At 60.5% G+C, this 96,936-nt stretch carries 81 protein-coding genes and 6 pseudogenes (1 of these 87 running past the window's edge); 42 read left to right on the top strand and 45 right to left on the bottom strand.

The features are described 5' to 3' along the window. Positions 1-242 (top strand): annotated as a pseudogene (locus PQR53_RS28155) (IS5/IS1182 family transposase); the annotation flags it as partial. A 65-nt stretch (positions 243-307) separates the two neighbouring features. Here PQR53_RS28155 and PQR53_RS28150 read toward each other — a convergent pair. Continuing rightward, positions 308-907, bottom strand: a pseudogene (locus PQR53_RS28150) (alpha/beta fold hydrolase); the annotation flags it as partial. A gap of 381 nt (positions 908-1,288) precedes the next feature. On the opposite strand from PQR53_RS28150, the gene PQR53_RS28145 reads away from it, so the two are divergent. Further along, positions 1,289-2,635, top strand: a complete 1,347-nt coding sequence (locus PQR53_RS28145; RefSeq protein ID WP_408461369.1) for a PQQ-dependent sugar dehydrogenase — start codon at positions 1,289-1,291, stop codon at positions 2,633-2,635. 389 nt (positions 2,636-3,024) lie between these two features. On the opposite strand, the gene PQR53_RS28140 is transcribed toward PQR53_RS28145, so the two are convergent. Then, positions 3,025-3,777 carry a hypothetical protein gene (locus tag PQR53_RS28140; protein WP_408461366.1) on the bottom strand — a complete coding sequence of 251 codons (753 nt, stop codon included), beginning with the start codon at positions 3,775-3,777 and terminating at the stop codon, positions 3,025-3,027. 424 nt (positions 3,778-4,201) lie between these two features. On the opposite strand from PQR53_RS28140, the pseudogene PQR53_RS28135 reads away from it, so the two are divergent. Both PQR53_RS28135 and PQR53_RS28130 read left to right on the top strand, forming a co-directional pair. After that, a pseudogene (locus PQR53_RS28135) lies at positions 4,202-4,409 on the top strand (TIGR00366 family protein); the annotation flags it as partial. Positions 4,410-4,437: 28 nt separating this feature from the next. After that, a complete protein-coding gene (locus tag PQR53_RS28130; RefSeq protein WP_408461363.1) occupies positions 4,438-5,130 on the top strand; it encodes a cytochrome b/b6 domain-containing protein in 693 nt (230 codons plus the stop codon). 46 nt (positions 5,131-5,176) lie between these two features. Here PQR53_RS28130 and PQR53_RS28125 read toward each other — a convergent pair whose 3' ends face one another. The 6 genes and pseudogenes from PQR53_RS28125 to PQR53_RS28100 form a co-directional block, all read right to left on the bottom strand. Continuing rightward, complete coding sequence (locus PQR53_RS28125) at positions 5,177-5,638, bottom strand: CHRD domain-containing protein (protein ID WP_408461360.1); 462 nt, start codon at positions 5,636-5,638, stop codon at positions 5,177-5,179. Positions 5,639-5,759: 121 nt separating this feature from the next. Next, complete coding sequence (locus PQR53_RS28120) at positions 5,760-6,374, bottom strand: hypothetical protein (RefSeq protein WP_408461357.1); 615 nt, start codon at positions 6,372-6,374, stop codon at positions 5,760-5,762. A 48-nt stretch (positions 6,375-6,422) separates the two neighbouring features. Next, positions 6,423-7,214, bottom strand: coding sequence for a molybdopterin-dependent oxidoreductase (locus PQR53_RS28115; RefSeq protein WP_408461354.1), 792 nt, complete (start codon positions 7,212-7,214; stop codon positions 6,423-6,425). 2 nt (positions 7,215-7,216) lie between these two features. Continuing rightward, the gene (locus tag PQR53_RS28110) at positions 7,217-7,840 is read right to left on the bottom strand and encodes a cytochrome b/b6 domain-containing protein (RefSeq protein ID WP_408461351.1); all 624 of its coding nucleotides are present in this window, start codon (positions 7,838-7,840) and stop codon (positions 7,217-7,219) included. A gap of 329 nt (positions 7,841-8,169) precedes the next feature. Next, a pseudogene (locus PQR53_RS28105) lies at positions 8,170-8,343 on the bottom strand (integrase); the annotation flags it as partial. Between the two features lie 498 nt (positions 8,344-8,841). Beyond that, positions 8,842-9,027: a hypothetical protein gene (locus PQR53_RS28100; RefSeq protein ID WP_408461349.1), complete on the bottom strand. Its 186-nt coding sequence runs from the start codon at positions 9,025-9,027 to the stop codon at positions 8,842-8,844. A 283-nt stretch (positions 9,028-9,310) separates the two neighbouring features. Here PQR53_RS28100 and PQR53_RS28095 point away from each other — a divergent pair, with 283 nt between their 5' ends. Continuing rightward, positions 9,311-9,706, top strand: coding sequence for a response regulator (locus tag PQR53_RS28095; RefSeq protein WP_408461346.1), 396 nt, complete (start codon positions 9,311-9,313; stop codon positions 9,704-9,706). Positions 9,707-10,347: 641 nt separating this feature from the next. Here the strand turns inward: PQR53_RS28095 and PQR53_RS28090 are convergent. Next, positions 10,348-10,638 (bottom strand): 2OG-Fe(II) oxygenase family protein, encoded by a 291-nt coding sequence (locus PQR53_RS28090; RefSeq protein ID WP_408461343.1) that lies wholly within the window; start codon positions 10,636-10,638, stop codon positions 10,348-10,350. A 644-nt stretch (positions 10,639-11,282) separates the two neighbouring features. Between PQR53_RS28090 and PQR53_RS28085 the strand changes: the two genes are divergently transcribed. Further along, positions 11,283-11,732, top strand: coding sequence for an ester cyclase (locus PQR53_RS28085; protein WP_408461340.1), 450 nt, complete (start codon positions 11,283-11,285; stop codon positions 11,730-11,732). Between the two features lie 396 nt (positions 11,733-12,128). After that, a complete protein-coding gene (locus PQR53_RS28080; protein WP_408461337.1) occupies positions 12,129-12,566 on the top strand; it encodes a DUF1214 domain-containing protein in 438 nt (145 codons plus the stop codon). 391 nt (positions 12,567-12,957) lie between these two features. Here the strand turns inward: PQR53_RS28080 and PQR53_RS28075 are convergent, their stop codons facing one another. The 13 genes from PQR53_RS28075 to PQR53_RS28015 all read right to left on the bottom strand — a co-directional run bounded on the left by PQR53_RS28075 (position 12,958) and on the right by PQR53_RS28015 (position 29,251). Next, positions 12,958-13,581, bottom strand: coding sequence for an MlaC/ttg2D family ABC transporter substrate-binding protein (locus PQR53_RS28075; protein ID WP_408461334.1), 624 nt, complete (start codon positions 13,579-13,581; stop codon positions 12,958-12,960). Positions 13,582-13,950: 369 nt separating this feature from the next. Continuing rightward, positions 13,951-15,927 carry an acetate--CoA ligase gene (gene acs / locus PQR53_RS28070; RefSeq protein WP_408461331.1) on the bottom strand — a complete coding sequence of 659 codons (1,977 nt, stop codon included), beginning with the start codon at positions 15,925-15,927 and terminating at the stop codon, positions 13,951-13,953. Between the two features lie 96 nt (positions 15,928-16,023). Further along, positions 16,024-16,224, bottom strand: coding sequence for a hypothetical protein (locus PQR53_RS28065; protein ID WP_408461328.1), 201 nt, complete (start codon positions 16,222-16,224; stop codon positions 16,024-16,026). 63 nt (positions 16,225-16,287) lie between these two features. Further along, positions 16,288-17,682, bottom strand: a complete 1,395-nt coding sequence (locus PQR53_RS28060; RefSeq protein WP_408461325.1) for an aldehyde dehydrogenase family protein — start codon at positions 17,680-17,682, stop codon at positions 16,288-16,290. 60 nt (positions 17,683-17,742) lie between these two features. Next, a complete protein-coding gene (locus PQR53_RS28055) occupies positions 17,743-19,674 on the bottom strand; it encodes an acyl CoA:acetate/3-ketoacid CoA transferase (RefSeq protein WP_408461323.1) in 1,932 nt (643 codons plus the stop codon). A 68-nt stretch (positions 19,675-19,742) separates the two neighbouring features. After that, entirely contained in the window at positions 19,743-20,612 is an 870-nt protein-coding gene (locus PQR53_RS28050; protein ID WP_408461320.1) for an alpha/beta fold hydrolase, read from the bottom strand. Positions 20,613-20,627: 15 nt separating this feature from the next. Further along, complete coding sequence (gene phaC, locus PQR53_RS28045) at positions 20,628-21,743, bottom strand: class III poly(R)-hydroxyalkanoic acid synthase subunit PhaC (RefSeq protein WP_408461318.1); 1,116 nt, start codon at positions 21,741-21,743, stop codon at positions 20,628-20,630. Between the two features lie 9 nt (positions 21,744-21,752). Beyond that, a complete protein-coding gene (locus PQR53_RS28040; protein WP_408461315.1) occupies positions 21,753-22,592 on the bottom strand; it encodes a poly(R)-hydroxyalkanoic acid synthase subunit PhaE in 840 nt (279 codons plus the stop codon). Next, entirely contained in the window at positions 22,589-23,716 is a 1,128-nt protein-coding gene (locus PQR53_RS28035) for a zinc-dependent alcohol dehydrogenase family protein (protein ID WP_408461312.1), read from the bottom strand. Before PQR53_RS28035 ends, PQR53_RS28040 begins: the two co-directional genes overlap by 4 nt. Then, positions 23,713-25,377, bottom strand: coding sequence for an acetolactate synthase large subunit (locus PQR53_RS28030; RefSeq protein WP_408461310.1), 1,665 nt, complete (start codon positions 25,375-25,377; stop codon positions 23,713-23,715). The genes PQR53_RS28035 and PQR53_RS28030 overlap by 4 nt, the downstream gene beginning before the upstream one ends. A 96-nt stretch (positions 25,378-25,473) precedes the next feature. Further along, positions 25,474-26,703 (bottom strand): porin, encoded by a 1,230-nt coding sequence (locus PQR53_RS28025; RefSeq protein ID WP_408461307.1) that lies wholly within the window; start codon positions 26,701-26,703, stop codon positions 25,474-25,476. A gap of 104 nt (positions 26,704-26,807) precedes the next feature. Next, on the bottom strand, positions 26,808-28,133 hold the full coding sequence (locus tag PQR53_RS28020; protein WP_408461304.1) for an MFS transporter: 1,326 nt from the start codon (positions 28,131-28,133) through the stop codon (positions 26,808-26,810). Between the two features lie 56 nt (positions 28,134-28,189). Beyond that, positions 28,190-29,251: a lactonase family protein gene (locus PQR53_RS28015; protein WP_408461387.1), complete on the bottom strand. Its 1,062-nt coding sequence runs from the start codon at positions 29,249-29,251 to the stop codon at positions 28,190-28,192. Positions 29,252-29,662: 411 nt separating this feature from the next. Here PQR53_RS28015 and acnA (PQR53_RS28010) point away from each other — a divergent pair, with 411 nt between their 5' ends. From acnA (PQR53_RS28010) to PQR53_RS28000, 3 genes are read left to right on the top strand one after another with little or no spacing between them, the layout of a single operon-like run. Further along, on the top strand, positions 29,663-32,287 hold the full coding sequence (acnA, locus tag PQR53_RS28010; RefSeq protein WP_408461301.1) for an aconitate hydratase AcnA: 2,625 nt from the start codon (positions 29,663-29,665) through the stop codon (positions 32,285-32,287). A 47-nt stretch (positions 32,288-32,334) separates the two neighbouring features. Continuing rightward, positions 32,335-33,231 (top strand): GntR family transcriptional regulator, encoded by an 897-nt coding sequence (locus PQR53_RS28005; RefSeq protein ID WP_408461298.1) that lies wholly within the window; start codon positions 32,335-32,337, stop codon positions 33,229-33,231. A gap of 35 nt (positions 33,232-33,266) precedes the next feature. Beyond that, the gene (locus tag PQR53_RS28000) at positions 33,267-34,001 is read left to right on the top strand and encodes an ABC transporter substrate-binding protein (protein ID WP_408461295.1); all 735 of its coding nucleotides are present in this window, start codon (positions 33,267-33,269) and stop codon (positions 33,999-34,001) included. A 434-nt stretch (positions 34,002-34,435) separates the two neighbouring features. Here the strand turns inward: PQR53_RS28000 and PQR53_RS27995 are convergent, their stop codons facing one another. Beyond that, on the bottom strand, positions 34,436-35,002 hold the full coding sequence (locus tag PQR53_RS27995; RefSeq protein WP_408461292.1) for a TetR/AcrR family transcriptional regulator: 567 nt from the start codon (positions 35,000-35,002) through the stop codon (positions 34,436-34,438). Between the two features lie 78 nt (positions 35,003-35,080). On the opposite strand from PQR53_RS27995, the gene PQR53_RS27990 reads away from it, so the two are divergent. From PQR53_RS27990 to PQR53_RS27960, 7 genes and pseudogenes are all read left to right on the top strand, one after another. Next, positions 35,081-35,974 (top strand): SDR family oxidoreductase, encoded by an 894-nt coding sequence (locus PQR53_RS27990; RefSeq protein WP_408461289.1) that lies wholly within the window; start codon positions 35,081-35,083, stop codon positions 35,972-35,974. A gap of 525 nt (positions 35,975-36,499) precedes the next feature. Further along, positions 36,500-36,727, top strand: a pseudogene (locus PQR53_RS27985) (DDE-type integrase/transposase/recombinase); the annotation flags it as partial. A 418-nt stretch (positions 36,728-37,145) separates the two neighbouring features. Continuing rightward, complete coding sequence (locus PQR53_RS27980) at positions 37,146-38,642, top strand: efflux transporter outer membrane subunit (protein WP_408461286.1); 1,497 nt, start codon at positions 37,146-37,148, stop codon at positions 38,640-38,642. 75 nt (positions 38,643-38,717) lie between these two features. Next, a complete protein-coding gene (locus PQR53_RS27975; RefSeq protein ID WP_408461284.1) occupies positions 38,718-39,998 on the top strand; it encodes an efflux RND transporter periplasmic adaptor subunit in 1,281 nt (426 codons plus the stop codon). 10 nt (positions 39,999-40,008) lie between these two features. Further along, positions 40,009-43,371, top strand: coding sequence for an efflux RND transporter permease subunit (locus PQR53_RS27970; RefSeq protein ID WP_408461280.1), 3,363 nt, complete (start codon positions 40,009-40,011; stop codon positions 43,369-43,371). A gap of 60 nt (positions 43,372-43,431) precedes the next feature. Continuing rightward, positions 43,432-43,734: a TetR family transcriptional regulator gene (locus PQR53_RS27965; protein WP_408461384.1), complete on the top strand. Its 303-nt coding sequence runs from the start codon at positions 43,432-43,434 to the stop codon at positions 43,732-43,734. Next, positions 43,626-44,087 carry a TetR family transcriptional regulator C-terminal domain-containing protein gene (locus PQR53_RS27960; protein WP_408461277.1) on the top strand — a complete coding sequence of 154 codons (462 nt, stop codon included), beginning with the start codon at positions 43,626-43,628 and terminating at the stop codon, positions 44,085-44,087. Before PQR53_RS27965 ends, PQR53_RS27960 begins: the two co-directional genes overlap by 109 nt. A 239-nt stretch (positions 44,088-44,326) precedes the next feature. Here PQR53_RS27960 and PQR53_RS27955 read toward each other — a convergent pair whose 3' ends face one another. Further along, entirely contained in the window at positions 44,327-45,277 is a 951-nt protein-coding gene (locus PQR53_RS27955) for an AraC family transcriptional regulator (RefSeq protein WP_408461275.1), read from the bottom strand. 214 nt (positions 45,278-45,491) lie between these two features. Between PQR53_RS27955 and PQR53_RS27950 the strand changes: the two genes are divergently transcribed. Next, positions 45,492-46,868 (top strand): NAD-dependent succinate-semialdehyde dehydrogenase, encoded by a 1,377-nt coding sequence (locus tag PQR53_RS27950; RefSeq protein WP_408461272.1) that lies wholly within the window; start codon positions 45,492-45,494, stop codon positions 46,866-46,868. Between the two features lie 524 nt (positions 46,869-47,392). On the opposite strand, the gene PQR53_RS27945 is transcribed toward PQR53_RS27950, so the two are convergent. From PQR53_RS27945 to PQR53_RS27935, 3 genes are read right to left on the bottom strand one after another with little or no spacing between them, the layout of a single operon-like run. Further along, on the bottom strand, positions 47,393-48,460 hold the full coding sequence (locus PQR53_RS27945; RefSeq protein WP_408461269.1) for a maleylacetate reductase: 1,068 nt from the start codon (positions 48,458-48,460) through the stop codon (positions 47,393-47,395). Continuing rightward, positions 48,447-48,791 carry a Dabb family protein gene (locus PQR53_RS27940; RefSeq protein ID WP_408461267.1) on the bottom strand — a complete coding sequence of 115 codons (345 nt, stop codon included), beginning with the start codon at positions 48,789-48,791 and terminating at the stop codon, positions 48,447-48,449. The genes PQR53_RS27945 and PQR53_RS27940 overlap by 14 nt, the downstream gene beginning before the upstream one ends. Then, the gene (locus PQR53_RS27935; RefSeq protein WP_408461265.1) at positions 48,788-49,672 is read right to left on the bottom strand and encodes an intradiol ring-cleavage dioxygenase; all 885 of its coding nucleotides are present in this window, start codon (positions 49,670-49,672) and stop codon (positions 48,788-48,790) included. The genes PQR53_RS27940 and PQR53_RS27935 overlap by 4 nt, the downstream gene beginning before the upstream one ends. Before the next feature lie 122 nt (positions 49,673-49,794). Here PQR53_RS27935 and PQR53_RS27930 point away from each other — a divergent pair, with 122 nt between their 5' ends. Continuing rightward, positions 49,795-50,718, top strand: a complete 924-nt coding sequence (locus tag PQR53_RS27930) for a LysR family transcriptional regulator (RefSeq protein WP_408461263.1) — start codon at positions 49,795-49,797, stop codon at positions 50,716-50,718. A gap of 179 nt (positions 50,719-50,897) precedes the next feature. Here PQR53_RS27930 and PQR53_RS27925 read toward each other — a convergent pair whose 3' ends face one another. Beyond that, on the bottom strand, positions 50,898-52,628 hold the full coding sequence (locus PQR53_RS27925) for a sigma 54-interacting transcriptional regulator (RefSeq protein ID WP_408461260.1): 1,731 nt from the start codon (positions 52,626-52,628) through the stop codon (positions 50,898-50,900). 231 nt (positions 52,629-52,859) lie between these two features. Here PQR53_RS27925 and PQR53_RS27920 point away from each other — a divergent pair, with 231 nt between their 5' ends. From PQR53_RS27920 to PQR53_RS27905, 4 genes are all read left to right on the top strand, one after another. Continuing rightward, entirely contained in the window at positions 52,860-54,107 is a 1,248-nt protein-coding gene (locus PQR53_RS27920) for an acyl-CoA dehydrogenase family protein (RefSeq protein ID WP_408461258.1), read from the top strand. Between the two features lie 62 nt (positions 54,108-54,169). Continuing rightward, positions 54,170-54,496, top strand: coding sequence for an EthD family reductase (locus tag PQR53_RS27915; RefSeq protein WP_408461256.1), 327 nt, complete (start codon positions 54,170-54,172; stop codon positions 54,494-54,496). Position 54,497: 1 nt separating this feature from the next. After that, on the top strand, positions 54,498-54,998 hold the full coding sequence (locus PQR53_RS27910) for a flavin reductase family protein (RefSeq protein ID WP_408461253.1): 501 nt from the start codon (positions 54,498-54,500) through the stop codon (positions 54,996-54,998). A 318-nt stretch (positions 54,999-55,316) separates the two neighbouring features. Next, positions 55,317-56,522: an NAD(P)/FAD-dependent oxidoreductase gene (locus PQR53_RS27905; protein ID WP_408461251.1), complete on the top strand. Its 1,206-nt coding sequence runs from the start codon at positions 55,317-55,319 to the stop codon at positions 56,520-56,522. 68 nt (positions 56,523-56,590) lie between these two features. Here the strand turns inward: PQR53_RS27905 and PQR53_RS27900 are convergent, their stop codons facing one another. Together PQR53_RS27900 and PQR53_RS27895 are read right to left on the bottom strand one after the other, a co-directional pair. Continuing rightward, complete coding sequence (locus PQR53_RS27900) at positions 56,591-57,142, bottom strand: RrF2 family transcriptional regulator (protein ID WP_408461381.1); 552 nt, start codon at positions 57,140-57,142, stop codon at positions 56,591-56,593. A 508-nt stretch (positions 57,143-57,650) separates the two neighbouring features. Next, positions 57,651-59,330 carry an ABC-F family ATP-binding cassette domain-containing protein gene (locus tag PQR53_RS27895; RefSeq protein WP_408461249.1) on the bottom strand — a complete coding sequence of 560 codons (1,680 nt, stop codon included), beginning with the start codon at positions 59,328-59,330 and terminating at the stop codon, positions 57,651-57,653. 177 nt (positions 59,331-59,507) lie between these two features. Between PQR53_RS27895 and PQR53_RS27890 the strand changes: the two are divergent. After that, positions 59,508-59,825 (top strand): annotated as a pseudogene (locus PQR53_RS27890) (transposase); the annotation flags it as partial. 246 nt (positions 59,826-60,071) lie between these two features. Here the strand turns inward: PQR53_RS27890 and PQR53_RS27885 are convergent. The 5 genes from PQR53_RS27885 to PQR53_RS27865 form a co-directional block, all read right to left on the bottom strand. Further along, positions 60,072-60,485, bottom strand: coding sequence for a GFA family protein (locus PQR53_RS27885; protein ID WP_459251635.1), 414 nt, complete (start codon positions 60,483-60,485; stop codon positions 60,072-60,074). A 207-nt stretch (positions 60,486-60,692) separates the two neighbouring features. Continuing rightward, positions 60,693-61,139, bottom strand: coding sequence for a hypothetical protein (locus PQR53_RS27880; RefSeq protein ID WP_408461247.1), 447 nt, complete (start codon positions 61,137-61,139; stop codon positions 60,693-60,695). Between the two features lie 29 nt (positions 61,140-61,168). After that, positions 61,169-62,515: an oxalate/formate MFS antiporter gene (oxlT, locus tag PQR53_RS27875; RefSeq protein WP_408461245.1), complete on the bottom strand. Its 1,347-nt coding sequence runs from the start codon at positions 62,513-62,515 to the stop codon at positions 61,169-61,171. Positions 62,516-62,614: 99 nt separating this feature from the next. After that, positions 62,615-63,760, bottom strand: a complete 1,146-nt coding sequence (locus tag PQR53_RS27870; protein WP_408461242.1) for a CaiB/BaiF CoA transferase family protein — start codon at positions 63,758-63,760, stop codon at positions 62,615-62,617. Positions 63,761-63,823: 63 nt separating this feature from the next. Further along, a complete protein-coding gene (locus tag PQR53_RS27865; RefSeq protein WP_408461240.1) occupies positions 63,824-64,516 on the bottom strand; it encodes a GntR family transcriptional regulator in 693 nt (230 codons plus the stop codon). Between PQR53_RS27865 and PQR53_RS27860 the strand changes: the two genes are divergently transcribed. From PQR53_RS27860 to lhgD, 3 genes are read left to right on the top strand one after another with little or no spacing between them, the layout of a single operon-like run. Then, on the top strand, positions 64,516-65,373 hold the full coding sequence (locus tag PQR53_RS27860) for an enoyl-CoA hydratase/isomerase family protein (protein WP_408461238.1): 858 nt from the start codon (positions 64,516-64,518) through the stop codon (positions 65,371-65,373). The genes PQR53_RS27865 and PQR53_RS27860 overlap by 1 nt on opposite strands. A gap of 25 nt (positions 65,374-65,398) precedes the next feature. Next, on the top strand, positions 65,399-66,295 hold the full coding sequence (locus PQR53_RS27855; RefSeq protein WP_408461235.1) for an SMP-30/gluconolactonase/LRE family protein: 897 nt from the start codon (positions 65,399-65,401) through the stop codon (positions 66,293-66,295). A gap of 12 nt (positions 66,296-66,307) precedes the next feature. Next, the gene (gene lhgD, locus PQR53_RS27850) at positions 66,308-67,498 is read left to right on the top strand and encodes an L-2-hydroxyglutarate dehydrogenase (protein ID WP_408461233.1); all 1,191 of its coding nucleotides are present in this window, start codon (positions 66,308-66,310) and stop codon (positions 67,496-67,498) included. Positions 67,499-67,607: 109 nt separating this feature from the next. On the opposite strand, the gene PQR53_RS27845 is transcribed toward lhgD, so the two are convergent. Continuing rightward, positions 67,608-68,801, bottom strand: coding sequence for an SGNH/GDSL hydrolase family protein (locus PQR53_RS27845; protein WP_408461231.1), 1,194 nt, complete (start codon positions 68,799-68,801; stop codon positions 67,608-67,610). Positions 68,802-69,229: 428 nt separating this feature from the next. On the opposite strand from PQR53_RS27845, the gene PQR53_RS27840 reads away from it, so the two are divergent. The 8 genes from PQR53_RS27840 (at position 69,230) to PQR53_RS27805 (ending at position 78,968) form a co-directional block, all read left to right on the top strand. Beyond that, positions 69,230-70,822 carry an ABC transporter substrate-binding protein gene (locus PQR53_RS27840; RefSeq protein WP_408461228.1) on the top strand — a complete coding sequence of 531 codons (1,593 nt, stop codon included), beginning with the start codon at positions 69,230-69,232 and terminating at the stop codon, positions 70,820-70,822. 9 nt (positions 70,823-70,831) lie between these two features. Next, complete coding sequence (locus PQR53_RS27835) at positions 70,832-71,773, top strand: ABC transporter permease (protein WP_408461226.1); 942 nt, start codon at positions 70,832-70,834, stop codon at positions 71,771-71,773. Positions 71,774-71,778: 5 nt separating this feature from the next. Continuing rightward, entirely contained in the window at positions 71,779-72,612 is an 834-nt protein-coding gene (locus PQR53_RS27830) for an ABC transporter permease (RefSeq protein ID WP_408461223.1), read from the top strand. After that, complete coding sequence (locus tag PQR53_RS27825; RefSeq protein ID WP_408461220.1) at positions 72,612-74,435, top strand: dipeptide ABC transporter ATP-binding protein; 1,824 nt, start codon at positions 72,612-72,614, stop codon at positions 74,433-74,435. Before PQR53_RS27830 ends, PQR53_RS27825 begins: the two co-directional genes overlap by 1 nt. Before the next feature lie 167 nt (positions 74,436-74,602). Beyond that, positions 74,603-75,721: a succinylglutamate desuccinylase/aspartoacylase family protein gene (locus tag PQR53_RS27820; RefSeq protein ID WP_408461218.1), complete on the top strand. Its 1,119-nt coding sequence runs from the start codon at positions 74,603-74,605 to the stop codon at positions 75,719-75,721. Between the two features lie 59 nt (positions 75,722-75,780). Next, the gene (locus tag PQR53_RS27815; protein WP_408461216.1) at positions 75,781-76,731 is read left to right on the top strand and encodes a LysR family transcriptional regulator; all 951 of its coding nucleotides are present in this window, start codon (positions 75,781-75,783) and stop codon (positions 76,729-76,731) included. A gap of 32 nt (positions 76,732-76,763) precedes the next feature. Then, positions 76,764-77,876: an ornithine cyclodeaminase gene (ocd, locus tag PQR53_RS27810; protein WP_408461213.1), complete on the top strand. Its 1,113-nt coding sequence runs from the start codon at positions 76,764-76,766 to the stop codon at positions 77,874-77,876. Between the two features lie 129 nt (positions 77,877-78,005). Then, a complete protein-coding gene (locus tag PQR53_RS27805) occupies positions 78,006-78,968 on the top strand; it encodes a LysR substrate-binding domain-containing protein (RefSeq protein ID WP_408461211.1) in 963 nt (320 codons plus the stop codon). 63 nt (positions 78,969-79,031) lie between these two features. Here PQR53_RS27805 and PQR53_RS27800 read toward each other — a convergent pair whose 3' ends face one another. The 4 genes from PQR53_RS27800 to PQR53_RS27785 form a co-directional block, all read right to left on the bottom strand. After that, positions 79,032-80,591: a serine hydrolase domain-containing protein gene (locus tag PQR53_RS27800; protein ID WP_408461209.1), complete on the bottom strand. Its 1,560-nt coding sequence runs from the start codon at positions 80,589-80,591 to the stop codon at positions 79,032-79,034. A 110-nt stretch (positions 80,592-80,701) separates the two neighbouring features. After that, the gene (locus tag PQR53_RS27795; protein ID WP_408461207.1) at positions 80,702-81,802 is read right to left on the bottom strand and encodes an isocitrate/isopropylmalate dehydrogenase family protein; all 1,101 of its coding nucleotides are present in this window, start codon (positions 81,800-81,802) and stop codon (positions 80,702-80,704) included. Between the two features lie 15 nt (positions 81,803-81,817). Further along, the gene (locus tag PQR53_RS27790; RefSeq protein ID WP_408461205.1) at positions 81,818-82,243 is read right to left on the bottom strand and encodes a cupin domain-containing protein; all 426 of its coding nucleotides are present in this window, start codon (positions 82,241-82,243) and stop codon (positions 81,818-81,820) included. 41 nt (positions 82,244-82,284) lie between these two features. After that, on the bottom strand, positions 82,285-83,655 hold the full coding sequence (locus tag PQR53_RS27785) for an NAD-dependent succinate-semialdehyde dehydrogenase (RefSeq protein WP_408461203.1): 1,371 nt from the start codon (positions 83,653-83,655) through the stop codon (positions 82,285-82,287). Positions 83,656-84,035: 380 nt separating this feature from the next. On the opposite strand from PQR53_RS27785, the gene PQR53_RS27780 reads away from it, so the two are divergent. From PQR53_RS27780 to PQR53_RS27755, 6 genes are all read left to right on the top strand, one after another. Next, the gene (locus tag PQR53_RS27780; protein ID WP_408461201.1) at positions 84,036-84,914 is read left to right on the top strand and encodes a GntR family transcriptional regulator; all 879 of its coding nucleotides are present in this window, start codon (positions 84,036-84,038) and stop codon (positions 84,912-84,914) included. A gap of 176 nt (positions 84,915-85,090) precedes the next feature. After that, positions 85,091-87,715: an aconitate hydratase AcnA gene (gene acnA / locus PQR53_RS27775; protein WP_408461199.1), complete on the top strand. Its 2,625-nt coding sequence runs from the start codon at positions 85,091-85,093 to the stop codon at positions 87,713-87,715. 40 nt (positions 87,716-87,755) lie between these two features. After that, positions 87,756-88,649, top strand: a complete 894-nt coding sequence (locus tag PQR53_RS27770; RefSeq protein ID WP_408461197.1) for a GntR family transcriptional regulator — start codon at positions 87,756-87,758, stop codon at positions 88,647-88,649. A 41-nt stretch (positions 88,650-88,690) separates the two neighbouring features. Next, positions 88,691-89,425 carry an ABC transporter substrate-binding protein gene (locus PQR53_RS27765; protein WP_408461194.1) on the top strand — a complete coding sequence of 245 codons (735 nt, stop codon included), beginning with the start codon at positions 88,691-88,693 and terminating at the stop codon, positions 89,423-89,425. A gap of 296 nt (positions 89,426-89,721) precedes the next feature. Then, entirely contained in the window at positions 89,722-90,294 is a 573-nt protein-coding gene (locus PQR53_RS27760; RefSeq protein WP_408461375.1) for a cytochrome b, read from the top strand. Positions 90,295-90,657: 363 nt separating this feature from the next. Beyond that, positions 90,658-92,790 (top strand): TonB-dependent siderophore receptor, encoded by a 2,133-nt coding sequence (locus tag PQR53_RS27755; protein ID WP_408461192.1) that lies wholly within the window; start codon positions 90,658-90,660, stop codon positions 92,788-92,790. 85 nt (positions 92,791-92,875) lie between these two features. On the opposite strand, the gene cynS is transcribed toward PQR53_RS27755, so the two are convergent. Further along, positions 92,876-93,346, bottom strand: coding sequence for a cyanase (cynS, locus tag PQR53_RS27750; protein WP_408461189.1), 471 nt, complete (start codon positions 93,344-93,346; stop codon positions 92,876-92,878). A gap of 42 nt (positions 93,347-93,388) precedes the next feature. Beyond that, positions 93,389-94,048 carry a carbonic anhydrase gene (locus PQR53_RS27745; RefSeq protein WP_408461186.1) on the bottom strand — a complete coding sequence of 220 codons (660 nt, stop codon included), beginning with the start codon at positions 94,046-94,048 and terminating at the stop codon, positions 93,389-93,391. A gap of 121 nt (positions 94,049-94,169) precedes the next feature. Between PQR53_RS27745 and cynR the strand changes: the two genes are divergently transcribed. After that, positions 94,170-95,069, top strand: coding sequence for a transcriptional regulator CynR (cynR, locus tag PQR53_RS27740; RefSeq protein WP_408461184.1), 900 nt, complete (start codon positions 94,170-94,172; stop codon positions 95,067-95,069). A gap of 116 nt (positions 95,070-95,185) precedes the next feature. Here cynR and PQR53_RS27735 read toward each other — a convergent pair whose 3' ends face one another. The 3 genes from PQR53_RS27735 to pdxR all read right to left on the bottom strand — a co-directional run. After that, positions 95,186-95,647: a carboxymuconolactone decarboxylase family protein gene (locus PQR53_RS27735; protein ID WP_408461181.1), complete on the bottom strand. Its 462-nt coding sequence runs from the start codon at positions 95,645-95,647 to the stop codon at positions 95,186-95,188. 9 nt (positions 95,648-95,656) lie between these two features. Next, entirely contained in the window at positions 95,657-96,076 is a 420-nt protein-coding gene (locus PQR53_RS27730) for a cupin domain-containing protein (protein ID WP_408461178.1), read from the bottom strand. A gap of 135 nt (positions 96,077-96,211) precedes the next feature. Next, on the bottom strand, positions 96,212-96,936 hold the 3' portion of the coding sequence (gene pdxR / locus PQR53_RS27725; RefSeq protein ID WP_408461175.1) for a MocR-like pyridoxine biosynthesis transcription factor PdxR. The gene runs 679 nt beyond the window's last position; the window shows 725 of its 1,404 coding nt (coding positions 680-1,404); the start codon falls outside the window, past its right edge; it ends in the stop codon at positions 96,212-96,214.

Below are 96,936 nucleotides of genomic sequence, written 5' to 3'. Positions count from 1 at the left end.
ACAGAATGGCAGTCTCTGCGAAGGAAGCAATGGGCAGATCGAAGCTGAAGGTTGTTGCGGATCGGGGTTACTTCAGCGGCCCGGAGATACGGGTATGCGATCTGAACGACATCAGTGCGTACGTTCCCACGCCACTCACCTCCGCCTCGCGGAAGAAAGGTCTCTTCACCAAGGCCGACTTTGTCTACGAATCAAAAAACGATGTGTATCGATGCCCCCCTGGCGAGCGAGCTAACCGTCGGCCGCAGCGCGCGATGAGTTGCACTTTTGGACGTCCGTCGTCGAGGTTTGAAGCGCTCAGCGCCGCTCAGGCGCCCATGACTTCCGGGGGATGTTTTTTCACATAACGCCCAGGCGCAGGCTCGATCGGCTGGTACTTCGCGTTGCCCGGCTTCTTCGGCGCTGCGACCTGCTTGCCCGCATGCGCCTGCAGCCAGTTGTTCCAGTGCGTCCACCAGCTCCCGGGCTGCGATTTCGCCGACGCCAGCCACGCCTGCGGATCGTCGCCGAGCGTGCCATCGCTCCAGTAGCTGCGCCTGTTCTTCGACGCCGGATTGATCACGCCCGCGATGTGCCCGCTCGCGCCGAGCACGAACTGCGTGTCACCTCCAACGAGTTGCGTCGAACGGTACGCGCCCTTCCACGGCACGATGTGATCTTCTTGCGTGCCGAAGATATAGCTCGGCATGTCGATGCTGCCGAGCTCCACCTGCGTGCCGCACATCGAGAGGCGGCCCGGCTTGCACAGATTGTTTTCCAGATACATGTTGCGCAGGTACCAGGCGTACATCGGGCCGGGCAGATGGGTGCCGTCGGCGTTCCACTAGAGCAGGTCGAACGCCTGCGGCGCGCCGCCCCTAAGGTAGTTGTTCACGACATACGGCCAGATCAGGTCGTTCGCGCGCAGTGGCGTCATATGCCGGTCGCGGACTTACGTTGACTTTGACCACGTCCGATCCCCCGTTTATCTAGTCTATCGCTGTATTCGATCATGCGAGCGACCCGTGACAGCTAGATAAACTGCCGGCATATGATCGGTGTGAATCTTAAAGAATGCTAACAACCGCACCTTAAGGAAAACTGATGCTCCGCACCGAATGCTCCTACTTAGAGGTTCGCCGTCAAACAGGGCTGTGGCCATGAAGACATGATCGGCCGCATGCAGCCATAGGCACGAAACACCGTGCGAACTCTTCAGATAGTCGGCTGAAAGGCATGCCGTTTCACAGGCAGGCTTCTTGCTGATCAATCAGATATGCATTACTCACGTTCAGTGACGGGAAGGAATATGCGCCGCTTCAAACATCTGGTTGTGGTATCGGTTTTGTCGTTAGCAGCATGCGCACTGGGGCCGTCCGGTCCAGCCGATACTGCGTTCGGTGCGTCGCCGGCCCTCCCGGCGCACGAATCGGCCTTGATCCCAATGGTCAACATCGCGCCCGTTCAGGGGCGCCCCGACGGCTTTATGCCAAACGCTCCTGCCGGTTTCGCGGTTACCGAATTCGCCAGCGGTCTGGCGCATCCGCGCTGGCTTTACACACTACCCAACGGTGACGTGCTGGTGGCGGAAAGCGATGCGCCTCGTGAACACGACTCAGGAAGTGGCCTATCCGGCTGGATCCGACGACAGGTCATGAAGCGCGCGGGCGCGGGTGTGCCGAGCCCCGATCGCATCGTGCTCCTACGCGATGCGAATGGCAGTGGCATCGCACAGATGTGTACAGTGTTTTTGCGTGGTCTGCATTCGCCGTTCGGCATGGCTCTCATTGGCAATGAACTCTACGTGGCCGACACTGATGCGTTGCTGCGTTTCGACTATGTGCCGGGCGCCACGTCGATCGAAAGCCCCGGAGTCAAGGTCGCCGGGTTGCCGGCCGGTCCGATCAACCATCACTGGACCAAAAACATTCTGGCGGACCGTTCGGGCAAGCATCTATACATCTCGGTGGGTTCGAACAGCAACGCGGGTGAAAATGGCATAGCAGCGGAAGAAGGCCGGGCAAGGATCCTTGAGTTCGACGTGCAAAGCGGTAAATTGCGCCCCTATGCGACAGGACTACGCAATCCGAACGGACTTTCCTGGCAACCGCAAAGCGGTGCGTTATGGACGACGGTCAATGAGCGGGACGACCTCGGTAACAACCTCGTTCCGGATTACATGACAGCGGTAAGAGACGGCGCCTTCTATGGTTTCCCCTACAGCTATTACGGCCAGCACGTTGACACGCGAGTCAAGCCACAACGTCCAGCGCTCGTCGCGACAGCCATCCCGCCGGACTATGCTCTGGGCAACCACACGGCGTCGCTGGGGCTGGTCTTTTACGACCGGACTGTCTTCCCACCACATTACCGCAATGGGGCTTTCATCGGACAGCACGGCTCATGGAACCGCAAACCACGCACGGGATACAAGGTGGTATTCGTGCCGTTTGTCGATGGGAAACCGACTGGAGTCCCCGAAGATTTTCTGACCGGGTTTCTGACGCCGGACGGCCACGCGGTGGGGCGGCCCGTTGGCGTTGCGCTGGATGCGCGCGGCGCGTTGCTGGTAGCGGACGACGTGGGCAATGCTATCTGGCGAGTGGCGGCCACCAGCAATAATACTTCGGCGCATCCTATAACTTCCGGCGAATGACCTGATCCTGTCTTCAGTCGCATACGCGCGCTCCGTGAGCCCTAGCTGCTGAAGATCCAGTTCATTTACAAACACATCGACGGCCCGCAAGGGGGTTGGTGTCCGTTACGTAGTCGTCGAGTGCCTCAGGAAGAAGAAAACTTTGCGTACGGCCACCGCCGATCAACAGCCAGTCTCGCGCATGGGAACCCTGGAATCGGGGAAACCTCATCGGGCTCCCATACGCGAAGCCGGCGCGTCATCCACATCGCTCGCGAATAGCGGCGTACGCGCAGACCGTATGAACCGGTCGTTTCGAATCCGTCAGGTTCAATGGTGCCTTCGGCAGGCTTCGGCCCGGACTGGCCCAGCAGCCAAAGGTCTGTCGTTGTGCAGCGGGCGCCCGTGGATTATCGGCTCAGGGCGGCCTGGGCCCGTTGCAGCCACTCGCTGTTATGTTCGCGGGCGTGGCGTGGCCAATGCCTGCCATCCTGCACAATCTCAGCGTAAAGTTCGCGCGCACGCTGGCGGTCGGTCTCGTCGGGCTGCATCGCTAGCCAATCGGCGTACAGGCAACGCGGTGCGGCGTCGCTTGCGCTCGCGAGCGCAATCTCGAACGCGGCGCGTGTGCCTGGCGCGCCAATCGCTTCCAAGGCCCGTGCATAGAGCAACGCGGGCTCCGGCTGCCGGCGGGTGAGAGGATGGGCGGCGAACAGTCTTTCCAGCGCGTCCTGCGTGGCCGAAGCATTGCCGTTGGCAAACTGCGCACGCGCCAGCCCTTGGAGTAAAGCCGGATCGGATGAGAACGGCCCGCTGGCCGCCGCCTGGTAATGCTCCAGTGCCTCGGCGGCATTTCCTGCATCGAGCAGCGCTGCAGCCAACCGCATGCGATGCGCGACGGTCGGCGCGCGATCGAAATCCGTGCGCGCCTCGCGCACCGCTCGGTTGGGATCGACAAGCTGCGAGATGGCCCTCGTTGCCGCCCTCGCCCCGCGCGACTGGCGCAGGGAGGGCAAGTAAATGACAAAGAAGTAGACCGCACTGCCAAGGCCAGGAAAAAGAAACAGGATCAGCAGCCAGTACATGTTCTGCTGGGAGCGCACGGCATGCACCGCAAAGAACAGGGCGATGATGACGTAAAGGCTGATTCCGAAGATGCGCATTTACGAGAAGGTCAGTTGTGGGACGTTGCCGACGGTACAGCAGCGAAACGGCAGAGCGCTATTGTGACAGAATCGCGCTCCCATGCGTGGTAGCTCAACGGGACCCGCTCCGCCACCTGGCAGTTAGTCCGGGCCGCCAGACAGCGCATACCCATCATCCGGCCGACACTACCAAACCGGGCATCGGCCTTTGCGGACCTCCCGGTGCCGCTCCTGATGAGTCAACTACAGAAGGTTGCTTTCCTACCAATCGGACCCTTGCGGTCGCGAATGACTGGTCTCATCGCCAGTGAATGCGTACTCTCGACCCAATTGGGCCCTTCGACCGGGCGGCAATTCAACGGCCTCTGAAGTAAAGTAAATCGGTCGTTTCGCCACCCACGACGGGCGCGCGGTTGGACGAGCTGGTAGATTCCTGATCGCGATGCCATCCGCGCATGCGCTACATGCGGACCTGGGCAAGGCGGCGATGGCGATCGCTTTCGGGCGAGGCTTGGACCATTATGATGCAACCGCTCTGGGCGCTGGCGGCGCTCGCGATTGAGAAGCTTGGCGTACGGGACATCATCGGCTATTGCTTCACCGCGTTGCTATTCTCCGGAGTGGTGTTCACCCCGGGCCTTTATATCTTCCAGCCGCTTGCGGACGGAGACGCGACACATGGATGCTCACGAACTTGTCACGCGGCCGACACAGCCTGTCCGCCGCCCAGTGCTGGTCTGGGACGCGCCGGTGCGACTGTTTCACTGGTTGGTGGTCGTGCTGGTCACGGCGGCGTATGTCACCTTGAAACTAAACTGGATCGACTGGCACGTCCGGGTCGGCGAGACGCTGCTCGCGCTGGTTATTTTCAGGCTACTGTGGGGCTGCTTTGGCAGTGAGACCGCGCGCTTTCGCGGTTTCGTGGCGTCGCCCGCGGCTGCACTTCGACATTTGCACCACCTGTTTCGCCGCGAGCCGGATGTGCAGGTGGGCCACAATGCGGCCGGCGGCTGGATGGTCCTGCTGCTGCTCGCGTTGCTGCTGGTCGAGACGCTGAGCGGGCTCTACGTCAACAACGACATTGCCGACGAAGGGCCGTTGAGCGAAGTCGTGCCCGCGTGGCTCGCCAACGCGATCTCGACCCTGCACGGGCTTGTTTGGGACGTGCTGCTCGCCGCAGTGGCGCTGCACGTGCTCGTGATCGCCATCTACGCGGTAGCGAAGGGGCACAACCTGCTGCGTCCGATGCTAACGGGCTACAAGCTGTTGCCCTCCTCCATCGACGCGCCGCGGCAGACGCCAGCGCTGCTGGCGCTGCTGCCGCTCGGCGTCGGCGCCGCCGTGGTGATGCTGCTCGCGGCTTATCTCTGAGCTCGCCGGGAACCTGATCTCAGGATGCCGCTTCAGTGGGGTCGCGTCAGTTGCTCTTCGGGGGCACCACCTGGCCGCGGATCTCGCCGTTCGGATTGCTTTTGGTGTGAACGTTGATGTACATGTCACCGGCTTCGAACATCTTGGCATCGTCCGGGGATAACGTGGCCTGACCGCTGATCGGGCTCGTCACCTCCATGTTGCCTTTCTGAGAGAGCCAGACCTTCACGCCGGCGTTTTTGCCGGCTGGGGCGGGCCCGTGGAAATGTGCCATCGTGGCCTGACTCGACAATCCGCCGAAGCTGATGTTCCAGGTTACGACCCGCGTGCCTGAGTCATACGTGAGGTCGGCGCTGCCGCTGCCTGGAGTCTGCACCGGCGGAACCTGTTGAGCGCCCGTCAACGGCACTTCAAATGAGACCGGTGCCGCTTGCACTACGGTCAGCGTACCTGCTAAGGCCAGGCCACCGAACACCATGAAAGCGCACTGCGAGATGGATCGTGACATTTAGTTTTCTCCTTTAGGGAACAACGAACGCGCGATGATGCGGATGCATAAATCGACCCGCTGCGGAGGTTGAACCACGTGCTACCGCAGCGGACAGGTCATCCATCCGATCGCCAGTCGACTACATCGGCGGAGCGACTCCATCCTTTTCGACCACCACGCGCTGCGCGACAAATGCACCCTGCGACGCGGCCGTCGCGACCACAAACACTTTCTTGCCCGCGATCAGGTCGGTGCGTGCGGCCGGCGTGAAAGTGACGATGGGTACGTTGGGCGGAACGGTCACTTCATTGTTGCCGCCTTTGTACGACAGCTTCAGATTCCGGCCACTAGTACCCTGAACGACCGTGTCGACATTCGCATTCGTCATCGTGCTGTTCGGACCGAGGTCCCATGCGTAGTGACCTTCACCCGAGCCGCGCGCGGATTCGGGGAAGACGACCACTTCGGTGGCCGTCAACTTTCCGTCAGTGCCCGTCGTTGCGGCGGTGCCGACGAAGGAGCCCGGCTTGATGTCCGAAAGCTGCATGGCCTTGACCGCAGACACGGCAACGGTCGATTTGAGCTCGATTGACACAGTGTCGCCGCTACGACGATGCACCTTCAGGACGTCGCCGTCGAGCGAGACAATTTCGCCGCGGATGCGCGACGGTTTGGCGGCGGGCGTCTGAGCGAGCACGACACTGGCAAAAGTCAGCGTGGCGAGGGTGACGCCAAGTTTCAAGCGGATAGACATGGATGCTCCGTAAAGGACTGTTGAGTTTCGAGAGTGGACTAGTGCACATCAGGAACCGCCGAACCAGTTATAGCCCTGGTTCTCCCAGTAACCACCGGGATATTCGTTCGTCACACTGATTGCGACGATATGCTTCGGATTCTTGTATCCGAGCTTGGTCGGCATACGCAGCTTCATTGGGAAACCGTATTTCGGCGGCAGCACTTCGCCGTCGTACGTAAGTGTGAGCAGCGTCTGAACATGCAACGCAGTTGGCATGTCGATACTGGTCCAGTAGTTGTCCGCACAGTGCAGTGACACGTACTTCGCCGTGATGTCCGCGCCCGAATGCTTCAGGAAACTGGAGAAACGCACGCCGCCCCATCGGCCGATCGCACTCCATCCTTCGATGCAGATATGGCGCGTGATCTGGCTTTCCTGCGGCAACGCGCGCAGCTCGTCGAGCGTCCAGACGCGTTTGCCAGTCGCGAGGCCTCCCACCTGTAGCCGGTAAGTAGCGGCGTCGACTTCGGGCACATCGTCGATATCGTAGAACGCGTTGAACGGAAACGGCCGTGTGATCATCGACTCCGGATAGGTCGGGGCCATCTCGTTCGGGTTGAACAGCAGGGCCTGCACCTCGTCGTTGAAGAACGACATTCTGCGCAGCATGGTGTTCACGGACTTGTCATTGGACAAATCGCAGCCGGACAGCATCGCTATGCCGCCGAGCGTGAGAACCCGCTTTCCGAGCAGGCGGCGTGCCGGATTTTTCAGTTCGTTGCGCGCATCCTTGATGATGGATTCGGCGTGAGACGAGAGAAACGTATCGGGTTTCTGTGCCCTGTTTCGAAAAGTCATGGTTACCGTCCACGAAGCATCAAAAGCAGCGAGCGCGGCACCAGTGCGACCATGACGACATGCACGACGAAGAACGCAACCAGCACGCTCATTGCAACGAAATGCACGACACGCGCATTGTCGTACCCGCCCATTAGCGTGCGCAGCAGTGGGAACTGCACCGACTTCCATATCGCCAGTCCCGACAGAATGACGAGCGCAATATCGACGATGACGACCAGATAGGCGAATTTCTGTACCGCGTTGTAGCGTGTGAGGTCCTCGTGCCCGAGCTTGCCACGCAGCGCGGCGACGAGATCGGTTGCAAGCGACTTGAAGCTGATCGGCATCAGTTTCTGGCGCAGACGTCCGGACGCCAGATTCAGCCCGACGTAGATGAGGAAATTCGCGACCAGCAGCCACATGATCGCGAAATGCCATTGCAAGGCCCCGCCGAGCCAGCCGCCCAATGTGATGGCGGAAGGAAACTGTAAAGCTGGAAAGATCGGCGAGGCGTCATAGACCTGCCAGCCGCTCATGACCATCAGTACGACGGCGAGCGCATTAATCCAGTGTGTGATGCGGACCCAGGCGGGTTGAATCGTTGTGTGAATCAAAGCGATCTCGTGATTGATGAGGTAGCACATGCTCGGACTGCTGGCCGGCTGCGACCAGGCTGGGCTCCCATAGGTAAACATAACCCGCGCGCAACTATTCCATTGCGCGACAAATAATTTTTCTTACAAGCGACGCATGCGCAGCATTGCGGCCGAGAGCGCCAATTGGTCCAGATTTCGAAGGCAAGTGATTCGAACCAGGCACGAACCAGATCACAGCCAGCTGGAGCGGCCCAGGACGCGACGAGTGCGATCGTCCGGGAAGGTCCGTACGTGGGCGGACCCGACGTTCAAATGTCCGCCTGAGAGCGCGGTCGAACGTCTGTAGATGGCCGGACAGCGCCCGGTTACTGTCCGGCCAACTTGCTGTCGATGGCCAGCTTGAACATCGCAAGATCGCGCGTTCTTGCTGCCAGTTGCAGACGAATCCGGATCGCCCAGATCTCTTTCAGTTTGAGCGGCGGCTTCTGCCCGGTCAACTTGCTTTTATTCAGGGGCACACGTGCCCTGCTGACAACGGCAGTCGCTTCCATGACGATTTCCTTTCAAGTGAAGGGAGTCCCAGTCTGCGCCGACCACCCGGGGACGATAACCGACCCTCAACGGCCAGTCACGCTGCGCGCTCTCACTGGCAGAAAACCGACCGGTCCGTACGTTCAAGTGGCATTTTCGGGAACAACTATTCGACTTAGCCGCCGCTGGCCGGTCGCCACACCGACGGCGGCTTAAGCCAACAAGGTGCTGGCACCTCCGTCGTCATGGTGTTTCGCGTCCGCGGTCCACGTGGGAGTCCGTTGTTTTGCGAGGAGAAGAGTTGAGCACGCTTGGTGACGAACTGGAAGCCTAGTCCTCATCGATCGTGAACAAGAAAACGGTCGTAATGCCCTCAGAAAGAATGCCCACGCTCACAACAACCCGTCGCGTTGAGGCGGAACGGTCGGTATCGGGGCAGCGCAGATAAAGTCATCGGAAGCGAATTCAAAGAGGCCCCTGTTGGCGGGGCCTTGACCTACGAAATCACCGGGTTTCTGTTAGTACTTCGTAGAAACCCCACTGCCAGTGAAACTGTGCTGGACAGGAGCGTCATTTGCATAGTCGGAAACGGCCTGGATGATGTTCACGATCTGTTGCGGCAACCTGCCGCCGCTGACAGCGGTCATTGCAGTACGATCCATCTCGACGGCTACGGGGAGGTCTTTGATTACCAGGGCGTTCATTTCGATTCTCCAAGGGTAAACTAGTCAGTGAGGAGTGTCAGAGCTTGTTTTGAGGGTGTCGCCACTCCTCGATAAGGATCAACGCAAAGTGCGTGCCAAAACGCTGGCGCCACGGTAAGCGATCACACAACTAGTTGAAAATATTGGATTTTTAATGGCGACCAGCGCGAATTGGTAGACAGACGTGCGCGCTGCGGCCGTTGGCTCGGATCCAACTCTCCGTCTGGCGCTGTGGGTTAGATCGCGACACATGCAGTCCGCCTACGTATCCCGTGTTTGTACGATGTCCTCGAGGCTTGGAATCCGATCGAAGCCTGATGACAATGAGTCTGTCGCGGACAGTCTCGCTTTCCTGCTGGACTGCTATCGCCACCATGCTGCTGTGGCCTACGATGGCGAAACCGCGCTCAGGCTCCTTCGTACCGGCGCTTTTGAAATCACTTTCCTTGACGAGAACCTGCCCGACATAAAGGGCAGTCCTGTCGCACGGTCGCTGAGGGAAACGCCGATTCGCTCCGCGGTTTTCCTCGTCTCAATGACGGGAGACGCTGTCAGTCAGGGAGACATTGCCCGGCTCTTCGATGTCTATTTGCAGAAGCCGTTCTCCTGCGAGGCACTCATGCAGGTCATCGAAGACGCTCGCTGCAGCAGCGATGCGAATACTCGCCCAGCCGCCTAGACCAACTGTTGTCGACGGAAGCGCACACAACCCATAGTCGGAGGTTCAACGGCACGCCTCTTCCGGGTCACGGAGCGAAGCGACTGGCAGCTTTGCAGCATGAAAGCGATTTTTGAATGTCTGGCCGAGTGAGCGGGCGATCGGCTGAACACGGCCGAACTCTGCCCGATGCCGACGCGCACCTGAACTCTCAAACCGCACGTCGCGCCGAGGACCGTAGCCGGACCCACAACGGACGACCGTCCTACGTGGCTCGGGTGGTCGGTTCCAGGTTACAAGCGGTCATTCACAACCGCACTTGCGATATCATCGCAGCCCCCGTTTGCGCGCGTCCGCGCCGCTACCAAACGCGGTCGGAGGCTGACGTCGAAAGTGCAAATGACTCAAGCGGTGCCCGCCGGTCTCCACATGATGACATCGCCATGCCAAAGATTGATCCTGCGAGCATCCACCGAAGCCTCGTGCTCCTTGAAGAGAAATGCGCTAGCCATTCCCAATACAAATCCAACGTTAGGCGCGCCACCTTCTGACCAGCTCATCTCCTGATGCAAAGAGACGCGCGCACCTGGCGAAGAGTGATCGTCCAGACTGACGTCCGGGGAGAAGTTATTGAAACCCACGGCAGCGGCGGCGTCCCGCCCTTAACTCCTCAATACTTCTGGCAATGCCGCACGCGGCACGTCGGTCAGAGAATGATCTTTACTTCGCTCGATTGTCGTGCAGCCCAGATGAAAGCATGTTGTGGAATCGCCGGACATGCTCAGTCCGCTCGGCGTCACAGAGGGCCGATTAAGTGGCGATTTTCGTAGCTCGGCTAGGCTGCGCTGCAGTTCTTCCCCGTAGCGCAGCGCAAACTCACGCAATATAAAAGCGCCATGCTCGAGAGCGAGATAGTCGGGGTGGTCGATCATCAAGTGAGCCTTGTCAGTCATAGGAATTTACATCGTCAGAAAAGCAAAGGGCTCCTGGAAACCTTTCGGGTAGTTGGCGGCAGCCCCGCACTACTTCACTGGCTCTTTGGACACGACGTCCACCACCTGGTTAAGGGGCTCTGTTTCGTCTGGTTCGATGGTGGCAGCGAGACCGGTCTCTGATCCGGCATGGCGTTCAAATAGAGCTAGAAGTTCAGGGCGCAGTCCGTCACCGCGTTGGGCAGCGAGAGCGTGAAGCGAAAGAAATGGCAGCATGGTTAAACTCCAATCAATGAAAGATTGGCGAACGCGATGCAGATGAGACGATTGACGTGCTGGGCGCGTGCGCGATAGGCGAGGTTCAATCGCGCCCTGCGTCGTGCGCCGATCTCGGCTACTGCGGGATTGAATGATCAATCTATGGCAGCCACTCGATACAAACACTCCGTTTCTTGCTATTTAATTTCTGTGAACGGAAATCACGCTTAACGCATGTGGTTTTGTCGTCCTTGACCACTCCCGCTTGATGCTCCGCAGTTACGCGGCGGGTTTTCGAGTAACACGGCAAGAAACGGGGGGCCGTTGACTGTTTGCCTCGATATTGTTCAGACAGAGAGAGGCGGTCCTGCTTCTCTGCTTCAACCACAGTCAATGAGGAATTCACCATGTCCAAAGAAGATGACAACAAGGCCATCGTAGGTCGCTGGTTCACCGATTTCTGGGGCAAGACCTGCAACCTCGACATTGTCGACGAACTTGCTGCGCCTGACATGTTTTTGCACTACTCGCTGCACGAGCCGCGTCGTGGCCGCGATGACATCAAGGCATTCATGACCGATTTCCGCGAAGCATTCCCGGACCTTAACTTCTGGGGTGCCGCTGATCTCATCGCCGAGGGGGACTATGTGGTCGGCCGTTGGGAGGGGGGAGGTACACATACCGGTCCGGCATTCAGCGATTTCCTCATTGGATCGTTGCCGGCCGCGACCGGACGGACAATGCGCTTCACTGGCACGACCGTGCTACGGCTCAATGGTGGCAAGATCGTCGAAGAGATCGGGCTGGACGACGGCGTGACGGCGCTGCAACAACTTGGACTTCTCAAGGCAGCGTAATCGAAGGTACGGCGCTTCCGCGGTTTTTCAGCAATGCTGAGCGTATCTAACGCCACAATGGGCCGGGAGCACACCGGCCCGTTGTGGCGTTATCTGCCCACTGGCGACCGGCTCAGACCAGTTCGACAGCGGCCGCTCGGCCGCAGACGATAGGCGACCGGAACTGGCGGCGTGCCGCCTCATGCGGTCGGCATATATAGCCTCAGGCTCGCCAGCTTTCGATCGGCAGCACGCGACCCCCAACCGCCCTTCAACCTAACGATCACGAACGGCCTTGTTCGACCATACTTGCCGTTCCACCTTGGCGACCAACGGCGTCGTCACACCTAGCCTCTGAGTCGCGTGATCTTCTGGCCTTGCAGCCCAAGGCCGGCCATCAGGCCCTGCTGGCTGAAGATGAACGCATACACGTCGGACTGGAGCGTGGTCGTTGTCAGCGACCTGGCGGTGCCGGCATCTCTGACCCGCACCCGGCCCGACGGCGAGCTGTTGGACGGCAGCAAGCACAAGTACACCCTGACGTTTGCCGCTGGCGAGTTACCGCCGGCGAACGCTTTCTGGTCCGTGACGATGTACGACGGCGCGACCCAACTGCTCGTTCACAATCCGATCAAGCGCTATCTGATCAATTCGACGATGCTGCCCAGTTTGCGGAAAAACGCCGACGGCTCGCGGACCATCTACATCCAGAAAGACTCACCAGGCAAGGACATGGAAAGCAACTGGCTGCCGGCTCCGGACGGCCCGATCTATCTGGCGATGCGTTTGTATGGCCCGGACGACAAGGCACTCAAAGGCAAGTGTGAGGTGCCTCCGCTCGCGCGTGCCGACTGACCCATTCTTTACAGACCGTGCCAGGCAAGAACTGGAACATGTAACTGTGCATGCGTGAACTAGCCGTGAGAGTTCCAGTCGGCCTGGTGGTGTGGACGCCGAACCTACCGATCGCGCAACACCTTGACATCACGTGGCCGCGCCAATCGAGCGGCAGGTCAACGGCGCGGACAACATTATCAACATGAGTTCGTCGAGCTCGTCGAAACATCGAGAAGTGGTCGCTTGTTGAGCGTCCGCTAAAGGCGGGAGCAGGGCATTCGATCGATCGTCCGCGCAAGTCCGAAGCTGACCGACAGCAGTCGGCCGACATCTGAATGTCCAAGCGATTTGCGGGCGAATGACGGGTCATGGCCGGTAAGCGTCCGCCGCCATCATAGCCAGCGGTCACTTACTGCTTGCCGGAAGCGAGCTGCTGGTTGCGCTCAGCAAGAAACTGGATCAGACCGTCAACACCGCTTTCCTTGATCTTGTCACTGAACTGCTGCCGATATGTCTGGATTAGCCAGACGCCGAGCACATTCAGGTCATACAGCCGCCAGCCCTGCGGCGTGCTGTACAGCCGGTAGTCGATCTCTGCTGGTTCGCCGTTCCTGGTTGCAACCGTGCGCACCACCACGTCCGTATCGGTTGGAGCGATGTGTATCGGCGGGTAGTCGATCCGTTGGTCTGGACGGAGCTGACCGATAGCACCCGAATAGGTGTGGATCAGGAGCATCTTGAACTGTTCGACCAGTTGCTGCTGCTGCGCGGGCGTAGCCGTCCGCCAGTAACGGCCCATCGCCAGTGACGTGGTGCGGTGAAAATCGGTGTAGGGAATAATGTCCCGGTTTACGATATCAATGATGCGAGGAATATCGTCTGGCGCGATCGCTCGGGTCCGCACCTCGTCGAGTATCTGTTGCGTCGCGGTCTTGATCAGAAGCAGAGGCTCCGATTGGTCGACTTGCGCGTACGCCGCACCGCCGAACGAGAACAACGCTGCGCAAAGAGTCAGTAGAGAAAGTGTCTTCATGTGCAGAGTCCTGGCTGGACGCGTTGGCTTGCTGCTACGAAGTATCCTCCATCTACGCCCGAATGCGTCGCGGCAGTACTCGTCGCTGTTTCAAGTCCGAAACTGGCCGAACTTGTGTGAAAAAGATCGGGGCAACCATGAGCAACGTCACAGATCGACCCACTGCCGCCAATCACGGAGTCAGGGATTCAACGGCAGAAAACTGAGAGGTCCGGTCACTCAAGCTGGCCTGTCGCAGGCCAAAGCCGACCTTCGTCGGTCGACTGAGGCAAGTCTGCTCGACGCCGGCGAACCGACCATTCGCCAGCGACAACAACGAACGCGATTCGCGCGGCAAGAATTATTGCCGGCACACGCACTGAGCTAAGCTCAGCGACTCAGCTGATCGAGAATCGCCGGGTTCTCCAGCGTCGACACGTCCTGCGTGATCTCCTCGCCCTTCGCGAGCGAGCGCAACAGGCGGCGCATGATCTTGCCCGAGCGCGTCTTCGGCAGGTTCTCGCCGAAGCGGATGTCCTTCGGCTTGGCGATCGGACCGATCTCCTTGCCGACCCAGTTGCGCAGTTCGTTGGCGAGCTTCACCGCTTCCTCGCCTTCCGGACGCGCCCGTTTCAGCACGACGAACGCGCACACGGCTTCGCCGGTGGTCGCATCGGGGCGTCCCACCACAGCGGCTTCCGCGACGAGCGGGTTCGACACCAGCGCCGACTCGATCTCCATCGTGCCGAGCCGGTGACCCGACACGTTCAGCACGTCGTCGATCCGGCCCATGATCGTGAAGTAGCCGGTGTCCTTGTCGCGCACGGCGCCGTCGCCGGCGAGGTACAACCTGCCGCCGAGTTCTTCGGGGAAGTAGCTCTTCTTGTAGCGGTCCGGATCGCCCCACACGTTGCGCAGCATCGACGGCCACGGACGCTTCACCACCAGAATGCCGCCCTGCCCGTTCGGCACGTCCTGGCCGGTTTCGTCGACGACCGCGGCCATGATGCCCGGCAGCGGCAATGTGCACGAACCCGGTACCAAAGGTGTGGCACCCGGCAGCGGCGTGATCATGTGGCCGCCGGTTTCGGTTTGCCACCATGTATCGACGATCGGGCAACGGCTGCCGCCGACGTTCTCGTAATACCAGATCCACGCCTCCGGATTGATCGGCTCGCCGACCGTGCCGATGATGCGCAAAGTGGACAGGTCGTAGCTCTTCGGATGCACTTTCTCGTCAGCTTCCGCGGCCTTGATCAGCGAGCGGATTGCGGTCGGCGCCGTATAGAACAGCGAGACCTTGTGCTTGGCGATCATGTCCCAGAAGCGGCCGGCGTTCGGATAGGTCGGCACGCCCTCGAACACGACCTGCGTGCCGCCGAGCGTCAACGGACCATACGTGATGTAACTATGGCCGGTGATCCAGCCGATGTCTGCGGTACACCAGAATACGTCGGAGGGCTTCCAGTCGAAGGTCCACTTCAGGGTCTGCGCGGCCCACAGTAGATAGCCGCCGGTACTGTGCTGCACGCCCTTCGGCTTACCGGTCGAACCGGACGTGTACAGAATGAACAACGGATGCTCGGCGCCGACCCACTCGGGCGCGCATTGATCCGATTCGGCCTGCGTGAGTTCGTGCATCCACAAGTCGCGGCCCTCGTTCCATGCGACCTTGCCGCCGGTGCGCTGGTACACGATCACGCTCTTGACCGCGTCGCAGCCGCCCATGGCGATCGCTTCGTCGGCAATGTTCTTCAGCGGCAGTGCTTTGCCGCCGCGCATCTGTTCGTCGGACGTGACGAGCGCGACCGCGTCCACGTCCACCAGCCGTTCGTTGAGCGACTTCGACGAGAAGCCGCCGAACACCACCGAGTGCGTGGCGCCGATTCGCGCGCAAGCCTGCATCGCGACAATGCCTTCGATCGACATCGGCATATAGATCACCACGCGGTCGCCCTTCTTCACGCCGCGCTTCTTCAGCGCGTTCGCAAAGCGCGACACACGCTGCAGCAGATCCTGATAGGTGACGTGGGTGACGGTGCCGTCGTCGGCTTCGAAAATGATCGCGACGCGCTCGCCGTTGCCGGCTTCGACGTGACGGTCGATGCTGTTATACGAGGCGTTGATCTGGCCGTCTTCGAACCACGTGTAGAACGGCGCGTTCGATTCGTCGAGCACCTTGGTGAAGGGCGTATTCCAGCTTAGCGTCTCGCGGGCGAGGCGCCCCCAGAAACCTTCGTAATCGCGTTCCGCCTCGGCGGCCAGCGCGCGGTACGCGTCCATGCTGGAGACGGTCGCACCCGCCACTGCTTTGGCGGACGGCGGAAAAACGCGGTTTTCACTCTGCAGCGAATAGATCAATGCCATGTGTTTCTCCCGTCAAACGGTAACGAAGTGCGTGCGACTGCGGCGAACACAAACACCTCTCAAAAGGCATTTCCAGTGCCCCGCACAGTTGCCGGTTCAGTTGTAGCCGAGGATGGCGACTGATTGCACGTCGGGGCGGTCGGGTACATGGCCGACCAGCACGGTGATGGGGCTCCCCAGCAGCAATGTATAGGCGGTAACAGGGCGAACTCCTATAAACCTGCTTTTCGCGGCTTGCGCTTCCAGAGAAGATGGCTCGGTGTGGCCACCAGTGGTCAGAGCACTGTGAGATTTCATTTCGGCACCTAAGGTTGTGAATCGACAGCTATTGAACTTCGAAGTGGGTCGTCGCGCGTCGTCTTAAACCCGGTCGAACCACACCGTTTGCGCGTTCATGAATTCCCGTAAGCCAAAGTGAGAGAGTTCCCGGCCGTAACCGCTCTTCTTCACGCCGCCGATTGGCACTCGCGGATCGGACGCCGAAAAGCCGTTCACAAAGATTCCGCCTGTATGGATCTTCCGCGCGAAGTCCTTCGCGTTGCGTTCATCAGCGGTCCAGATCGCGCCGCTCAAGCCGAAGTCGCTTGCGTTCGCGAGTTCGATTGCATGTGCAGCGCTGTCGGCCGCTATAAGCGACGCGGCGGGTCCGAAGATCTCCTGGTCGAACGCAGCCATGCCCGGGACCACGTCTGACAGGATTGTGGGCGCATAGAAATTGCCGCGGCCGTTGAGTTTGGCTCCGCCCGTAAGAAGCGTGGCACCGCCATCAATCGTGGCCTGAACCTGCCTGTCGAGTTCGTCCCGCAAGTCATACCGCGCCATGGGTCCAAGGTAACAGTCGGAATCTTCAGGGTCGCTAAGCCTGAGTTCCTGAACGGCCTTCACAAATCGTTCAGTGAACTCCTGCTGAATCGGCCTCTCCAGAATGATCCGCTTCGCGGCAATGCAAACCTGACCCGTGTTTTGAAAGCGCCCAACCACTGCGGCGCGAACTGCGCCGTCCAGATCAGCGTCGGCCAGAACGATAAACGGATCCGAGCCGCCTAATTCCAGAACTGACTTCTTGAGCGCGGCACCGGCCTGGCCCGCGATCGCGGAACCCGCGCGAACGCTCCCCGTAACAGTCACGGCAGCGATGCGTCGATCGAGAATCAATTTCGATACAAGTTCGTTGGAAATGTTCGCAACGGAAAACACACCGTCCGGCAGGCCGGCTTCCGCCCAGATTGACCTTAACAGGTACGCGCAGCCCATCACGTTCGGGGCGTGTTTCAGAACGTATGCGTTGCCAGCGAGAATGATAGGTATCGCCCCTCTCATGACCTGCCAGTATGGAAAATTCCAGGGCATCACGGCAAGGATGCCGCCAATGGGAAGGTATGAGACATACGCCTTGTCGTTCTCAATCGATGTCCGCTCATCAACGAGCATCGCAGGACCATGCTCCGCATACCAATCGCAAACGGCCGCGCATTTTTCGACTTCCGCTCGCGCCTGTGTGATGGGCTTGCCCATCTCCCGTGTCGCCATGAGTGCAAGAGGCTCAAGATTGCGGCGAATAGCTACTGCCATTCTCGATAGTGTTTGTGCGCGAACTCCCGGTGAACATGCGGCCCATTGCTCGAAGCCGGCTTCCATCAATCGAAGCGATCGATCCAGCTCTGCGTCTGATTCGTAAGGGTAGCGATGAATCTCCTCGCCAGTTGCCGGATTCAACGAAATCGCTGCCTCGTGCTGTCCAATAGCGTGTGTCATGTATACATCTCCAACGCGTATTACGTTAAAAAGCTCTCCGCAAAGAGACCCGACGACGTGCTATCGCGTGCGGAGAAATTCGGTGGCTTCGGCGTGCGTCTCGCAGACGTGTGCCGCGGCATGACGCGAAAACAGCGCCTCGCCCAGCTTCATGCGCATGAAAGCGCTTGTGGTGTAGCGCGTGGTTGTCGTGTAATGCTCCGCCTGAAGATCGGCGACCATCTCGAAATACGAGTCGGCCAGTAACTCATCGAGCCGGAAACCGTCGTAGTTGACAATCAGCGCTACCCGGTGGCCGACCTTGCTACATAACGCATTGAACACGCGACGCACGCACTCGATGTCATCCGCACTCCGGATTGCCATCCCTTCGAAGTTCGCAAAGAGGATATTTCGTTCCACGTCGTAGCTGACGCGATCCGTCAGTTGCAGATCCTCCAGCACGGCCGCCAGGCCCATTGGCTTGATTCGATAGATCCGCGGATCCATCGGGCTTACCTCGCCGATGATTGGCCGAAACGCCATGTGGGCAAGCACGTCGCGCTCGATGTCGATGCCCGGTGCGACTTCGATCAGTTGCAAGCCTTCCGGTTGAAGCCTGAATACGCACCGCTCCGTGACGTAGTGCACCGACTGTCCCTTCGCAGCGGCGAGCGGGCCGCTGAAGGTGATCTGCTCTACTGCTTCGACGAACTTGCGCGTTCGCCCTTCGGCGACGATCCGCATCTCGCCGCCTTCGACGGCAGTGACGATTCCTCCTGCTGTAAAGGTACCTGCGAACACGAGCCGGCGAGCGTTCTGACTGATGTTGATAAACCCGCCAGAGCCGGCGAGACGCGAACCGAAGCGACTCACATTGACATTGCCGGCACGATCAATTTCCGCCATACCCAGGCACGCGAGATCGAGTCCTCCACCGTCGTAGAAATCGAATTGCTGGTTCTGGTGCAACAGCGCCTGTGTATTGATGCCCGCACCGAAATCCATACCCCCTTGCGGCATACCGCCGATCACGCCGGGCTCAGCGGTCAAGGTCAGATGGTCGAGTACGCGCTCTTCAGCAGCGACGGCGGCCACCGCCTCGGGCATACCGATCCCCAGGTTAATCACCCCGCCCAACGGCAACTCGAAAGCGCAGCGCCTCGCGATCAACTTCCTCTCGTCGAGCGCCAAAACCGGAATCTTGTTCACCGGAACGCGGATTTCGCCCGAGTAGGCAGCGCTGTAATCCGTGGCGTAGGTTTGCTTGTGCGCTGCTTGCGGGGCCACGACCACGCAATCGACCAGGACACCGGGAACGACCACGTTGCGGGCATCGAGAGTGCCACTCGATGCAATGCGTTCGACCTGCGCGATGACGAGGCCGTTGGCATTTCGCGCGGCCATTGCTGCGGCCTGAGCATCGAGCATCAACGCTTCACGCTCCATCGTGATGTTGCCCTCTGCGTCCGCAGTCGTGCCGCGAATCAACGCGACATTGATCGGAAAGGCCTTGTAGAAGAGCCACTCTTCCCCATCGATCTCCATCACCCGCACGAGGTCGTCCGTCGTCCGGGCGTTGATCTTGCCACCGTTTTGCCTTGGGTCGACGAAGGTACCGAGACCTACCTTGGTAAGTGTGCCGGCACGATGGGCCGCGGCATCGCGATAAAGATGCGAGATGGTACCGAGCGGGAGGTTGTAGGCCTGGATCCGGTTGTCGGTTGCCAGTTTCCCGAGCTTGGGAACGAGTGACCAGTGCCCACCGATGGCACGGTGCACCAGCCCCTCATGGGCAAGCCGGTTCAGCCCCCGATCCTTCCCGTCGCCCGGCGCGGCAGCAAAGACGAGCGTGAGATCGCGCGGCGCCCCGGTTTCGACGAAGCGCCGCTCGAGAGCCGTAATCAGTTCCTCGGGTGTGCCGATTCCGACGAAACCTGAACAACTCATCGCATCGCCGTCGCGTATCAATGCGATGGCCTCGTCGGCGGTAACCACCTTGTCTCGAATCATGGCAATCTCGTGTTGGGCTATCCGGGCGTCGGCGCCGACTCGGGGCGCTTTCGACCGGACAGAACCGGTTAGTCGGTTGATAGGTAGTTCCTGACGACTGCGATCTGTGCCTCGTCCATCAATGCCGGCGCGTGACCGCAGTCGGGGAATTCGAATGTTGTGACGCGGCCGTTGGACGATGCCGGGCCACGTTCAAGCATGGCGTCCACCGTGCTGCGCGTCAGCAAATCGGAGTCTTCCCCGCGCAAGACCAGCACCGGACAATCGATCTTGTCCCACACTTGCCACAGAACCACGTCGAGTAAGACCGGTATCGCAAACCGGAAGCCGATGCCAGGATCGAAGTGAAAACGAAAACCGCCTGCGCCGTCCGGGACCGCGCTGTGCCGGGCCAGATGACGCCATTGGGCGTCGCTCAGCTTGCCAAATGGCGCATGCACTTCGCGCAGGTGCGTCTCGACCTCGTCAATCGAGGCGAAGCGCCAGGAGCGCGTCAGATAACTGCCGATCCGGCGCAACGCCGCGGCTGAAACGCGCGCGCCGAAATCATTGAGCACAAGCCGTCGCACCGGTGTGCCCGGTTCCGCTGCCACCAACATGCCGATATGGCCGCCAAGGGAAGTACCGACCCAGTCCACCTGTTCGACATCGAGACGGGCGATCAATGTTGCCATCGCGCGGATATAGGCACGGTCGGTATAGTGGGATGGCGATGCGAGCCATTCGCTGCGTCCGCGCCCGGGCAGATCCGGCACGATGACTCGCATCCCTTTTTCCGCGAGTGCCGCCGCCAGTGCGTCGAAGTCGCGACCGGTGCGCGACACCCCATGAACACAGACGACAGTGCGCGCTGCCTCCGGCCGACCCCACTCGGCATAGGCCAGCCTGTGAAAGCCTCCCCGGCCAATCACGGAGACCTGCTTCAGTTGTGGTTGCATCGCGGTTTGTCCGGATCAGGCAGGCGCATCGTCGCGCGCGCGCAGCCACTCAACGATGCCCTTACCGAGCACCCCTTGGGATTTGCCGCTCACGAATACCCCTACATGCCCGCCGTCCAGGCCAATCTCCTGATAGTCCGTGCTACCGACCGCTCCGCCCAGCGCCTGCGTCGTCTTTGGCGGGATGATATGGTCGTCCTTCGCATAGACGTTGAGAACAGGCACGTGAACGTCTCCCAGGTTGACGGTCCGGCCGCCGAGCTGGAACTCACCGCGAATCAGCTCATTGTTCTTGTAAAGGTTGACCAGCAGCTGTTTGGCAGCTTCCCCTGGATGGTGGGGCCGGTCGGCAAGCCACTTTTCCATGCGCAGGAAATTCAGAAGCTTCTTCTCGTCATCGAACGTATCGAGCAGGCCGACGTTGTACTTGGACAACGTCGCACCTGGCGTCATCTGCGCAAAGACATAGCTCATCAACTCGCCCGGCAGGTTGCCGTTGGCTTCGATCAGCTTGTCGATGTCCTCCTCGCTGAGGCCGCGCGTCCAGAGGTTCAGAAGTCCATGGTTAGCCGGACCTTCCGCCTGATCCTGATGAAAGTCCACCGGCGTGATGGTCAGAATCAGGTTCTTGACGCGCTCCGGATAAAGCGACGCATAGCACAACGAGAAGACGCCGCCTTCGCAGATGCCGAGCAGATTGATCGCTGGCAGTCCGTGTTCCCGGCAGATGAACTCAATGCAGTCGTTCAGATAGACGTCGACATAGTCCTCGAACGTGAGCCAGCGGTCGCTACGAGTGGGGCTGCCCCAGTCCACCGCATACACGTCGACACCGAGCGCAAGCAGGTTGCGCAACATCGAGCGGTCTTCCTGCAGATCGGTCATCGTGTAGCGGCCGATCTGACCATACGCAACTAGGACGGGAGTGCCGAGCGTGCGCTCGGTCGTCGGCTTGTAACGGTACAACGTCGTCTTGTCCTCGCGGAAAACGACCTCCTTGTCGGCGGTGGCAATCTGCACATGCTCATCCTTGACACGGTCGAGCATCTGCTGTCCGCGGGCGATCTTCAGGTTGAAGTCGTTGAATTCGGCGAGCGCCCGTGCGGCGGTCGATTTCCTGGCGGCAGTCATAACGTTCTCTCAGGAATGGATTGATCGGTCGGACTTCGAAGCTGCGGCGCGCGATTGACGCGGACGAGCAGGCGCGGCGCGAATGTCGATCTGAGGGGCGTTCTGTCGCTGCAGCAGTCGGATCTGTCGCCGTAACTCGGTTACTGTCCGCTGCATTTCGTCCATCTCGGTGCGCGTCGGAATGTGGCAGGCCTCGCACCACGCTTCAGCCAGCACGCGTTCCTGCAACCGGTAGTCCGAAGCTGCCCGCAACATCCGCGTCTGTGCCTCGACGAACTCGTCGGATCGATGCGCCTCGATCAAACTTTCGTTGGCAACCTTCAACCAGCCGTCTATCAGGCCGCGCCATGTGCCTGGGGCTTCTCCCTTCGTGGATGAGACGGTTTTCACGAAACGCTCCAGCGCGGTGTTCCATGCGCGTTGCACGATCGCCTGATAGGCCAGCACGGCCTTATTGCGTTTGTTCGACAACTGCTGCAGCTCCGCGACCTTACGGTCGAGATTCCACAGGGTCGCGTACCTCGGGCCCTCGATCACATGCTGCAAGCTTGAGTCAAACGCGCCAGCGCCGCGTCCGCTCCAGTGGGCGGGCGAGAACATCTCGCGCAAGGCGTCCGGTGTCCAGGCTTTCGTCGCCTCACCGTCTTTGGCGAATGCGGCCCATTTCTCGATCGATTCCTTCCACGTTTCCTGCAGGTCGGCGAACTGCTCCTGCATTGGGGGCTTTTCCTCTTCTGCACTGCTATCGGAGGCTGAGGGGGAGGCAGATTGAGAGGGGAACATCGACTTCACGAACGCCTGCTGCATCGCGATCCATCCGTCAGCCCAGTTCTGGTTAGAGTGGCTCATTCGAACACCACCACCTGGCGGATCGCCTTGCCTTCGTGCAGCAGGTCAAAGCCGTGATTGATCTCGTCGAGCTTGAGGCGACCCGTCAGCAGCTTGTCCACGGGTAAGCGGCCCTGTTTGTACAGGTCGATAAAGTGCGGGATGTCACGTGAGGGTACGCATGTGCCGATGTAGCTACCCTTCACCGTGCGCTCTTCTGCGACCAGACTGACTGCGGGCAAAGGCCAGCGCGCGGTTGACGGCGGCAGACCTGCGGTTACGGTAGATCCTCCGCGACGCGTAACGTTGTAGGCCAGATCCAGCGCCCGGATCGAGCCAGCAAACTCAAATGCGAACTCGACGCCCCCAGCACTCAGCTCGCGGATATGCTGAAGCGCATCTTCCCGACCAGCGTTGACTGTGTGCGTAGCGCCAAGGCTGCGCGCCTGCTCCAGCTTGGCGTCGGAGAGATCCACCGCGATGATCTGACGGGCGCCCGCCGCATGCGCTCCGATGAGGGCGGCCAATCCGACACCACCCAATCCGATTACTGCAACGGATGCACCGACTCGCACCTGCGCCGTGTTGACGACGGCGCCGACACCCGTAAGTACAGCACATCCAAACAGCGCCGCTTCGTCGAGTGGCACTGTGGGATCGATCTTGACGACAGAGTGGCGCGATACGGTCGCGTACTCCGCGAACACTGAACAGCCCAGGTGATGATTGACGACTTCGTTGCCTTGCGTGAGACGACGCTCACCCGAGAGCAACGTGCCAGCGCCGTTTGCCGCGGCACCCGGCTCGCACAACGCCGGCCGGCCTTCGGCACACGGTGCGCAATGGCCACAGCTAGGGACAAAGACCACGACGACGTGATCGCCAACCTGCAGATCAGTCACGCCGGCGCCCAGTTGTTCAACTATGCCGGCGGCTTCATGCCCGAGCGCCATTGGCATTGGACGAGGCCGGTCGCCGTTGATCACTGAAAGGTCGGAATGGCAGAGACCCGCTGCGGCGACCCTGATCAGCACTTCATCGGGGCCAGGCGGCGCCAGATCGATTTCCTCAATTCGCAAGGGGCGAGAGTCGGCATACGGCGATGTCGCGCCCATTGCGCGCAGAACGGCTGCTTTGATCTTCATTGCGCCACCTCCGTTACCCGATTGCGCAGTTCGTCGACGAGCACGCGACTGTTCTCGGAGTAATCGACCGGGACAACGACGAGTTGCACGCCACCCTCGACAAACGCTGCCTCCAGAGTCGGAACCAGCCCCTCCGCTGACTCGACACGTCGCCCTTTTGCGCCGTAAGCCTCTGCGTACTTGACGAAGTCCGGATTGCCGAAACTCAGTCCCCAATCCGCGAAATCGTCGACCGCCTGCTTCCAGCGGATCATTCCGTAGGCGTCATCCTGGATAATCAGCACGACAAGATTCAGCTTCAGACGAACTGCGGTCTCAAGTTCCTGCGAATTCATCATGAAGCCGCCGTCACCGCAAACCGCCAATACGCGACGATTCGGGTAGAGAAGCGCAGCCATCATGGCCGATGGCAGGCCAGCGCCCATCGTGGCCAGTGCGTTGTCCAGCAGCAAGGTGTTGGCGCTGCGCGTTCGATAGCAGCGTGCGAACCAGATCTTGTACATACCGTTATCCAGCGCCACGATCCCGTCGGCCGGCATAACCGTGCGCACGTCATGGACGATGCGTTGCGGCGTCAGCGGAAAGCGTGACTCCGTTGCCCGATCCATCGTGCGCTTCAGGATGCCTTCGCGCAGCGGCGCTAACGTTGCCGCGTTCGGAAGCTTTCCTTCGACCACGTCGGCAAGACGTGACAGGCTCAGGCCGAGATCCCCCACGACTTCAGCGTGTGGGAAGAAAACCTGTTCCACGTTGGCCGCCGTGTACCCGACGTGAATGACCTTGGGCCCCTTCGGCCCCATGATGAACGGGGGCTTCTCAACCGTGTCGTGGCCGATGGTGAGGATGAGGTCGGCGCGGTCGATCGCCTCGTGCAGGTAGTCACGTTCGCTGAGCGCAGCAGTCCCCAACCACAATTCGTTGGCTTCTTCGTTGCCGATCGCAGCGACGGTTCCCTTGCCCATCTGGGTATTGAAGAACGGAATCCCGGTGCGTCGAATGAAGTCAGTCAATTGACCGACGAGACGGGGCCGGTTGCTCGCCGCACCGAACATGACTAGCGGACGCTCGGCGCTCGCCAGCATTGCCCCGGCGCGCTCGATAGCGGCCTCCTGGGCGACTGGCAACTCGACCGGATGCAACGGAACGACGGCCACGTCATCGCTGACCGACTCGCCCGCCACGTCTTCCGGCAATTCAAGGTGAACCGGACCGGGTCGTTCGTCCTGTGCTAGCCGGAAAGCTTCGCGGACCACGGTGGGAATGCTTGCCCCACTGACGATCTGCCGGGAAGCCTTGGTCAGCGGCTTCATTGTGGCGACGATGTCGACGATCTGAAAACGCGCCTGGCGCGCTGTCATGATCGGCTTCTGACCGGTGATCAACACCATGGGCATCGCGCCAAGGTGAGCGTAGGCCGCGCCGGTGACGAGATTCAGCGCGCCGGGCCCGAGTGTCGCCATACAAACGCCTGGCTTTCCGGTAAGACGGCCATGCGTGGCCGCCATAAAAGCGGCCGTCTGTTCATGTCGCGTCAATACGAGCTCGATGCTCGAGCGGCGCAACGATTCGACGACGTCCAGGTTTTCTTCGCCGGGAACCGCGAAGATTCGATCAACGCCTTCGTTTTCTAAAGCCCTGACGAACAGGTCGGATGCTTTCATGACTGTATTCCTTCTCTTCAGTTCAGAATCAATGCGGTGAGCATGTGTCACCGATGCGCGTTTCACCCTGGCGACTGCAGCCAGTGAATCGCCTGCTCAGAATTTGTGACGAATGCCGATCCGAAGGCCTACCTGTTTGTTGGTGGTCGACGGCGTTAGCCCTGTGATTTGTGCGACGGCCGGTTGGCCGAGAGAATCCGTGCCGCTTGCTTTCTCGAACACAGCGACGGTGTAGACATCCGTGCGCTTTGAAAGGAAGTAGTCGACGCCGGCGCTGACCAGGTGATAGGTTGATCCGTCACGACCGCCGGCGCCGCCACCGCGCGTATAGTCGTAAGCCGTCCCGACCAGCAGCGACGGAGTGATCTGGTATTTCGCGTTGATTTCGGCGTTATTGAAGCTGGCCGTGCCTTGATACCGCAGTGTGTTCGGTCCCGAGGACGAGCCCATATTTTCGAACCGGGTGTTCGAGTAAGCGAGATTGACGTTCAATGATCCGAGCGTAACCCCAGCCGCGACGGCCGCGATTGCCATGCTGTTGGCCGAGGCATAGCCCGCAAACACCGGGTTGCTTTCGGGGCCTGTTGCAGATCCGAAACTGCCAAGGTTGTTCGTTGTCGCAGGCCCCGCGTTGGGATTTGCGCCAAAGAACGAGGTATTGGGATTGCGAATATTGAGGTAACCGGCACCCATCGAGAACGGACCGTTGGCATAGCCAGCCCCTGCGCCCCAAATCCAGTTGTTAGAAAATGACCCGGCAGTTCCCCCGAGATTCATCATGGCTTCAAAGGTAAAGCCGCCATAGGTAGGGCTTTTATACTTGATCGCGTTGTTTATCCGACGACTATTGAGCGCGTTATCCAGATCGCTCGGATGGGAGGCCATATAGCCGCCCCATTGTGGCGCGGCCAGAAAGGGACCGAAGAAATCCACTACCGGATCGTACTGTCGACCCAACGTCACCGTCCCAAATGTGTTGCTCGCCAACCCGACGTATGCCTGCCTTCCGAACTCGGCGCCACCCTGATTCAAGGCGCCGTTGTTACTGAAGAAACCGTTCTCGAGCAGGAAAATCGCTTTCAATCCGCCGCCCAGATCCTCGGAACCCTTCAAGCCCCAGCGGCTACCCTGCAGCCCGGCGGTCCCCCCTTCGATCATTGCGATCTGGTGACCCCCGGTAAAGCCGTGGGCCGTGCGGGTGCTCTGAACGTTGTTCGTGTAGTTGATCCCACTGTCGATGATCCCGTACAGCGTCACGTTGCTCTGCGCATAGGCGCATTGCCCGCACGCAATAAGGACTACAGATAAAGTGATTTGCTTATTCATCTCCAAACCTCTTTTGAAAAGTATTTTTTATATAGCGTTAGATCCTGGTCGCCCGTGAACAGGCGTGGACGTCCAGTTCAGTTGCGGACTTACGAGAGAACGGGTCAGGTATGCTGGGCGCCGCTAGGGGTCGTATCTACTGGCGCCCTATGTTCAGCGATGCGGATAAAGATCGTCATAAAGAAGGAGACGACGAGCAATCCGGACAGGAACAGAAGCCCCGCCGTCGCACTTTGCCCTTCACCCTTGATATAGCCGATCGCGAACGGACCAACGAAACCACCGAGATTGCCGATCGAGTTAATAACCGCGATGGACACCGCTGCGCTGGAACGGCTCAGGAACAAGGTGGGTAGTGCCCAAAACGGGGATTTGAAGGCGTACAGACCGCCGAGACTCAGGCTGATCATTGAGATTGACACGTATGGGTTGCTGGTCAATCCCGCGCCGAGTAAGGCCAATGCCGCAACGGCGAGCGGAATCGCGGAATGCAGGCGGCGCTCGCTGCGTCGATCGGAGCTTCGTGACCAGAGAACCATCATGATCGTCGCGAAGATATACGGAATCATTGCGATCAGGCCTACCTGCGTATGGCTGAGCGACGTCGAGAAGCCTTTTATGATCTGCGGCATCCAGTAGCCGACGCCGAGGCTGCCGCACTGGTAGACAAAGTAAATGAACGACAGGTACAGGACCTTGGGATTCGTGATTGCCTTGAGAGAGCCGATGTGTTTGACGTTCGGGCGGGCCTTCTTGTCGTTCTCCAACTCGTTTAACAGCCAGTCGCGCTCCTCCGGTTTCAGCCATTTCGCGTCCTTTGGCCGGTCAGCCAGATAGAGGAAGCAAAGGATCCCGCCGATCAGTGCCGGTGCGCCTTCCAGCACGAGCATCCAGCGCCATCCGCTCCAGTTCAGCCAGTGAACGTTGTCCATAATCCAGGTGCTCATCGGAGCGCCGATAATGTACGAGACCGGAATTGCGGCAGTAAAGAGCGCGACTGTCGTGGCAAGTTCTTTCGCACGAAACCAGTACGTGAGGTAGACAATGATGCCCGGGAAGAACCCGGCTTCAGCCACGCCCAGCAGGAAGCGCAGAATGTAGAGTTGCGTGGCATTCTGTACAAATGCCGAGATGACAGCAACCACGCCCCAGGTGAGCAGGATCCGGGCGATCCAGACGCGTGCTCCGTACTTGTTCAGCATCACGTTGCTAGGCACTTCAAACAGGAAGTATCCAATGAAGAAGATGCCCGAGACGAAGCCAAAGGCTTCGCTGCTCAACGCAAGTTCCTTGTTCATTTGCAGCGCCGCGTATCCGATGTTGGCGCGGTCAAGGTACGAGATGATGTAGAGAATGAAGACGAAAGGAATGATTCGCCAGGCGATCTTCCTCACCAGGGCCTTTTCGTCTATTGCATTGGTAGTTTGCATTTCAGTCTCATCAGCGGTGACCCGCTTGATGCCCATAAAAAGTCAAAGAAGCCGGTCTACGCCTGTTGTTTGGAAAACACCATGCATACAGGGCTGCCAGATTGAACCGAGAAGCCCGTGGGCTTCAGTCGACCCGACGCGCGGTCGGTGGAGAAAGCAACGATGCTGTCGCTTTCCTCGTTCAGTGCGTACATGAAGCGGCCATTCGGGGTGGTGGTCATGAATCGAGGCGTGCGCCCGAGCGTTGGGTCTGCGGACACGAACGTGAGATGACCGGTCTTCTGGTCAATGCGGAATATCGCAATGCTGTCGTAGCCTCGGTTTGAGGCGTAGACAAAGTGGCCGCTCTGGTCGACCTCGATTTCCGAGGCGCGGCTGTTTCCCGTAAAGGTATCGGGCAGTGTTGAGATGATCTGCAGAGGTGTCAGGGCGCCGTTGCTCGATGAGTAGCGGTACGTCGTGACGGTCGAGTCGAGCTCGTTGACGCAATACGCGAAGCTCGCATTGGGATGGAAGGCAATGTGACGCGGGCCCGACGTTTCACGCGATGCCACGTACGCCGGATTGGCGGCGGAAAGCTGCCCGTCTTTAAAGCGGAACGTGAAAATCCGATCCAGGCCCTTATCCGGCACGATGACAAACTCGCCGCTTGGATCAAACGGGTTGAAATGGGGCTTCGACTGTTTTTGTTCGACGCGGTGCGGGCCGATCGGTCCCTCCAGCTGCAGAAGCTGGGTCAATTCCTGCAACGACCCATCGCTTGCGATCGGCAGCACTGCAAGGCTTGAGCCGATGTGATTCGAGACGACGATGTATTTGCCAGACGGATCGATAGCAAGATGCACAGGGTTTTTCCCTTGGGTGCTTTGCTTGTTGATGAACGTGAGCTTGCCCGTCACCCTGTCTACTGCAAACGCGCTGATGTCGCTTATATCGCCGTGGACCGTGTAAAGACGCTCGCCATTGCTGCTGAGCGCGAGGAACGAGGGATTAACGAGATCTTTGAAGAGTTGCACGAGTTCGAGCCCGCCCGAGTCCTGGTCCACCCTGAAGACGCTGATACCGTCGCCTCGGGCGTTTCGTTCACGGGTGGTGCGACAGCCAACATAGGCGAACATATCTGATCCTTTCCGGTCCGTAAGGTGAGAAGGCTTGCTTGTGGCGGCGGACGCCCGCGAAACCTGCAAGTTGCACACTGCCATTGCCACAGCCGACAACGCGCCTTTAAGCAGGCGACGGCGGCCTATATCGGCTTGTGCTGTGGACACAACTTCGTTTGAGTTTTGCATCGTCACGGGTTCGTCTCCGGCCTTTTCGATCTGCTTTCGCTTCGAGTGATTGCACTTTCACACGTTAAAGTGCAAAAATAAAGTCGTGGAAAACACTTAGAAGAGCGCAAAAAGTAGTTGACATCGGCTGCTGGCCCTTGCCCAACGTCGCTTGAAGGCTTGCAAGCCGGACCGCGTTCTTTCCATGGTGGGGTTTATACTACATTGCATTTTTCGTTGCTAAAGTGCAAAAATGCAGTCATGGAAAATACTTATGTCCCCTCCGAAGCAACGCTGGACGTCGGCCAGTCCACGTATCGCTTCGTCGACCTGCCACTCATGTTCGGCGATACGCTTGCGCGATTGCCGGTCGTCCTGCGGCTTCTACTGGAAAACGTCATCCGCAACACTGACGGCGATGAACGGCGTCAGGCGGTCGAAGGCATTCTTCAGTGGTTGGAACGCGGTACGAGCGAGGTAGAAATTGCTTTTCAGCCCAGCCGTGTTCTGATGCACGACACGACCAGCACGCCCGCGCTGGTTGATATAGCGGCCATGCGTGATGCACTGGCTGAGGCGGGCGCGGATCCAACGACCCTGAATCCAGTGCTTCCGGTGGACTCGTCCGTCGACCATTCGCTGGCAGTGGAGTACTTTGCGATGCCCGATGCGGCGGCGCTGAATCTGAGCATGGAACTTCGCCGCAACAACGAGCGCTATCGCTTCTTGCGCTGGGCGTCGAAAGCGCTCAAGGGCGTACGAATCCATCCACCCGGCACCGGGATCATGCACACCATCAATCTGGAGCAGTTGGCTACGGTGGTGACCATCGAGGAGCGGGAAGGTGAAAACTGGGCGGTACCCGATACCATGATCGGTACGGATAGCCACACGCCAATGATTAATGGTATAGGCGTGCTCGGCTGGGGCGTCGGCGGCCTCGAGGCGCAGACAGTCATGTTTGGCATGCCCGTCATGCAGCGAATTCCCGACGTAATCGGGGTCCGGCTGACCGGCGCATTCAGACCAGGCACACTCGCGACCGATCTGGCACTGACGGTTACCCAGCGACTACGGGAAATCGGTGTCTCGGGAGAGTTCGTCGAATTTTTTGGTCCGGGCGTTGCAACGTTGACGGCCGGGGATCGGGCAGTTGTTGCGAACATGGCGCCCGAATACGGCGCAACGACGGGTTTCTTCCCAATAGACAATCACACGCTGGACTACCTGCGCCAAACGAATCGTAAGCCAGCATCGGTGGCGCTCGTAGACGCCTTTACGAAACACGCGGGCCTGTGGTTCGACCCATCCGCGGAGCCCGTCTATACGCGAACGATCGAAATCAACCTGAGCGCGATTGGCATGCAGATCGCTGGCCCGCGTCGTCCGCAGGATTTGCTCGACTACTCCGAAACGTCGAGCGCACTGAAAAAGTTCGCGTTTGAGCCAGCGACGGCGCACGAACAGATGCCCAGGCATCCAGTCGCCATTGCAGCCATCACCAGTTGCACGAACACATCAGATCCTGCTCTGCTGATCGCGGCGGGTCTCGTTGCCCGAAAGGCACGCAAGTTGGGGCTCAAGGTTCCGGCCTGGATCAAGACGTCGCTCGGCCCTGGTTCACCTGCCGCCGCGTCCTACCTTGAGCGGGCCAACCTGATTGAAGACCTGTCTGCGGTCGGCTTCGACATCGTAGGCTACGGCTGCACCACGTGTATTGGCAATTCCGGGCCGCTAACCGAGCCGATTCGAAATGCGCTTCAGAGCAAGTCCATCTATCCCGTTGCGATGCTCTCCGGAAACAGAAACTTCCCCGGACGGATCCATCCTGACCTCGATCTGGGCTTCATCATGTCACCACCACTGGTGATTGCTTTCGCCCTCGCCGGCAATGCAGAAGTGGATCTGAGCAACGATCCGGTACAGGTTGCGTCCGACGGCACGCCGGTCTTCCTGAAGGATCTGTGGCCGACCCGCGAAGAGGTCGCAGAGCTGGTTAAAGAGTCGGCAGAGCCGACCGACTATCCGCGGGCATTCGCGATCGCCAGCGACAACCCCCTCTGGCATGGCCTGAAATCGCCGGAATCGGCTCGCTTCCCCTGGGACCCGAATTCCACTGCGCTTCGCCGGCCCCCGTTTGCTTCACTGACTGAAGGCAGCCAGTTGGGCCGCTACAGCGCGTACCCCTTGCTGGTGCTTGGCGACGACATCACGACCGACCATATCTCACCGGCGAGCGCGATCCCGAAAGACAGTTTCGTGGCGGATTTTTTGGTAGAGCGAGGCGACGACCGGAACGACCTGAACGTTTTTGCATCCCGCCGCGGTAACTGGGAAGTCATGGTTCGCGCTGCCTTCTACAACCGGACGCTCGTCAATCTGCTGTACCGCGATGCTCCGGTCGCCCAGACATTGCATGTTCCGAGCGGCGATGTCCTGCCTGTCTACGAAGCGGCAAAGCGCTATCACGATGCGGGCACCTCCGTCGTGCTGGTTGCGGGTGAGCGATACGGTACGGGTTCATCGCGAGATTGGGCTGCAAAGGGGCAGCGGCTGCTGGGCATCCGCGCGGTCCTCGCGGTCAGCTTCGAGCGCATTCATCGCTCAAATTTGATCGGGATGGGGATTCTGCCGCTTCGTTTGCCTGAGGGCTTCAACCCGGCGACGCTAAATATCCAGCCTGGCGATAAAATCGAAGTCGACGCCGATGTCAACCTGCTTGCGCCGCGCTGCGCCATACCGGTGCGGATCGCAAGGGCCGATGGAAGCGTCACGACATTTAACGCAACCGCAGCGGTGGAAACTCAGCTTGAGACCAGGTTGCTGCGGTCGGGGGGCGTCATTCCGCTCATTCTGCAGAAAACAATCGCGGCACAAGAGTCCTGAAGCGATAAGCGCGGGGCGTTGCGCCGTGACAAGGTGACAAAACATCCATGAACGCTGAAAGATCGATTGCAACCCAGATTGTCGAGCTCATCCAGGCCGATCAGCTCGAAGTAGGCAGTCATCTGCCTGCCCAGATGCTCGCAGACCGACTTAGGGTGTCCCGCTCCCCGGTCAACGAAGCGTTGTCGCTGCTGCATGAGAAGGGCGTGCTTCGTCGCGAACGAAACCGTGGATTTTTTCTGGCTCAACCGGTGGCCAAGCGCGTGTCAGACGTCGTCGAACAACTTGGTTTGCCGGAGACCGATCTGATTACGGACGTGTACTTCCGCATCGCGGAGGACCGGCTGAAGGGGCTGTTGGAGGACGACTTCTCGGAACAGTTGATACGAAGCCGTTACGGATTGACCAATGCGCAGCTCACCGCGGTTTTAGCCCGTATCAGCCAGGAGGGTTGGGCGGAACGTAAGCCAGGTTACGGCTGGCAGTTTTCAAACATGCTGACAACGCCCGACAGCCTGTTGCAATCGTACCGCCTGCGGCTTGCGCTGGAGCCTGCAGCCCTGCTGGAGCCCGGCTATCGGCTCGATCCGAAAGTGCTTGAGCGATGCCGTGCGGCGGAAATGCACCTGCTCAACGGTGGCATCGAGACCGATACCGCCGACCAGCTACACGATCGTGGTGTCCGATTTCACGAGTCACTGGTTGAGGCGTCCGGTAATCCATTTTTTGTCGACACGATCAAGCGGGTGAATCGCGTGCGCAGATTGCTCTCGTACCGCTCGATGCAACACCGGGAGCGCTACACATTGCATTGCAAGCAGCACCTGCACGTTCTGGATTTGCTTGAGCGGGAGCGAAACGAGGAGGCGTCCATTGCTCTTCGCGAGCATCTTAGCCATACACTCGATGCCCTATCGAAGATCTCGGGCATTCTTAAACCCTAGCGTAGATCACCGCGCCCATTCCCCGCGAAAGCCAGATGACTATCGACCACTCCGTTGTAGCCGCCTTCACACCCACCGGAAAGCTGCGCGCTTCTATCAATCTCGGAAATCCGATTCTGGCGAATAAGGATCCCAAGACTGGTGCGCCTTTCGGCGTATCAGTAGATCTTGCACGGGAATTCGCGAAGCGATTGGCAGTCGATCTCGAGCTGGTCGTATTTGACTCTGCCGGGAAGTCCGTCGAGGCCGTGAGCGACGAACGGGCTGATATTGGTTTCTTTGCCATTGATCCACTGAGAGGGGCGAGCATTGCCTTCACCGCGCCATACGTCTTGATCGAGGGCTTCTATTTGGTCAGGGAGGAATCGACGATCCAGACGAACGAGGACGTCGACAACACAGCCAATCATGTTGTCGTTGGTAAGGGCAGCGCATACGATCTTTTTCTGTCGCGCGAACTTAAGAACGCGCAAATCGTTCGCGCGCCTACATCGCCCGCCGTGGTTCAGACCTTTATCGAACAGGGCTCGGAGGTGGCTGCTGGGGTCAAGCAGCAACTGGAGGCTGATGCCTCCAGGAACCACGGCCTTCGATTGCTGGGCAAACGGTTCATGGTGATTCAGCAGGCAATGGGCGTCCCGAAGAGCCGCGGCGACGCTGCCGCGGATATTCTCCGGCAGTTTGTTGAAGACATGAAAGCAACCGGGTTTGTGGCTGCTTCTCTGACAACCCATGGCATTGTCGGCGCGTCAGTCGCACCGGTTGCGTGATCCCGTAAGTCGAACGCGGTGACGGTCCGCACCTGCGGCAATCGAGGTTTGGCAGCGGCGGCCGCGTCGGATACTCCCGGATCGTTCAGCCTTCGGGAGTCCGTTACCTGATCTCGGCAGCCATTCGAATGTCCGCTGGCAAGCGCCGCCCAATGTCCGTAGATGGCCGGGTGCTGCCAGACGTGATCGGCCCAAATCGACCCACAGGCGTCCTTCGACCCGGCGCGAGCGCTACGTCAGCTTCCAAACCGGTACGGCCATTCGAGCTGCCGTCTCGGCCGGCAAGTCCTCGGCCTGTTCGGTCGTTCGCCAAGCTTCTTTCAGACTACCGCTAACTACCACACCGCAGACGTCCACCCGTCGCTCGGCAAGGGCGCCTCGGGCTCGATCGTCCTCTAACTCGAGGGGATAGGGGTTAACGGACCGCAACCCGGTCAGCGGGCTGTTAGCAGCCTCAATCGCTCAAGAGATTCGTTCACGATCTCGACATAACCGCGTCGTTCGGAGTCGCTGACCCATTGCGCGAAAGCGACCCGAAAGACGGCGATGCCTGCCTCGGCGACGAGACTCGCGTCCGAATCGCCTACGCCGCGCGCGCGAAGCGCGTGCGCGAGCGCGGCGGACAGCGTCGCCATCTTGATCAACTCGCGCTCGTACAGATCGGGGTTGGCGGCGATCACCGACTTGCGCACTCGTGCCAGAGGGCGGCGCTCGTCATCGAGAAAATCGCCCGCCTTCGCCAGCGCTGCGGCGATCGCGTCGACCGGTGACGCCTCAGCCGGTGCCTGGGCAAGGGCAGCTACCATCTTCTGCTGCAACCGTTCCGAGCCGTTGAAGAGCACTTCGCGTTTGTCGGCGAAGTAGCGAAAGAACGTGCGCGGGGTCAGCCCCGCGCGCTGCGCGATGGCGGCCACGGTCGTACGCTCGTAGCCGATCTCGCGGAACAGTTCGATGGCCGCCGCGCGGAAGCGGTCTTCAGAGTCGGGTTCCCAGCGACCCATGTTGCTCCCAAGGTGTTGACACAATGTGACATCATAGCGCTATACTGATGTCACTCAATGACATCAATGGAATTTCCCATGCGAATTCTCGTAACCGGCGCGTCGGGTTGGATTGGCTCGGCCAGCGTCAAGGAACTCATCGGCGCGGGACATCATGTCCTCGGGCTGGCCCGCAGCGGCGATGCTGCCACCAGGATCACCGAACTCGGCGCCGAGGTGGTTCGCGGGAGCCTCGATGACCTCGGCAGCTTGCGCGCTGCAGCCGCATTGGCCGACGGCATCGTGCACCTCGGCTACAACCATGATTTCTCGCAGATGGCCGCTGCCGCGCAAACCGATCGCGCGGCCATCGACGTCTTTGCCGACGTGCTGCAGGACACGGGTGGCCCGCTGCTGATCGCCTCGGGGACGCTGGGGTTGGCATCGGGCAGCGTAGGCACCGAGAAGGACATGCCTGCCGCAGACGTTCATCCGCGCACCGAAAACGCCGCCTACACGCTGAGCCTGTCCGAGCGAGGGATTCGCTCCATCGTCGTGCGTTTTGCCCCCACGGTCCATGGCGCCGGAGGCGACCACGGTTTCGTCGCGGTGCTCGCCCGGATCGCACGCGAAAAGGGCATCTCGGGGTTCATAGGCGAGGGGCAGAACCGTTGGCCGGCTGTCAACCGGCTCGACGCTGGCAAGCTGGTGCGTCTGGCGATCGACAAGGCGAGCCCGGGTGCCGTGCTGCACGCGGTCGCCGAGGAAGGCGTCGCTACATGCGAAATCGCCACGGCGCTCGGCCAGTTTCTGGGCGTGCCGGTGGAGTCGATCCCCGCCGACCTCGCGCAGGCGCAATTCGAGTGGCTAAGCATGTTCTTCGGCGCCGACATCCCGGCTTCCAGCGCGTACACGCGCTCGCTGCTGGGTTGGGAGCCCACACACCCGACATTGCTAGAAGACATCGCGGCCGGGCACTACCCTGGTCAGTGATCGCGACTGACGGACACGGACGAACCACATCCCGGTGACGGAAACCATTGCTGATGTGCTCGCCATCGGTTTAGTGACCTCTTTCTGACGCGACGCTGTTTGGATCAAAGCCTTTCTTGTCTTGTGGACCGATCTTCAGCGGGCAGAAAAGGGCCGTTCGCGAGACCACCAGCGAACGACCGAGAAGGAGCCTTCGACATTTGTAGTCGGATGGCCCGTTACGGGGCGGAGCCGACGCCTGAACGTCTGGCCGACGACGGATGTGAACGGCGGCTTTTGGCCGAACTCAGCCGGATGGCGAGCGACTCAGTTCGAACCTCGGCCGACGTCGGAGACGGTACGGTTCTGGTGCAAATAGGCTCATTGGTCCGGTTAAAGTAGCGATCCAATCAATCTGGTGGGCTGTGATGAGCAAGAGGAAGGGTCTGGAGGGGTTGTTCGATGGTCGGCATTTTGATTGGGAGAGCCTCACACCGGGCCTTGCGGGAGATGATCGCCGACGCTCTGTTGCCTGAGAGAGCACATGTGCGCTCGTCGAAGTATCTGAACAACGTGATCGAGCAGAAACATCGAAACATTAAGTCCAGAACGAACGTGATGCTCGGCTTCAAACGGTTCAGGAGTGTCGCGACCACGACTTCAGGCATTGAGTTGATGCACCGCATTCGCAAGGGTCAGTTCGACCTCTCCGCTCTCCGACTCAAGGATACCTCGGCGCCCGCTGTCTGGAATGCTGTTCTGCTCAATAAATAAGATATCCTTATTTATTGGAGATGTCTCGGCTTCACCCGCTGTTCGCACCAGAACCGTCATGGCCATCGAGGTGCCTTATTTTCATTCGCCGGACTTTACCGCAACGCCTGAATACGGCAGAACCCGGCCAAGGCGCTCCCGCGGCTGGTGGAGTTTTCCCCGGGGTAGCGCGAGGCGGCGGTCGCCATTGAAATTCTCTCCTTGTGGCTCACATCTGCAGAGTTCGTTTAATCCCGCTAAAGTACTTGTCATCTCGTTGCCGGATTGCTGATCCGGTGTGCAGAACGGGTCTCCATGGGACCGGAGTAAGCGCCAACGCGCTAACTCCGGTCGACACAGGGGAATGCACTTGAGAAGTCATTCACGCACCTTGGGACTTGCTTGCAAAAAGGCTACACGCTCTCGGTCGCGACGCGCGATGAAGGGCGGCGTGGCGCTCGTCCTCGTCACGGCCCTTGCGGCGTGCATGGTCGGCCCGGACTATCGCAAGCCTGAAGTCCAGGTGCCGGAAGGGTTCAAGGAAGGCGTCGACTGGCAGCGCGCCAAGGCGAATCCGCAGGCCGCGATCTCAAGCACCTGGTGGCGCATGTACGGCGACGACAAGCTCAATGGTCTCGTCGAGCAGGCGTTGCAGGCCAATCAGTCGATCGCGGCGGCCGAAGCCGCCTACCGTGTCGCGCTCGCGACCGTCGAGTCCAGCCGCGCGGGCCTGTTCCCAGTCGTCACGGCGGGCCTCGCCGGTGTGCGTTCCGGCGGCAACATCCAGGGGCTTTCCGCGAGTTCCGGCTCGTCGGCCTCGGCGGGCAACGCCGTGGCTGCTACCGGGACCGTCAGCTGGGAGCTGGATTTGTGGGGGCAGATTCGGCGCGAGATCGAGGAAGCGAAGGCGAACGCCGAGGCGTCGGATGCGCAGCTTGCTGGTGAGCGCATTTCGATCGCGGCCAGTGTCGCGACCGACTACTTCCAGCTACGCCAGGCCGACTACGACATTCGCGCGCTGAAGGAGCAGCAGAACATCTACAGCCGCATTCTCGTGATGACGCAGACAGGGTTCAAAGAAGGCGCAGCGTCGGGCGACGACGTGCTCAACGCGCAGGAGAACCTCGAAACGGTGATCGCCGATCTGCAGATAACCGAAACGACCCGAGAGCAGGACGAGCACGCGATTGCCGTGCTGACCGGCACGCCGCCCGAGTCATTCGGTATCGCCCCCGATCCTGACTACCCCTTCGTTCAGCCTGACGTGCCGCCCGCGCTGCCTTCGCAACTGCTCGAGCGGCGCTACGACGTGGTGAGCGCCGAGCGCACCGCGGCGGCGGCCAACGCGACCATCGGCGTCGCCGAAGCCGCGTACTTTCCGACCCTCACGCTCTCGGCCGAGGGCGGTTTTGCGCACAACACGTTCGCGCATCTCTTCACGGTGCCCAGCCGTTTCTGGACGCTCGGCCCCGATCTGGCAGCCACGATCTTCGACGGCGGCGAACGCACAGCGGCGGTACACAAGGCGCGCGCGACCTACGACGAAGACGTCGCGAACTACCGCAATACCGTACTGACGGCGTTCCAGAGCGTGGAGGACAGCCTGTCATCGATGAATCACCTGCGGGCGCAGGAAAGCGCGTTCGCGCAGGTGCTTGACAGCAGCAGCCGACTGTTCGCGAGCCAGCAGGCGCAGTTCAATGCCGGCGCGTCCAGCCAGCAGAACGTGCTGACGCAGCGCCTCACCCTGGTCCAGGCACAGCAGAACCTACGCGACACGCAGGCTCTGCTCGCCGAGAGCAACGTGTTACTCGTCAAGAACCTTGGCGGCGGCTGGCAGCGCGATGACGCCAAGGTCGTTTCGGCGCCGGCCGCCGCTGCTTCGCCCGCTTCCGAAACCGCTGTACGACCTGCCTCGGCGCAGTCTGCCGACTGACTCACATGCTGTTCCATACGGTCTGGCATCGCTCGCAGCACGCGTGTTCCGGCCTTAAGCAAGAACGGAGTTCTCATGAAGTCTCGTTCTCAGCGCGCGTCGCTGTCGTATCTGTGTCTGATCGTACTCGCCGGCTGCTCGAAACACGCGCCGCCGCCTCCGCCGCCACAAGTCGCCGTGGTGAAGGCGCAAGCGCAGACCGTACCGCTCGAGCGTCAGTTTGTCGGCCGGCTGTCCCCTTACTACAGCGCCAATGTGACGGCGCGCGTTTCCGGCGTGCTGCTGCGGCGCACCTACACGGAAGGCTCGCAGATTCGCGCGGGGCAACTGCTGTTCGAAATCGATCCGGTCTTTTACCGCGCGCAGCTGAATAACGACCTCGCGGTACTGGCCGAGGATCAGGCCACCTACATCAACGACCACATCACCGCCATGCGCAACCGCAAGCTGCTGCCGGTCGGCTCGGTCTCGCAGCAGACGGTCGACAATTCCGATGCCGCCGAACGCAGCGCCGCGGCCAAGGTCAAGGCCGACCAGGCAATCGTCGAAAGCGCACGGGTTTCGCTCAACTACACGCGCGTGACGGCGCCGATCAGCGGTATCGCCGGCCAGCAACAGGTGACGGCGGGCGCGGTGGTCGGCACCAGCACGTCCGACACGGGTGGCAGCGGCACGCTGCTGACGACCGTCCAGCAGATCGATCCGATGTACGTGAACTTTACGATCAGTTCAGCCGATCTGGCGACGCTGCAGCAGTCCCAGAGCAACGGTTCGATCAATCTGCGGCAGCAGAACCAGACCACCGTGCGGATCGGGCTGCCCAATCGTACGTCGTACGGCACGGCAGGCACCCTCGATTTCTCCGACGTGACGGTGAATGCCGCGACCGGCTCAATCAATATGCGTGCGCTCGTCGCGAACCCGCAGCGGCGTCTGCTGCCGGGCATGTATGTGACGCTGACCGTTGATTTCGGCCGGCAGAACAACGTGTTCCTGATTCCGCAGCAGGCAGTGCAGCGCGACACGGTCGGTGCATACGTGTTTGTGGTCGGCGCGGACAGCAAGGTGGCGCGCAAGGACGTCGAGGCGACCAATAGCCTTGGTAACAACTGGGTCGTCACGCGCGGGCTGGCCGACGGTGACCAGACCATCGTGACGGGTGTACAGCTGGTGCGGGAAGGCGCGCCGGTGAAGACCGTCGCGTGGCAGGCGCCTGCGGCAGCGTCGGGGGCGGCCGCGGATTCGGCTGCGACCACGACACCTGCTGTGTCAAGCCCGGCAGCGGCGTCTGGTCCCGCAGTTGCGCAGGCTTCCGCAGCATCAGCATCACCGGCTTCGGCCGGCATGGCGCAGTAGGAGACCGCTCATGCCGAGTTTTTTCATTAACCGCCCCGTCTTCGCGTGGGTCATCGCGATCCTGATCTCGCTGTTCGGCATCATATCGGTGCACGGCATGGGGATCGATTCGTACCCGGACATCGCGCCACCGGAAGTGACCGTCACCGCGCAGTATCCGGGCGCGAGCGCCCAGACGATGGAATCGACGGTGACCCAGGTGATCGAGCAGCAGCTTACCGGCATCGACAATCTGCTGTATTTCAGTTCGAACTCCAGCTCGAACGGCCAGACGCAGATCACCCTCACGTTCGCGACCGGCACCAACCCGGACATTGCCCAGGTGCAGGTGCAGAACAAGGTCACGCTCGCCGAGCCTCTGCTGCCTTCGCAGGTCACTCAGCAAGGGGTGGTTGTGGCGAAGGCGAGCCCGGACATCCTGCTGTTCGTCGCGCTGCAGTCAGATAATCCCGCGATCGATGCTGGGCGGCTCTCCGATATTCTCGCCTCGCAGATCCAGCCTAACATCGGCCGTGTGAACGGGGTCGGCAATACCACGCTGCTTGGCTCGGAGTACGCGATGCGCATCTGGCTCGACCCCGACAAGCTGCAGAGCTACGGACTATCGACGACTCAGGTGCTCAATGCCGTGACCTCGCAAAATGCGCAGTTCGCAGCCGGCTCGCTGGGCGCGGATCCGGCCGTGAAGGGCCAGGTGTTTACGGCGAACGTGACGGGCGACAGCCTGTTTTCGTCGCTCAAGCAGTTCCAGGACATCATTATCGTGGCGAACAGCGACGGCACCACGATCAAGCTCTCTGACGTGGCGCGTATTTCGTTCGGCTCGCAGACGTATGGCTTCGCGCCGGTCTATAACGGCAAGGCGGCTGGCGGTATGGCGGTTTTTCTGCTGCCGGGCGCGAATGCGCTCGCGGTCGAGAAGGCCGTAAAAGCCGAGATGGCGACGCTGGCGCGAGATTTGCCGGAAGGCGTCACATGGAGCGTGCCGTACGACACCACGCCGTTTATCACCGCGTCGATAGTCGACGTGATCCGCACGCTCATCGAGGCGATCGTGCTGGTGTTTTTCGTGATGCTGATCTTCCTTCAGAATCTGCGGGCCACGATCATCCCGACGCTCGTGATTCCGGTGGCGCTCCTCGGGACTTTCATCGGCCTGTCGGCGCTGCACTACACGCTCAACCAGTTGACGCTGTTCGGCATGGTGCTGGCGATCGGCATTGTGGTCGACGACGCGATCGTCGTGATCGAAAACGTCGAACGCATCATGAGCGAGGAGCATCTGGAGCCACGGGCGGCGACGCGCAAGGCAATGGGCCAGATCACCGGCGCCATTGTTGCGATCACGGTGGTGCTCTCCGCCGTGTTCATCCCATCCGCGCTGCAGCCGGGCGCAACCGGCATCATCTACGCGCAGTTCGCGCTGACGATCGCGGTGTCGATGGGATTTTCCGCGTTCCTCGCGCTGTCGTTCACGCCTTCGCTATGCGCGGCGATCCTGAAGCCCGAACACGCGCAGAACAAGAGCGCGGTCTACCGCTGGTTTAACCGCAGTTTCGACTGGACGTCGAATAAGTACCTCGGCCATGCCGGCCGCGCCGTGCACCATGCGCCACGCTGGATGATCGTGTTTGTGCTCGTCGTGGTGCTGACCGGTTTCCTGTATACGAAACTGCCGACCAGCTTTGTGCCCGACGAGGACCAGGGCTTCGTGCTCGCACTCATCAATCTACCGCCCGGCTCGACGCTGCAGCGCACCGATCACGTGATGGCCGAAGTACGCGACAAGCTCGAACACAGTGCGGTCGGCAAGGAAATCGTGGGCATTTTCCAGCCAGAAGGCTTCAGCTTTGTCGGCACGAGCGAAAACGTCGGCATGTCGTTCATCAAGCTGGCGGACTGGAACAAGCGCCATGACACCGCGATGGAGCTGATTCCGCAGATCAACCAGATCCTTCATACCATTCCCGATGCGCAGATCTTCGCGGTGAATCTGCCGACCATCCGCGGGCTCAGCCAGTTCGGCGGCATCGATATGTATCTGCAGGCGCGTGCCGGCCAATCGCGTGCGGAGCTTGCCCAAGCCACGGCCACTCTGCTTGGGAACGCGTCGAAGAGCCCTGTGCTATTCGGGATCCGTCCGAATTCGCTGCCAAGCGCGCCGCAACTGGACGTCGCGGTGGACCGGACTCAGGCCGAAGCGATGGGCCTGTCGCTGACCGATGTCTACGACACGCTCCAGATGGAGCTCGCGCCGTTCTTCGTCAACCAGTTCACTTACGGCGGGCGCGTGAAGCGTGTCTATATCCAGGCGGACGCGCCATACCGGATGGGGCTCGATGCGCTCCAGCACCTGTATACGCCGAGCCTGTTCACAACCGGTAGCAGCACGAGCACGGCCGCGAGCCAATTGTCATCGAATAGCGCGACCGCGTCGAACGGCTTCGCGACGCCCGTCGACCCGTCGCCCGCGAACCCGTCGATCAGCCCTTACAACATGGTGCCGCTCTCGAGTGTGGTGAATACCAGATGGAGCTTCGGGCCGACCGTGCTACCGCGCTACAACGGCTACTCGGCGATCGAGGTTGTCGGCAACTCGGCCTCTGGCTATTCGACCGGTCAGGCGATCGATGTGCTGCAGAACATCGTGGACCACCAGTTGCCGGTGGGTTTCGCGGCAGACTGGACCGGGCAGTCGTTTCAGGAATTGCTGTCGGGCTCGTCGGCGGTGACGCTGCTGATGCTGTCGATCCTGGTGGTGTTCCTCTGTCTCGCCGCGCTGTATGAAAGCTGGTCGATTCCGGCTGCGGTGCTGCTGGTCGTGCCGCTCGGCATGCTCGGCATGCTGGCATTCTGCCTTTCGTTCGGTGTGCCGAACGACATATACTTCAAGATCGGCCTCGTGACCGTGATCGGTCTTGCGGCGAAAAACGCGATCCTGATTGTCGAGTTCGCGGTGGAGGGTCAGCAACGTGGCATGACGCTGCGCGACGCCGTCCTGACCGCAGCCCGGCTGAGGCTGCGTCCGATCCTGATGACCTCAATGGCCTTTATTCTCGGCGTGTTCCCGCTCGTTGTCTCATCGGGTGCAGGCGCCGCTTCGCGTCACGAAATTGGCACCGGCGTGATCGGCGGCATGCTGTTCGCGACGGTCTTCGGTTTGCTGCTGATTCCGGTGTTCTATGTGGTCGTACGGCAGATGCTGGGCGACAAGCTCGACGAGGTGTCGCACAAAATGCACCATCGCGACGGTGAAGACGGGGACGGCCATGGCAAGCACGACGGTGGCACACCGGGAGATAGCGGCGGTCATGACGGTGGTGGGACAGGTGGCGGGGGCGCAAGTTCTACGGGAGAGGGCACGCCTGCCTAGCAAACCGGCGTGCGCCAGATACGGCGCGCTTCAGTCAGCCATCCAGCGGCACAGCCACACATGAAAAGAACACGACACCAGGCGCAGGAGACGCGCAACCAGATTCTCGACGCGGCGGAATGGGTCTTCGCCGAGCATGGCGTCGCCCATACGTCGCTGGAGGACGTCGCGGTGCGGGCGGGATTCACGCGCGGCGCGATTTACGGACACTTTCGCAACAAGGGCGAGCTGTTCGTCGCCAGACGAACCGTGTCATGTTGCCGATGGAGATGCTGGTCTCGGCATCAGTCGATGCCGAGGAGCCAGATCCGCTTGGCAGGATACGGCAACTGCTGGTGTTTTGCCTTGGCCAGGCGGTGGTAGAGCCACATAGCCGCCGTGTTTTCGAAGTGCTGTTCACGAAGTGTGAGCACACACGCGACACGGATCTTGTGTTCGATCGACAGCGCAACGCGGCCCGCAACGGAAGAAAGCAACTTGAGCTTGCTTTGCGAAACGCGATCGCAAAAGCGCAATTGCCGTCCGACCTGGATACGGTGCGCGCGTCGGGCGTCGTGCACGTGTTTCTCGACGGGGTGTTGCGAGACTGGCTGCTGGAACAGGATTCGATCGTATTGCCGCGCGATGCTGAGTATCTGGCGGATGTGTGCATCGGCATGCTGCGGCATTCGCCTTCGTTGCGGCGGGGAGATGAGGATGTGCATGCGCTCAGTTAAGGGACGATCGGTCTCCGATCTTCTTCGTCGCGCCGGCGGCCTTATGCGCCGTTTTCCATAAGACCGATGACCGGGCTCTTGCCGTCAGGCTGTGAAGGTCCGCTCTCTGCGTCAAGCTGCCGCTCATGCAACTGAATCCCCGACAACTTGAGGCCTTTCGTAATTGCCGAACCGTGTCGCGGACATGTCCAAATGAACAGCCGGAAAAGATGGCAAACGGATGTTTCTCGCGGGTGCCTTCAGTGAGACGACACGAAGGGCGACGACAAACTAGCGTCAGGCACGGCAAAATGCCGCTGCATACGCACGATCTCCTCCGACGGTGTACCGCCGAATAGCCGCTTGAATTCACGGCTGAATTGCGAAGGACTTTCGTAGCCGACCTGCGCGCTCGCGGCGGCTGCGGTCATGCCCTGCCTCGCCATGAGGAGACGCGCCTGATGCAGTCGTGTCGACTTGATGTACTGCAACGGCGAAGTATTGGTCGTAGCCTTGAAGTGCGCATGGAAGGAAGGCACACTCATTTTTGCTTCAGCGGCAAGATCCTCAACCGACAAGGCCTCCGCATAGCTCAAATGAATCTTTCTGAGCGCCTTCGAGATACGGCCAAAGTTGCCACGCCGGTTAAGGGCAGCGCGCATCGAGCCGCCCTGCTCGCCCACAAAGACGCGGAAATATATCTCCCGAACCAACGCCGGACCGAGTACCGCGGCCTCGAGCGGATTACGCATGGCACGCAAAAATCGCAGCACGGATTCGCCGAGCGCGAGATCGAGCCGCGTGGTGGCCATACCACGAGGCTCGATTGCGACCAGGCCGTTACGCTCGTCGATCTGCGTCAGAACGTCGGCGGCAAGGCTCATATCGAGTCGTAAATATATGGCGAGTAATGGTTCTTTGTCAGTCGCATCGGTCTCCATGGAAAAAGGTAAAGGCAACGCGACGACCAGATAGTGCTGCGCATCGTAGACGTACACCGTGCCGCCGAGGTAACCACGCTTTCTGCCCTGACAAACAATCACGATACCCGGCTCATAAAGCACCGGCGTCCGCGTAAGCGGCCGGTTCGAGCGCAGGAAGCGGATATCGACCATCGGAGTCAGGTTATATCCCTCCTGCGGCGCCAGTTCTAGAAGCAGTCCCACCATCTCGGCACGCACACGCGCCAGTGCCTGCGTTTCGCTTTCCATTGCAGATCACCCGTTTAGCGTCATCTCTATCGATGACGATCAGTGTGCCACATTGCATTGCGTTATGACGATAGCCTCATAGGATCAGGCAAGCAATGCAGACGATCTCGCGTTCGCGGATCTTCGTAGCGCGCATAGGATTCAGTCATGCACCGGCGTCACGCCGCAGCGTCTGCCGGTGCGAGACCCTGAATCATCCTAAGGAGAAAGCTGCATGATCGACGTTCTCAATCCCGCAGACGGCAATGTCGTCGGACAGGCCGAGCACCATTCCGAAGCCCAGGTACGCGCGGCGATCGATCGCACCTGCGCCGCATTTCCTGCGTGGTCGCGCCTGCTCGCCAAACAACGCAGCGACATGCTGCGCAGATGGTTCGATCTCGTCAGTGCGGACAAGCGCACATTTGCCGAACTGATGTGCCGGGAAAACGGCAAGTGTCTTGTCGAAGCACTTGGAGAAATCGAATACGGACTCGGTTTCGTCGAGTGGTACGCCGAAGAAGCGAAACGTGTCTATGGCGACACTATCCCGACACATGCACAGGGTGCCGCAGTCATCGTCACCAAGGAGCCCGTCGGCCCCGTTGCTGCGATCACGCCGTGGAATTTTCCGTTCATGATGATTACCCGGAAGGTGGCTACCGCATTGGCCGCCGGCTGCACGGTCATCATCAAGCCGGCGGAAGAAACCCCGCTGACCGCCTACAAACTTTTCGAATACGCACGTCGCGCCGGCATTCCGGAGGGCGTGCTCGAAATGGTGACGGGGGACCCGGTGCAGATCGGACAGCTCATTACGAGCGATGCCCGCATCAAGAAGATTTCATTCACCGGCTCCACGGCGATCGGCAAACTGCTTGCCCGTCAAAGCGCGGATACGCTCAAGAAAATGACGATGGAATTGGGTGGCAATGCGCCGTTCATTGTGTTCGACGATAGTGACGTTGAAGAGGCTGCCAATGGCCTTGTCACAGCAAAACTGCGCAACTCGGGTCAGGTGTGCATTTCGCCGAATCGCGTGTATGTACAGTCCAGCATCCATGACCGTTTCGTTCAACGCGTCAAGGAACTGGTGGAAGAGATTCCCGTCGATCAGGGACTGCAGGACCGCTTCGTAGTGGGCCCACTGATCAACCAGAAGGCGGTTTCCAAGGTAACGGAACTAGTCGAAGATGCCAGGGCGAACGGAGCGAAGGTGGTACTCGGCGGTCATCTGCACGCAAAAGGCGGGCTCTTTTACGCTCCGACCATCCTCACCGATCTGAAGGATGACATGCAAATCCAGTCAACCGAAATTTTTGGACCGGTGTTTCCTGTCTACCGCTTCGAGACCGAAGAAGAAGTCATCGCGCGAGCCAACGATACGGAATATGGACTTGTCGCCTATGCCTACACGCGCGATCTGGGCCGCGCATTCCGGCTCTCACGAAATATCGAGTCGGGGATGGTCATCCTGAATTCGGGTTCCGTGGGTACTGCGTCCGTCCCATTCGGTGGGGTCAAGCAATCGGGTTATGGGCGGGAAGGCAGCTATTACGGCATCGAGGAATACGTGCAGGTCAAGTATACGCTGATGGCAGGGCTGGGCTGAGCGCCCCCTCTCGTTGCCAACTTCGATGCCGGGTTCGCCGAGAGTTATCCAGAAGCGATGCAACCCGTGATCCAGCCTGAGGGGCGGAGCTTCGAAGGAGGCGGACACGTGTACGTGGGAGAACAGCGGTTTGATTTCAACAACAAACACAACATATTTGTCGTGCTTCCTGGTATCCCTTTCGACTCTCCGCAACCTCTGAATCGGTCATCCTTAGCTCCTCCGATTGACCGGTTCTTCAAGCTCTCAATCTGCTTCGCGAACAGCGCAGCTGGCCTCTTTCAAATTCTGGTAACAGTTGATTCATATAGGCCCGTGTAAATGAATTTTGTAATTCCCCCTATTGCTCCGGTTGCAGTGCCTGTGTTCGGTATTCCCCTGCGCCTGCGTCCAGTCTGCGGTCAATGGTGTATCCACTAGCCCCCGATTGAGCACGCGTGAGAACAAACTTACGCGAACCAACGATGGTGCGGTGGGGCAAGCGCGCAAACGCGCCGCGAATAACGCGCGCGCGCTTCTCAAACTCAGGCCCGCGGCGGCACACCGTCGAAGGCATCCTGCAGCAGCGCACGAATCCCCGCGAAATCGATAGCGCGCGGATTCCAGTAGGGATTCGCCGTGGCAAGCTCCGCTACCCGATCGAGCTGATCCGCCTGCATGCCGATGTCCTTGAGTGCGACCGGCGAGCCGTTCGCGCGGGCCAGTTCGTACACACCCGTCGCGGCATCCGCATGTCCGAGCGCTCTCGCGATCCGCTGCATGGCCTCGGGCACGGCGCCGGCGTTGTAGGCCAGCACATGCGGCAACACGATCGTATGAGTCAGCGCATGCGGCAGATTGAGACTGCCGCCTAACGTGTGACATAGCTTGTGGTGCAAGGCCATGCCGACGTTGCCCAGCACCGTGCCGCACAACCACGCCCCATACAGGGCACGCGACCTCGCCTGCAGGTCCTGCGGATCGGCGACGATGGCCGGCAACGCCTGCGCGAGCGCAGCGATGCCCTCTTCCGCCATCAGGCTGATGATCGGATTGGCGTCACGTGAATACAGTCCTTCAGCGGCATGCGCAAGCGCGTTGATACCGCTCGTCAGCGACAATTCCGCAGGCAGTGAAAGGGTCAACTCAGGATCGTAGATCACGGTCTTCGGCAGCACGCGAAGATCGGTTCCCGTCCGCTTCAGGCCGCCTTCGGTCAAGCCGAAGATCGGCGTCATCTCGCTGCCGGCATAGGTGGTCGGAATCGCGAGTATCGCCAGTTCCGACTCCAGCGCAATAGCCTTGCCGAGGCCTATGGTCGACCCGCCGCCCACGGCGATCGCGCAATCGGCTTTGAGCGAAGCCGCCAGCTCACGGGCTTCGATCGCCAGTTCGAGCGGCACGTGCATGACCGCCTGATCGAAGATGGCCGCCGCACGCGAGCCCAACCGGTGCGCCAATGCTTCAGCGACCTCGCGTTGCTGCGGCGTGCACAGGATCAACGCGCGCTCGGCCCGCAGGTTGAGCACTTCACGTTCGAGATGCTGCAAACTGCCGGCGCCGAACACCACCCGCGCCGCGCGCGCCGAATAAACGAATTCAGGCGTTTGCATGACAGTCCTCCGAAGTCCTCGCTGCCGGCTCGGTGACGGCATAGTCCACCTGATAACGCGCTGTGCGGATGTTGCCCAACGCCTGCCGCACGCGCAGATGTTCCGGATGGCTGGCGTAAGCGTCCAGCGCCTCCTGCGACGCGAATTCAGTAACGAGCACGACGTCGCACGCATAGTCCACCGCGCTGGAATCGATGCCGACTTCGAGATGCCGCATGCCGGGAATGCGTCCGCGCAACTGTTCAAAACTTTGCTTGACGAGTTGGCGTGCCGCCAGCTTCTCGTCGGGCGTGTCGCCGCCCACGCGCCACATGACGATGTGTCTGATCACGCTGCCTCTCCTACCGGGTTCAGAACGAAGTTGTAGTCGAGCGTGTAAAACGGCGTCGACATCGACGAACCATCCGGCGCGATGCCTGCTTCGTGCTTCACCCATTCGACAATCAGGCTTGAGCGCACGCCGAACACGGCGTCGGAATCGAGATATTGGTCGCCGTCGCGGAATACGTGCGTAATCAGCGTCTCGTAGCCGGGCGCCTTGATCCAGAAATGTAGATGGGCCGGCCGCCAGGGGTGCCGCCCGAGTCCGTCGAGCATGCGTCCAACCGGACCGTCGTACGGAATCGGATAGGCCTCGGCAAGAATCGAGCGGAAGTGAAACCGGCCGTCCGCCTGGGTACGCAGTGTGCCGCGCGCGCTGTGGGCCATCTCGCCGACCGCCTCAGTCGTCTTCTGCACGTCGTAATAACCGTCTTCATCCGACTGCCAGACATCGACCGATGCGTCAGCAATCGATTCGCCATTCAGGCCGCTGACCCGGCCCCGCACAAAGCACGGCGCACCGGGCGCGCCATTCGACAGATCGGCTCCGTTCTCGTATTCGGGCGCGCCCTCGACGAAGAAGGGACCCAGCACCGTCGCCTCAGTGCAGACAGCGGGCTTGCGATTGTTCTGGGTCGTCACCAGCATCGAGAGCCCGAGCGTATCGGACAGCAGCACGAACTCCTGGCGTTTGTCGTCGGTAATGTGGCCGACGTCGGTAAGGAACTGGATCGCCTTGAACCATTCGTCCTCGGTCAGTTTGACCTCGCGCGCAAACGCATGGAGGTGCTGGACCAGACTGGTCATGACCGTGCGCAGACGTGCGTCGCCGCATTTGTCCATCGAGGCGAGCACCGCCTGGGTGATCGTGTCTTCGCTGATATTGCGCATTGTGGATGTCTCCGTTCTTAGGGTGGCCGTCCATCGGGTAAATGGGATATTAGGCCTTCGCCAGTGGGAGAAAAACGCGCTATAGTAAAAACATATTTCCACTATGCGGAAAAATTGCGCCTATGGATCGTTGGACACAGCTTGAATTTTTCGTTCTAACGGCAGAAACCGGCAGTCTTTCCAAGGCAGCGGAACGGCTTAACATGTCCAACGCTGCGGCGAGCCGCACCTTGAACGCGCTGGAAGAGCGGCTGGGTACGCGCCTGATAGAACGGACCACGCGGCGGCTCTGGCTGACGGACGCCGGGCGCGAGTACTACCTGCGTTGCAGTATGATCCTCGCCGAGGTCGCCGAGGCGGACGCCGCGGCCAGCGATACGGCATCGCAACCACGCGGCACCTTGCGCGTGACGAGTTCCGTTTCGTTCGCGCTCATGCATATCGCGCCGTGGCTGCCCGAATTCAACCGGCAATATCCGGATCTGGCCGTACAGATCGTGGCGGCCAACCGTTATCCGGATTTCATCGAATCCGGCATCGACGTCGCGATCCGCACTCGCGAATATGAAAGCGATTCCGGCATCACGGTCAGGCGGCTCGCCGAAACGAGGCGGGTGCTGGCCGCCTCGCCCGGTTATCTGGCACAGCATGGCAGCCCCAAAACGCCGGACGACCTCGCGCATCACAAGATGCTCGTCTATAACCTCGCCGCCGATCCGTACGTGCTGCATCTGACTCGCGGCGGCGAAACCCGCCATATCCCGCTCAAAAGCGCACTCGATTCGAACGAAGGTCAGGTAATCTGTGCCGCCGGCTATGCGGGCATGGGCATCGTGACTCAACCGCTCTATATCATCTACGACGATATCGTGGCGGGGCGTCTCGTGCCTGTTCTGGAGGACTGGCAACTGCCGCGCCTCACCATCAATCTCGCGTATCAGAGCAGGCGCTACCAGCCTGCCAAGATCCGCGTTTTCACCCAGGCGTTGATTGAGCGGGTTGAACGGCTCGATCTGGCCCGCAAGTGGTCCACGGTCTCGGCATGAAGTCAGCACCGGCAGCCACGCAGAATCCGGCTCAACAGTAAGGCCCTTCTCAGATCAGCATCGTGAGTTCGAAAGCCAGGCATTTTTTTTCAAATCGCCAATCAATTGAGTGCGAGAAGATCAATGAAGTACTGGCAGGAGATGGATACCGCTTGTGCCCGCCTCAAATTCCCGGACGATCACGTCGTCCCGTCTTTCAGAGCGGCTACGCGATGACGAAGCTGTGCCCGTGTCAAACCCAATTCCCGAGCTGCCTTGGATACGTTCCCGCCCGTGATTCTCAGGGCTTCGTCGATAGCGGCCTTCTCTATTTCGGCTAATGACCGTCGGCCAACAAGCGTCCGAATTGCCGCGTAATCCGGGTCCTCGTCCTCGACCGCTCGCTTGAAGCGGGCGTCCGCGAGACTGCCATTATTTTCAGGCGAAAGGAAAGCTTTTTGTAACGCGTCCTGCCTGCTGAACAGATGGAACGCGTCGATCGCCTCACCGTCTGTCGTCAGGATTGACGCTCGCTCAACCATGTTCTCGAGTTCCCGAATATTGCCGGGGAAATCATAAAGAAGCAGAGCGTCGATCGCGGCCGAAGTGAGACCTTGCACCTGTCGGCCTGTTGTTTCATTGAAGCGTCTGAGGAAAAGGTCGACCAGTGGCGGGATATCGCCTCGCCGCTCCCGGAGCGGAGGAATGGAAATCGGGAACGCCTCGAGCCGGTGCCGCAGATCTGCACGAAAAGTTCCTGCTGAGACTGCCTCCGCCAGATCTACGTTCGTTGCGCACACTACGCGAACGTCAACCTTGGTGGTTCTGGTTGACCCCACCCTCGTGATTTCGCCCTCTTGAAGGACTCGCAGCAGCTTAGCCTGCGCCGTCAGACTTAGGGTCCCGATTTCATCGAGAAAAAGGGTGCTTCCGTCTGCTGCTTCAAACCACCCCGGCCGCGCGGCTACAGCGCCTGTATACGCGCCTCGCTCGACACCGAAAAGTTCGGAATCGATAAGACTGTCGGGAATCGCAGCACAATTCAGACAGTAAAGCCGTTGAGACGATCGTGGACTCGAGCGGTGCAGCGCCCGGGCAAACACCTCTTTGCCGACGCCAGTCTCGCCTTGCAGCAGTACAGTAGTCGTCAGCGGGGCGACCCGTTGAACAAGGTGCCATGCAGCCAGAAAGCGGGAGGACGCTCCCACCACACCTTCTGCGAGAAGCGCAGGATGCCCGGAAGCCGCGAGAGAGGCAGCCGACGCTGCATCGCCAATCAAATCGGAACCATCTTCGCGCGAAGCCCACTCCTCTACGGTGCGCCCGACAATACGGCAGACCGCTCCGCCCGATGCCGAACATTCTATTTCGCGAAAGAGAATGGGGCGCCCCATGACGGCGCTCGTGTACCCCGACGCGTAACCTGTCTGCATCCAGCAAACGGGCTCCGAGCTTCCGCCGAACGAAGCAACGTGCGTCTCGGCTTCCGCGGAATTTCGCCACGTCAATACGCTGTAGTGACGACCCGTTTCCACATCTATATCGATGATCTCAGGCTCGACGAACACCTCTCCTCGAAGCGCGTGCAATTGCGGACCAATAAGAAATGCATCGAGATTGGGTTGTCCCGTTCTGAGCTTCATCGCGAGCATAGCCTCTTTGGCGCCTGCCGCGTGACCAGCATTAAACAGGATATTTTTCGCCTTCTCCATGCCTACGCTCTCGACCAATTGACGACGTAGCGCCGTAAGCGTCTCCAGGTTCAGGACCACTACGCGCTGATCATCGAGCCAGACCTGTCCATCGTGAGGTGCAAAACGAAGTCTTGCGCTCAGATCCGATATATCGGGTAGGGGTGAGGGTGCGCCCTCGACAGCATCAGCGGAGCGATCCGCGCGGAACTTCAGCGGCAAATCGGTGAATCGGGTCATCGTATGGTGGCTTCCTGACCTGGTTGGTTGTTCTCATCCAATGGTAAACGTGGAGGATGGTTGTGAACAGCCAAGAGTAACCCTTGATGCTGAAGCCGCACTTCATTTCACCCGACTCAGAGCCCCGTTAACACTCTGGCTTCGCTAATCCGCTGCCGACTGGCACGGGATCTGCATTACATGTATCGCCAAACAGATCTTTGGCCATTTAAAACCATCAGAGGAAGAGAAATGGAAGTGCTCGCAAATTACAAAGTCACGAAACTGAACGCGCCCCCCGCAACCGGCCCGCTCGCTTCGTTCTTTGACGCGCCTGGCCCGGATTGGGCTATTGTCGAAAAGGCTAGATCTCTTGTGCCATTTATCCGCGACAACGCACAAGCCTCGGAAGACAATCGCCGGGTACAGGAAACTGTCGTCAATGCGCTTCAGTCTGCTGGTCTCTATCACATTTCAGTGCCTACTAGACTCGGTGGCAGTGGCGCCAATTTCAGAACTTTTATCGAGGCAGTCGCAGAAGTTGCCCGCGGGGACGGCGGAACAGCGTGGGCCATGGCACTTCTGAACGTTTGCACCTGGTTCGCCAGTCTGTACTCCGATAAGGCACAACAGGAGGCATTTGCGGAGCCCGGCACCCGGATCTGCGGTATCTTCACTGCCACTGCTCACTCCGAGCGCGTTATGGGTGGATTTCGCGTAACCGGCGAGTGGTGGTACGCGTCAGGCTCTCTCCACGCGCAATGGGCCAATCTCGGCATCAAGATCGGCGAAAACCCGGACGGATCGCCACAACTCGGACTGGCTCTTGTCCCCTGCTCCGACCTCAGCTTGCGCGACACGTGGTACGTCGCAGGAATGCGTGCATCGGGCAGCAACACCCTGGTCGCGGACAACATTTTCATTCCGGATGAACGAATTCAGGCGTTCACCGATATGGCGGCCGAAAACTATACACGCCCGGATTCCGACGAAGCAAACGACTACGCGTCGTTCGTTCCGGTAGCAGAAATCGTACTGGTTGCGGCTCAGCTCGGTCTGGCGCGAGAGGCAATCGAACTCACACTCTCAAAGAGTGCGAAGAAGAACGTAGCGTATACGACCTTTAACAGTGTGAGCGTATCGCCAGTCCATCAGATCAAGCTTGCCGAAGCGACTTCGAAAGCCGATCAGGCGCACTTGCTCGTCGCTCGTGCATGTGCCGATATCGATCGCGCCGCAGCAAGGCATGAAAAGCTGGAAATGACCACCCGCGCGCGCATTCGTATGGACACAGGGGCGGCAGGCCAGCTCTGTCGCGAGGCGATAAACATGCTACTCAGCGTCAATGGCGCCAGCAGTTTTGCCCAGACCAATCCGCTCCAGCGAATCTGGCGAGACAGTGAAGTTGCCAGCCGGCACGCATTCGTGTTGCCGGAGATGGCTAGCCTGATTTATGGACGCTCGCTGTTTGGTGTGAGTGATCTGGTCCAGATCTACTAAAGATTGAGCCGGACCAGTTCCGTCTTCTCACTTTGAGTTCTTTAACTTCCACCGAGTTCAGGATGTACAAGCTTATCGCAATCTATGTTCGCCCCGAAGATCCGGCGCACTTTCGAAAACACCTTGTAGAAACGCATCTGCCACTGGTTGCCCGCTTCCCCGGACTCCAGGCTATGCACTATTCCGTGGCTATTGACGCTGGCGAAGACGATCAGCCGTTCGCGGTAGTTGAATGTGAGTTCGCCGATGAGAAAGCATTACGCGACGCCCTGTCGTCCCCCGAAGGCGAAGCTGCCGGGGCCGATGTTCCGAACTATGCCGCCGCCGGTGTCTCAATCCTGACGTACGAACCGCGTACGTTTGCCCTGACTCCCTTTCCTGGAGGGTGACATGAATAGCGAACTGGGAAGTGACTTCAAGCTCGCCATGCGGCGACTCACTTCCACCGTCACCGTCCTGACCTGCAGCGTAGCGGGTCAGCGATTCGGCATGACCGCGACGGCCGTGACATCGGTCTGCGCGGAGCCGCCCTCTTTGCTCGTCTGTGTCAATAGATCGGCTTCATTTCATTCGCCGATGGCGGACGCAAAACGCTTTTGTGTGAACCTGCTTAAGGTTGGACAACAGAACGTCTCGGCGGCCTTTGGCGGCAAAAAAAAGGGCGATGATAAATTCACCGAAGGAGTATGGCTTTCGAGCGACGATGGCATCCCGTTCCTGGCCGACGCGCAAGCCAACCTATTCTGTTCTCCCTCGGAGAGCTTCTCTTTTGGAACTCACACGATCTTCGTTGGGCGGGTCGAGAGTCTGCTGTTGGCCGATGAAATAAGTCCGCTGCTGTATCAGGACGGCGGATTTGCCAAGGCCCTGTCTCTGGCGGGTCGCGCGTAGCAGCACGCCCCACAGTCGGTTAGATGCGGTTTGTTCACCATAAGTGAGCGGGGGTGTCGGCGCGCGTGAATGGCGTCGGCATCCCACGATGGCGTATCGGTGATAGAGCTCGCTCATGTGATGGCGCCACCGTGTTTGTTGCAATCAGGCTCTAGCGCTGTCGTGGGTAGCTCGTTTACATTCACTAACTAGGACTGATATAGTCTGCGTTAATGAATGCATCTTGCCCGCGCATTCATGGCACGTGTACGGGCTAACCGCGTCGGTCGCCCGCCATCGCGATCCGCGCACCTCACACTTCAATCTGGAATTTTATCCGTGACTAAACGCCTTCTCATTATTGGTGCCGGCTTTGCCGGAATGTGGAGCGCGCTTTCCGCGGCTCGAGCCGCCGATGAGGCCGGCCGCTCGAACGAACTGGAAATCGTGGTGCTCGCTCCCGAAGCTCGTCTGAACATCCGCCCGCGTTTTTACGAAACCGATCTGTCTGAAGCCTCGTTCCCGCTTGCCGAGTTGTTCGATGTAACGGGTGTACGTGTCGTGGAAGGCTTCGCAGAGCAGATCGATCCCGACAAACGCACCGTCATCTATATCGGGGAAAACCAGGTTCGCGAATCGATCCATTACGACCGGCTAATTCTCGCGACCGGTAGCCGTCTGGCCGCTCCGAACGTACCTGGGCTCGGGCAGTACAACTTCAGCAACGACAAACTGCCGGATGCCCAACGACTGCAACTCCACCTTTTAGCACTCGGAGAGCGACCGGATACTCCGGCCCGCAACACTGTCGTGGTCGCAGGTGGAGGCTTCACCGGCATCGAAACGGCAGCAGAACTGCCATCTTATTTGCGCAAAATTCTCGGCGAAAACACCCCGATTGAGGTCATTGTCGTGGAACGTGCCGACGCGATTGGCCCCGATCTCGGTCCTGGACCGCGCCCCGTCATCGAACAGGCATTGTCCGAACTCGGTGTCACCGCACGCCTCGGGGTCGGCGTAACCGCCATTGATTCAAAAGGCGTGGTACTGAGCGACGGTTCGCGCATCGAAAGCCAGACAGTCATCTGGACTGCCGGTCTGCAGGCAAGCGAATTAACTCGGCAAATTACAGGCGAACGTGATCGTCTTGGGCGTCTACATGTAACACCCGAGCTTCGCGTAATCGGACAAGAGAATATCTTCGCGGCCGGCGATACGGCCTACGCAGCGACGGATGACAAAGGACATCACACCTTGATGTCGTGCCAGCATGCGATGAATTTGGGACGGTCCGCCGGGCATAATGCCGCCGCCGATCTGCTGTACATCCCCACGATCCCGTACGATCAGGTGAATTACGTGACCTGCCTCGATATCGGACCTTGGGGCGCGGTGCAAACCGAAGGCTGGGATCGGCAGGTCAAGCTCACAGGCGCTGAAGCGAAAAAGCTCAAGCAACAGATCAATACGGTCTGGATCTCCCCCCCGCGCGCAGATCGAGCCGAAGCCTTCGCAGCTGCCGATCCGAACCGCCGCCTGGTGTAAAACACGCGTGACGTATCTCTGATCAGCGCACAAGACCGGTGGTGTATCGCATCACCGGTCTTTCTTCTCTACTGGCGCTTGCCGCCGCGATTCTTTATCCCGTGCAGACGCGCGTGGTCCCGGGCGTCTGCACGCGCGTCGAACCATTCCACGACGTCATGACCGAACCGGGCCGGCTCCTTTTGTGCGACCCCCTTGGCCAGATCTGCCAAGGTCGTAGCAGCCAATTCGGCGCGCATCTGTTTCTCGGCACGCAACATCACCGCATGGATACCGCAAACACCTTTGGTCGCCCATGCAGGGGGTTGGCTTTCAAACAACACGCATCGATCGCGGATCTCCTGACAATCAAACAGCGGCTTCTCTCCCTCAACCGCATCCACCACGTCAAGAACCGTAATTCGGTTTGCTGGCCTGGCAAGAACATATCCCCCACGAATACCTTCCGTCGCCCGGACAATGCCGGCTTTTTCGAGCTTCGGAAACAGCTTTGCCATATAGGGAACGGGTACGCCCTGTAATTCGGCCAAATCACGGCTGCTAGCGCGTACTTGCAGCGGTTTGGCCATCCAGATGAGACAGTGCAACGCGTATTCGACGCCTGTGCCAAAATGGGCCATACATTCGTAGATAAAGATCAAACAAGTATCTTACCGCAAGTACGCCACCACAATTCTGGCGCTTCCGGTACACGTGATCGCTTCCCGTCTTAATTGGAGTAAAGCCGGTCAAAGCGCAGCGCACGCGTTTTACTGATTACTGACCGAGTGCGATCGACGACGCTCCAGGGAGCCCCGACTCACTGGACGCAGAAGTGTCCACGTTTTGACGTCAAATGTATCCATCCACTTGAGCTCCGCCCCCATCGGGCTTGGCCATTGTTTGTGCGTACGAACGGACGAACTCGCAGTGTCGCGGCACTCGAGCGTCGCTGGACGTCGCGAAGTTCAAGAAACCGGATGTTCGCTGTCGGATCGACATTTCTATGCCGATCACTTTTGTGAGGGACGGGGCGTCTTTGCGAACTCTTCGCTCCACTGCCGAACTTCCGTAGTCGCCCCAAAGCGGCCCTTCGACTCGATGCGAGTGCTATGGCAGCTTCCAAACTGGAACTGCCAGGGAATTAACTCAGGCGATAACCCTCTGCTCCCCGGCTGCCTGCTCGCGCATGCGACGGGCTTCGTCGCGCAGGAACTGCTGGTAATCGTCCAGATCGCCGTCGAAGGGCTCGACGCCACCCTTGGTGACGAGCCAGAACTCGTCACATACCGCGCGCAGCAGGGACCGGTCGTGACTGACCAGCAGCACTGTGCCTTCGAATTCGTTGAGTGCCATGCCTAGCGCTTCGCGTGTGGCCAGGTCGAGGTGGTTGGTAGGCTCGTCGAGCAGCAGCAGGTTGGGGCGCTGCCACACGATCATGCACAACACCAGCCGCGCCTTTTCCCCGCCGCTCATCGTGCCGACCGCCTGATGGACCATGTCGCCACTGAAGCTAAAGGTGCCGAGGAAGGTGCGAAGCGATTGTTCGGTGCCACTCTGGCCGGGGGCACGCAGGTGCGCCGGCGTGTCCTTGGCAAGGCGGATCATGTGTTCCATCGGCGTGTCGAGAGGACGCAGCACGTCGAGTTCCTGCTGTGCGAAGTAGCCGATGTTCAGGCCTTTGCCTTCGCTGATTTCGCCGGCAATCGGCGCCAGCTCGTGCGCCACCGTCTTCACCAGAGTGGACTTGCCTTGGCCGTTGGCACCGAGAATGCCGATGCGCTGCCCGGCCAGCACGGATCGGTTGATGCCCCGCACGATGACCGTCGGCGGCGTGCCCGGCGGTGCGCCGGTCGGCGCCGGGTAGCCGAAGCTCGCGTCCAGCATCGACAACAGCGGGTTCGGGACGTTGAGCGGCTCCTTGAACTCGAAGTTGAACTCTGCGTCGGCAAGCACGGGTGCGATCTTCTCCATGCGTTCGAGCGCCTTGACCCGGCTCTGCGCCTGCTTCGCCTTCGAGGCCGTGGCCTTGAAACGGTCGATGAATTTCTGCAAGTGGGCGATCTTGTCCGCCTGCTTGGCCATCGAGGCCTGCTGCAGCACCATCTGCTCAGCGCGCATGTCTTCGAACTTGCTGTAGTTGCCGCCATAGCGCACGAGCTTCGCGTTATCGACGTGCACCGTCACCTGCGTCACCGCGTCGAGGAATTCGCGATCGTGGCTGATCACTACCAAGGTTCCTTGATAGCGCTTGAGCCACGCTTCCAGCCAGACCAGCGCGTCGAGGTCGAGGTGATTGGTCGGCTCGTCGAGCAACAGCAGGTCGGACGGGCACATGAGCGCGCGCGCCAGTTGCAGTCGCATGCGCCAGCCGCCGGAGAAACTGTTGACCGGCTGGCTGAGCTGCGCAGCACTGAAGCCAAGGCCCAGGATCAGCGCCTGGGCACGTGCGGGGGCATCATGTGCACCGGCGTCGTGCAGGGCCATGTAAGCGTGCGCCATGCGCATGCCATCGTCGCTGGCCTCAGCGGCGGCCACTTCGGCTTGCGCGGCCAGCATTACGGTGTCACCCTCGATGACGAAGTCCGTCGCACTCTGCTCGGTCTCCGGCATCTCCTGCGCGACCTGGCCCATCTTCCATGCAGCGGGAATCGAGAACTCGCCGCCGTCTTCGTGCAGCGTGCCGTTGAGAAGGCCGAAGAAGGATGACTTGCCGGCGCCATTGCGGCCGACAAGGCCAATCTTTTCGCCGGGGGTGAAGGTGACGGACGCGCGGTCGAGTACGACATTGACACCGCGGCGCAGCGTGACATTACGGACGGTAATCATAAGGAGCTACTTCGGAGAGGACAGGCATGATAGCCGACCGGACGTACAGGGCTGTCTTTTTTCTGGCCGCACGAGTGAAGAGCCGCTTGCGCTTTGCGGCGCCCACCGGCCACAAAGCGACGCAGGTACTGGCGCACCGGGCGTTCCGGCTGCGGTGCCAGTGAACAGACGGTGAGTGACGGATGTTCGATGAAGGATCGTTGCTGCCCGAATATGTCGTTTCGCAAAATCACACGTAGTGTCCATGAAGACGCGCGTGACGAAGCAAAGCGCATCGCGGCAACCCCCGAATACCGGCAGTCTCGCCGGCAGCGTAAGAAGGTAGAGATGCTCTTTGTCCACCTCGAGCGCGTTCTGAAGCTCGACCGTTCGAGGCTGCGCGGTCCAAGCGGTGCTCATGACGAGTTTCTGATGGCACCAACCGCGCAGAATCTGCGAAGAATGGCCAAGTGGCTCACGCCAGACGGTAGGCAGGCAAACCCGGCCATTGCATGAGGGGAAGCGGAGTCCTCGCCTGCTTGAAGTCTGCCTCCTCGCCGAACTCTGCTACTCGAAACGTACTTCCAAAACCAGCGTCCTAAACCAAAACACGAATTTTTCAACAGAATTGGCCGAATGCTAACCGACCGCAATCAGCACCGCGCAACCCTAAGCAGATACTGGCAAGCGGACGTTGAGAGGCACCATCGGAATAGCATCTAGCATGGTTTGGCAGAAACCTGGTTAGGCATCAGGTTCTTTTCACTGCTGGGGCGACTGAGGAAAGTGAGGAATTGCTTGATCAAAGCAAACCCACCGTTGCGCACTAGCGGTGTATATGTCTAGCATTGGTCTAAAGTCAGAGGTGTCGTCTAGCGAGGGAAATCGGATAGAAGTGACTTGTGGATAAGCTGAGCTTTGCGTGAACAAGGGGGTTCCACAGTCAGGGCAAAAACTACGGGTTGTGAGGCCACCGCTGCTTGCGGTAACTGCATATGTTCGCGGCTTACCACAGATCTCAAGGTCGTCAGTCTTGACGATGATGCCTGACGCGAAAGGAGCGCCACTTGAGATCTGACAGTCTCTGCAATGGCAGTTGATCATGGCGACGGGCTCCCGCACACATGCATAGCGAACCGATCCGCATGCGCACCCACCTGAAAATGGAATATTCATATTGCACTCGTCAATCGAAAGCTAGATTAACCGCGAGTCTACAACTTTTTGTAATGGCCGCTTCAGACCGAACCCGGAACGACATGGTCGGTCCGAACATCACTGGCGTTGGCTGGCTGACCGCCGAACTTCCGTGAAAACTGAACGTGTCTGAAAAAGCGTGCATGCAGCCGCAGCCACGCCTCGCTTTCTGCTGCATCCAGCCACTCAATACCAGCCGTCAAACGTGGAAATCAGCGCCCCTATCAGGTGCTTTTTCGGTTGCGACAGCGTACTCACATCCGCAAGTCCACGGATCTCGAGCATGTCCCACAGCGGTTGGGCACCTTCAGCGAAGCAGAAGGACGCGACTACGGCAAGAAACACCTTATCTTCACCTCGATCCTTGACGATAGCCGCGTGGATCGTGTTCATCCGCGGCGTCAATTCCGTCTTGGTCTGCGCCCGTTGCAGTCCCCCGTCAGTACCATCGCCAAAGTATTCGCAGCCTGCTATCGCTACCGCCTGTTTCCATAGATCCAGAAAGGCCCGCTCACGGGCAGAGCGGTTCGCAAACGAAACGCTCTGTCGACCGGGTATCGTTTCCCGATCCAGCCCGGAAGTATCAGCAATAACGTATTGATCACCCTTCTCGTTCAAAGACGTTGTGAGCATCCTTACCTCTTTCGTCCAGGCCACGCTTCCTAAGAGCTCGAAGCTGGCGACTTGACCTGTCCACCAAACTGAAGATCGGACCCTGCCATACCCCCTTTGTCCAGCAGTTCTGCATTGCTTCTCGCAATGAAATTGCGCCTCATTGGACCCAGGACGAACCGGGAGACGACGGCAGACAGGATCGCGATCGCGGCGCAGAAGAAAAAGACGGAGTCCCATCGGCCAGTCAACTCGCGCAGCAGACTGCCGAACGGCACGATCAGCGCCGCGAAACCCTTCGTGGTGAAAAGCGCGCCCGCGTTGGCGGTCAGATATCTGCTGCCGTACGTGTCGCCGATCAGGGCGGACGATATCGCATAGATCTCCCCCCAGAACAGATAGACTGCCGGCGCGAAGACCAGGAAGAGATACGGATTCTGGCCGTACTGGATGATGCCGAGCAACGCCAGGCCCTCCCCGAGAAACACGAGAAACATCGTGTTTTCCCGACCGAACCTGTCGGAGATCAGGCCGCACAAGGGTCGTGTGAAGCCGTTCACGAGGTTATCGACCGACAGCGTCAGTGTGAGCAACGGCACCACGGTCCCGAAGAGCGCGATGGGTGCGGAAGCGATGCCAAAGTCACGGGCAACCGAGGCGATATGTGCCGTCGCGATAAGTCCGCCGGCCGACATCGCCGTGAAGATGGCATAACACACCCAGAACACGGGCGTTTTCATCATCTCGGCTGTCGTGTAGTCCCGCTTGCTCTGCACGTTTCGTTGCGCGGGAATGGGGCGCGTTGAAACCGTGGGTTTCACCATGAGGGCTGAGATCAGCAGGATTGCACCACCGAGAATCAGACCGAACTTGAGGAAAGCCGACCGGTAACCATGGTGTGCGATCTCATTGGCAATCGGAATGATCGTCAGAGCCGCACCAATTCCGAACCCGGCTGCAGCGAGACCGCCTGCGAACCCTCTACGATCCGGGAACCACTTCATCGCGACCCCAACACAGGTGCCATATACGCAACCCGCACCGATGCCAGACAGAAGTGAATCCAGATACAGCACATAGAGCGAGTCGGTGAAGGAATTCACTGTCCACGCTATCATGATCAGGATCGCGCCCCCCGCTATCACCGGTCTGGGACCGAACCGATCCACGATCATCCCTTCGATCGGGACCAGCCACGTTTCGGCCATGATGAAAATGGTGAACGCGACCTGAATGCGCAGGTCCGACCAGCCGAAGGCCGAATGTAGCGGCCTGACGAAAAGCGTCCAGCTGTATTGGATATTCGCGACCAACCCCATGCAGAGAATGCATAGAAACAGCTGGAACCACCTCTTTTTCCCGTCGGTGTCACCCGCGGTCAGAGCGACCTTTCTCACTTGTCTCCTCCATCTTTTTTCATCGCTACGTTATAGACCTCAGGTTCTCAAAAGCTTCCATTCGCATTACTAAATGAAGGAATTAATAAAAGATGACCCTCAGGCGTCTGTGCTCGCCACTCGCTGCGCAGCCAGTTCTTCGCGAATAGCGGGGCCGTGCTCGTCGACATGCGGCGCACGTTGCACCTTCGCTGACTCTTCTTTACTCAGTTGCCGGACCGGGCTGCGCACCGCTCGAAAGGAATAACCACTATCGCTATCCACCTCGACGAACAGGTTTCGCGCATCGAGCTGAGGACTGTTTGCGATCTCCGCAATGCTGTTGATCGGTCCGCAAGGAATTCCAGCAGCGCCGATAACCTCGAGCCAGTAATCACGGTCTTTGGAGAGGAAAATTCCCTCAAGCTCCGCTTTCATTGATGCTTCGTTGTCGAGGCGATTTGCGGGAGTGGAAAAGCGCGGGTCGTCAATGAGGTCCGGACGTCCGATTGCTTTCACGAGTCGGGCGTAGAGTCCATCGCCTACCGTGCACACGACCATATACGAATCGGCGCATCTGAAGGCGTCGAACGGCACGATAAGCGGATGCCGCGAGCCGACGCGCCCCGGAATCTCGCCGGTCACGTCATAGCGCATGAAGTGACTCTCGAGCAGCGCAACCTGACAATCGAGCATGGCCACATCGACACGACCGCCCTTCCCGGTCCGGTGTCGTTCGTTGATTGCAGACACGATGCTCAGCGCTGCATACACGCCTGCCCCGAGGTCTCCAATCGAGGTGCCTACCCGCGTCGGCGGGCCATCGGCCTGGCCGTTCACGCTCATGAGTCCGCTGAGCGCCTGCACCACGAGGTCATAGGCCGGAAGGCTGCGCCACGGACCGGTCTGGCCGAATCCCGAAATCGATGCAAAGACCAGTTGCGGATACCGCTCGGCCAGCACCTCCGCGGACAATCCGAGTTTCTCCATCGTTCCAGGGCGAAAATTTTCCACCAGAACATCGGCACCCTCGAGCAATTCGTCAAGCAGCGCCCGGTGCTCGTCATTCTTCAGATCGAGAGCGATCGACTCCTTGCCCCGATTGATCGACATGAAATAAGGCGAATCCGAGCCAACAATCGGCGGTACGTAGCGCGATTCGTCACCCTTCCCCGGGCTTTCGATTTTGATCACACGCGCGCCGAGATCGGAAAGCAGAAGCGTGCAGTAAGGCCCGGAGAGGAAACGGGTCATGTCGACAACCACGAGATCCTTGAGCGGACCCGTTCGATTGGCGGTGGAAAGCGGCATTGTCAGTCTCCTACATGGTCAGGTTGTTCTGTCAGAGTCGGCGAGGCTCCCTTCGGGGAGCGTCATGACGAATTCGGCAAACGATTTTCCAGCAACGGCGATATGGTCGACGGCGGCGTGAAACGCCCCCCATTCGTCGTTGGCGGCGATCATATCGACGATGCGACGATGCTCCGCCGCAGACTCGGCCATCCGGCCGGGCTGATGGAAAATGTTCCGCCGGTACAGCTGTGAGCGCCGCCGCAGCGCGATAACGTGCTGGCTAAGCGGCGCGTTCCGGGTGCTCGCGTAGAGAATGCTATGGAACTCGGCATTGGCCGATGCATAAGCCTCCCGGTCATTGTTCTGGGCCGCCCGCTCGCAGGCCTCGACCGAGTCCATCAGTTCCTTCACTGTCTCGGGCGGCGAACGCCGCGCCGAGAACATTGCGCACAACCCTTCCGTATAAGCGAGCAGCTCGACGATGGCGAGCAACTCCTTCGACGAGAGCTTTGCCACGAACGCGCCCTGCCGGGCAACCCGGTGGACGAGACCTTGCGCAAGAAGCTGCTGGATGGCCTCTCGCACCGGCGTACGAGAAACCCCATAACGCTCGGCGATGGCTTTTTCATCGAGCAGATCGCCCGGCAGGTACCGGCCCTGGGCAAGTTCCGCCTCGATCTTTTCCCGGATCGTGGACGCGAAATTGGGATTACTGGAGTTCTGGGACATTGCTGGCTTCCTTTTTCTGTAATCATACAGTACGCTGCTGTAATTACAACAGCCACCCGTATAATTTTATGAACACGACTATTGATGCACAGCCTCCAACGATGACCGTCTCCGGTACCGTAGCGCGAATCGCGCTACGCAGGCCGAAGCATGCGAATCGTATCGAAACACCCGACCTGGACGCGCTAGTTGAGTTTTTCGCTGAACTGAAGCACAGCAAGCAGATTCGGGCAGTCATCCTGCAAAGCGAGGGGCGCTACTTCAGCGCCGGCTATGACATTGGTCAGGTTGCGGAAATTGCGGTTGCCCAGCCGGATGGTCCGATCGACAACCCCTTTGAAGCGCTGGTTGAGGGACTCGAGAGCCTGCCTCAGGTCACCATCGCCCGGCTGCACGGCGGTGTCTATGGTGGCTCGACCGATCTCGCCCTCGCCTGCGACTTCCGTGTGGGAACGCCTGCAACCGAAATGTTCATGCCCGCTGCCGCACTCGGCCTTCTGTACTACCCCTCTGGTATCAAGCGTTTCGTTTCGCGACTGGGACTGAACGAAGCCAAGCGGCTGTTTCTGCTCGGCGAGAAGACCCATGCCGACGACATGCTGCGCATCGGCTTCCTTACCGATCTCGTCGCCGACGGCGAGCTCGACAAGCGCGTTGACGCGCTCGCTCAACGCGTCGCAACGCTCGCACCACTGGCCGTCAGTGAAACGAAGCGAGCGATGAATGCCCTCGGCCGCGACGAATTCGATCTGGCCGACTTCAAGGATTGCGAAGCCCGCATTCTCCGCTCATCGGACCTGCGAGAGGGGCTGACCGCATGGAAGGAAAAGCGCCCGGCAACGTTTTCGGGGCAATAACGGATCGAAAGAACGGAAAGACGAAATGAAACTGCGAATGGAAGACGTTCCGCTCAGAGCAGAGGTACTCTACCGGTTACCCGATGAATACCGCCGCCCCAAAAGGAGCGAATGGGCCGACGCGAATGCATCAGGTGCCTGTCTCGACTCGTTTCTCGAAGGGCCCACGCTGGATGCGCAAGGCAATCTCTGTGTAGTCGACATACCTCATGGCCGCATATTCCGCATCGATCAAAAAGGGCAATGGGACTGCGTTGTCGAATACGACGGCTGGCCCAACGGCATGGCGCTGGCCGTAGACGGGTCGATGCTCATCTGCGACTACAAGCACGGACTCATGCGGCTCGAACCCGATAGTGGCCGGATCGAGCCGCTCCTCGAGACGCGCAACTCCGAGCGGTTCAAGGGTGTGAACGACCTCTGCATCTCCTCGCGAGGCGACGTGTATTTCACGGACCAGGGTCAGACAGGGATGCACGATCCGACGGGCCGGGTGTATCGGCTGACGAAGGAAGGTCGGCTCGACTGCCTGCTCTCGAATGTGCCGAGCCCCAACGGTATCGTTCTTACGCCAGACGAGCAGACGCTGTTCGTATCCGCCACACGCGCGAATGCCGTGTGGCGAGTACCGCTTATGAAAGACGGCAGTGTCTCGAAGGTTGGTGTCTTCTGCTACATGTTCGGTCCTGGCGGCCCGGATGGCATGTGCATGGACGAGCACGAAAACCTGTTCGTCGCTCATGTCGGCCTGGGCTGCGTATTCGTGTTTTCACGCAGAGGCGAGCACACCCACACGATCTCGGGTCAATCGGGAGAACGTACGACGAACGTCGCACTAGGCCTTTCGGGAAATGGAAGTTCCCGGCTGTACATTACTGAAGCGCAAACGGGTTGCGTCCTGTCGATGCAATGGAATGGATAACGAACTAACAAGATGAAATACGACTACTGCATCATCGGTGGCGGGATCGTGGGACTGGCAACAGCGCTCGCGATTCTCCGACGTTCCCCGGGTGCCTCGCTAACACTCCTGGAGAAGGAAAACACGCTAGCAAGCCACCAAACAGGGCACAACAGCGGAGTCATCCATGCCGGCGTCTATTATGCCCCTGGGAGCCTCAAGGCCGATCTATGCCGTCGCGGAGCCGAAGCGACCAAGGCGTTCTGTCAGGAGCACGGCATTCCGTTCGACGTCTGCGGCAAGCTCGTCGTGGCCACCGACGAGCGTGAACTCTCGCGGATGGAGGCGCTCTACTCCCGATCGCAACAAAATGGACTGAGCGTTCGGCGGCTCGACGCATCAGAACTCGCAGAACTCGAACCCAACATCGTTGGCAAAGGCGCACTGCTCGTGGAAACCACGGGCATCGCTGATTACAAGGCCATGTGCTCGAAGATGGCGGACCTGCTGCGTATAGCGGGTGCGGACATTCGCCTCGGTGTCAGGGTCACCGCAATCAGGGAGCGCGGTGATCAGGTCGAACTGGGATATGACGGAGGATCGATCGTGACCGACCGGCTCATTGCTTGCGCCGGGTTGCAATCGGACCGTCTTGCGAGACTGGCTGGCGTACCGATCGATCACCAGATCATTCCGTTCCGCGGCGAATACTTTCGTCTTCCCGCGTCCCGTGCGTCGTTGATCCGGCATCTCATCTATCCTGTGCCGGATCCTGATCTCCCCTTTCTCGGGGTTCATCTGACGCGCATGATTGACGGCGGAATCACAGTGGGACCCAACGCAGTGCTCGGATTTGCACGCGAAGGCTATTCCAAGAGCGCAGCGAACGTTGCCGACATGCTGGACTTCGCACGGTTTCCGGGCTTCTGGAAGGTCATGGGCAAGCACTTCAACTCGGGCATGATCGAGATGAAAAACTCGCTCTGGAAGCGCGGTTACCTGGAGCAGTGCCGGAAATATTGTCCCCAACTGACCATCGACGACCTCCTGCCTAGCGAGGCCGGCATTAGGGCCCAGGCTGTGATGCGCGATGGCACGCTGGTTCACGATTTTCTTTTTGCGGAAACGTCGCGGATGTTGCACGTCTGCAATGCACCATCGCCGGCCGCCACCTCGGCCCTACCCATCGGCGAGATGATCGCGGCGCGGTTGGGTCTGCAGTAGAGCGCTGTCCCAAGGACTTTCTTGCGAACTCGCCGGATTCTGCCCGGCGAGTTTTTTTTTGGGTCTTGAACGGTTTGCCGTTTGCACCGCAATTTGAGCCAGTCGATTTTCAACCGGCGTCAGTTTGCGTCGTCGCCCGGAATTGACACGCTAGCCGGTCAAACAGACACAAATAAAGCATCTCGATCGCTCGCATGCCAGGTGCTGCGGGATGGATGAGCGACGCGTCTAACCATGGCCTTGGGCCGCCGTAGCGATACTCGCTGACGTCGCCGAATAGCGGCTGCAGATCGACGTGCGCCAGCCCTTCTTCAATCGCCAGCGAACGATCGACATCGCGATACAGACGCATAGGGCGGCCAAGCCGCGACGCCTGGTGGTCCCCGCTCTCAGGCGAGGTGCCGAGTGCAATGTCGGCTTCCGGCGCAGCGCGCTTCAGCGTGTGAACAAGCGCGGCCAGACAACGGCGATGCTCCTGCGGTTCGATCAACTTCTGATCGTTGGTGCCGAACAACGTCATCAATGTGTCGAACCCGAACGACTCAATCGAGGCTCTCCACGCTGCCGCATCCACTGAAGCCCAGTGCTGGGCCGAACTGCCGCCCGCGCCGAGATTGTGAATGCGCACGCCTGGGCAGCCGCTGTCATGATCGATGCCGGCGAGCTCTACCAGACCCGCCGCCACGCGCAAGTCGAGCGTCCAGCCGCCGTGCAGCGGGAAGCCTGCGAGCGCGGTAATCGGCGTCGCGCCACCGGCACCTAGATCGAGGGTGACCCATCCACCCTCGTTCCAACGATACTCGATCGTTCCAGCCGGCACCGCGTGCAATTTCACGCTGCGCGTCGGTCCAGTTGTGTTGGTGACGCGAATGACGTCGCCCACCACACTGCTTGCACTCGTGCACAGGTCCGGCACGGGACGGTTGTTCACCTGCGTGGTCCACGAACCGGTTCCGGCCTGATACAGGCGATTCGAATTGGCCGAACCGCCGCGCCGTTCAGTCGAGGTCGTGTATGACAGACCGCACCAGCCTCCGCCAGCGTCGCCGTAAAGCTGCTGAAGCGCGCAAGACAAGCGGGGCATGAAATAGCGCTCGCGGGTCGGATCGCCTTGAGCAGGTAATCCGGAACCGCGCACCCAGCTGTCGCCAATGAAACCCACGACCCATTGCACCTCGTCACGGTGCCCCCCTTGCCGCAATTGCTGACTGCGCAACCGCAGCCTGAACAATCGCTGCGCGCCATAAATGGCGCCAGCGGGAATCATGAATGCAGCCACGTCATCATCCGGTGAGCGGTTCATATTGAGTTGCGTTTCAGAAGCGATGCTCGATCGATGACGCCATGCTAGGCAGAAAAATAGGGTGAAGTAAGAACACTTCTGACGATCATGATCCGCGGAGTCGATACCCTCTGAGCATGCTTCAGCCGATCCAATCGCATTGCATCGTCAGCGGCACCCAGCTCACGACTGGCTCAGTCAAATCACGCCAAAAATTGCAGGTCTACTCGCGTTTTCCCGCATGATCTGAAATTCGGTGTCCGATCGACAGGACTGCTCTTCCCAACACATGCCCCTGCTTTTACGATCGCGGCATGCTGATTGGCCGTTACCAGGCGGCCACCATGCCGCGATCTTCATTTAACAAGGACACTTTTGATGTCGAACCGTAGCCTGCCCCTTATTGTGAGCCCAAGTGGCGTCTGGCCATTGCAATCCGGGTGCAATTCGTGAAGCGCGTGGCAAAGGCGCGGGTGCGCAGAAGGGTGTCGCCCATTGCGATCGCGATAGCGGTTGCCGCGATGAGCGCCGCGGCCTCCGCCGCTCCCGCGCAGACCAACGCTACCGCGCCGCTTCGCGAAATCCGCTTTGCGATCAGCACCGACACCCCCACCTCGATGCCAGGTAATGTGCTTCGCAACGCCTATACCGACGAGATTCTGGCCAACGTGGTGGAGTCACTGGTCGCATTGAAAGGCGATCTGTCGATCGGACCGATGCTCGCCGACAGCTGGACCATTTCACCGGACGGCAAGCGCTACACGTTTCATCTGCGGCATGGTGTGACGTTCCAGAACGGCGCGCCGCTGACGTCCGCGGAGGTTAAATGGAGCTTCAACTATCTGATGCAGCCGCGTACCGGCTACGTGTGCCGCAGCAACTACAACGGCCAGCGCGGCCCGAAAGTACTGGCGGTCACGACACCCGATCCGCACACGGTGGTCTTCGACCTCGACCGGCCCTCGGCGCTCTTCCTGACACGCATGACCGAGCTGCGTTGTCCGCTCGCCGTGCTGCATCCGTCCAGCGTCGGACCGAACGGCGAATGGATCAGGCCGGTGGCGACAGGACCGTTCGTCTTTAGTGAATGGAAGCAGGGACAATATGTATTGCTGACGCCCTATGCCGGCTACAAGCCGCGCAGCGAGCCGTCCAGCGGTCTCGCGGGCGCCAAGCGGGCCGAAGCGAATGTGCGCATCGTCGCGATTCCCGATGAAGCCGCGCAGCTCTCCGCGCTAATGTCCGGCCAGATCGACGCGATGAATATTTCCGAAAACAATCTGCCGCCATCGGATCCGAACTGGCATCTGATTTCCGGGGCCGGCGCCGATCCGTCCGCGTTGCTGATGCAAACGCGGGACCCCCTGCTGTCCGACGTGCGGATGCGCCGCGCAATTGCGCTCGCGGTCGATCTGCCAGGCGTGGTCGATGCGGTGAGCGGCGGCCGGGCACGCTACAACCCGTCGCTGACTACGACGGCCGACGAACTCTACACGCCCGCGGACGCGATCGGCTACCAGCAGAATCTGGCCGAAGTCAAACGCCTGCTCGCGCAGGCCGGTTACAAGGGTCAGCCGCTGACACTCAAAACCAATCGCCGCTATCCGCACATGTACTCGGCGGCGATTTATCTGCAATCGCTGCTGTCGCAGGCCGGCATCAACGTCAAGCTGCAGGTACTCGAATGGGGCACCCAGGCCGACGATTTCCACTCCGGCAATTTTCAGCTGATGTCATTCGGCTACTCGGCGCGGATCGAACCGGCGTTGATGTATGGCGACGTCCTCGGCGACAAGTCAGGCAACCCGATGGCGCAATGGGAGAACCCGCAAGCGCGCGCCCTGTTGCGCAGCCTCGACAGCGTGACCGACGACAACACACGAAAACAGGTGTTCGCGCAACTGCATCAGATGATGCTGGCCGATGCGCCGATGATCGTGCTGTATGACTCGCCCGATCTCACGCTGGTCAGCAGCCGCCTGCATGGCATGGGCACCTGGCCGTTGCGCACGAAGCGCTTTTTCAACGTCACGAAGAACTAGGGCTGTTCAATGCTCCGCTACATCATCAAGCGCATTTCGATGTCGATTCCGACGGTGCTAATCGTCACGCTGCTCGTGTTCGGCATGATTCGCGCCATTCCCGGCGACCCCGCCTCGCTGATGCTCGGCGATATCAACGATCCCGCCTTGTTGCAGCAAATGCGGCATATGTTCGGGCTCGATCAGTCGATTCCGGCGCAGTTCGTGATCTGGGTCCGTCATCTGCTCGAGGGCGACTTCGGCACTTCGATCGTCCGGCATCAGCCGGTGCTTGAACTGATCCGCGAGACCTTTCCGGTCACCGCCGAGATCGTGCTGGCCGCCACCTTTATCGCGTGCCTGATCGCAATTCCCGCCGGGCTGTTCGCCGCATGGTCGCAAAACCGGCGCGGCGATCTGATGGTCGTGATGGGCAGCATTCTGCTGGTGTCGATTCCGAGCTTCTGGGTCGGCATTCTGCTGATATGGCTATTCGGCGTGAAGCTGCATCTATTGCCGACTTTCGGTTTCGAGCCGTTCTCGCAAGTGGGCTGGGCGTCGCTCAAATATCTGGTGCTGCCGGTGATTGCCGTTTCGCTCGGTGAAATCGCCGTCGTCACGCGGATGATGCGCGCCAGCAGCATCGAGGTACTGCGGCTCGAATACATCGCCCATGCGCGTGCCAAAGGACTTACCGAACGGCGGGTGCTGTTGCGCCATACGCTGCCGAATGCGTTCGGCCCCACGCTGACCGTCATCGGACTCGTACTCGGCCATCTGCTCGCAGGCGGCGCGGTGATCGAGACCGTGTTCACGTTGCCGGGCATGGGCCGCCTGCTGGTGGAAAGCATCTACTCGCGCGACTACCCGGTGGTCCAGGGCTGCCTGCTGGTCATCGCCCTGCTGTACGTCCTCATCAATCTCGTGGTCGACCTGCTGTATCCGATCTTCGATCCCCGTCTCAAGCTCTGAACCTCATGTCCACTCCCCTGAAGCGCGCGAGGCGCGCCAATCTCGTGATCGGGGCCGTGCTGGTCGGCCTGCTGTTGCTGGTCGCCGTCGTCGATCTGGTCTATACGCCGTACGGTCCGCTCGACGTCGACATTCACACCCGCTATGCGGCGCCGTCATGGCATCACTGGTTCGGCACCGACGAATTCGGCCGCGACGTGCTGTCGCGCATCATGGCCGGCGCCGGCGTCAGTTTCACCGTGAGCATCTGTTCAGTGCTGTTCGCGCTGCTGGCCGGCACCTCGATCGGCGTGGTCTGCGGCTATGCAGGCGGCTGGTGCGACCGCCTCGCCAGCTTGCTGATCGATTCACTGATGGCGTTTCCGGGCCTGCTGCTGGCGCTCGGCATCATGACCGTGGTCGGTCCGTCGAAATGGGGCGTGGTGGTGGCGCTCGGTCTCGCGTACACACCGTCGGTCAGCCGTATTGCACGCGGTGCGGCGTTGTCGCTGCGCCAGCGCGACTTCGTGGTCGCCTCACGCACCATGGGCAATAGCGGCGCATGGACCCTCATCCGTCACGTGCTGCCGCATTGCGCCGCCCCGTTGCTGGTGTTCTCAACCTCGCTGTTCGGCTCGGCGCTGCTGGCCGAAAGCGCTCTGAGTTTTCTGGGCCTCGGCGTGCCCGCGCCGGAACCCACGTGGGGTGGCATGCTCGCCGACGGCCGCACCGCGATCGAACAGGCAATCTGGCTGGTGCTGTTCCCAGGCGCCGCGATTTCAGTGGCGCTGTTCGGCATCAACCTGTTTGGCGATGGGGTCCGCGATCTGCTCGACCCGCGTATGAAAGGAGTCATGTAATGCAGACGCTCGATCCCAGTCTGGCGCATCCTCTGTCCCATCCATTGCTCAGCGTCTCCGATCTGACCATCGGTTTCCCCAGCGATCAAGGGCAGTTCAAACAGGTGACGGAAAGCGTCGGCTTCACGCTGAATGCAGGCGAATCGCTGGCGGTGGTCGGCGAATCCGGCAGCGGCAAGACGCTGGTCGGGCGGGCGCTGCTCGGCCTCTTGCCCGAGCGCGCGCAGATTCTCTCGGGCAGCATTCGCTTCGACGGCCGCGAGTGGCTGGATAACACGCCCGCGCAGTGGCTCGCCGCACGCGGCACCGAGATCGGCATGGTGTTTCAGGAGCCGATGGTGTCGCTGAATCCGGCCGCGCGGATCGGCGACCAGCTGACCGAAGCGATCATCCGGCGGCGCCGGGTTGCGCGCAACGAAGCCCGCGAACTCGCCGTCCGCATGCTCGAGCGGGTGCGCGTACGCGACCCGCGTGACTGCCTGAAGCGCTATCCGCATGAGTTCTCCGGGGGCATGCGGCAGCGCATTCTGCTCGCCGCGGTGATGCTGTTGCGCCCGCGTCTGCTGATCGCCGACGAGCCCACCACGGCACTCGACTGCGTGGTCCAGAAAGAAGTGCTGGATCTGATGCTCGAACTCACGCGCGAGGAAGGCACCGCGCTGATTTTCATCAGTCACAATCTCGCCCTGGTGACGGCGTACACCGAACGCGTGCTGGTGATGCGGCGCGGTGTGGTGGTGGAAACCGGCGCGGTAGCAAGCGTGCTGGCGCGGCCATCGCATGATTACACGCTGAAGCTGCTTGAAGCGTTGCCGTGTCGGGCTGAAGCTGAAGCCGACGCGGCGGTTGAAACCGCGCAGCCCACTCCACCCTCGACACCGCCCGCCATCGAAGTCGACGACGTCGCGATCGACTACACCGTGCCCGGCACATGGTTCAGAAGCCAGACCACGCGCGCCGTGTATCCATCATCGCTGAGCGTGCGCGCCGGCGAGACGGTGGCGATCGTCGGCGAATCAGGCAGCGGCAAGACGAGTCTGGCGAAAGCCATTCTCGGCCTCGCGCCGATCGCGCAAGGCAGCATTCTGCTCAACGGCAAGCCGTTCCTGAACGCCGGACACGACGCGCTGCAAGCCGCACGGCGCTCGGTTCAGATGGTATTCCAGGACCCCTATTCGTCACTCGATCCGCGCATGCGCGTGGACGCGCTGGTGCGCGAAGGCCTGCGGCTCGACACTACGCTCGATACGAAAGCGCGCCAGCAGCGCGTCACCACCGCGCTCGCCGATGTCGGACTCGAACAGTTCGGCTCGCGGCTCGTGCATCAGTTGTCGGGCGGCCAGCGTCAGCGCGTGGCGATCGCACGCGCGCTGGCTAGCCGGCCCGCCGTGATCATTGCCGACGAACCGGTGTCGGCGCTCGACGTCACTGTGCAAAAGCAGATTCTCGACATGCTGGTGTCATTGCAAAAACGCTACCGATTTGCCTGCCTGCTGATCTCGCACGATCTTGGCGTCGTCGAACAGATTGCCGATCGCGTGGTGGTGATGTTTCGCGGCCACATTGTCGAAGAAGGTTCGCGCGACGCGGTATTCGATAATCCAAGCCATCCGTACACGCGGCGACTGTTGCAGGCGGTGCCGGAGCTGCGCGGCAATCGCACTGAGGGCTTCAAGGTGATCACCCGCGCGGTGCCTGAAGACGCCGATCCGGGCCGCGCCTATTTCGACGCCACGCGCACTGGCGCGATTGCGCCGGTGCTGATCGACGTGATGCCGCGGGTGTTCGCGCATCACCGGATCGCGATCGACTCACCCTCATGACACGGTTCGCCTGACACCTTCTGCAGGAATTCTTCGGATCGCCGGTCGGTGCCTCCACAGGCCGGCGATCCGCCCCGTCGATCGCGATCGGGCAGATTGCCTTCTGCCCAGCGTGAACTCCACGTAGCATCAAATTGCCGCCACTCCTGATCCGCCTTACGCCTTCCATGAACCTATCCTTGCACACCCTACCCCACACCAGCGACGGTGCCGCGTATGAACTGACGAGCCTTCACTTCGGTCCCGCGGACACCGGCAGGAAGGTCTACATCCAGGGCGGCCTGCACGCGGACGAAACGCCGGGCATTCTGGTCGCTGTCACATTGCAACAACAACTGCGTGAACTTGAAGCCGCCGGCAAATTGCGCGGCGAGATCGTGCTGGTGAGCGCGGCGAATCCAGTCGGCTTGAGCCAATGGGTGATGGGTACGCCGATTGGCCGATTCGAGCTGTCCAGCGGGCGCAATTTCAATCGCGATTTTCCGATGCTCGCCGGCGAGATCGCCGCTGCCGTGGAGGGCATGCTGACCCAGGACAGCGCGGTGAATCTCGCGCTAATCCGCAGCGCGTGGCATGCAGCATTGCTGCGCCGCGAGCCGTCGAATACATTCGACGCGCTGCAGCGCAATCTGATGCTGCTCTCTCACGATGCGGACGTCGTGCTCGACCTGCATTGCTCGCGCGAAGCCGCAATGCACGTCTACACCGGCGAAGCGATCTGGCCGCAGGTCGAACCGCTCGCGCGCTATCTCGGCGCGGTCGCTTCGCTACTCGCGCTCGATTCCGGTGGCCGCTCGTTCGACGAAGCGCACAGTTTCACATGGTGGCAGTTGCGCGAACGCTTCGGCCACGACTTCCCGATTCCGGACGGCTCGATCGCCGCGACAATCGAACATCGCGGCCAGCGCGATGTGTCGTACGAACTCGCGCAGCACGACGCCGATGCGATCATCGCGTATCTCACGCATCAGCGGATCGTCGACGCCCCCGTTACGCCGTTGCCGGACCTGCTTGCGCCCGCCACGCCGCTCGCCGGCAGCGAGCAATTCCGCGCGCCCGCGTCGGGCGTTCTGATTCATCGCGTCCAGGTCGGCGAGGCGGTGACAATCGGCCAGCCGGTATTCGACATACTCGATACCGCCAGCGGTCAGCGCACCACCTTGCACAGTCACACGCAGGGCGTGCTGTATATGCGCCGCGACGTCCGCTATGTACGTGCCGGCGATCCGCTAGGCCGTGTGACCGGTGCCGTGGCGCAACGTGACGGCATGCTGCTGAGCGCCTGATCCGGCTCGCGCTGTCATTCCACCCGTCTCATGCTCCGCACCTTCCCCGGCCTTCGCTCATGACACTGATCCAGTTGAGGGTGTTCTGTGCCGTCGTCGAACAAGGCAGTTTCCGCGCCGCCGCGCGTGCGTTCGACATGGCGCAAAGCACGTTGACTCAGGCAATTCAAAGTCTCGAAGTCGAACTAGGCGTGACTTTGCTGAACCGCTCGCATCAAGGCATCAGTGTGACGGAGCCGGGCGAGCGTTTTCTGGTCAAGGCCAATGCGATCATCCGCGATTGCGAGCGGGCGACGCAGGACATGCAGCAACAGTCCGACGAACCCGAAGGGCAGATCGCACTTGGCGTGACCTCCGAGCCGCTCGCCGAATTCATCATGCCGGTGCTCAAGCGTTTCATTGCACGTTTTCCGAAAGTACGGGTGCATGTGTCGAGCGGCTATTCGAAGATGCTGATCGAAAAGATTCACGACGGCCGGCTCGATTTCGCGCTGTGTCCGCTGGCGCCGCAGGTGAGCGACGCCGATCTCCGGATCGAGCGCCTGTACCGCTCGGAAGCCGGTGTGATCGCGCGTAAAGGCCATCCGCTGGCGCATGCCACTTCGGTTCGCGAACTGGTGGAATGCGACTGGGTGAGCCTGCAGCCGGCGGGTGTCGTCGGTGGCGTGGAGAACCGGTTGATCAGCCTGTTCAAAGCGGAGGCGCTGAGACCACCTCGCATCGTCGCCACGGCGGAATCGCTGCTGGAAACGCTGCACATTGTGTCGGAAACCGATTGCCTGACCATCGAGCCGCGCATGCTGGCCGATTTCACACTGTTCTCGCCGTCGCTGATCACGATCCCGATCCGCGAGGCATTCGATCCACGCGATGTCTGCCTGATCAACCGGCGTGCGTCGCCGCTGACAACGGTCGCACAGGAATTCGTCGACATGCTGACTCTGTTTTCGCGCGCACCGCGCGGCAATAGCGCCGGCACCCTACTTTCGCACGCTCACAGACCCATGTAGCCCGTTTGTTTCATCTAAATCAGGAAAGCATCATGACTCGATATATCGACGTCAACGACGTAAAGCAACTGCTCCGCCATACCGGTACGGAGACCTTCATCCGCGAACTCGCCGGTTATATCCGCGCCGACTATCTGCGTTGGCCCGAGTTCGACAAATCGCCACGCGTGGCGAACCACTCACGCGACGGTGTGATCGAATTGATGCCGGTCGCCGACCAGGCACTGTACGGCTTCAAATACGTGAACGGCCATCCGAACAATACGCGCAGCAATATGCTGACCGTGATGGCGTTCGGCGTACTTGCCGAAGTGGCCACCGGCTTTCCGGTCCTGTTCAGCGAATTCACCATTGTCACCGCGCTGCGCACCGCGGCGACGTCGGCACTCGCGGCCAGCGTGATGGCGCGCCCCGGCAGCCGCTCGATGGCGTTGATCGGCAACGGCGCGCAAAGTGAATTCCAGGCACTCGCCTTCAGGACGCTGCTCGGGATCAACGAGATCCGTGTGTTCGACACCGACCCGGCCGCCACCGACAAGCTGATCCGCAACCTGTCCGGGATCGAAGGCCTGACGCTCACACGCGCGGCCAGCATTCACGACGCCGTACGCGGTGCCGATATCGTCACGACGGTCACCGCCGACAAGACCAACGCCACCATTCTCACGCCGGACATGATCGAGCCTGGCATGCATATCAACGCGGTGGGAGGCGACTGCCCGGGCAAGACGGAGTTGCATCCCCACGTGCTGAACGGCGCGCGTGTCATGATTGAATTCGAACCGCAGACCCGTATTGAAGGCGAGATCCAGCAACTGCCCGCGGATTCGCCGGTGATCGAATTCTGGCGCGTGCTATCCGGTGCAGTACCGGGTCGAGAATCCGCTGCACAGGTCACCATTTTTGATTCGGTCGGCTTCGCGCTCGAGGATTTCTCCGCGCTCCGCTATCTGAACGACCTTGCAGGCAAACATGGTGTGGGCGAAATCATCGACCTGATCGCGCAACCGTCGGATTGCAAGGACCTGTATTCGCTGGTGGCGCCGACGTCGGAACTGCCGCCGGCATCGTTCCCGCTCGCGCGTGCCGGGTCCGCCGGTCAGACCGCGCGGCAAGTGCTGCAGGCTGCCTGCCACGTGGGCTGAGTTCGACAGCCGCCGCTGCATAGCGCAGGATCACGCGGATTTGCTCAGGGCCGACGAGTACCCGAAAGACTTCTGAGGCGCTATGCTTGCGAGTCTGGCGCGCGGCGGCGCTGTTGGCCGGCGCGCGATATGACAGACGTCGCCATCATTGCAAAGGGTATTTTCATGACGTTGATCCAGCTTCGGGTGTTCTGCGCGGTGGTCGACCAGGGTAGCTTCCGGGCCGCGGCGCGAGCACTCGATATCGGACAAAGCACATTGACGCAGGCAATTCAGAGTCTCGAAGCCGAGCTCGGCGTGACGCTGCTGAACCGCTCTCACCAGGGTATCAGTCTGACCGCGCCGGGCGAGCGGTTCCTGGTACGCGCGAACGCGATCATCCTCGATTGCGAACGCGCTACCGAGGAAATGAAGCAGGTGACCGGCGAACCGGAAGGCCACATTGCACTCGGCGTGACCTCGGAACCGCTGGCGGAATTTTTGCTGCCGGTGCTCAAGCGTTTCATTGCACGTTACCCGAAGGTACGCGTGCACGTGTCGAGCGGCTATTCGAAGATGCTGATCGAAAAGATCCGCGATGGGCGGCTCGATTTCGCACTGTGTCCGATCGCGCCGCAAGTGAGCGACGTCGATCTGAACATCGAGCGGCTCTACCGTTCCACGCCCGGCATCATCGCGCGCAAGGGGCATCCGCTCGCGCATGCGACGTCGGTGCGAGAGCTGGCAGAGTGCGAATGGGTGAGTATCCGGCCGGCCGGGATTGTCGGCGGTGCGGAAAACCGGCTGGTCAGTCTGTTCAACGCGCAGAACCTCGGACCGCCACGCATCGTGGTCACGGCCGAGTCGTTGCTCGAGACGCTGCATATCGTCTGCGAGTCCGACTTTCTGACCATCGAACCCCGTGTGCTGGTGGACCTCAAGCTGTTCTCGCAGGCACTCGTGGCGATTCCAATTCGTGAGGCGTTCGACCCGCGCGACGTGTGCCTGATCAGCCGGCGTTCATCGCCGCTGACAATGGTCGCGCAGGAACTGGTCAGCATGCTGATTTCGTACTCGCGTCTTTTGCATGGCGCCGGATCGGCGCGCGGTTGAGAGGGATGGTTCAAGGCAGCGTCCCGCTCCGGATTCGCGCGCACCGCTTCATGCGGTCATGCCTCAGCCCAGGAGCATGCCGCTCAGATCGTGGTGGCGCAGCGCGGCGCCGTTGATGTTCACTTCCCTTTTGAAGACCAGCCGTGGTCCGTCGAATTCGGCCGTAACGGTATCGCGGAACGCGCTCTCGGCGAAAATCCACGTCATCTGCAAGCGCCTTTCGTCGAGCCATTGCGCGCGCGCCACGACCGGGCTGTTATCGAGCTGGTAACCGTGATGCAGATCGCTGCCTGGCATGTCGGTACGCGTTTCGATCCAGTGCCCGATACCCGCGACGATCGTATGACATCCTTGCGCATCGAACAGGTTGAACGTGCACTGATTGTCAGTGAAGCTGAATTCAAGCACTTCGACGCAGTATGGGTTGGACTCCATCGTGAAACGCTGCGTGCCGGACAGCAGCGCTGCCGCATGGGCCGGTGCGTTTGCCGTTTCGTAAATCGACTTCCACGGCGCGGATGCATCCGGACTTTGCCATGCGGCGAGTTTTGCCGCGAGACGGGTGTCGGATGCGAGGGCATCGTCAGCGGACGCGCGGGCCGCCGTCGCCTCGCGAAACGCGGACGGAAAATGGCGGTCAATCAACGGAAACAGCCGCGCACTGCCCTTGATCGCGCCAGTGACGGCAAGCGCGGCGCCATGCGTGGGGAACACCGTCACCATCTGCACGAACCGGCCAATCGCGCTGAAGTTTTCGTCACCGCGTGTCCACCAGTGATAGCCGTATTTGAACGGCTCGCCCTGCGGCTGGGTTGCCTGTGACACCCAGTTCTCAGGTAACAGGCGGCGTCCTTCCCACACGCCCTTTTGCGCGTGCAGAATGCCGAGCTTCAGCATATCGACCACCTTCGCGCTCAGACCATTGCCGCCCGGATTGACGCCGTCAGGCCCCAGGTCCCACGTTTCGCCCTGAATGCCGAGCGGTTCGAAGATGCGCGGTTTCAGATAATCGTGCAGAGTCTCGCCGGTCACGCGGGTCAGGAGTGCAGACAGCACGTAGCTGGCCGCGCTGGTGTACATGAACGCCGTACCTGGTTGATGCGCCAGCGGAATTCTGAAGAATTCCGCGATCCAGCTCGTCTGCACCGAACGCCATACCGCACCCGACGTCTCGCTTTCATGACCGACACGCATCGTCAGCAGATCCTCAATGGTCATCTGCGCGATCCAGCTTGCGTCGTTGCCGACGGCGCTGCCTGGCTCCCGCGTGGGCAGCGCCTCCGGGAAAAAGTCCACCACCTTGTCGTCGAGCCGGAACAGGCCGTCTTCCAGCGCGAGGCCAATCGCACATGCCGTGAAGCTCTTCGCCACCGAGTGCAGGATACGCGGGCGGTCTGCGCGGTACGGCCAGCGCCATGCCTCGGCAACGACATGGCCGTTGTGATACAGCATGAACGAATGCAGATCGAGACCGGCCGCTTCGACGTCGTCGAGAAAGGCGCCGATTGCATCGGCGTCGACACCTGTAGCGGACGGTGCAGCGCGCGTGAGGCCGTCGTCATGCCGTGCGGCAGCTAACAAGTGAAGAGGCGCGGCGGCGGAATCGACGACAGGGTCAGACATGGATGCTCCTGATGGAAAGAGATCGGGGACAACGGCGGGCACGGCAGGTACCGCCCTCGCCATGATCGTAGGCTGAGCCGCGCCATGAAGGAAGCCAGTCCAACCTATCACTATCCGGAAATCGGATCAGCATGAGCAATGCGGGCACGCATCGCGTTGGCGACCTGCTCGCCGAATGCGCTGCAGCCCATCCTGCCGCCCAGATCCGCGGTACGGGTGGCGGGATTGGCCAGCACGGCGTCGACGGCGGCTTCGATCGCATCCCCGGCCGCGATGAAATTGGCTTTCGCGCGATGTTCGCCGATCCAGCGCAGCAGCATGCTGACGGACAGGATCATCGAGGTCGGATTTGCCTTGTCCTGGTTCTGGATGTCCGGGGCCGAACCGTGCTGCGCCTGCGCACAGCAAAGCGCGTCGCCTGCCATGATCGAGCCGCCCAGACCAAGACTGCCTGACAATTCCGCCGCGAGGTCGCTCAGGATGTCGCCGTAGAAATTGGTGGCAACCAGCACGTCGAAATGCTCCGGCGCACGGACCAGACGGGCGGCCGACGCGTCTACCAGCAGGTCATCGAGCTGGACTTCCGGGAAATCTTTTGCAACATGGCGGACGCATTCGAGGAACAGGCCATCCGTCATGTGGAAGCTGTTGGCCTTATGAATCGCTGTCACCTTCTTCTTGCGTTTCATGGCAAGTTCGAACGCCCGCCGCGCGATTCGCTCGCTGCAGTGACGCGTGATTTTGCGTACCGAGAGCGCCATATCCTTCGATGGCATCATCTCGCCCCAGCCGAGGTGCATGTTGCGATCCGGATAGAAGCCTTCGGTGGCCTCGCGCATGATCACGAGGTCCATCCGCTTGCCCGCGCGCAGGTTTGACGTCAGGAACTCGCGCGTACGCGAGGGACGCACATTCGCGTACAGATCGAGATCACACCGGAACGCCGCCGAAACGTTACGCCCGCCTTTATCGGGGGGCGGGTAATCGGCGTGCGAGACGGTGCCGAGGATCAAGCCGTCATAGGTCGCCGCTCTTTCGAGCACCTCCGGGCGAAGCGTGGTGCCGTATTTTTCGAGGCTCCTGAAGCCTATATCTTCGTAGTCGAATTGAAGGTCGAGGTCGAAGACCCGATCGGCTTTTTCAAGCACAGCAATCGATGCCGCGATGATTTCGGGGCCGATTCCGTCGCCGGGAAGGACAAGGATACGCATGGTGATGTGCTCAGGTTATTTCACGGGGGTCTGGTGCTCGGCGGACACGGGCCGGGTTTCTCCGCTGTCCGCGAGGGTTCGCGTCGCGTCGGAACGCGCATAGATCCACAGGATCTTCATCGGCGAGGTCTTCGACAGATTGCGGAAACGGTGCGGCACGTTCGGCGGGATGAAGGTCGTATCGAGCGGCTTGAGCCGGTACTCGAGTCCGTCGATATCGAGAATCGCGTCGCCTTCGACGAGCACGACGCTTTCCTGACAGTTGTGGCTATGAAAAGGAATCTCGACGCCGGCCGCGAACGAGGTGTAGCCGGTGATGAAGCTATCCGAGCCCACCGCTTTGCCGACCAGCGGCGTGGTGCTCGCGCCGCCGCCACGGTCATAGGTGGGCAGATGGTCGGGTTGCAGCAAGGCTGCGCCGGAAGGGGTCGTGATCGTCATGGTGTGCTCCTGTGGGGACGTGCGTGAAACCGGATGTGCGATCAGCGAGCCGGACCGATCCAGACCGTCTTGACGTTAGTGAATTCGCGAATGCCGGCCGCGCCGAGTTCGCGGCCATATCCCGATTGCTTGATGCCGCCGAACGGCAGCCGCGCATCGGACGCGACCAGCCCGTTGACGAACACCGCGCCGGCCTCGATCTGTCGAACGAGGTCTTTTGCACGCGGGAGGTCGCTCGTCCAGAGCGCGGCGCCGAGTCCGAATTCGGTCTCGTTCGCCAGTGCGATCGCCGAACGGGTGTCGGCGACGTGCAGGATGGCAGCCACCGGGCCGAATGTTTCCTCGCGCGCGACGACCATGTCCGGCGTGACGTAGTCCAGCACCGTCGGCGCGTAGAAGAAGCCCGGACCAGCCAGCGGTTGGCCACCCGCCTTCAGCACGGCGCCGGCCTCCACGCTGCGCTCGACCTGCCGGTGCAGTTCATCGCGCAGGTTCGCCCGCGCCATCGGACCAATCGTCGTGTCCCGCTCCATCGGGTCGCCCACTTTCAATTGCGAGACGCCCGCGCAGAACAACTCGACGAAGCGGTCCGCGACCTTCTCGTCGACGATGAAACGTTTGGCCGAGATACAGCTTTGCCCCGTGTTCGAGAAGCGCGCCTTCACGGCCGCTTTCGCGGCGGCCTCGACGTCGGCGTCGGCGAGCACGATGAACGGGTCCGAGCCGCCGAGTTCAAGCACCTGCTTTTTCATCGCACGGCCGGCTTGCGACGCAACCAGCTTGCCGACCGTAGTCGAACCGGTCAGCGTGACAGCGGCGATGCGCGGATCGTCGATCAGCGCGGCGACGCTCTCAGGCTCGATCAGCAGCGAAGCAACGAGACCGGCGGGCACGCCGGCGTCCGCGAATACCGCGTTGATCGCCATTGCACATTGCGGCACGTTGGCGGCGTGCTTCAGGATTGCGCCATTGCCCGCGCAGAGCGCCGGCGCCGCGAAGCGGATGAACTGCCACAGGGGGTAATTCCACGGCATGATCGCCAGCACCACGCCAAGCGGATCGTAGACAACGAAGCTTTCGCTCGCGTTGCTCACGATCGTCTCGTCAAGCAGATAGTCCGCCGCGTGTTCCGCATAGAAGCGGCATGTCCAGGCCGCCTTCTCGACCTCCGCTTCCGACTCCACAATCGGCTTGCCCATTTCCAGTGTGATCAGCGCGGCTAGTTCCGCCTTGCGGCGCAACAGCGCTTCGCCGAGACGAGCGACCGCAGCCGCCCGCGAGGCAAGTGACTCGCGGGCCCAACGTCGCTGGGCGGCGCTGGCATCCTCAAGCGCCTGCTCGATTCGCGCGGGCGGATCGGCGTCGAAAGTTGCCACAACGGCTTGCGTGGCGGGGTTCAAAGTGCGAAACATGCGTCAGTCCTTGAATGGTGAAGGTATTCGGACCGCCCGCGCGGGCGGCCGCGAGCGGTTGGGTATGAAGAGCAGGCCATCCGCCCCGGACAGGCCACTCAGGCGATCACAACCAGGATGAAACTGAGTGCCTGGCTCATTTGCATTTTTTTGGTATTTTATCGACATAAAAAACCGTGTAAAGTGTTTTTTGTTGCTTCAAAAAACCATAGCACTGCATCTGGCGGAGATTTTTTGTAATCACGAGGGGGATGCGGATAGCGACTCAGGCGCCAAGGTGATCACGTGTGAAACGCCGCCAGCATCGGCACTTTATCTTCACAAAGAACCATTTTCCGGCTGTGGTACGATCGGACCCGTGTATCCAAAGCCGATCCCACATGACCCGCGCCCTCGCCGACGTGCTCGCAGCGAACATCCATCAGCACATTGCCAACACCCGTATTGCGGCCGGGACCCGGTTGCCCGAACGCGCGCTTGCGGAGCAGTTCAAGGTGTCACGCTCGCCCGTTCGCGAAGCGCTGAAGCGGCTCGCCGCGCAAGCGGTCGTCACCGCGCTTCCCGATGGTGGCTACGCCGTCGCGGAGGAAGTTCTGCCACCGGGCGCCGTGGCGACCAGTGAGCCGGAAAGTGGCGGTGCCGATGAACCCACCTACCTGGCGATCGCAGAAGACCGGTTGGCCGGAAATCTTCCGGATCGCGTAACGGAAAACGAATTGATGCGCCGCTACGGGGTAACGCGTGCGCAGTTGAACGCCATACTTCGGCGGATGGCGCAGGAGGGTTGGATCGAGCGCCGGCCCGGGCACGGATGGATGTTTCAGCCTGTCCTGACCTCGGCGGAGACGTATCGGCAGGGTTATCGATATCGATTGCTGATTGAATCGGCCGGGATACTCGAACCCACGTTCCGGCTGGATCAGGCGGCATTGCTGCGCTGCCGGGAAGAACAGGAAGCCTTGGTAAGCGGCGGCGTGCGCACCGCATCGCCCGCTGCGCTTTTCGACGCGAACAGCCGATTGCACGAAACGATTGCGGCATGCTCCGGCAATGCCTTCATTGTCGACGGCCTTCGCCGTCTCGACCGCTTACGCCGGCTGATGGAGTACCGCAAAGCCGTTGACCGGGATCAGGCGGAACGGCGCTGCCGCGAGCATCTGACGCTCATCGATCTGCTTCTCACGGATCAGCGAGAGGCTGCGGCTGATTTCCTGAAGCTGCATCTGCACAACGCGGTTCGGGAAAAGACCGCCGACTGAGCCACACGCAACTTTGCGTAACCAGTGAATCGAACTCGCCATGCCATCGGCCTCCCCGATTCCACGGGCCTGGACTGACTGAACCAAGGATAACTGCGCAGTCGTCTGCAAATTTTTTGCTGCCGGGCGTTTGCATTGGATTGCATTTATAAGCGTAAAAGTGCAAAAATACGCCCATGGAAGATACTTACTCCCCCACCCAAACCCGACTGGTGGTTGAAGGCGCCAGCTTTCGCTACATCGATCTGCCCGGCCTGTTTGGCGACACTTTGCGCGAACTGCCGGTCGTGCTGCGCCTGCTGCTGGAAAACGTCATCCGCAATACGGAGGGTGAGGAACGGCGGCAAGCCGTGGAAGGCATTCTTGGCTGGACCGTGCGTGCGACAAGCGAGGCGGAAATCGCGTTCCAGCCAGGTCGGGTCTTGATGCATGACACAACCAGCACGCCCGCGCTGGTCGACATTGCCGGCATGCGGGACACGCTGGCCGAAGCCGGCGTCGATCCCGCGGCGCTCAATCCCGTGCTGCCGGTGGACTCGTCGGTCGATCACTCGCTGGCGGTGGAGTATTTCGCTCGACCGGACGCGGCGCCGCTCAATCTGCAACTGGAACTTCGCCGCAACGCCGAGCGTTACCGGTTTCTGCGCTGGGCGTCCGGAGCTCTAACGGGTGTGCGGATTCATCCGCCGGGCACCGGGATCATGCATACGATCAACCTGGAGCAACTCGCGACCGTGGTGTCGATCGTCGATCAGGCCGGGGAACAATGGGCCGTGCCCGATACCCTGATCGGCACGGACAGTCACACGCCGATGATCAACGGCATCGGTGTACTCGGCTGGGGTGTGGGTGGTCTGGAAGCGCAGACCGTCATGTTCGGCATGCCGGTGATGCAGCGCATCCCCGACGTGATCGGGGTTCGTCTCACCGGCGCGATGCGGCCGGGCGTGCTGGCCACCGACCTCGCGCTGAGCGTCACGCACAGGCTTCGCAAGATCGGTGTATCCGGTGAATTCGTCGAGTTCTTCGGGCCGGGCGTTGCGACGCTGACAGCGTCCGAGCGCGCGGTAGTTGCGAACATGGCGCCGGAATACGGCGCGTCCACCGGATTTTTTCCCGTCGATCAGCACACACTGACCTATCTCCGCTCGACCAACCGGTCGGCCAACGCGATCCAGCTGGTAGAAGCATTCACGAAACAGGCCGGTCTGTGGTTCGATCCGACCGGCGAGCCGCGTTACACGAACACGATCAGCATCGACCTTGCAGGCATCGGCATGCAGGTCGCCGGGCCACGTCGTCCGCAAGACCTGCTCGACTATTCGCAGACGTCGTCCGTGCTGGCCGAACTGGCTTTTAAACCGGCTCGGACGCACCCTTCGATGCCGGCGCATCCCGTCGCGATCGCTGCGATCACGAGCTGCACGAACACGTCCGATCCCGCCTTGCTGATCGCCGCGGGGCTGGTTGCGCGCAAGGCACGCGCGCGCGGCCTCAAAGTGCCGGCGTGGATCAAGACCTCGCTCGGCCCGGGTTCTCCCGCAGCTGCCGCGTATCTCGAACGCGCGGGACTGATCGACGATCTGTCGGCTGTCGGCTTCGATATTGTTGGCTACGGCTGCACGACATGCATCGGCAACTCCGGGCCGTTGACGGAGCCGGTACGCGCGGCCATGGCCGAGAACTCGGTCTATCCCGTCGCGATGCTGTCCGGCAACCGGAACTTCCCAGGTCGTATCCACCCGGACATGGACCTCGGCTTCATCATGTCGCCGCCGCTTGTCATTGCCTTTGCGCTCGCAGGGAACGCCGCGGCCGATCTGAGCCGTGATCCGCTGCAGAAAACGGCCGACGGAACGCCGGTCTATCTCAGCGATCTTTGGCCCACGAATGACGAGGTTGCCGAACTCGCGAGAGCCGCGGCCGACCCGCTCGACTATCCGCGTGCATTCACGCTAGCGAGCCGGAATCCATCATGGCATGACCTTGATGCGCCCGCCGGCGCCCAATTTCCGTGGAGCCTCACGTCCACCGCGTTGCGTCGGCCGCCGTTCGCGTCTCTCACCGAGGGCAGCCAGCTCGGCAGATACAGCGCCTATCCGTTGCTCGTCCTCGGCGACGATGTGACAACGGATCACATCTCGCCCGCAAGCGGAATTCCGAAAGACAGCTTTGTCGCCGATTTTCTGGTGTCGCGTGGCGACGATCGCGACGACCTGAACGTATTCGCGTCACGGCGGGGTAACTGGGAAGTGATGATGCGCGCCGCGTTCTATAACCGCACGCTAGTGAACCGCCTGCGGCCCGGCATGCCGGTCGCGCACACGCTGCACGTGCCGAGCGGCGACGTGCTGCCGATCTTCGAGGTGGCCAATCGCTATCGGCAAGACGGCGATCCGGTGGTACTCGTTGCAGGCGAGCGATACGGCACGGGATCATCGCGTGACTGGGCCGCGAAGGGTCAGCGGCTGCTGGGAATTCGTGCGGTACTGGCAGTGAGCTTCGAGCGTATCCATCGCTCGAATCTGATCGGGATGGGTATTCTGCCGCTACGCTTCGCGCCCGGCATCAACCCGGACACGCTCGCGCTTCAGCCCGGTGATAAGCTCGAAATCGATGCGCCGGCGCAATCGTTGTCGCCAAGATGCAGGATAGTCGTGCGTATCGTTCGCGCGGACGGGCGAACAGAACCGGTGGAAGCGACTGCCGCCGTCGAGACAAAGCTGGAATGTCAGTTACTGCGTTCCGGTGGCGTCATTCCACTGATATTGCAGAAAACGCTAGCGGAGCAGAAGGCCTGAAAGCCAGTCCGCTGCTTGCGCCGACAGACAGGCCAATACCATGATTGAGCGCTCCATTGCGACCCAGATTGTCGAACTGATCAAGACCGAAGCACTGGATGTCGGCAGCCATCTGCCCGCGCAGATGCTGGCTGACCGCTTACGGGTGTCGCGCTCGCCGGTCAATGAAGCGCTCGCGCTGCTACATGAGAAAGGCGTGCTGACGCGTGAGAAGAATCGCGGCTTTTTCGTCGCGAAGCCCGTTGTCGAACCGCTTTCCGAGGTGGTCGGAGTACTCGGGTTGGGCGAGACGGATGTCATCACAAGTGTGTACTTCCAGATCGCCGACGATCTGCTGAAAGGCGAGCTCCCGAACGAGTTTTCCGAGCAACTGATCCGCAACCGCTACGGCCTCACCAGCGCGCAACTGACCGCTGTCCTCGGGCGAATTGCAAAGGAAGGCTGGGCGGAGCGCAAGCCCGGCTATGGCTGGCAATTCTCGCCCATGCTCACGACCCCGGACAGTCTTCTGCAGTCGTACCGCTTACGTCTCGCACTGGAACCTGCGGCACTACTCGAACCAGGCTATCACCTCGAGCCGAAGATTCTTGAGCGTTGTCGCGCCGTCGAGCTTCATCTACTGGCGGGCGGCATTGAAACCGATACCGCGGATCAGTTGCACGATCGTGGCGTGCGTTTTCACGAAGCGCTGATCGAAGCGTCGGGAAACAGCTTTTTTATCGACACGATCAAACGGGTCAACAGGGTTCGGCGGCTGCTTTCCTATCGATCGATGCAGCATCGCGAACGCTATGCCGAGCACTGCAGGCAGCATCTGCATGTGCTCGATCTGCTCAAGCGCGAGCGCAACGAAGAGGCCTCCGAAGCGCTCCGTCGACATCTGCTGCATACGCTTGATGCCCTGTCCCGCATCAGTGAAATTCTTAAACCTTGAACCGCGCTTCACTTCAATGAAGGGAGCAAATCCGCGCAGCTATGAACTTCGATCAATCCATCGCCACCGCTTTCACGCCGACCGGCAAGCTGCGTGCCTCGATCAATCTCGGCAACCCGATCCTCGCGAACCAGGACCCCACTTCGGGCGAGCCTTTCGGCGTATCGGTCGATCTCGCACATGCATTCGCCGAACGATTATCGGTTGAACTCGAGTTGGTGGTGTTCGACGCGGCAGGCAAATCCGTCGAAGCCGTGAGCGACGAACGCGCCGATATCGGCTTTTTTGCAGTCGATCCGTTACGCGGTCAAGCGCTCGCTTTCACCGCGCCCTACGTGCTGATAGAAGGTTTTTACCTGGTTCGGGATGGCTCACCCATTACCGCCAATCGGGACGTCGACCAGCCGCACAACCGCGTGGCAGTCGGTAAAGGCAGCGCGTATGACCTGTATTTGACGCGCGAACTCAAAGCCGCACAGATCGTCCGCGCACCGACTTCGCCGACCGTCGTTCAGACTTTTGTCGAGCGGAATCTGGAAGTAGCGGCGGGCGTGAAGCAGCAGCTCGAGGCGGACGCCCGCAAGTCACCGGGACTGCGGCTTCTCGACGAGCGGTTCATGGTCATCCAGCAAGCCATGGGCACGCCGAAGACACGCGGGCCCGAAGCAGCGGAGGCATTGCGACAATTCGTTGAAGCGATGAAAGAGTCCGGCTTCGTTGCAGCGTCGCTCAAGCGGCATGGAATCGCCGGTGCCACGGTAGCGCCGCTCGCCTGATTGCTCGAACGGACCACGACGCTGGTCCTCGTGAACACCTGACGACGGTCAAAGCGAGTATCGCCGTCGTCCCACCTGCCACATCGCTCATGACGGCGCCGATCGCTCAGGTCGAGCGCCGCTCCCTCGCTGTTTGAAAGCGTGGACGCCTGGCCGCGCCGACCGGGATATCAAACTAGCCGATCGCGATCAATCGATTTGACCTTCCCGAGACCATTTTTGGTCATTACATTCCCTTACCGTTGCTGAAATATAAAGAACGATCAACTAACCAGCCATTCGTGGCGGAGCACGTCATGCCCCCTACAGTCGTATCCCAAGCTTATTCCCGCCCTGCCGTCTTCCTGCACTGGATCATCGCCGCCCTTGTCGTGCTCGCCTACACGGCGATGCTCGTGCGCGGACCCAAGGGCACCGATGCGCGGGTCATGTGGAACACGGTACATTATTGCGCTGGCGCGCTCGTGCTGACGCTGGCGGTGTTCAGGGTGCTGTGGCGCCTGTGGCGCGGCACACCGCCTGAAATCGAAGCGTCGCGCGCCCTGACTTTTCTCGCCAGGCTCGCCCACCTCGCACTCTATGTCTTCATCTTCGTGCAGCCTCTGCTTGGCGTCCTGATGCTCAACAGCAGCGGCTTTCCTTTGGTGGTGCCGGGCATCGACCTGCATATCCAGCTAGTGAGCAAGGATCCGCTCGCGCGCAAGGTTATCCACGATATCCATATCCTGATCGGCAACGCCTTTTACTGGATCATCGGCCTTCACGCGCTGGCGGCGCTTGTCCATCACCTGCTCTTCAAGGACGACACCCTGCGGCGCATGACCGGGCGCACCGGCACGAGCCGCGCGCGGAGCGGGATATCGAATTAGCCGATCACGATCATCAGATTTGCCCTTCCCGGGACAATTCTGGATAACTACATTATTTTACCGATGCGGAAATATATGAACGACAGACTAATTTCCGCATCGCCGCCCGAGCGGCGCCGCCCCATTCAGCGACGCACTCGGCAACTCGGCCAGCCACCCCTCTAGCCGACCGCGCTTTTACGTTCACCAACGCAATTCAATCAATAGAGCCGCTGATAACACAGGCGCGGGATCGCGTTTTCCTGTCGGATCAAGGTCGCAAACAAAAAACAAGGAAGTGAGATGGAGAAGGCATCAACACGGAAATCGAGACGCAAACGAGCTGCACTCGCAGCGGCTAGCCTGGGACTATCGGTGGTGGTCATGCCAGGTACGACGCATGCACAGACAGCGGCCGTACAGCCGCCATCGGACCTGGCCGGCAAGGATGCGGCGGCCAAAGCGCCTGGCGCCGCCGACGCGTCGAATAGTACGGCAGAGAGCGCCGCGCCAACGGCCGGCGCGAGCACGGCGACAGCGATCCGGCGCGCCCAGGGCGTGGCCAACAGCCAAAGTGGCAGCGGCGCCGCCAACGGCATCCCGATGACGGTCAACGTGGTTTCGCGCTCGGCCATCGATCAGCAGCAGCCCAGCGACTCCTACGAGGCATTGCGCGGTGCGGCCGGCATCTCGAGTTCGGCCGGGGCGTCGGTGGCGGACAACGTGTCGATCCGGGGCATTGCACTCGAGGGACGCACGAGCTTTCGCCTGAACGGCGCGCTGCCCATCAACAACTTCCTGGCGATGCCGCTCGAGGACAAGCAGGCGGAAGAAGCATTGAAGGGCGCGGCAGCGCTCCTGTTCGGCATTGCGAGCCCCTCGGGAATCGTCAACCTGGTCACCAAGCGCGCGGGCGACACGCCCAATGCGTCCATCGGCATTTCGGGCACGACCAATGGCGAGATAGTGGGCAGCGTGGACGTCGGCCGGCGCTTCGGTCCCGACAATCAGTTCGGCCTGCGTGTGAATGCGGCGGGCGGCCACCTCTCGAGTTCGATCAACGACGTCGAAGGTACTCGCCGCTTCGTGAGCGTGGCAGCCGATTGGCGGCCCACCAATCGCCTCTCGTTCAAACTCGACTTCGAAGATTACGAGCGCAGCTTCACCGAACAGTCCACCATCGGCCTGCTCTCTCCGGTGAACGGCAAGATCACGATCCCCGCCGTGCCGGATCCGAACAAGCTGCTCTCGGGCGACTGGGCCACCTACAGGGCCCAGGCGCAAAACATCCTGTTGCGCGCGGACTACAAGGTCAGCGACAACTGGAGCGTGCTTGCGGAAGGTGGCCGTGCCGAGACGGACCGGGATGCGCGCGACCTCTCCACGCTCATGAACTACAACCCGATCACCGGCCAGGGGACGCTCGTCACCAAGCTCGTACGCAATCAGGACTACGTCAATAAATACGCCCGCGTCGAGGCCAACGGCAAGTTCAACACCGGTTCGCTCCTGCAGCATCATCTGACTTTCGGCCTGATGTACAACGACCGCTATCAGAACAATCCGTCGGTGCAATCGGTCAGCACGCCGCAGAACCTGTTCAACCCGGTCGTGCTGCCCGCGCCCGTGCGCACCACGCCGATCGTCGACCTGCCGCAGGACAGTAGAGACACCGGCGTGTATATCTATGACGCCGTGACTATCGCCAATCGCCTGACGGTGATCGGCGGCATGCGTCGCACCGATTATTCGCTAACCGCCCAGCAGGCGACGGGGCCGAGTACCCATTTTCAGACGACCAACTACTCGCCCGCCATCGGCGTCACCTTTCTGCTGCGTCCTGACACCTCGCTCTATGCCAGCTATATGACGGGACTGCAGGAGACGGGCCTCGCGCCCAGTACGGCCGTCAACGCGTTCCAGACGCTGCCGCCCTCGGTTGCCAAGCAGAAGGAAGTCGGTATCCGTTCGAGCGCCCTTTTTGGCTTCAACTCCACCATCGCCTACTTCGATATCAACCGCGGTACGGCGCAACTCAATAACCAGAACGTGTTCCTGATCGACGGCCGCTCGACCTACCGGGGAGTAGAAGCATCGATCGGTGGTGAGGTCAATCGCGCGTGGTCGTTCAATGTCGCGGGCCAGTATCTGCATGCGCGCACCTCCGGCGCGTCGAATCCCGCGCTCTCGGGCACTCAGCCGGAGAACACGCCTGACTTCACCCTGAGCATGAGCGTCACCTATCATCCGGGCATCCTGCCTGGCAGCAGTCTGACCGCGGGCATGTTCCGCACTGGGGCGCAGGCGGTCAATAACGCAAACCAGGCTTTCATCCCGGCCTATACGGTGTACACGCTCGGCGCGGGCTACACAACCCGCATCGCCGGTCATCGCACTACGCTTGCGCTCAACGTCAACAACCTCGCCAACGACCGGCACTATTCGGCCGCGGGCAACGGGTTGCTGATCGTCGGTCCCGCGCGCTCTATTCGCTTCTCGGCGAGGACCGACTTTTAAGAGCGCTATTTGCCGCGGTCTGTTTCGACTCCGTTTGCGCCATCACGGAGTCCGCCGACCGCCGGCAAAATTCTCCCCACATTACTCAGAACGGCTTGGTGGGCAGATATTTACCGTCGAGCGTGATGACGGCGCGCGAACCGCCTTCCGGATCGTCAACCTTCTTGATGTCGAGCTTGAAATTGATTGCGCTGATAATGCCGTCGCCGAACTTCTCGTGGACCAGCGCCTTGAGCGTCGAACCGTAGATCTGCACCATTTCGTAGAACCGGTAGATCGTCGGGTCGGTCGGCACGCCGCCCGGAATGCTGCCGCGCACGGGGATGGTTTGCAGCAGACGAATGCCGTCTTCGTCGAGTCCGAGCTTCTCGCCCACGACTTTCGCGGCACTGGCCGGCAGCGGGTGCTGGCCGAGCAACGCGGCGGTGACGAAGGCAAGACTAAGGCCCGAGCCTTCGTTGATCTGCTCGAACGTGAGGTCCTTGCGAACCTTTGCATCGATGATTGTGTCCGTCAATGCTTGACGGGGGGCCTGGCTGTGTTGGGATTGCGTCATGGTGATGCTCCTTGTCATTAAACGAAGTGGAAAAGCAGCGGGTCAGGCAGCGAGGTTGAGTCGGACCGGGGTCGCACAGGTGTGCGGATGTTCAGCGAGAGAAACGAACTGGTTTGTCGTGCCGTCGAGTGCATCAATCGAACCGGTTTCGATGTCGTACACCCAGCCGTGCAAGGCCAGATGTCCCTGTTCGAGGGCAAGACGCACGGAAGGATGCGTCTTGATGTTCGCGAGTTGAGCGATCACGTTTTCGCGGACCATCGAGTCGACCCGCTCGCTCTGGTTTCTGTGCTCGCGCGCCTCGTTGACGACTTTCGCCGAATCCGCATAATGCAGCCAGTTGCGCACGGCTGGCATATGGTCCATGCACTTGCAGGTTGCAATGGCGGTCATCGCGCCACAATCGGAGTGGCCGCAGATCACTACATCAGTGACGCCGAGCGCGGCGATTGCATATTCGACCGTGGCGGTCACGCCGCCGGGCTCCGGCCCATACGAGGGTACGATATTGCCGGCGTTGCGGATGACGAACAGGTCACCAGGTTCACGCTGCGTGACGAGTTCCGGCACGAGCCGGCTGTCCGAGCAGGAAATGAACAGGGTACGCGGATTCTGGCTGGTGGCCAGTTGCTTGAAAAGCTCGGAACGCTGCGGAAACGCCTCGCGCTGGAACTTCAGGAAACCGTCGACAATGTCTTGCATGGTTTGCTCCGTCTGGGGTGGGTCGAGAACAGATGGACCAAGGATGCGCGGATCGGGCTATAGTGTCCAAGACCGGTTTATTATTCTCCCGATAGGCCACACCAATAGTTCGAGGGCGCCCATGCTGCTGCGGCATATCCGGTACTTTCTGGCCGTTGCGGAGCATCGCAACTTCACGCGCGCCGCCGAGGCGCTGCATGTGTCGCAGCCAACGCTGTCGCAACAGATCAGACAGATCGAGGACACGCTGGGCGTGCAATTGCTCGACCGGTCCGGCCGCACGATCCAGTTGACCGACGCAGGTGACGCCTATGTGCGCTACGCGAAGCGGGCGCTCCAGGAGTTGGAGGCGGGCAAGCGGGCGATCCACGACGTGCAGGAACTCAGCCGCGGCTCGCTGCGCCTGGCCATGACGCCGACGTTCACCGCGTACCTGATCGGTCCGTTGCTGGAGAAATACAACCGCAAGTATCCGAACGTCACACTGAACATCCTCGAGATGCCGCAGGACCGGATGGAGGCACTCCTGAACGAGGATGCGCTTGACATCGGCATCGCTTTCGATGAAACGCACACGCCTGACATAGAGACCCAGACTCTATTCGTCGAAGCCCTTGCGATGGTGGTCGGAAAGTCGCATCCACACGCAAAGCGACGCTCCGCGTTGAAAGTGAACGAGTTCGAGAGGGAGGCCCTTGTTCTGCTCAATGAGGAATTCGCGACCCGGCGATACATTGACCGATATTGCAAGCGGCATGGCATTTCGCCGCGCATTTCGATTGAGGTGAACTCGATCAACGCGGTCATCGAAATCGTGCGCCGCAGCACGCTTACAACGGTGCTTCCGGCCGCGATCGCACGCGAGCACAGCGAACTCTGTCTCGTGCAGTTGGAACCGGCTCTGCCGCAGCGTACCGCCGCGTTGCTATTGCGAAAAAACGCCTATCGAAACGCGGCGACACGGGCATTCATGGAGGTCGCTCTCGACGAGAGCGCGCTGAAACAGCCGGCCGCCAGTTAAAGCCTGCCATATAAAACGCAAAGCATCTGATCGGCCTCGTGCGGCGATAGCCGGGTTAATCGAGTCAACTGTCGCCGAGACGAGTCGTTCTACCGAGGTGGCGGCTGCGTCGCGGTTCAGGGGACGGCGGCAAGAGCGGCTTTAGGCGTGCTGCGGAAGCTGATGGCCAAGCGGTTGTAGGCGTTCATCAAGCCTATAGCCATTGTCAGGTCAGCCAGCTCTTTTTCGCTGAATACGGCGATTGCTGCCTGAAAGGCCTCGTCCGGCACGCCGGACTGGGCCACCCGCGTCACCGATTCGCTCCAGGCCAGTGCTGCCCTTTCTTGATCGCTAAAGAGCGCGCCTGCCTCGTGCCATACCGGAACCAGCACGATCTTGTCGATCTTGATGCCCTTTTTAATCAGATCGCGAGTGTGCATGTCGATGCAATAGGCACATCCATTGATCTGGCTGACGCGCAGATAGACCAGATCGACGAGAACCTGATCGAGTCCGCACTGCATGATATAGCCATACACACTTCCGAATGCTGCAACTCCGCCAGGCGAAGTTTTCTCGTAGTTCAGTCGCTGTGTCATTTCGGATTTTTATTTGTCGTTGGTGGTAAGCGCCACGTCATTGGTATCAACGACGAAGACAGCAAGTAATTTCGCTGGCTCAGTCTGGCTCGCATTGCGGCTGATCACATGATGAGCCCCCGGTGCCTCATAGAACGATTCACCTGGGTTATAGGTACGCGCCGGTTCCCCATTGACCTGACTCAGTACGTGGCCCGAAACGACATAGGCATAGATGAAGGCCGAGTGAGCATGACGGTGCGGTGATGAAGCTCCGCCCGGCGGATACGAAACCTCCACGGCGACGAGAGACTTGCCCGGAATGTTCGGAATGACATGCGAAAAATTGGGCTTAACGCTGTCGCCGGGATTGTCAGCAGCAATAGACACCCCGGCAAATGTCAGTCCGACGGCTAGCAGCAAGGGCAGCAAAACACGCTTGGTCTTCATGAGGAACTCCTTGATTGAACTGCGCAATTCTGCGCCCAATAGGGGCCACTAAAAAGAACCGAAAACGCACATTCAGAATGTACCAAGCAAGGCTGGCGATTCTGAGCGGCCACGACCTCTTGCCCGAGCACATCCCTATCGCGTCAATTCCACCAGCCGACGACAGTCGGCAGCCAGCTTGCGTTCATTCACATTGGTCACGCCGAGCAGTAGTCCCTGCTGCCGGGGAGAACGCATGTACCAAGGCGAGAGGGGTGCCGGAGCCAAGCCGAAACGTAGAGCTCGCAAAGCGACATCGACGTCTGACGCAGACTCGGGCAGCAGGGTCACGATGGCCATGCCGGCAGTCGCTTGCACTTTCATTGATTTCGGCGCCGCCTCCTCCAGGCAACGCAGCAAGGCCTCCCGCCGCGCAGCATAGAGCCGCTTCATACGACGGAGATGGCGAAGATAGTGCCCCTCGCGCAGAAATTCCGCCACAGCGTACTGCACGGACGCCGCTGGGGCGGGCGCCAGGCACGCTGCGATATCGCCGAATCGACGCGCCATTTCTAGCGGGACCACCAGGAAGCCCAAACGAAGCGCCGGACTGATGGTCTTGCTGAAACTGCCGATGTGCAGCACCCGTCCGTCCTGATCGAGCGAGGCAAGCGCTGGCGCTGCCCGCCCTTTCAACTGGAGCTCACTTAAGTAATCGTCCTCAATGATCCACGCGTCGTTCTGTCGAGCCCAGGCGAGCAGTGCAAGGCGCCGGGGGAGCGACATCGCCACCCCGAGCGGTGCCTGCTGACCAGGTGTCACGACTGCCAAGGCTGCGCCGGCCGCGCTCTGAATGCCCGCGTCGATATCGAGCCCGTCTG

Source organism: Paraburkholderia fungorum, assembly GCF_046027605.1.
Taxonomy (GTDB): domain Bacteria; phylum Pseudomonadota; class Gammaproteobacteria; order Burkholderiales; family Burkholderiaceae; genus Paraburkholderia; species Paraburkholderia fungorum_F.
The sequence above is the reverse complement of the archived record's forward strand: the minus strand, read 5'-3'. Positions and strand labels throughout refer to the sequence as shown.

Excerpts from the sequence above, each read along its gene's own strand:
- PQR53_RS28145 (WP_408461369.1), top strand. The coding sequence starts at position 1,289 with ATGCGCCGCTTCAAACATCTGGTTGTGGTATCGGTTTTGTCGTTAGCA.
- PQR53_RS28140 (WP_408461366.1), bottom strand. The coding sequence starts at position 3,777 with ATGCGCATCTTCGGAATCAGCCTTTACGTCATCATCGCCCTGTTCTTT.
- PQR53_RS28130 (WP_408461363.1), top strand. The coding sequence starts at position 4,438 with ATGGATGCTCACGAACTTGTCACGCGGCCGACACAGCCTGTCCGCCGC.
- PQR53_RS28125 (WP_408461360.1), bottom strand. The coding sequence starts at position 5,638 with ATGTCACGATCCATCTCGCAGTGCGCTTTCATGGTGTTCGGTGGCCTG.
- PQR53_RS28120 (WP_408461357.1), bottom strand. The coding sequence starts at position 6,374 with ATGTCTATCCGCTTGAAACTTGGCGTCACCCTCGCCACGCTGACTTTT.
- PQR53_RS28115 (WP_408461354.1), bottom strand. The coding sequence starts at position 7,214 with ATGACTTTTCGAAACAGGGCACAGAAACCCGATACGTTTCTCTCGTCT.
- PQR53_RS28110 (WP_408461351.1), bottom strand. The coding sequence starts at position 7,840 with ATGTGCTACCTCATCAATCACGAGATCGCTTTGATTCACACAACGATT.
- PQR53_RS28100 (WP_408461349.1), bottom strand. The coding sequence starts at position 9,027 with ATGAACGCCCTGGTAATCAAAGACCTCCCCGTAGCCGTCGAGATGGAT.
- PQR53_RS28095 (WP_408461346.1), top strand. The coding sequence starts at position 9,311 with ATGTCCTCGAGGCTTGGAATCCGATCGAAGCCTGATGACAATGAGTCT.
- PQR53_RS28090 (WP_408461343.1), bottom strand. The coding sequence starts at position 10,638 with ATGACTGACAAGGCTCACTTGATGATCGACCACCCCGACTATCTCGCT.
- PQR53_RS28085 (WP_408461340.1), top strand. The coding sequence starts at position 11,283 with ATGTCCAAAGAAGATGACAACAAGGCCATCGTAGGTCGCTGGTTCACC.
- PQR53_RS28080 (WP_408461337.1), top strand. The coding sequence starts at position 12,129 with ATGAACGCATACACGTCGGACTGGAGCGTGGTCGTTGTCAGCGACCTG.
- PQR53_RS28075 (WP_408461334.1), bottom strand. The coding sequence starts at position 13,581 with ATGAAGACACTTTCTCTACTGACTCTTTGCGCAGCGTTGTTCTCGTTC.
- acs (WP_408461331.1), bottom strand. The coding sequence starts at position 15,927 with ATGGCATTGATCTATTCGCTGCAGAGTGAAAACCGCGTTTTTCCGCCG.
- PQR53_RS28065 (WP_408461328.1), bottom strand. The coding sequence starts at position 16,224 with ATGAAATCTCACAGTGCTCTGACCACTGGTGGCCACACCGAGCCATCT.
- PQR53_RS28060 (WP_408461325.1), bottom strand. The coding sequence starts at position 17,682 with ATGACACACGCTATTGGACAGCACGAGGCAGCGATTTCGTTGAATCCG.
- PQR53_RS28055 (WP_408461323.1), bottom strand. The coding sequence starts at position 19,674 with ATGATTCGAGACAAGGTGGTTACCGCCGACGAGGCCATCGCATTGATA.
- PQR53_RS28050 (WP_408461320.1), bottom strand. The coding sequence starts at position 20,612 with ATGCAACCACAACTGAAGCAGGTCTCCGTGATTGGCCGGGGAGGCTTT.
- phaC (WP_408461318.1), bottom strand. The coding sequence starts at position 21,743 with ATGACTGCCGCCAGGAAATCGACCGCCGCACGGGCGCTCGCCGAATTC.
- PQR53_RS28040 (WP_408461315.1), bottom strand. The coding sequence starts at position 22,592 with ATGAGCCACTCTAACCAGAACTGGGCTGACGGATGGATCGCGATGCAG.
- PQR53_RS28035 (WP_408461312.1), bottom strand. The coding sequence starts at position 23,716 with ATGAAGATCAAAGCAGCCGTTCTGCGCGCAATGGGCGCGACATCGCCG.
- PQR53_RS28030 (WP_408461310.1), bottom strand. The coding sequence starts at position 25,377 with ATGAAAGCATCCGACCTGTTCGTCAGGGCTTTAGAAAACGAAGGCGTT.
- PQR53_RS28025 (WP_408461307.1), bottom strand. The coding sequence starts at position 26,703 with ATGAATAAGCAAATCACTTTATCTGTAGTCCTTATTGCGTGCGGGCAA.
- PQR53_RS28020 (WP_408461304.1), bottom strand. The coding sequence starts at position 28,133 with ATGCAAACTACCAATGCAATAGACGAAAAGGCCCTGGTGAGGAAGATC.
- PQR53_RS28015 (WP_408461387.1), bottom strand. The coding sequence starts at position 29,251 with ATGTTCGCCTATGTTGGCTGTCGCACCACCCGTGAACGAAACGCCCGA.
- acnA (WP_408461301.1), top strand. The coding sequence starts at position 29,663 with ATGGAAAATACTTATGTCCCCTCCGAAGCAACGCTGGACGTCGGCCAG.
- PQR53_RS28005 (WP_408461298.1), top strand. The coding sequence starts at position 32,335 with ATGAACGCTGAAAGATCGATTGCAACCCAGATTGTCGAGCTCATCCAG.
- PQR53_RS28000 (WP_408461295.1), top strand. The coding sequence starts at position 33,267 with ATGACTATCGACCACTCCGTTGTAGCCGCCTTCACACCCACCGGAAAG.
- PQR53_RS27995 (WP_408461292.1), bottom strand. The coding sequence starts at position 35,002 with ATGGGTCGCTGGGAACCCGACTCTGAAGACCGCTTCCGCGCGGCGGCC.
- PQR53_RS27990 (WP_408461289.1), top strand. The coding sequence starts at position 35,081 with ATGCGAATTCTCGTAACCGGCGCGTCGGGTTGGATTGGCTCGGCCAGC.
- PQR53_RS27980 (WP_408461286.1), top strand. The coding sequence starts at position 37,146 with ATGAAGGGCGGCGTGGCGCTCGTCCTCGTCACGGCCCTTGCGGCGTGC.
- PQR53_RS27975 (WP_408461284.1), top strand. The coding sequence starts at position 38,718 with ATGAAGTCTCGTTCTCAGCGCGCGTCGCTGTCGTATCTGTGTCTGATC.
- PQR53_RS27970 (WP_408461280.1), top strand. The coding sequence starts at position 40,009 with ATGCCGAGTTTTTTCATTAACCGCCCCGTCTTCGCGTGGGTCATCGCG.
- PQR53_RS27965 (WP_408461384.1), top strand. The coding sequence starts at position 43,432 with ATGAAAAGAACACGACACCAGGCGCAGGAGACGCGCAACCAGATTCTC.
- PQR53_RS27960 (WP_408461277.1), top strand. The coding sequence starts at position 43,626 with ATGTTGCCGATGGAGATGCTGGTCTCGGCATCAGTCGATGCCGAGGAG.
- PQR53_RS27955 (WP_408461275.1), bottom strand. The coding sequence starts at position 45,277 with ATGGAAAGCGAAACGCAGGCACTGGCGCGTGTGCGTGCCGAGATGGTG.
- PQR53_RS27950 (WP_408461272.1), top strand. The coding sequence starts at position 45,492 with ATGATCGACGTTCTCAATCCCGCAGACGGCAATGTCGTCGGACAGGCC.
- PQR53_RS27945 (WP_408461269.1), bottom strand. The coding sequence starts at position 48,460 with ATGCAAACGCCTGAATTCGTTTATTCGGCGCGCGCGGCGCGGGTGGTG.
- PQR53_RS27935 (WP_408461265.1), bottom strand. The coding sequence starts at position 49,672 with ATGCGCAATATCAGCGAAGACACGATCACCCAGGCGGTGCTCGCCTCG.
- PQR53_RS27930 (WP_408461263.1), top strand. The coding sequence starts at position 49,795 with ATGGATCGTTGGACACAGCTTGAATTTTTCGTTCTAACGGCAGAAACC.
- PQR53_RS27925 (WP_408461260.1), bottom strand. The coding sequence starts at position 52,628 with ATGACCCGATTCACCGATTTGCCGCTGAAGTTCCGCGCGGATCGCTCC.
- PQR53_RS27920 (WP_408461258.1), top strand. The coding sequence starts at position 52,860 with ATGGAAGTGCTCGCAAATTACAAAGTCACGAAACTGAACGCGCCCCCC.
- PQR53_RS27915 (WP_408461256.1), top strand. The coding sequence starts at position 54,170 with ATGTACAAGCTTATCGCAATCTATGTTCGCCCCGAAGATCCGGCGCAC.
- PQR53_RS27910 (WP_408461253.1), top strand. The coding sequence starts at position 54,498 with ATGAATAGCGAACTGGGAAGTGACTTCAAGCTCGCCATGCGGCGACTC.
- PQR53_RS27900 (WP_408461381.1), bottom strand. The coding sequence starts at position 57,142 with ATGGCCCATTTTGGCACAGGCGTCGAATACGCGTTGCACTGTCTCATC.
- PQR53_RS27895 (WP_408461249.1), bottom strand. The coding sequence starts at position 59,330 with ATGATTACCGTCCGTAATGTCACGCTGCGCCGCGGTGTCAATGTCGTA.
- PQR53_RS27885 (WP_459251635.1), bottom strand. The coding sequence starts at position 60,485 with ATGAATATTCCATTTTCAGGTGGGTGCGCATGCGGATCGGTTCGCTAT.
- PQR53_RS27880 (WP_408461247.1), bottom strand. The coding sequence starts at position 61,139 with ATGCTCACAACGTCTTTGAACGAGAAGGGTGATCAATACGTTATTGCT.
- PQR53_RS27865 (WP_408461240.1), bottom strand. The coding sequence starts at position 64,516 with ATGTCCCAGAACTCCAGTAATCCCAATTTCGCGTCCACGATCCGGGAA.
- PQR53_RS27855 (WP_408461235.1), top strand. The coding sequence starts at position 65,399 with ATGAAACTGCGAATGGAAGACGTTCCGCTCAGAGCAGAGGTACTCTAC.
- lhgD (WP_408461233.1), top strand. The coding sequence starts at position 66,308 with ATGAAATACGACTACTGCATCATCGGTGGCGGGATCGTGGGACTGGCA.
- PQR53_RS27845 (WP_408461231.1), bottom strand. The coding sequence starts at position 68,801 with ATGAACCGCTCACCGGATGATGACGTGGCTGCATTCATGATTCCCGCT.
- PQR53_RS27835 (WP_408461226.1), top strand. The coding sequence starts at position 70,832 with ATGCTCCGCTACATCATCAAGCGCATTTCGATGTCGATTCCGACGGTG.
- PQR53_RS27830 (WP_408461223.1), top strand. The coding sequence starts at position 71,779 with ATGTCCACTCCCCTGAAGCGCGCGAGGCGCGCCAATCTCGTGATCGGG.
- PQR53_RS27825 (WP_408461220.1), top strand. The coding sequence starts at position 72,612 with ATGCAGACGCTCGATCCCAGTCTGGCGCATCCTCTGTCCCATCCATTG.
- PQR53_RS27820 (WP_408461218.1), top strand. The coding sequence starts at position 74,603 with ATGAACCTATCCTTGCACACCCTACCCCACACCAGCGACGGTGCCGCG.
- PQR53_RS27815 (WP_408461216.1), top strand. The coding sequence starts at position 75,781 with ATGACACTGATCCAGTTGAGGGTGTTCTGTGCCGTCGTCGAACAAGGC.
- ocd (WP_408461213.1), top strand. The coding sequence starts at position 76,764 with ATGACTCGATATATCGACGTCAACGACGTAAAGCAACTGCTCCGCCAT.
- PQR53_RS27805 (WP_408461211.1), top strand. The coding sequence starts at position 78,006 with ATGACAGACGTCGCCATCATTGCAAAGGGTATTTTCATGACGTTGATC.
- PQR53_RS27800 (WP_408461209.1), bottom strand. The coding sequence starts at position 80,591 with ATGTCTGACCCTGTCGTCGATTCCGCCGCCGCGCCTCTTCACTTGTTA.
- PQR53_RS27795 (WP_408461207.1), bottom strand. The coding sequence starts at position 81,802 with ATGCGTATCCTTGTCCTTCCCGGCGACGGAATCGGCCCCGAAATCATC.
- PQR53_RS27790 (WP_408461205.1), bottom strand. The coding sequence starts at position 82,243 with ATGACGATCACGACCCCTTCCGGCGCAGCCTTGCTGCAACCCGACCAT.
- PQR53_RS27785 (WP_408461203.1), bottom strand. The coding sequence starts at position 83,655 with ATGTTTCGCACTTTGAACCCCGCCACGCAAGCCGTTGTGGCAACTTTC.
- PQR53_RS27780 (WP_408461201.1), top strand. The coding sequence starts at position 84,036 with ATGACCCGCGCCCTCGCCGACGTGCTCGCAGCGAACATCCATCAGCAC.
- acnA (WP_408461199.1), top strand. The coding sequence starts at position 85,091 with ATGGAAGATACTTACTCCCCCACCCAAACCCGACTGGTGGTTGAAGGC.
- PQR53_RS27770 (WP_408461197.1), top strand. The coding sequence starts at position 87,756 with ATGATTGAGCGCTCCATTGCGACCCAGATTGTCGAACTGATCAAGACC.
- PQR53_RS27765 (WP_408461194.1), top strand. The coding sequence starts at position 88,691 with ATGAACTTCGATCAATCCATCGCCACCGCTTTCACGCCGACCGGCAAG.
- PQR53_RS27760 (WP_408461375.1), top strand. The coding sequence starts at position 89,722 with ATGCCCCCTACAGTCGTATCCCAAGCTTATTCCCGCCCTGCCGTCTTC.
- PQR53_RS27755 (WP_408461192.1), top strand. The coding sequence starts at position 90,658 with ATGCCAGGTACGACGCATGCACAGACAGCGGCCGTACAGCCGCCATCG.
- cynS (WP_408461189.1), bottom strand. The coding sequence starts at position 93,346 with ATGACGCAATCCCAACACAGCCAGGCCCCCCGTCAAGCATTGACGGAC.
- PQR53_RS27745 (WP_408461186.1), bottom strand. The coding sequence starts at position 94,048 with ATGCAAGACATTGTCGACGGTTTCCTGAAGTTCCAGCGCGAGGCGTTT.
- cynR (WP_408461184.1), top strand. The coding sequence starts at position 94,170 with ATGCTGCTGCGGCATATCCGGTACTTTCTGGCCGTTGCGGAGCATCGC.
- PQR53_RS27735 (WP_408461181.1), bottom strand. The coding sequence starts at position 95,647 with ATGACACAGCGACTGAACTACGAGAAAACTTCGCCTGGCGGAGTTGCA.
- PQR53_RS27730 (WP_408461178.1), bottom strand. The coding sequence starts at position 96,076 with ATGAAGACCAAGCGTGTTTTGCTGCCCTTGCTGCTAGCCGTCGGACTG.